Origin of the sequence: Bradyrhizobium sp. 192 (genome assembly GCF_023100965.1) — a bacterium.
In the GTDB taxonomy this organism is placed as follows: Bacteria; Pseudomonadota; Alphaproteobacteria; order Rhizobiales; family Xanthobacteraceae; genus Bradyrhizobium; species Bradyrhizobium symbiodeficiens.
On record NZ_CP064690.1, the window covers coordinates 6542244 to 6656069 of the forward strand.

The 113826-nt window shown below is 61.8% G+C and carries 106 protein-coding genes and 3 pseudogenes (2 of these 109 running past the window's edge); 60 read left to right on the forward strand and 49 right to left on the reverse strand.

Annotated features, from left to right (window positions below):
• The 4 genes in view from IVB24_RS30655 to IVB24_RS30670 are tightly spaced (at most 9 nt apart) and all read left to right on the forward strand, a layout consistent with a single transcriptional unit that may run on beyond the window.
• A protein-coding gene (locus IVB24_RS30655; protein WP_247770206.1) for an efflux RND transporter periplasmic adaptor subunit crosses the window boundary here: on the forward strand, window positions 1-850 show its 3' portion. It extends 398 nt beyond the left edge of the window; the window shows 850 of its 1248 coding nt (coding positions 399-1248); its start codon lies off the left edge, out of view; it ends in the stop codon at window positions 848-850.
• Window positions 847-1578: an ABC transporter ATP-binding protein gene (locus IVB24_RS30660; RefSeq protein WP_140480751.1), complete on the forward strand. Its 732-nt coding sequence runs from the start codon at window positions 847-849 to the stop codon at window positions 1576-1578. Before IVB24_RS30655 ends, IVB24_RS30660 begins: the two co-directional genes overlap by 4 nt.
• Window positions 1579-1587: 9 nt before the next feature.
• Window positions 1588-2748 (forward strand): ABC transporter permease, encoded by a 1161-nt coding sequence (locus tag IVB24_RS30665; RefSeq protein ID WP_247770207.1) that lies wholly within the window; start codon window positions 1588-1590, stop codon window positions 2746-2748.
• A gap of 2 nt (window positions 2749-2750) precedes the next feature.
• Window positions 2751-3917, forward strand: coding sequence for an ABC transporter permease (locus IVB24_RS30670; RefSeq protein WP_166468486.1), 1167 nt, complete (start codon window positions 2751-2753; stop codon window positions 3915-3917).
• A 45-nt stretch (window positions 3918-3962) separates the two neighbouring features.
• Here IVB24_RS30670 and IVB24_RS30675 read toward each other — a convergent pair whose 3' ends face one another.
• From IVB24_RS30675 to IVB24_RS30705, 7 genes and pseudogenes are all read right to left on the reverse strand, one after another.
• On the reverse strand, window positions 3963-5333 hold the full coding sequence (locus tag IVB24_RS30675) for a hypothetical protein (protein ID WP_247770208.1): 1371 nt from the start codon (window positions 5331-5333) through the stop codon (window positions 3963-3965).
• A 112-nt stretch (window positions 5334-5445) separates the two neighbouring features.
• Window positions 5446-6822 carry a hypothetical protein gene (locus IVB24_RS30680; protein WP_247770209.1) on the reverse strand — a complete coding sequence of 459 codons (1377 nt, stop codon included), beginning with the start codon at window positions 6820-6822 and terminating at the stop codon, window positions 5446-5448.
• Complete coding sequence (locus tag IVB24_RS30685; RefSeq protein ID WP_247770210.1) at window positions 6815-8197, reverse strand: hypothetical protein; 1383 nt, start codon at window positions 8195-8197, stop codon at window positions 6815-6817. The genes IVB24_RS30680 and IVB24_RS30685 overlap by 8 nt, the downstream gene beginning before the upstream one ends.
• Window positions 8194-9618 (reverse strand): condensation domain-containing protein, encoded by a 1425-nt coding sequence (locus IVB24_RS30690; RefSeq protein ID WP_247770211.1) that lies wholly within the window; start codon window positions 9616-9618, stop codon window positions 8194-8196. Before IVB24_RS30690 ends, IVB24_RS30685 begins: the two co-directional genes overlap by 4 nt.
• Window positions 9611-15886 carry a type I polyketide synthase gene (pks2, locus tag IVB24_RS30695; protein WP_247770212.1) on the reverse strand — a complete coding sequence of 2092 codons (6276 nt, stop codon included), beginning with the start codon at window positions 15884-15886 and terminating at the stop codon, window positions 9611-9613. The genes IVB24_RS30690 and pks2 overlap by 8 nt, the downstream gene beginning before the upstream one ends.
• Before the next feature lie 176 nt (window positions 15887-16062).
• A pseudogene (locus IVB24_RS30700) lies at window positions 16063-16485 on the reverse strand (transposase); the annotation flags it as partial.
• Complete coding sequence (locus IVB24_RS30705) at window positions 16463-17203, reverse strand: helix-turn-helix domain-containing protein (protein WP_247770213.1); 741 nt, start codon at window positions 17201-17203, stop codon at window positions 16463-16465. The gene IVB24_RS30705 and the pseudogene IVB24_RS30700, both read right to left, overlap by 23 nt.
• A 465-nt stretch (window positions 17204-17668) precedes the next feature.
• Between IVB24_RS30705 and IVB24_RS30710 the strand changes: the two genes are divergently transcribed.
• The 7 genes from IVB24_RS30710 (at window position 17669) to IVB24_RS30740 (ending at window position 24641) form a co-directional block, all read left to right on the forward strand.
• On the forward strand, window positions 17669-18514 hold the full coding sequence (locus IVB24_RS30710; protein WP_247770214.1) for an amidohydrolase family protein: 846 nt from the start codon (window positions 17669-17671) through the stop codon (window positions 18512-18514).
• A 16-nt stretch (window positions 18515-18530) separates the two neighbouring features.
• Window positions 18531-19742 carry a CoA transferase gene (locus IVB24_RS30715; RefSeq protein ID WP_247770215.1) on the forward strand — a complete coding sequence of 404 codons (1212 nt, stop codon included), beginning with the start codon at window positions 18531-18533 and terminating at the stop codon, window positions 19740-19742.
• A 51-nt stretch (window positions 19743-19793) separates the two neighbouring features.
• On the forward strand, window positions 19794-20966 hold the full coding sequence (locus IVB24_RS30720; protein ID WP_247770216.1) for an NADH:flavin oxidoreductase/NADH oxidase: 1173 nt from the start codon (window positions 19794-19796) through the stop codon (window positions 20964-20966).
• Window positions 20967-21044: 78 nt separating this feature from the next.
• Window positions 21045-22256, forward strand: coding sequence for an ABC transporter substrate-binding protein (locus IVB24_RS30725; RefSeq protein ID WP_094974095.1), 1212 nt, complete (start codon window positions 21045-21047; stop codon window positions 22254-22256).
• A 179-nt stretch (window positions 22257-22435) separates the two neighbouring features.
• On the forward strand, window positions 22436-22759 hold the full coding sequence (locus IVB24_RS30730) for a hypothetical protein (protein ID WP_166475838.1): 324 nt from the start codon (window positions 22436-22438) through the stop codon (window positions 22757-22759).
• Between the two features lie 150 nt (window positions 22760-22909).
• The gene (locus tag IVB24_RS30735; RefSeq protein ID WP_247770217.1) at window positions 22910-24079 is read left to right on the forward strand and encodes an NADH:flavin oxidoreductase/NADH oxidase; all 1170 of its coding nucleotides are present in this window, start codon (window positions 22910-22912) and stop codon (window positions 24077-24079) included.
• Between the two features lie 106 nt (window positions 24080-24185).
• Entirely contained in the window at window positions 24186-24641 is a 456-nt protein-coding gene (locus IVB24_RS30740) for a PaaI family thioesterase (protein ID WP_166468479.1), read from the forward strand.
• A 21-nt stretch (window positions 24642-24662) separates the two neighbouring features.
• Here IVB24_RS30740 and IVB24_RS30745 read toward each other — a convergent pair whose 3' ends face one another.
• The 12 genes from IVB24_RS30745 to IVB24_RS30800 form a co-directional block, all read right to left on the reverse strand.
• Window positions 24663-25523 (reverse strand): amidohydrolase family protein, encoded by an 861-nt coding sequence (locus IVB24_RS30745; protein WP_140480763.1) that lies wholly within the window; start codon window positions 25521-25523, stop codon window positions 24663-24665.
• A gap of 7 nt (window positions 25524-25530) precedes the next feature.
• Entirely contained in the window at window positions 25531-26307 is a 777-nt protein-coding gene (locus IVB24_RS30750; protein ID WP_247770218.1) for an enoyl-CoA hydratase/isomerase family protein, read from the reverse strand.
• 26 nt (window positions 26308-26333) lie between these two features.
• Complete coding sequence (locus tag IVB24_RS30755) at window positions 26334-27491, reverse strand: acyl-CoA dehydrogenase family protein (RefSeq protein WP_247770219.1); 1158 nt, start codon at window positions 27489-27491, stop codon at window positions 26334-26336.
• Window positions 27492-27502: 11 nt separating this feature from the next.
• The gene (locus IVB24_RS30760; RefSeq protein ID WP_247770220.1) at window positions 27503-28573 is read right to left on the reverse strand and encodes an acyl-CoA dehydrogenase family protein; all 1071 of its coding nucleotides are present in this window, start codon (window positions 28571-28573) and stop codon (window positions 27503-27505) included.
• 2 nt (window positions 28574-28575) lie between these two features.
• On the reverse strand, window positions 28576-29811 hold the full coding sequence (locus IVB24_RS30765) for a CoA transferase (protein WP_247770221.1): 1236 nt from the start codon (window positions 29809-29811) through the stop codon (window positions 28576-28578).
• Between the two features lie 37 nt (window positions 29812-29848).
• Window positions 29849-30562 (reverse strand): ABC transporter ATP-binding protein, encoded by a 714-nt coding sequence (locus tag IVB24_RS30770; protein WP_094974086.1) that lies wholly within the window; start codon window positions 30560-30562, stop codon window positions 29849-29851.
• Window positions 30552-31337, reverse strand: a complete 786-nt coding sequence (locus IVB24_RS30775) for an ABC transporter ATP-binding protein (protein WP_244607453.1) — start codon at window positions 31335-31337, stop codon at window positions 30552-30554. Before IVB24_RS30775 ends, IVB24_RS30770 begins: the two co-directional genes overlap by 11 nt.
• Window positions 31318-32382 (reverse strand): branched-chain amino acid ABC transporter permease, encoded by a 1065-nt coding sequence (locus IVB24_RS30780; protein WP_247770222.1) that lies wholly within the window; start codon window positions 32380-32382, stop codon window positions 31318-31320. Before IVB24_RS30780 ends, IVB24_RS30775 begins: the two co-directional genes overlap by 20 nt.
• On the reverse strand, window positions 32354-33229 hold the full coding sequence (locus IVB24_RS30785; protein ID WP_247770223.1) for a branched-chain amino acid ABC transporter permease: 876 nt from the start codon (window positions 33227-33229) through the stop codon (window positions 32354-32356). The genes IVB24_RS30780 and IVB24_RS30785 overlap by 29 nt, the downstream gene beginning before the upstream one ends.
• Before the next feature lie 37 nt (window positions 33230-33266).
• A complete protein-coding gene (locus IVB24_RS30790) occupies window positions 33267-34379 on the reverse strand; it encodes an ABC transporter substrate-binding protein (protein WP_247770224.1) in 1113 nt (370 codons plus the stop codon).
• A gap of 130 nt (window positions 34380-34509) precedes the next feature.
• Window positions 34510-35256, reverse strand: a complete 747-nt coding sequence (locus tag IVB24_RS30795) for a dienelactone hydrolase family protein (RefSeq protein ID WP_247770225.1) — start codon at window positions 35254-35256, stop codon at window positions 34510-34512.
• A gap of 138 nt (window positions 35257-35394) precedes the next feature.
• Window positions 35395-36174: an IclR family transcriptional regulator C-terminal domain-containing protein gene (locus tag IVB24_RS30800; protein ID WP_094974081.1), complete on the reverse strand. Its 780-nt coding sequence runs from the start codon at window positions 36172-36174 to the stop codon at window positions 35395-35397.
• Between the two features lie 106 nt (window positions 36175-36280).
• On the opposite strand from IVB24_RS30800, the gene IVB24_RS30805 reads away from it, so the two are divergent.
• Window positions 36281-37087 (forward strand): enoyl-CoA hydratase-related protein, encoded by an 807-nt coding sequence (locus IVB24_RS30805; RefSeq protein ID WP_247770226.1) that lies wholly within the window; start codon window positions 36281-36283, stop codon window positions 37085-37087.
• Between the two features lie 30 nt (window positions 37088-37117).
• Here IVB24_RS30805 and IVB24_RS30810 read toward each other — a convergent pair whose 3' ends face one another.
• Window positions 37118-37450, reverse strand: coding sequence for a hypothetical protein (locus IVB24_RS30810; RefSeq protein WP_181955117.1), 333 nt, complete (start codon window positions 37448-37450; stop codon window positions 37118-37120).
• A 220-nt stretch (window positions 37451-37670) separates the two neighbouring features.
• Here IVB24_RS30810 and IVB24_RS30815 point away from each other — a divergent pair, with 220 nt between their 5' ends.
• Complete coding sequence (locus tag IVB24_RS30815; protein ID WP_166470030.1) at window positions 37671-38501, forward strand: helix-turn-helix domain-containing protein; 831 nt, start codon at window positions 37671-37673, stop codon at window positions 38499-38501.
• Here IVB24_RS30815 and IVB24_RS30820 read toward each other — a convergent pair.
• The 3 genes from IVB24_RS30820 to IVB24_RS30830 all read right to left on the reverse strand — a co-directional run bounded on the left by IVB24_RS30820 (window position 38498) and on the right by IVB24_RS30830 (window position 42005).
• Window positions 38498-39568, reverse strand: coding sequence for an acyl-CoA dehydrogenase family protein (locus IVB24_RS30820; RefSeq protein ID WP_247770227.1), 1071 nt, complete (start codon window positions 39566-39568; stop codon window positions 38498-38500). The genes IVB24_RS30815 and IVB24_RS30820 overlap by 4 nt on opposite strands.
• A 34-nt stretch (window positions 39569-39602) precedes the next feature.
• Window positions 39603-40700, reverse strand: a complete 1098-nt coding sequence (locus IVB24_RS30825; protein WP_346771343.1) for an acyl-CoA dehydrogenase family protein — start codon at window positions 40698-40700, stop codon at window positions 39603-39605.
• A 108-nt stretch (window positions 40701-40808) separates the two neighbouring features.
• Window positions 40809-42005: a CoA transferase gene (locus IVB24_RS30830; RefSeq protein WP_247770229.1), complete on the reverse strand. Its 1197-nt coding sequence runs from the start codon at window positions 42003-42005 to the stop codon at window positions 40809-40811.
• 210 nt (window positions 42006-42215) lie between these two features.
• On the opposite strand from IVB24_RS30830, the gene dctP reads away from it, so the two are divergent.
• The 6 genes and pseudogenes from dctP (at window position 42216) to IVB24_RS30860 (ending at window position 49157) form a co-directional block, all read left to right on the forward strand.
• Window positions 42216-43214 carry a TRAP transporter substrate-binding protein DctP gene (gene dctP, locus IVB24_RS30835; protein ID WP_247770230.1) on the forward strand — a complete coding sequence of 333 codons (999 nt, stop codon included), beginning with the start codon at window positions 42216-42218 and terminating at the stop codon, window positions 43212-43214.
• Between the two features lie 6 nt (window positions 43215-43220).
• Complete coding sequence (locus IVB24_RS30840) at window positions 43221-43772, forward strand: TRAP transporter small permease (protein ID WP_166468467.1); 552 nt, start codon at window positions 43221-43223, stop codon at window positions 43770-43772.
• Window positions 43769-45076, forward strand: a complete 1308-nt coding sequence (locus IVB24_RS30845; RefSeq protein ID WP_247770231.1) for a TRAP transporter large permease — start codon at window positions 43769-43771, stop codon at window positions 45074-45076. Before IVB24_RS30840 ends, IVB24_RS30845 begins: the two co-directional genes overlap by 4 nt.
• A gap of 13 nt (window positions 45077-45089) precedes the next feature.
• On the forward strand, window positions 45090-46007 hold the full coding sequence (locus IVB24_RS30850) for an SMP-30/gluconolactonase/LRE family protein (protein WP_247770232.1): 918 nt from the start codon (window positions 45090-45092) through the stop codon (window positions 46005-46007).
• Between the two features lie 392 nt (window positions 46008-46399).
• The gene (locus IVB24_RS30855; RefSeq protein ID WP_247770233.1) at window positions 46400-46648 is read left to right on the forward strand and encodes a hypothetical protein; all 249 of its coding nucleotides are present in this window, start codon (window positions 46400-46402) and stop codon (window positions 46646-46648) included.
• Window positions 46649-47905: 1257 nt separating this feature from the next.
• Window positions 47906-49157: pseudogene (locus IVB24_RS30860) on the forward strand (sodium:proton antiporter).
• 36 nt (window positions 49158-49193) lie between these two features.
• Here IVB24_RS30860 and IVB24_RS30865 read toward each other — a convergent pair.
• Together IVB24_RS30865 and IVB24_RS30870 are read right to left on the reverse strand one after the other, a co-directional pair.
• Window positions 49194-51011, reverse strand: a complete 1818-nt coding sequence (locus IVB24_RS30865) for a chloride channel protein (protein ID WP_247770234.1) — start codon at window positions 51009-51011, stop codon at window positions 49194-49196.
• 137 nt (window positions 51012-51148) lie between these two features.
• Window positions 51149-52342, reverse strand: a complete 1194-nt coding sequence (locus tag IVB24_RS30870) for an FAD-binding domain (RefSeq protein ID WP_247770235.1) — start codon at window positions 52340-52342, stop codon at window positions 51149-51151.
• A gap of 229 nt (window positions 52343-52571) precedes the next feature.
• Between IVB24_RS30870 and IVB24_RS30875 the strand changes: the two genes are divergently transcribed.
• Complete coding sequence (locus IVB24_RS30875; RefSeq protein ID WP_247770236.1) at window positions 52572-53372, forward strand: AI-2E family transporter; 801 nt, start codon at window positions 52572-52574, stop codon at window positions 53370-53372.
• A gap of 11 nt (window positions 53373-53383) precedes the next feature.
• Here the strand turns inward: IVB24_RS30875 and IVB24_RS30880 are convergent.
• Window positions 53384-54537, reverse strand: a protein-coding gene (locus IVB24_RS30880; RefSeq protein ID WP_247768201.1) for an IS3 family transposase whose coding sequence is annotated in 2 segments (ribosomal slippage) — window positions 53384-54288 and window positions 54288-54537 — 1155 coding nt in all. Because the reading frame shifts where the segments join, the coding sequence is not laid out codon by codon here.
• On the opposite strand from IVB24_RS30880, the gene IVB24_RS30885 reads away from it, so the two are divergent.
• Together IVB24_RS30885 and IVB24_RS30890 are read left to right on the forward strand one after the other, a co-directional pair.
• Window positions 54536-54877, forward strand: a complete 342-nt coding sequence (locus tag IVB24_RS30885; protein WP_247770237.1) for an AI-2E family transporter — start codon at window positions 54536-54538, stop codon at window positions 54875-54877. The two genes, IVB24_RS30880 and IVB24_RS30885, sit on opposite strands and share 2 nt — an antisense overlap.
• A 150-nt stretch (window positions 54878-55027) precedes the next feature.
• Window positions 55028-55537, forward strand: a complete 510-nt coding sequence (locus tag IVB24_RS30890) for a hypothetical protein (RefSeq protein ID WP_247770238.1) — start codon at window positions 55028-55030, stop codon at window positions 55535-55537.
• 485 nt (window positions 55538-56022) lie between these two features.
• Here the strand turns inward: IVB24_RS30890 and IVB24_RS30895 are convergent, their stop codons facing one another.
• The 4 genes from IVB24_RS30895 to fdhD all read right to left on the reverse strand — a co-directional run bounded on the left by IVB24_RS30895 (window position 56023) and on the right by fdhD (window position 59452).
• A complete protein-coding gene (locus IVB24_RS30895) occupies window positions 56023-56745 on the reverse strand; it encodes a DUF4396 domain-containing protein (protein ID WP_247770239.1) in 723 nt (240 codons plus the stop codon).
• A 123-nt stretch (window positions 56746-56868) separates the two neighbouring features.
• Window positions 56869-57651 carry a Crp/Fnr family transcriptional regulator gene (locus tag IVB24_RS30900; RefSeq protein WP_247770240.1) on the reverse strand — a complete coding sequence of 261 codons (783 nt, stop codon included), beginning with the start codon at window positions 57649-57651 and terminating at the stop codon, window positions 56869-56871.
• Window positions 57652-58115: 464 nt separating this feature from the next.
• Window positions 58116-58475: a hypothetical protein gene (locus IVB24_RS30905; protein ID WP_247770241.1), complete on the reverse strand. Its 360-nt coding sequence runs from the start codon at window positions 58473-58475 to the stop codon at window positions 58116-58118.
• Window positions 58472-59452 carry a formate dehydrogenase accessory sulfurtransferase FdhD gene (fdhD, locus tag IVB24_RS30910; RefSeq protein WP_346771344.1) on the reverse strand — a complete coding sequence of 327 codons (981 nt, stop codon included), beginning with the start codon at window positions 59450-59452 and terminating at the stop codon, window positions 58472-58474. The genes IVB24_RS30905 and fdhD overlap by 4 nt, the downstream gene beginning before the upstream one ends.
• Before the next feature lie 261 nt (window positions 59453-59713).
• On the opposite strand from fdhD, the gene IVB24_RS30915 reads away from it, so the two are divergent.
• The 13 genes from IVB24_RS30915 to IVB24_RS30975 are packed head-to-tail and all read left to right on the forward strand — an operon-like array spanning window position 59714 to window position 73713.
• The gene (locus IVB24_RS30915; RefSeq protein WP_247774204.1) at window positions 59714-62011 is read left to right on the forward strand and encodes an FdhF/YdeP family oxidoreductase; all 2298 of its coding nucleotides are present in this window, start codon (window positions 59714-59716) and stop codon (window positions 62009-62011) included.
• Window positions 62012-62038: 27 nt separating this feature from the next.
• The gene (locus IVB24_RS30920; RefSeq protein ID WP_247770242.1) at window positions 62039-62692 is read left to right on the forward strand and encodes a cytochrome c3 family protein; all 654 of its coding nucleotides are present in this window, start codon (window positions 62039-62041) and stop codon (window positions 62690-62692) included.
• Window positions 62680-65535 carry a 4Fe-4S dicluster domain-containing protein gene (locus IVB24_RS30925; RefSeq protein WP_247770243.1) on the forward strand — a complete coding sequence of 952 codons (2856 nt, stop codon included), beginning with the start codon at window positions 62680-62682 and terminating at the stop codon, window positions 65533-65535. Before IVB24_RS30920 ends, IVB24_RS30925 begins: the two co-directional genes overlap by 13 nt.
• Window positions 65532-66899: an NrfD/PsrC family molybdoenzyme membrane anchor subunit gene (nrfD, locus tag IVB24_RS30930; protein WP_247770244.1), complete on the forward strand. Its 1368-nt coding sequence runs from the start codon at window positions 65532-65534 to the stop codon at window positions 66897-66899. The genes IVB24_RS30925 and nrfD overlap by 4 nt, the downstream gene beginning before the upstream one ends.
• Window positions 66896-67414 (forward strand): DUF3341 domain-containing protein, encoded by a 519-nt coding sequence (locus tag IVB24_RS30935; protein ID WP_247770245.1) that lies wholly within the window; start codon window positions 66896-66898, stop codon window positions 67412-67414. Before nrfD ends, IVB24_RS30935 begins: the two co-directional genes overlap by 4 nt.
• Entirely contained in the window at window positions 67411-67941 is a 531-nt protein-coding gene (locus IVB24_RS30940) for a cytochrome c (protein ID WP_247770246.1), read from the forward strand. The genes IVB24_RS30935 and IVB24_RS30940 overlap by 4 nt, the downstream gene beginning before the upstream one ends.
• The gene (locus IVB24_RS30945; RefSeq protein ID WP_247770247.1) at window positions 67938-69008 is read left to right on the forward strand and encodes a hypothetical protein; all 1071 of its coding nucleotides are present in this window, start codon (window positions 67938-67940) and stop codon (window positions 69006-69008) included. Before IVB24_RS30940 ends, IVB24_RS30945 begins: the two co-directional genes overlap by 4 nt.
• Complete coding sequence (locus IVB24_RS30950) at window positions 68998-69402, forward strand: hypothetical protein (RefSeq protein WP_247770248.1); 405 nt, start codon at window positions 68998-69000, stop codon at window positions 69400-69402. Before IVB24_RS30945 ends, IVB24_RS30950 begins: the two co-directional genes overlap by 11 nt.
• Window positions 69399-70172: an SCO family protein gene (locus IVB24_RS30955; protein ID WP_247770249.1), complete on the forward strand. Its 774-nt coding sequence runs from the start codon at window positions 69399-69401 to the stop codon at window positions 70170-70172. The genes IVB24_RS30950 and IVB24_RS30955 overlap by 4 nt, the downstream gene beginning before the upstream one ends.
• A complete protein-coding gene (gene coxB, locus IVB24_RS30960; protein ID WP_247770250.1) occupies window positions 70169-71101 on the forward strand; it encodes a cytochrome c oxidase subunit II in 933 nt (310 codons plus the stop codon). The genes IVB24_RS30955 and coxB overlap by 4 nt, the downstream gene beginning before the upstream one ends.
• A gap of 1 nt (window position 71102) precedes the next feature.
• Window positions 71103-72776, forward strand: a complete 1674-nt coding sequence (locus IVB24_RS30965) for a cbb3-type cytochrome c oxidase subunit I (RefSeq protein WP_247770251.1) — start codon at window positions 71103-71105, stop codon at window positions 72774-72776.
• Window positions 72773-73417 (forward strand): cytochrome c oxidase subunit 3 family protein, encoded by a 645-nt coding sequence (locus tag IVB24_RS30970; RefSeq protein ID WP_247770252.1) that lies wholly within the window; start codon window positions 72773-72775, stop codon window positions 73415-73417. Before IVB24_RS30965 ends, IVB24_RS30970 begins: the two co-directional genes overlap by 4 nt.
• 53 nt (window positions 73418-73470) lie before the next feature.
• Entirely contained in the window at window positions 73471-73713 is a 243-nt protein-coding gene (locus tag IVB24_RS30975; protein WP_247770253.1) for a cytochrome C oxidase subunit IV family protein, read from the forward strand.
• Window positions 73714-73917: 204 nt separating this feature from the next.
• Here the strand turns inward: IVB24_RS30975 and IVB24_RS30980 are convergent, their stop codons facing one another.
• Window positions 73918-74631: a PRC-barrel domain-containing protein gene (locus tag IVB24_RS30980; RefSeq protein ID WP_247770254.1), complete on the reverse strand. Its 714-nt coding sequence runs from the start codon at window positions 74629-74631 to the stop codon at window positions 73918-73920.
• A gap of 723 nt (window positions 74632-75354) precedes the next feature.
• Here IVB24_RS30980 and IVB24_RS30985 point away from each other — a divergent pair.
• Together IVB24_RS30985 and cax are read left to right on the forward strand one after the other, a co-directional pair.
• Window positions 75355-75804 (forward strand): Crp/Fnr family transcriptional regulator, encoded by a 450-nt coding sequence (locus IVB24_RS30985; protein ID WP_247774205.1) that lies wholly within the window; start codon window positions 75355-75357, stop codon window positions 75802-75804.
• Between the two features lie 243 nt (window positions 75805-76047).
• Window positions 76048-77163: a calcium/proton exchanger gene (cax, locus tag IVB24_RS30990; protein ID WP_247770255.1), complete on the forward strand. Its 1116-nt coding sequence runs from the start codon at window positions 76048-76050 to the stop codon at window positions 77161-77163.
• 178 nt (window positions 77164-77341) lie between these two features.
• Here the strand turns inward: cax and IVB24_RS30995 are convergent, their stop codons facing one another.
• Window positions 77342-77515 (reverse strand): DUF1328 domain-containing protein, encoded by a 174-nt coding sequence (locus tag IVB24_RS30995; RefSeq protein ID WP_247770256.1) that lies wholly within the window; start codon window positions 77513-77515, stop codon window positions 77342-77344.
• Window positions 77516-77808: 293 nt separating this feature from the next.
• Between IVB24_RS30995 and IVB24_RS31000 the strand changes: the two genes are divergently transcribed.
• Window positions 77809-78183, forward strand: a complete 375-nt coding sequence (locus IVB24_RS31000) for a hypothetical protein (RefSeq protein WP_247770257.1) — start codon at window positions 77809-77811, stop codon at window positions 78181-78183.
• A 211-nt stretch (window positions 78184-78394) separates the two neighbouring features.
• Here the strand turns inward: IVB24_RS31000 and IVB24_RS31005 are convergent, their stop codons facing one another.
• Window positions 78395-78535 (reverse strand): hypothetical protein, encoded by a 141-nt coding sequence (locus IVB24_RS31005; protein ID WP_247770258.1) that lies wholly within the window; start codon window positions 78533-78535, stop codon window positions 78395-78397.
• Window positions 78536-79060: 525 nt separating this feature from the next.
• Here IVB24_RS31005 and IVB24_RS40255 point away from each other — a divergent pair.
• On the forward strand, window positions 79061-79210 hold the full coding sequence (locus tag IVB24_RS40255) for a BA14K family protein (RefSeq protein ID WP_346771381.1): 150 nt from the start codon (window positions 79061-79063) through the stop codon (window positions 79208-79210).
• Between the two features lie 68 nt (window positions 79211-79278).
• Window positions 79279-80025 (forward strand): PRC-barrel domain-containing protein, encoded by a 747-nt coding sequence (locus tag IVB24_RS31015; RefSeq protein ID WP_247770260.1) that lies wholly within the window; start codon window positions 79279-79281, stop codon window positions 80023-80025.
• Between the two features lie 148 nt (window positions 80026-80173).
• On the opposite strand, the gene IVB24_RS40095 is transcribed toward IVB24_RS31015, so the two are convergent.
• The gene (locus tag IVB24_RS40095) at window positions 80174-80308 is read right to left on the reverse strand and encodes a hypothetical protein (RefSeq protein WP_256471530.1); all 135 of its coding nucleotides are present in this window, start codon (window positions 80306-80308) and stop codon (window positions 80174-80176) included.
• Between the two features lie 91 nt (window positions 80309-80399).
• Window positions 80400-81284, reverse strand: coding sequence for a YihY/virulence factor BrkB family protein (locus IVB24_RS31020; RefSeq protein WP_247770261.1), 885 nt, complete (start codon window positions 81282-81284; stop codon window positions 80400-80402).
• A 274-nt stretch (window positions 81285-81558) separates the two neighbouring features.
• Between IVB24_RS31020 and IVB24_RS31025 the strand changes: the two genes are divergently transcribed.
• Window positions 81559-83907 carry a membrane-bound PQQ-dependent dehydrogenase, glucose/quinate/shikimate family gene (locus tag IVB24_RS31025; RefSeq protein ID WP_247770262.1) on the forward strand — a complete coding sequence of 783 codons (2349 nt, stop codon included), beginning with the start codon at window positions 81559-81561 and terminating at the stop codon, window positions 83905-83907.
• A 1874-nt stretch (window positions 83908-85781) separates the two neighbouring features.
• A complete protein-coding gene (locus IVB24_RS31030; RefSeq protein WP_247770263.1) occupies window positions 85782-86513 on the forward strand; it encodes a DUF72 domain-containing protein in 732 nt (243 codons plus the stop codon).
• 191 nt (window positions 86514-86704) lie between these two features.
• Here the strand turns inward: IVB24_RS31030 and IVB24_RS31035 are convergent, their stop codons facing one another.
• Together IVB24_RS31035 and IVB24_RS31040 are read right to left on the reverse strand one after the other, a co-directional pair.
• On the reverse strand, window positions 86705-87781 hold the full coding sequence (locus IVB24_RS31035; RefSeq protein WP_247770264.1) for a flavodoxin family protein: 1077 nt from the start codon (window positions 87779-87781) through the stop codon (window positions 86705-86707).
• Window positions 87782-87910: 129 nt separating this feature from the next.
• On the reverse strand, window positions 87911-88519 hold the full coding sequence (locus tag IVB24_RS31040) for a cysteine hydrolase (protein WP_247774206.1): 609 nt from the start codon (window positions 88517-88519) through the stop codon (window positions 87911-87913).
• A gap of 392 nt (window positions 88520-88911) precedes the next feature.
• Here IVB24_RS31040 and IVB24_RS31045 point away from each other — a divergent pair, with 392 nt between their 5' ends.
• On the forward strand, window positions 88912-89121 hold the full coding sequence (locus IVB24_RS31045; RefSeq protein ID WP_247770265.1) for a hypothetical protein: 210 nt from the start codon (window positions 88912-88914) through the stop codon (window positions 89119-89121).
• A gap of 48 nt (window positions 89122-89169) precedes the next feature.
• Here IVB24_RS31045 and treZ read toward each other — a convergent pair whose 3' ends face one another.
• A complete protein-coding gene (treZ, locus tag IVB24_RS31050) occupies window positions 89170-91005 on the reverse strand; it encodes a malto-oligosyltrehalose trehalohydrolase (RefSeq protein ID WP_247770266.1) in 1836 nt (611 codons plus the stop codon).
• 80 nt (window positions 91006-91085) lie between these two features.
• On the reverse strand, window positions 91086-91868 hold the full coding sequence (locus IVB24_RS31055) for an SDR family NAD(P)-dependent oxidoreductase (protein WP_247774207.1): 783 nt from the start codon (window positions 91866-91868) through the stop codon (window positions 91086-91088).
• Between the two features lie 163 nt (window positions 91869-92031).
• Between IVB24_RS31055 and IVB24_RS31060 the strand changes: the two are divergent.
• From IVB24_RS31060 to IVB24_RS31090, 7 genes and pseudogenes are all read left to right on the forward strand, one after another.
• Window positions 92032-93206, forward strand: a pseudogene (locus IVB24_RS31060) (zinc-dependent alcohol dehydrogenase).
• 14 nt (window positions 93207-93220) lie between these two features.
• The gene (locus tag IVB24_RS31065; protein ID WP_247770267.1) at window positions 93221-93760 is read left to right on the forward strand and encodes a hypothetical protein; all 540 of its coding nucleotides are present in this window, start codon (window positions 93221-93223) and stop codon (window positions 93758-93760) included.
• 71 nt (window positions 93761-93831) lie between these two features.
• Window positions 93832-95415 carry an alpha-amylase family glycosyl hydrolase gene (locus IVB24_RS31070; protein ID WP_247770268.1) on the forward strand — a complete coding sequence of 528 codons (1584 nt, stop codon included), beginning with the start codon at window positions 93832-93834 and terminating at the stop codon, window positions 95413-95415.
• Window positions 95416-95492: 77 nt separating this feature from the next.
• The gene (locus IVB24_RS31075) at window positions 95493-95747 is read left to right on the forward strand and encodes a CsbD family protein (protein WP_247770269.1); all 255 of its coding nucleotides are present in this window, start codon (window positions 95493-95495) and stop codon (window positions 95745-95747) included.
• 35 nt (window positions 95748-95782) lie between these two features.
• Entirely contained in the window at window positions 95783-96913 is a 1131-nt protein-coding gene (locus tag IVB24_RS31080) for a DUF305 domain-containing protein (RefSeq protein ID WP_346771382.1), read from the forward strand.
• A 116-nt stretch (window positions 96914-97029) separates the two neighbouring features.
• A complete protein-coding gene (locus tag IVB24_RS31085; RefSeq protein ID WP_247770273.1) occupies window positions 97030-97761 on the forward strand; it encodes a Crp/Fnr family transcriptional regulator in 732 nt (243 codons plus the stop codon).
• Window positions 97762-97764: 3 nt separating this feature from the next.
• Window positions 97765-97992, forward strand: coding sequence for a hypothetical protein (locus IVB24_RS31090; protein WP_247770275.1), 228 nt, complete (start codon window positions 97765-97767; stop codon window positions 97990-97992).
• A gap of 75 nt (window positions 97993-98067) precedes the next feature.
• Here the strand turns inward: IVB24_RS31090 and IVB24_RS31095 are convergent, their stop codons facing one another.
• Window positions 98068-98253, reverse strand: coding sequence for a hypothetical protein (locus IVB24_RS31095; protein ID WP_247770276.1), 186 nt, complete (start codon window positions 98251-98253; stop codon window positions 98068-98070).
• A gap of 292 nt (window positions 98254-98545) precedes the next feature.
• On the opposite strand from IVB24_RS31095, the gene IVB24_RS31100 reads away from it, so the two are divergent.
• The gene (locus IVB24_RS31100) at window positions 98546-98896 is read left to right on the forward strand and encodes a hypothetical protein (protein ID WP_247770277.1); all 351 of its coding nucleotides are present in this window, start codon (window positions 98546-98548) and stop codon (window positions 98894-98896) included.
• Window positions 98897-98951: 55 nt separating this feature from the next.
• Here IVB24_RS31100 and IVB24_RS31105 read toward each other — a convergent pair whose 3' ends face one another.
• Window positions 98952-99830 (reverse strand): NAD(P)/FAD-dependent oxidoreductase, encoded by an 879-nt coding sequence (locus IVB24_RS31105; protein ID WP_247774208.1) that lies wholly within the window; start codon window positions 99828-99830, stop codon window positions 98952-98954.
• Between the two features lie 165 nt (window positions 99831-99995).
• Between IVB24_RS31105 and IVB24_RS31110 the strand changes: the two genes are divergently transcribed.
• Complete coding sequence (locus tag IVB24_RS31110) at window positions 99996-100523, forward strand: DUF1003 domain-containing protein (RefSeq protein ID WP_247770278.1); 528 nt, start codon at window positions 99996-99998, stop codon at window positions 100521-100523.
• A gap of 29 nt (window positions 100524-100552) precedes the next feature.
• Here IVB24_RS31110 and IVB24_RS31115 read toward each other — a convergent pair whose 3' ends face one another.
• Window positions 100553-100753 (reverse strand): hypothetical protein, encoded by a 201-nt coding sequence (locus IVB24_RS31115; protein WP_247770279.1) that lies wholly within the window; start codon window positions 100751-100753, stop codon window positions 100553-100555.
• A gap of 424 nt (window positions 100754-101177) precedes the next feature.
• A complete protein-coding gene (locus IVB24_RS31120) occupies window positions 101178-101507 on the reverse strand; it encodes a hypothetical protein (protein ID WP_247774286.1) in 330 nt (109 codons plus the stop codon).
• Between the two features lie 62 nt (window positions 101508-101569).
• Between IVB24_RS31120 and IVB24_RS31125 the strand changes: the two genes are divergently transcribed.
• Both IVB24_RS31125 and IVB24_RS31130 read left to right on the forward strand, forming a co-directional pair.
• Window positions 101570-101848, forward strand: a complete 279-nt coding sequence (locus IVB24_RS31125) for a hypothetical protein (protein ID WP_247770280.1) — start codon at window positions 101570-101572, stop codon at window positions 101846-101848.
• Between the two features lie 125 nt (window positions 101849-101973).
• Window positions 101974-102156 carry a hypothetical protein gene (locus IVB24_RS31130; protein WP_247770281.1) on the forward strand — a complete coding sequence of 61 codons (183 nt, stop codon included), beginning with the start codon at window positions 101974-101976 and terminating at the stop codon, window positions 102154-102156.
• A 70-nt stretch (window positions 102157-102226) separates the two neighbouring features.
• Here IVB24_RS31130 and IVB24_RS31135 read toward each other — a convergent pair whose 3' ends face one another.
• Entirely contained in the window at window positions 102227-102724 is a 498-nt protein-coding gene (locus IVB24_RS31135; protein ID WP_247770282.1) for a ferritin-like domain-containing protein, read from the reverse strand.
• A gap of 112 nt (window positions 102725-102836) precedes the next feature.
• On the reverse strand, window positions 102837-103004 hold the full coding sequence (locus tag IVB24_RS31140; RefSeq protein WP_247770283.1) for a hypothetical protein: 168 nt from the start codon (window positions 103002-103004) through the stop codon (window positions 102837-102839).
• Between the two features lie 238 nt (window positions 103005-103242).
• Here IVB24_RS31140 and IVB24_RS31145 point away from each other — a divergent pair, with 238 nt between their 5' ends.
• On the forward strand, window positions 103243-104091 hold the full coding sequence (locus IVB24_RS31145; protein WP_247770284.1) for an MBL fold metallo-hydrolase: 849 nt from the start codon (window positions 103243-103245) through the stop codon (window positions 104089-104091).
• A gap of 169 nt (window positions 104092-104260) precedes the next feature.
• Here IVB24_RS31145 and IVB24_RS31150 read toward each other — a convergent pair whose 3' ends face one another.
• Window positions 104261-104458, reverse strand: coding sequence for a hypothetical protein (locus IVB24_RS31150; protein WP_247770285.1), 198 nt, complete (start codon window positions 104456-104458; stop codon window positions 104261-104263).
• 316 nt (window positions 104459-104774) lie between these two features.
• Here IVB24_RS31150 and IVB24_RS31155 point away from each other — a divergent pair, with 316 nt between their 5' ends.
• Together IVB24_RS31155 and IVB24_RS31160 are read left to right on the forward strand one after the other, a co-directional pair.
• Window positions 104775-105662, forward strand: a complete 888-nt coding sequence (locus tag IVB24_RS31155; RefSeq protein ID WP_247770286.1) for a manganese catalase family protein — start codon at window positions 104775-104777, stop codon at window positions 105660-105662.
• A 521-nt stretch (window positions 105663-106183) separates the two neighbouring features.
• Window positions 106184-106969: a Crp/Fnr family transcriptional regulator gene (locus tag IVB24_RS31160; protein WP_247770287.1), complete on the forward strand. Its 786-nt coding sequence runs from the start codon at window positions 106184-106186 to the stop codon at window positions 106967-106969.
• Here the strand turns inward: IVB24_RS31160 and IVB24_RS31165 are convergent.
• Window positions 106966-107487 carry a hypothetical protein gene (locus IVB24_RS31165; protein WP_247770288.1) on the reverse strand — a complete coding sequence of 174 codons (522 nt, stop codon included), beginning with the start codon at window positions 107485-107487 and terminating at the stop codon, window positions 106966-106968. The two genes, IVB24_RS31160 and IVB24_RS31165, sit on opposite strands and share 4 nt — an antisense overlap.
• A gap of 326 nt (window positions 107488-107813) precedes the next feature.
• Here IVB24_RS31165 and IVB24_RS31170 point away from each other — a divergent pair, with 326 nt between their 5' ends.
• Both IVB24_RS31170 and IVB24_RS31175 read left to right on the forward strand, forming a co-directional pair.
• The gene (locus tag IVB24_RS31170) at window positions 107814-110960 is read left to right on the forward strand and encodes a CheR family methyltransferase (RefSeq protein ID WP_247770289.1); all 3147 of its coding nucleotides are present in this window, start codon (window positions 107814-107816) and stop codon (window positions 110958-110960) included.
• 427 nt (window positions 110961-111387) lie between these two features.
• Complete coding sequence (locus tag IVB24_RS31175) at window positions 111388-112170, forward strand: Crp/Fnr family transcriptional regulator (protein WP_247770290.1); 783 nt, start codon at window positions 111388-111390, stop codon at window positions 112168-112170.
• 4 nt (window positions 112171-112174) lie between these two features.
• Here IVB24_RS31175 and IVB24_RS31180 read toward each other — a convergent pair whose 3' ends face one another.
• Window positions 112175-113092 carry a hypothetical protein gene (locus IVB24_RS31180; protein WP_247770291.1) on the reverse strand — a complete coding sequence of 306 codons (918 nt, stop codon included), beginning with the start codon at window positions 113090-113092 and terminating at the stop codon, window positions 112175-112177.
• 24 nt (window positions 113093-113116) lie between these two features.
• Window positions 113117-113413 carry a hypothetical protein gene (locus IVB24_RS31185; protein ID WP_247774209.1) on the reverse strand — a complete coding sequence of 99 codons (297 nt, stop codon included), beginning with the start codon at window positions 113411-113413 and terminating at the stop codon, window positions 113117-113119.
• Window positions 113414-113751: 338 nt separating this feature from the next.
• On the opposite strand from IVB24_RS31185, the gene IVB24_RS31190 reads away from it, so the two are divergent.
• A protein-coding gene (locus tag IVB24_RS31190) for an inositol-3-phosphate synthase (protein ID WP_247770292.1) crosses the window boundary here: on the forward strand, window positions 113752-113826 show its beginning. 1026 nt of this gene lie beyond the right edge of the window; only the first 75 of its 1101 coding nucleotides appear in the window; the start codon lies at window positions 113752-113754; the stop codon falls past the right edge of the window.

Consider the following 113826-nt stretch of genomic DNA (forward strand, 5'->3'; position numbering starts at 1 on the left):
CGACCAGGCAGCCGCCAACGTGCAGGTCGCGGAGGCCAACCTCGCCCAGGGGCGGGCGGAGCTCACGCAGGCGGAAATCGCGTTCAAGCGCTCCGAGGCCCTCGGCGAGAAGAACATCATCAGCGACTCGACGCGCGAAACCGCCGAGGCACGCCTCGCCAAAGCGCGCGCTGCGTTTGCCGGGTACGGGGCCGCCATCGCCGCGGCGCAGGCCAATCTCCGCGCCTCCGAAGTTGCCGTCGGACAGACCCAGATCCGAGCGCCGTTCGACGGCGTCGTCCTCACGCGGCACGCCAACGTGGGCGACACGATCACGCCGTTCTCGCAGGCGGTCGACACAAAGGGCGCGGTCGTCACCATTGCCGACATGGACTCGCTGGAAGTGGAAGCCGACGTGGCGGAGTCGTCGTATCTCAGCATCCACGTCGGACAGCCGGTCGAGATCCAGCTGGACGCGATCCCCGGCGAGCGTTTCGAGGGCGTGGTCAGCCGGATGGTGCCGACCGTGGATCGCGCCAAGGCGTCGACCCTCGTGAAAGCCCGGTTCGTGAAGCGCGACCCGAGAATGCTTCCGGACATGAGCGCCAAGGTGGCTTTCCTCGAGCGTGAAGTCTCCGAATCGGAGCGCAAGCCTGTTCTTGCAGTGCCGATGGCGGCCGTCTTCGAGCTCGATGGGCGACAGCATCTCTATGTCGTCGAGGATGGCAAGGCCCGCCTGCGGAGCGTGGACCTCGGAGCGAAGGTGGGCGATCAGATCGAGGTCCGCGACGTCAAGGCCGGCACGCGCGTAGTGGTCCGGCCGCTGGAAGATCTGGTCGACGGGCGCGCAGTGAAGCAGGCCACGAAGTGACCGTGCTTCGCATCTCCGAGGCGCGGACCGGAGAGGACGTTCTGATCGCGCTGAGCGACGTAAGCAAGAGCTACCGGCGCGGTGCGCAGATCGTCCCGGTCCTTGCCAAACTCACGTTTGACATCCGCCGCAAGGAGTTCCTCGCCCTGATGGGCCCGTCGGGGTCGGGCAAATCGACAATGCTCAACCTGATCGCCGGCATCGACAGTCCGGACCAGGGCTCGATCAAGGTGGGGGACGAGGACATCACGCTGCTTCCGGAAGCCGAACTTGCCGACTGGCGCGCGGCGAACGTCGGCTTCATCTTCCAGTTCTACAATTTGATGCCCGTGCTCACGGCCTTGGAGAACGTCGAGTTGCCTCTCACGCTCACGAGCCTGGGGCGGCGCGAGCGCCGAGACCGCGCGCAACTCGCGCTCAGCCTGGTCGGCCTCAGCGATCGCGTCAAGCATTTGCCCTCCGAACTCTCGGGCGGACAGCAGCAACGCGTGGCCATCGCGCGGGCGATCGTGACCGACCCGACAGTGCTCGTGGCCGACGAGCCGACGGGCGACCTCGACCGGCAGTCAGCGAAGGAAGTGCTCGAGATCATGCAGCGGCTCAACCGCGACATGGGCAAGACGATCGTGATGGTCACGCATGATCACCGCGCCGCCGCGCATGCGAAACGCATCATGAGTCTGGAAAAGGGCGATCTCTCCTATCTGGTGGAGCAGCGGCTTGAGTGAGTGCCGGTCATGAGCCAGTGGCTCACCCTCGTGGCACGCAACGTCTTGCGCCACCGGCTCCGCACGTCCCTGACGCTGGTCGGTCTCGTCGTCGCGATCCTCGCCTTCGGCGTGCTCCAGACCGTCGTCAAGACGTGGTATGCGGGGGTGGATGGCGCCGTCCCTTCGCGGCTGCTGACTCGAAACGCCATCTCCTTTGCGCTGCCGCTGCCGAAATCCTATCAGAAGCGCATCAGCGCCGTCGAAGGCGTGCGGCGCGTCACCCACCTGAGCTGGTTCGGCGGCGTCTACAAGGATTCGAAGAACTTCTTTCCCCAGTTTGCGATCGATGCCGCGAGCTATCTCGACATGTTCCCCGAGCTCCTGGTTCCGGACGAGGTGCGGCGTGCGTTCCTGCGCGAGCGCCGCGGCGCGATTGTCGGGCGCAAGCTCGCCAAACGCTACGGCTTCAAGCCGGGCGACGTGATCCAGCTGCGCGGGACAATTTTCCCCGGCAATTGGGAGTTCTTGATTTGCGGTGTCTTCGACAGCCGAGATCCAAAAACCGATACGTCGCAACTCTTCTTCCGCTGGGATTACCTGAACGAAACATTGCGTGTGCGCTCCAAGGCACAAGCCGACCAGGTGGGCGTGTTCGCCGTGGACGTCGTCAGCCTGGATAGCGTCGCGGACGTCAGTCAGGCCATCGACGAAGTGTTTCGAAACTCGCTTGCCGAGACGCTCACCGAGACCGAGCGCGCGTTCCAGATCGGGTTCGTCAAGCAGACGGAGGCGATCCTCATTTCCATTCGCGTCGTCTCCTTCGTCGTGATCTTCATCATCCTGGCGGTCATGGCGAACACCATGGCGATGACGGCCCGCGAGCGGCTCCGCGAGTATGCCACTCTGAAAGCCATCGGCTTCAGCCCCGGCTACGTGGCGCGATTGATCCTCGCAGAATCCGTCTTGATAGCCTCGATCGGCGGTGCGATCGGCATCGGGCTCACGCCCCCGGTCGCCGCGCACCTTGCCGAGCTCTCCGCCACGCTGTTCCCGACCCTGATCGTGAGCGTCAACACTGTGATGCTGCAGGCACTTGCGGCGGTGGTGGTCGGAATCCTCGCAGCGGCCCTGCCGATGCGCAGGGCAGCCCGCGTCAGCATCGTCGACGGCCTTCGGGCGTTGGGCTGACCATGCCGTTGCTGCTCTCCTACAGCTTGCGAAACCTGCAGGAGCGCAAGCTCACCAATTTGCTGACCGCGACGGGCATGGCGCTCGTGGTGTTCGTCTACGCTGCCGTGCTCATGCTCGACTCCGGACTCAAGCAAACGCTCGTCGCGACCGGCGAAGACACGAACGTCATCTTCGTGCGCCGCTCCGCGGAAGTCGAGATCCAGAGCCTGATCGACCGCCGTCAGGCCAGGATCATCGAAAGCCAGCCCGAAATCATCGTCGGAGCCGAAGGAGCGCCGCTCGTATCGAAGGAAGTGGCGGTTCTGATCTCGCAGCCAAAACGCAAGACCAGGCAGGCGAGCAACCTCCTGATCCGCGGGGTCGGTCCGGCCGCTCTGGCCGTGCGCCCACAAGTGCGGATCGCCGAGGGGCGCATGTTTCGCCAGGGGTCCAACGAGATCGTCATTGGGCGCGCCCTCGCGGGACGTTTCGAAGACGTCGAGATCGGATCGAGCCTCCGGTTTGCCCAGCGGGAATGGAGGATCGTAGGCCGGTTCGATGCGGGCGGCAGCGGGTTCGATTCCGAGATCTGGGGCGATAGCGAGCAGCTCATGCAATCGTTCCGCCGAGACTTTTTCTCTTCGATCACGGTACGGCTCGCCGATCGTTCCGGCTTCGACGCCCTCAAGGCGCGCCTCGAAGCGGATCCCCGCCTCACCATCGAGGCCAAGCGCGAGCGCATCTTCTATGAGGAGCAGTCACGCCTGCTCTCCGGGTTCATTCAGATTCTCGGGCTCACGCTTTCGGGGATGTTCTCGCTCGGCGCAGTCATTGGCGCCACGATTACGATGTACGCGGCCGTGGCCAGCCGCATGATGGAGGTAGGAGTGCTGCGCGCGCTCGGATTTCGGCGGTCGCGGATCCTGATTGCATTCCTCGTCGAGGCGCTGCTGCTCGCGCTGATCGGCTGGGCCATTGGAATCCTGTTCGCGTCACTGATGACGCAGGTGAAGATCACGACGCTCAACTGGACGTCACTCTCCGAGCTCGCATTTCGGTTTGTGCTGACGCCCGGGATCGTGCTGCGGTCGCTCGTCTTCGCCCTCTTGATGGGCTTTCTCGGCGGTTTCCTGCCGGCCGTGCGGGCCGCCCGCATGAAGATCGTCGACGCCCTGCGCGTCGCTTGAGCGCTCGGCAGGCGTTGCACCATCCGCCTCGTCGACCGGCAATCGTCAGCCGATCGTCCCGCACAGGCCCATGTCCGCGAGCGCATCGCGCACGAATGGCATCAGCTCGGCGCGGGACGTGACGCGGTCTGGCGCGTATCCGGACACGGTCATGAATAGTCGCTCGCCGACGCGATAGCAGGGGATGAATAGCACGCCGCCCAGCCGCTCGAGTTCCGAAGCTGTATAGCACTCCAGCAACGATATCTGCAGGAGCGATGCCTCGCCGCAGGGGCGGTTTACGTCAAGCGGCAATTCGCCGATAAGACTGCATCCAACCGGCAGGTCCGCCCCGAGCGCCTCCCGCTCAAGACGGCGCGCCAGCCACAACGGCACATGGGGGATCAGCGGAAACAACGGCGACACATCGTCGCCGTTTCGGACCAGCGAGGCCAGCGCAGCCTTGAGATCCCGCTGCAAGGCGCGCGCATCGCTGCGGCAAGCATCGGGGTCCGCCATCACCGTGATCGACCGCAGCGCGTTGCCGCGCCGATCATTCGAATGACGGTCGCTGACCGGCAGCACCAGCTTCACGCGTCCTGATGCGTCCACGCGATCCATCCTGAACGCGAGCCGTGCCGCGAACGCCATGATCAGCGTGTTGCTCGCGACGCCCAGATCCGACGCACGCTGTTGACACGCTCCTGCGTCCATGACCACCTGCACGAGCGGCACGTCCACTGCCGGCTCAAAATGATACCGGCTTCGCGCGCGCGGCTTCGAGCGAGGCAAGCTCGTCCGTCCCTTGCCCGAGCGCCGCGTGAGAACCACCATAGCGCGCCAAACATCAGGCAGGGTGCGCAGGCTCTCGACGCTGTCGCGCGCCAGCATCACTGGAGACCATCGCCAAGATGGGGCCGGGAACCCGTAGCCGGGACGTCGACCAGCCACCGCGTCGGCGATGGCTTGGCTGGTGGCCTGCATGTCGGCGATTGTATGCGACACCAGCAATGTCAGCGCGCAGCCACCGCCTTCCAGCGCCTGGACTGCCAAGCGCCAGCCTGGCCCACGCTCGGGATCCACCGGTAGATCGAGCAGCAAACGTCGTAACCTAGGGAGCGACCCGTGGCGAAACCACGCCACCGGGCCCGGCACGGGGTTCGCCACCCAACGGTGCCGCCCCCATGGCAATGGTGAACGCTGCAGGAGGCGTCCGAGCAGTCCGTGTGCGAGCCGCTTGTTGAATTGCGTCACGGCGGCCTCATCGATCTCGTGAGGATAGAGCCAGGTGAGCTGCAGTGCCGGCCCGCGTCCGAGCGCTCGCAATCCGACGAATGAGGCCTGGTCCATATAGCACAGGACGTCGTCCGCCCTGACGTCGAGGTTGCGCCCCCCGCCGCCGCGCCGTCCACGCCGTTCGTTGGGAGAAGAGCTCAACCCTCGAGCCCCCTGTCTTCTTGCTGCACGAAGCGACCGCTGCCCATCGAGGCTTGATCTCCCATTGAGTCGGAATCTACCTGCAATAACAGGCTTCGGTCACGCGCCGGGATCAGGCGTCTATGACAGCCCCAAGCCCAAAGTCGGTGAGTGTTTGAGAGACCAGCAGGCGAAGTTCGTCGACCGTCGTTGCTGCGGGGCGCAACTGGCAGGCCTCGATGCAAAGAGAAACGGTCTTGTCGTAGCGGGAGGCCACGACGACGAGATGACCGTGGGAACGCTCCAGGTCCTGGCGTGTGACGTTGACATCGACGGCTCGTGTCAGCAATAGCCGGCACGGCGCGCCGTCGATCCGCGCGAGCCCTTCCGGCAGCATTCCAAGGTCGGAGCAGCTTACCGGCAGCTCATCGGCATAATCGAACAACCGGTTCACGAGCGCCCTTGCGACGGTGCGAGGCATCAAAGCGATGGCAGGGAGTAACGAAGTCAATACATCGGTCTGACTTTTCCTCGCGCCACGGAGCAGCGCCCTCGCGTCATTCACGGGCTCCAGGCTCTTGGTCAGGCCTTCAGGAGCGACGTTCATCATATGGAATTCGATCGCCAGCGCGCGTTCGTCGGACAGCCCACGCCTTCGGCTTCTTGGGACAAGCAGGCTGATCGCGCCATCCGATAAACGGCGGCGGCCTAGACGCGATGCCAGCGACGCCACGAAGCCGGGCAACAGCGTATTCATGCCGCCACCAAGCCGCTGCTCGCACGCGAGCCAGACACGCGATTCAACACTCACCACAACAGAGGGAAGCTCTACGATCGTTGGGTCGTGAACTGCGTCTGCTGCTGGAACGGCCGGACTTCGCCTGGGAGCGACGAGTCTCGACCAGTCCGCCTGTGCAATCCGAGCGAGTGCGGCAACCGTCTGCGGAGCATCGGCGAGGATCTGCCACGCATCCGACAGGCAGCCGAACAGTCGGCCGCGAGCGCCTTGAGGCAAGTATGGATTCGGGATGCCGGTTCCGTTCACGGCAGCCGCGATGACGCGCAAAGCTCCCATTCCGTCGAGCACCAGATGCGATCCGACGATGCTCACGGCTGTGCTGCCATCGTCGAATGGCTGGATGGCCATCCGTCCGGCCGGACCGATGACAGGGTCTACCGGCGCGCGCGCCTGCTGGTTCGCCCATTGCAGCAGCCGCGATCGTGGTAGCGGATCAGAACTCTGCTCGAACGGAACGAAGGTCCCGGCCACCCAGCGAGGCCTGCCCCATGGCAAGGATGACGGTTCAATGAGCCGATTGAAAGACAGTGCGATAAGGCGTTCATATGTTTGCACCAGCGCGGCGCGGTTCACGTCACGATCATAGAGCCAGAGGCATTGCATCAACTGGCTTCGGCCGGTGACCCTGAACAGCTCGTACGCCAGTTGGTCGAGCCAGGCGAGGCGGTGCCTCACGTAGGTGGAGGTGCCGGCCGTGCTCGTCTCAAGCATCGAAAAACTCGCCGACGAGTTCGTAGTCAGCCAAGAGCCGTTCGACGAGCGCACGAAGATGCCGAGGCTCCGTTACCACGCCGGGCTGGTAGGCAACGAAGCTCAGGGCGACAAATCCGGGGATGACGCCGGCGAAGAGCGTGGCCACCCCTTGACGAGCCTCGATCGCGCGGCGCGCGACCGGACGGTCGATGCCGCGAAAGCAGATTCGATCAGCCGCGTTGCCGTCGATCTGGAGCACGTCCTTGGGCAAGCCGCCCAAGTTCGAACACGTGGCCGGCAGGTCGGCGAGCGCGCCAAGCGCCAGATGGCTGGCGGCCGAAAATGCGCGTCTGGGCACAAAGGGCACCAAGGGTAGCAGCGCAGCAAGTCGATTTGGCTCCCGTCTTGTCTGCAGCAACGTAGCCCGCAGACGCCGCTGCAACGCATGCAGGCGCCCGCGCGGCTCGTCGACACGCACCTTCAATGTGGCAAGTGCGACGCTGTTCCCGCCGGCGTGGGGCAGACCTTCGCGCTGGTTCACGGGAATCAGCAGGGTCACTTCCTCGTCACGGATACGACCGAGCGCCTTGGCGAACGCCGCGGTCATTGCGGTCAGGAGCGTGAGGCGGTTCGCTCCGCGGCTCCGCGCTCCGGCGTCCCAGACCGACATGGGCACGCGTATGAAGGCCGAAGGAAACACGACCGTCTGGTCATCCGCGGCTGGCCCCACGGGCGATGCAGCGGGTGGGTTCGACGTGTCGAGGGAGGTGTATGCGGTACGGGCCAGTTGGCCCAGCGCCCGAAATGTCGCCGGCACGTCACGCACAATGCGCTGGAGTTCGGCAGCCAGCACCGTCGCGGCGCTGTGCACCGAGCAGAGCGCAGGATAGATCGAGGGCGGCCGTTCCCCGCGCACTGCATCGCTCACGGCCATTGCAATCGTCAGTCCGTCCGCAATGCAGTGGGACACCACAAGCGAGACCACCGTGGAGCCATCTGCGAAGCCCTGGAAGGTCAAGGCCCATGCCGGTCCGTGCACGAGATCCAATGGAAGCGCCACCTGCGCGTCGGCCCACGTCTGGATCGCCTCGGGGGCAAGCGCCGTCTCGGCGGCAACCAGAGCAGCCGACGGCGGTGGCGCGCTGGCCCATTGGTGTCGTCCGAACGGAAGCAGCGCCGGCCGGATCAGCCGTGCCAGATGACCGTGCGCGAGATTGTCACGAAACCGTGTGAGCGCGTCGATATCTACGGGCCGCAGATAGCGCCACAGCACCTGAATGACCGCGTGCTGCCCGAGCGAGAGATGCGCGAGGTAAAGGGCTTGATCTGCGAAGGACAAGAATGCCGGCGGCATATCCGATACGTTCGCTGGGTGCGCAACCGCCTGCATCATCGTTCGCGACCGACATCAGAGTACGTCGGCATCAATGCGTCGGCGGCCATGCGGCACGCGCCCGCAAACGCTGCGACATAGCGGTGCATCGATGCGCGGGCTGTGCTGTTTGCCGGATAGGCCACCGTGAGCGAGAGACCGCGTTGCGTACGAAACAGCCAGATCGCAACCTGCGCGGCGATGCCCTGGTTGATATAGACCCGCCCATTCGCCTGATGCCATTCGCGCGCAATGTGTGCACTGAGCGGAGCAACGTTGACATCCATATAGGATAGCATGACGCCGCCTGTGGCGACGGGTCCGACCGTCGGCAGCCCGGCTGCGAGTTCGAGCACGAGCTCGATCGGTATATCGGCAAGGTTTAGCCGTTCGTCAAAATTGTCCTGGGCGGTCAAGGCGAGTTCAGGAAACGTTCGTTGTTGCACGTCGAAATCGATTGGCACCACGCCAACGCACCAGCCCGTCGTCCGGAAAGCTTGTGGCGATCTTCGCGTCGTCGTGGGCGTGACGACACTGTAGCGCGAGCGGCCTGCCAATTCCCGTTCGGTCAGCGCCGCGCAGGCCAACAGGCCGCCGATCGCTCGCGCGCCAGCAGCGTGGCACGCGGACTCGAACGCGTCCATGACGGCATCTTCGAGGATGTCTACATGCACGTACTCCGCATGATAGCGATCCTCCGGCACACCGAGCGGCAGCGCGAAAGGGGGCATCCGCCCGCTGTTGCGGTGCAGGAACGCGATCCATCGCGTCACCTCAGGATCCGCCAGCGTCGTCGCGGCAGCCCGCTGGCGCTGATTGCCGCAGTAATCCAGATAGCTTCCTGGCTGTCCAAGCTGAAGCGGCCCCTCGCCGTCAAGCACGGCCCGATAGGCCGAGCGGATCTCCGTCATCAGGAACGCGATGACGGTCGCATCGGCGTGCAAATGGTCGATGCTTGCGAAGAACGTGAACCCATTCGCGCGCTGGAGAATGCCAAATCGAAAGCAATCCCACGCAAACGGCGCAGGAGTTGCCATGACATGTTTCTGCCAATCCTCCGCGCGAACCTCGCCGAGCGCCATAGGCACCATCTGGATAGCCGCGGGATCCGTGAGGATGTGCCGTACGATGGCCCCGTCACGCTCTTCGAACCAGCTGTGATACGTGTCGTGCCTGCGCAGATGTGCGGTCACCACATGGGTCATGGCTCTGGGGTCACACCGGCCGGGTTCCTCCCACACGACGACAAGCAGCCGCGCCATCGCCTCGTGCCGCTGCTCACAGGCGCGGAAGGCGTGCAGATGCTGTTCCTGTTCGTAGCTCGGCAATGCGGGAGACACCGGTGCGCGCTTGGCACTTTCCATCGATGCCGCAGACGGACACCAGAGTGTCAGCATCGCAGGAGGCCCCGACCAGTCGTGCAATGGACGCAGATCAGTCACGGGCATCTGCTCCAGCGGACTGAAACTCCTGCATGGCACCACTCAGCGTGTCGGCGAGGGCGCGCACGGTCGTTGCGTTCGCGGACCGGAGCCGGATGCCTGTGTCGGCCTCGAGCGCGATCAGCAACTGGAGTGTCCCGAGTGAGTCGAGACCGTAATCGAAAAGAGAGCGGTCTGGATTCACGGTGCGGCGCAGGATGACACCGAGATGCTCGATGATCAAACGCCGCAGCAGGGCCGGCCGCTCTTCGGACGGCGCGCGTCTCAACTCCACGCGCCCGCGGCGCGCCGGCTCGCCCGCGGCCTCTGGTGCCTGCGACAGCGCCGCCCCGAACGGGCTCCGCGCAGCGAGCGCCGTCAGCCATGGGGCGCCGTCGAGATGGACATATGCGGCATACCCCCGGTCGTGCCGCAGCAGCGTCTCGAACGCGTAAGCACCGTCACGTGGCTCGATCATTCGCGCATCGCCGCGGGCCGAGAGATGCGCACCGGCACCAATATCCGCCCACGCCGCCCAGGCGACGGCCGACGACGGCAGCCCCTGGGCGCGCCGCCACTGTGTGAACGTATCGAGCCAGCTGTTGGCGGCTGCGTATGCGGACTGCCCAGGCGAACCAAAGAGCGCCGCAACCGAAGAAAAGCAGCAAAACCAGTCGAGTCGTTGCTCCAGCGTTGCCGCATGCAGATGCCAGGCGCCTTCCGCCTTGGGTGCCCAGTTGCGATGCAGCCTCTCCTCTGAGACGGAGGGAAGGATGCCGTCCTCGATAACGGCTGCACCGTGCAAGACACCGCGTAACGGCAGGCCCGTCGTCGTGGCAGCTTCGACAAGACGTCGCGAGGTCGATGGCTCTGCGATATCCGCACTTATCACCCGAACCTCGGTGCCGCGTGCTTTCATCGCGACGAGCACACTCGTCGCGGCGTCGGTGGGCTTGGAGCGCGCGTTGACGATGACGCGACCCGCTCCGGCGGCGGACATCGCGTCAGCGAGGAACAGGCCGAGCCCGCCGAGGCCCCCTGTGACGATGTATGCACCATCGCGCCTGAACGGCGTGAAGCGCTCCGGCGCCGCTGGTACCCGGTAGCGGCCGGTTCTCGGAACGGTGAGCACGAGCTTGCCGGTGTGACCGGCGCCGCCGACAATTCGGATGGCGCAAGCCGCTTCGGCGAGGGGGTAGCTCGCGATGTCCGGCAGGCGCAGCCGCTCCTCCCCGGCAAGACGCATGACTCGTGACAGCAGCGCCTGCACGCGCGCCGGAGCCGTCATACACATCTGCGCAAGATCGACGGCGAAGAACGAGAGGTTGCGCTTGAACGGAGACAGTCCCAGCCACGTGCCTCCATAGATATCCTTCTTGCCGATTTCGATGAACCGCCCGCCCGCCGCAAGGAGTTCCAGGCCGGCGCGCTGCGCCGCGCCCGTGAGCGAGTTGAGGACCACGTCCACGCCGTAGCCTGCCGTGTCCTGCCGGATCTGCTCGGCGAATACCGCGGTTCGAGAGTCGTACACGTGGCGGATGCCGTCGGCGCGCAGCAGCTCTCGTCGCGCCTCCGAGCCCGCTGTTGCAAATATCTCCGCACCAGCCGCGCGGGCAATGGCCACAGCCGCCTGCCCCACGCCGCCGGTCGCCGAGTGAATGAGCACCTTGTCGCCAGGCCCGATCCGCGCCAGATCCTCGAGACCATACGCGGCCGTGGCAGTTGTCGTGAGAATGGCGGCCGCTTCGGTATCCGTGAGCGCGCGGGGTATCGCGACGAGCAGGCGAGCATCGCAAGTCAGATAGGTGCCCCAGGCACCCCCGCAGCAGAGCCCGGCCACGCGATCGCCAACGCGAAATGCCGAAACGCCAGGCCCGACCGCGGTGACAATGCCGGCGAAGTCCAGGCCAAGCTCCTGCGGACGACCATCGAATGAGGGATAACGGCCAAGGGCAACGAGCACATCGGCGAAATTGACGCTTGTGGCATGGACGGCCACTTCCGCCTCGCCCGCGCCCGGCGCACGACGCTCGGATGCCGTCACCTCCAGGCTCTGCAGATCGCCGGGCACGCGGATTTCCAGGCGAAGACCGTCGCGAGCCGCGTCGTGGTCGACCATTCGGCGATCAACATGACCAAGGGGACTTCGCTGCATTCGTGCGACATACGCGCTCGCTCCACGCAGCGCCGTTTCGTCTTCGTCCGAGCCGCTCAGCAGCTGAGACCGAAGTAGTGACACGTCGGGCAGTGGGGTCACGTCGATCTGGGTGGGATGGAGTGCGGGACATTCGGCACCGATGGCTCGCAGCCATCCACGCACACCGGCATGCGCGAGCTGAACAGTGTCGTCCGGCAGCACGCGTTGGGCCATGCAGGTGACGACGAAGAGCCGAGGCCGCCGCTCGTAATGGCTCAGTGCGTTGGTCAGGTGGAGCAGGCTGCTTATGTTCGCCCGAGATGCGTCGGGACTCGCCGGCTCATCGCCGCGTGGCAAGACGACCACCACGGCTCCAGGGCGATGCAGACGCAGAGCGTCTTCAATTTGCTCGCGCCATGCGTCTCCCTTCCCCACCCCGGCGCAACTGAGGATTCGAGACTTGAACCCTTGATCGCGCAGGCTTCCTTCCAGATCCAACATCAAGCGATGCGCCGCATCATCGGCATCGAGCAGCAACCAGGCGCCGTCGTCCGGCCTGACCGTGGCGCGAGGAATGTCCCATGACTGCCAGGTTATGTCGAGCAGGCGCGCGTTGCAGGCGACGGCATCGGCGTGCTGTTCGGCCGCGCCGCTCCACAGTGCCAATCCATCGACACTGAGCAGCACGCGACCGGAGGCGTCGAGCAGATCGATGTCCGCCTCGACGTGCAGTGCGTCGATCGCGACCAAGCGAGTCATGCAATGGGCGACGTCGGCGTCTGTGCGGTGGAGCCGGAGCCTTCGTACCGAGCGCGGCAGCAGCAGGCGCCCATTTGTCTCCGAAGCGACCCGGGCGAACGCCCCGACGGACTGGAAGCACGCGTCAAGCAGCACGGGATGCACTATGTAGCCCCGCCTGCCCGTTCGGAGTGAGCTCGGGAGCCGAAGATCCGCAAAGAGCGAAGCGCCGTCCGCGGACATTGCCAAGTCCGAGGCCAGTGCGCGAAATGACGGCCCGTATTGGATGCCCTGCGAGTCGAACCACCGCCACACCTCCTCCGCAGCGACGGGCGTCGCGTGAGCGGCGCGCAGCGCGGCTACGTCGTGCGCGGCCGGAGGCTTTGCAGAGGTAGCGCCAGAAAGCCGGGCGCTTGCATGGACCCGCGCTTCGCCTTTCGCCTGGCTCTCGAGCCTGAAATTCAACTCACCCGGTCGGTCCAGCACTGCCGTGCAGACGATCGGCATCGACGGCTCCAACCGCAACGCGTGGTCGAACGTCATCGCCTGCACTTCGACGAGCGATGTCCCGAGGGCTGTGCGCGCCGCGGCGAGCGCCATTTCGCAGAAGCCAGCACCCGGGAAAAGCGGCGTTCCGTTGACCCGGTGGTCCGCAAGCCAGGGGTGGGCACCAAGGCCAACCTCACATGCCCAGATGTGGCGTTCCGGCTCTTCGTGCAGGACGCGGTGGACGTTCAACAGCGGATGCGATGACGACACGTGATGCTGACCAGCGGCCGGCGTCGCCGGCGCAAGGAACAGGGGATAGTGCGTCCAGGCCGGCAACGGGAGATCAAGCAGCTGGCCGTCCGGATACAGGACATTGAAATCGATCGAGGCTCCTGCGACATGGATGGCGCCGACCAGGTTCAGAAGCCCGTTGGGCATGGGCTCGCCGCGCGTCATCGACGGAAGCGCGCGGACGGCGAAGTCCGTCGCGGCAGCATTCTCCAGCACCGCGCGGGTCACGATCGGATGCGGCGAAAGCTCGACGAATACGCGGTGTCCGTCTTCGAGCGCCGCCTGCACGGCGGGACGGAAGCGAACCGACTGACGAAGGTTGTGGATCCAATAGGGGCCATCGCAAACGGGGGATTCGCGCGGATCAAGCAGCACGGTGGAGTACATCGGTATACGCGGATTGTACGCAGTCACCTCCACGAGGCGCTCCGACAGCTGCGCGAGGATCGGTTCGACTTGCGACGTGTGTGAGGCCACATCCACCGCGACCTCGCGAGCGAAAAGGCCTTCGGCTTGCCACGCAGCCACGAGGCGTTGCACGGCCTCGACGGAACCCCCGACGACCGTCGAGGTCGGCGCAGCCAGCACGGCAATCTCGACATCGTCAATCCGTCGGCGCGCCAGATCTTCGCGAACCGCCGCCGGTGCCATCCCGACGGCTGCCATCGCGCCGGATCCAGCGAGCGTCTGGCACAGCATGGCGCGATGACAGATCACTCGCACGCCGTCTTCCAGCGAGAGCGCACCGGCCACGACTGCCGCCGACACTTCGCCCATCGAATGGCCGATCACTGCCGACGGCACCACACCCCGGGCCTTTAGCGACGCCGCCAGCGCGACCTGAAATGTGAAAATCGCCGGCTGGATACGTTCGATGCCTTCGAGTTGCGCCGGGCGACGCAGGGTATCGGTCACCGAGAAGTCGCCGATCGCCTGAATCAGAGGCTCGATGGCGGCAACCATCCCGGCGAAGACCGGGTCGATATCGAGCAGTTCCGCGCCCATCGACTCCCACTGCGAGCCCTGTCCGGAGAATACGAAGACGGGACCGCGGCTATCATGGTCGGCCCAGTCCGTATCGATGGACTGACCGGCTGCGAGTTCGCACAATTGCGCCGTCAGGTCGCCGAGCGTTTTCGCAATGAGCACCTGCCGGACCGGCCGGTGCCCACGCCTGCAGGCAAGGGTCCGCGCGACGTCAACGGGGCGATGACTGGCGGCGCTCCCGTCCAGCCAAGCCGCGAGGCGCGCAGCCGTTGCGCGAAGCGCCTCCGGCGAGGTCGAAGAAATTGGAAATAGCCAAGGCTGCTCCTGTGTTCTGGCGGCCTCTGGTCGATGAGATGAGGCAGGTGCCTGAGGAGCCTGTTCGAGCACGACGTGCGCGTTCGTGCCGGACATGCCGTAAGACGATACGGCTGCGCGGCGAAGGCCGTCGGGGCCAGTCGCAGGCCAGGGCACGGTGTCGGTCGGGACGAAAAGCCGCGTCTCGATGGGCTGGAGATGCGCAGGCAGCTGACGGAAGTGAAGTGATCGCGGTACGACGCCATGTGCCAGCGCGAGCGTCGCCTTGATCAGACCAAGGACGCCCGCCGCCGATTCCGCGTGGCCGAGGTTGCTTTTGAGCGAGCCGAGGGCGCAGGGCGAATGTCGTCCATACTGCGTAGAGAGACTGTGGAACTCCTCCGTGTCGCCCACCGGCGTACCAGTGCCGTGCGCCTCGATCATGCCGACGGCTGCGGGATCAACCTGTGCCTCGGCAAGCGCACGATCGATCACCGCGACCTGGGCCGCGCGCGAAGGTGCGAGAATGTTGTGCGTGCGTCCATCCTGGTTGACGGCGCTACCGCGGATGACGGCGAGCACGCGGTCATCGTCGCGCAGGGCGTCGCTCAGCAGCTTGAGCATCACCACGCCGCAGCCTTCGGCGCGAACAAAACCATCGGCGCGCTCGTCAAACGCATGACACCGCCCTGTCGGCGACAGCATGCCGAGACCCGACGCCGAAGCGAAGCTCGTGGGCGAGAACATCAACATGGCCCCGCCGGCAAACGCGACGTGGCATTCGCGCGCAAGCAGGCTTCGCCGAGCCGCATGCACGGCGACGAGGCTGGACGAGCAGGCCGTGTCCATGGTGATGGCTGGACCCGTGAGGCCCAATGCATGCGCAACCCGCCCTGACGCCATGCTGAAGGGTGTTCCAGTGAAAGCGTAGGCCTGGCCCATCGCATCTGCGTCACGCGTGACCTGCATGTAGTCCTGGTGCGAAAGGCCGAGGAACACGCCGGCATCGGTCCCGAACAGGCAGCGCGGATCGCGGCCGGAATGTTCGGCGGCCTCCCAAGCGACCTCGAGCAACAGCCGGTGCTGAGGGTCCATGGCGAGGGCCTCGGGTTCACCGATACCGAAAAAACGATGATCAAAGCCCGATGGGTCGTCCAGGAAGGCGCCCCAGCGCGAAACCGAGCGGCCCGCCACGCCCGCTACGGGCTCGTAGTAATCGTCAGCATTCCAGCGCTGCTGCGGAATCTCGCTAACGAGGTCGGCGCCTGCCAGCAGCGCACCCCACAAGGATTTCGGGGAGTCGATGTATCCCGGGAGTCTGCAGCCGATGCCAACAATAGCAATCGCAGTCACTATCAAGACCTTCTTTGGGGAAAGACTTTTCGGTCCAAATCAATATATGCGACACTAAACTATTGGTCCTCCTATCAATCGTCCAGCAACTTGGCGGCTGGGAGATGGCTGGATCGTGTCCCCTGGCGTGGTGTAGCTGGCGGTGGGTACCGCGTTCGCCGGCAAGGCCGGGCCGGTCAGCTGGCGATAGCCGTAAGGCTGACAGTTGGATCATCGCCCAATGGGGCGATGGTTTCCAGCGTCATGTAGCGGGCGCGCTGGACGGCCCATTCGTCGTTTTGCTCGAGCAGGATGGCGCCGATGAGGCGGACGATGGCATCCTCATTGGGGAAGCCGACCACCTCGGTCCGCCGCTTGATCTCGCCGTTGAGGCGCTCGATCGGGCTGGTCGAGTGCAGCTTGGTCCGATGCTGCGGCGGGAACGTCATGTAGGCGAGCACGTCGGTCTCGGCCTCGTCGAGGAAGCCGGCGAGCGTCGGCAGCTTTGGCCGGAGCTGGTCGGCGACCTTGCGCCACTGGGTTCGCGCGGCCTCGGCATCGTCCTGGGCAAACGCGGTGGCGATGAAGACGGAGACGTCACGACAGGAACTGCGCGATGCCTTCACGGATACAAGCCAAAATTTCGTCTTGCCGCTCCTCGAGACGGGACACCGGGCCGCCGACACCGAGGACCAGGTCGCGGCCGAAATCGCGCTTCGGCAGCAGGACGGCGATCACGCCAGCGTCCTGGACGATGATGTGTTTTGAGAACATGTAGCCGTCGCGCCGGATGCCGTTGACGATCTTCATCAGCGCATTCAGTTCGACGTGCTCTTCCCGGGGGCAGACGGCGTTGATGCGGCGCAGGAGCCGCTCAATCTCGACGTCGGTATGGCCGCTGAGCAGCGTGCGTCCGATGCCGCTGATCGCAAGCGGCCGGACGTCGCCGGATTTCACTTCGAAGCGCAGGCGTTTGCTGGTTTGCAACGCGTGAATGTATTGCGCATGCAGATCGGACTGCGTGCTGATGCTGACGAGCTCGTCGAGTTTCCCATGGACGAAATCGACCAGCGCAAGGATGGCGCTGTCGCCGAACAACCCGGTGTCCAGCCAGCGGCCCATCTGGGCGATGCGCATGGTCGGCATGTAGGTGCGATTGTAGCTGTCGTAAAACAGGTACCCCAGCATCGCCATGCTCTTGAGCAAGGCCGCGGCGCTCGACGTCGGATAGTCGCACTTCGTCGCCACTTCCTTCAGCGAAATCGGACGCTTCACTTCCTCGAAGTATTCGAGGACTTCAAAGATCCGCTTGGCCGATTTGATATTGGAGCTCATCATTTACACATATCTGGAATGATGGTTAGCTGATAGGTACCTTGATAAGTCGAGCCGATTGCAGAATTCGGCCGCATTCTAGCCCACCCCTCCTATGACAACAAGCCTTTTACACATATATAGAAATAGAACCATGTATATGTAACATGATGGACTCAGAAGCGCCCTGCCTCTAGTCTTGCAGCGGCCGGAAAGGCCGCGGCGTAGCAGCCGTTCAAGAATGAAAAGCGCCCCGCCAAGGTGGCGCGCGCTTGCGGGGAGGGCGTGATGAAGCCGGGAATGAATTTGTCCATCGCTATCGACTGATGTCGTCCGGTTCGACCTGTCTTCGCTTGGGCTCCCGCCGCTGAACCCAACCCCTTCGCGACCATGCTTCCAGAGATCAACCATCGCGCTCACGTCGGCGACGGCTCGCAAGCCATCGTGTGCAGCGGCGGCAACACCTAGACCGAACAGGGATTTGCTTCCATGGACTACCGATTGCCTGAAGACAGCTGCGATTGTCATTTTCACGTCTACGGCCCCTTCGATCGCTTTCCACCCGGAAATGAGGGCCGCTTCACCGCCGCAAAGCCATTCACAATCGAAGACGCCTTTGCCATCTGGGACAAGCTCGGCATCACGCGCGGTGTCATCGTCCATGCGGTCGGATCGGGAGACGACAACGCCGTCACTTACGATGCGCTGCGCCGCTACCCCGACAGGCTTCGTGCCGTCGCAATCCTGCGGCCCGATGTCTCGGATCGGCGGCTCGATGAACTCACCGACGTCGGCTTCAAGGCGGTGCGCGTCACCATGATCCGGCAGGACGGCAAGCCGGTCTCAACGCTCGGCACCAGCTACGACGATCTGGTCAAGCTCGCCCCCCGCATCGCGGAGCGGGGTTGGCATGCGCAGCTCTGGATCGAGAGCTCGGATCTTGCCGCCGCCGCAGCCGAGCTCGAGAAACTGCCACTGAACTACGTGATCGACCACATGTCACGGACCATGGCCGACAAGGGGCACGATCACCCGGATTTCCGCGCCTTCACCGACCGGCTGAAGACCGGGCGCTATTGGACCAAGATCTCCGGTGCCGACCGCAACACGCGCGTCGGCCGCCCCTATGCGGACACGGCGCCCTTCATGCGCGCCATCGTCCAAACAGCGCCCGACCAGGTCGTGTGGGGCAGCGATTGGCCCCATGTCGGCCACAGCGCCGAGACGATGCCCGATCTCCAGGACCTGCTTCGTCTGCTGCACGACTGCGTCCCCGACGAAGCCACCCGCCGCAAGATCCTGATCGCCAACCCGGCGCGGCTCTACAATTTCTGACAGGACCGAGGACACCTTGGACAACAACAAGAAGCTGCCGCTCGACGGCGTGATCGTCATCGACCTCGGCCAGGTCTATCAGGGCCCGTACGCCGGTTTCCTGATGGCGCAGGCCGGCGCGACCGTCATCAAGGTGGAGCCGCCGAACGGCGAGCCGGTGCGTCATCGCGCCCGCATCAGCAAGGGCAACGCCGTCCCGTTCGCAATGCTGAACGCCAACAAGCGCAACATCAGCCTGAACCTGAAGTCGCCCGACGGTGTCAGGGTCCTGAAGGAGCTCGCGTCGAAGGCCGACGTGCTGATCGAGAACTACGCCCCCGGCGTGCTCGATCGACTGGGCGTCGGCTATGCTGCACTCAGCGCCGTTAATCCGCGGCTGATCTACGGCTCGGCCACCGGTTACGGCCTGTCCGGGCCCAGCCGGGACAATCTGGCGATGGACCTCACCATCCAGGCCGTGTCAGGCATCATGAGCGTAACGGGATTTGCCGATGGTCCTCCGGTCAAGGCCGGGCCTGCCATCACCGACTTCATCAGCGGCGTGCATCTCTACGCCGGCATCCTCACGGCGCTCTACGATCGCGAGAAGAGCGGCCGCGGCCGGCTGGTCGAGATCGCGATGGTCGAGACCGTCTATCCGGCGATGGCCTCGAACCTGGCCGATGTCTTCAATCGTAAGGCGGCGGCCCCCCGCACCGGCAATCGTCACGGCGGGCTCGCCGAGGCGCCCTACAATGTCTATCCGGCATCCGACGGCTATGTCGCCATCATCAGCGTCAATGAATCCCACTGGACCGGACTGACGCGCGCGATGGGACGGCCGGAGCTGGCCGACGATATCAGGTTCAAGACCGTGCTAGACCGCTTGAAGCACATCGATCTGACGGACCAGATCGTATCCGATTGGTCCTCGCAGCTCGCGCGCGACGAGATCACCGAGCTTTGCCGCGTCAACAGGGTTCCCTGCGCCGCCGTTCGCGACCTGCGCGAAGTGACCGAGGACAAACACCTCCACGCCCGCGGCATGTTGCGCGAGATCGCGCATCCGGAATACGGCGACATCCTCGTTCATCGCAGCCCGCTGGTGCTGCACGATACGGCGACGCCCGAGTACGTTCCGTCCGCGCGTCTCGGTCAGCACAATGGCGAGGTCCTGTCGGAATATCTCGGCCTGTCCAGCAGCGAGATTGATGAGCTACGCCGCTCCGGCGCCATTGCACGACAATGACGAACGTCGAGGGGCGAATGCCCCGGTCCGCCAATTCAGGGGAAGATCACCATGGTCAAGCTGTTTGAAAGCATTGCATTCCGCGGCGTCGAGTTGAGCAACCGCATCGTCGTTTCGCCGATGGGGATGTATTCGGCCGTGAACGGCTACGTCACGCCGTTCCACCTGGTTCACTATGGCAAATTTGCCCAGGGTGGGGCCGGGCTCGTCTTCGTCGAGCAGACGTCGGTCTCCCGGAAGGGGCGCATTACCAACGGCGATCCCGGATTGTGGGAAGACGGGCAAATCGACGGCATGCGCCAGATCGTTCATGTCATCAAGTCGCACGGCTCAAAGGCAGCGATCCAGATCAATCACGGCGGACGCAAATCGAGCCAGCAGCGCGCGTTCCGGGGCAATAGCCATTTGACGGACCGCGATATCGAAATGGGAGAGGAAACCTGGGTGCCTACGGGGCCGTCGGATGTGGCATTCTCTGATGGCTTCCAGACTCCCATCCCTCTCAGCAAGGACGGACTCGTCGGCGTACGCGATGCCTTCGTCGCCACGGCGCGTCGGGCTGTGCTCGCGGGCTTCGACATCATCGAGCTTCACATGGCTCACGGCTATCTCCTGCAATCGTTCCTGTCGCCGCTCGCCAATTTCCGCACCGACGAATACGGCGGCAGCCTCGAAAACCGGATGCGGTTTCCGCTCGAAGTGACGCGTGCCGTGAGGGCCGCACTTCCCTCGTCCACGCCCCTCTTCGTGCGCATCTCCGCGACCGACTGGATCGACGGCGGCTGGGAAATCGAAGACAGCATCATTTTCTCCCGCAAATTGAAGGAGCTCGGCGTCGATCTGGTCGATTGTTCGACGGGCGGCAATCTTCGCGCGGGATCGACCAACGCCAATCTCGGTCGCGGTCCAGGCTATCAGGTGCCGTTTGCCGAACGCATTCGCCGCGAGGCCGGCATTGCGACCGGCGCGGTTGGCATGATCCGGACCCCGGACTTTGCAGAGAAGGTTCTGCAGGACGGCAAGGCCGACCTCATCTTCATGGCCCGCCAGATGCTCTACGATCCGTTCTGGGCGCTTCACGCCGCGGAGCATTTCGGGCTGACCGGTCATTTCGAGCAATGGCCTGAGCAATATGGCTGGTGGCTTGCCAAATGGGGCGGAGCCCTTCGTGCCGCCGGAGAAAGTCTGGACGGGGTCGAGCGATACCGCGAGGCGGCCGAATAGAACCGCTGCCAACGCGGCTGAAGTCGCAAGATCAATCCTGATCTCGAAAGTCAAAAAAACTTCAAAGGGGAGTGAAAAATGAGAAATGTACTGGCTGCGTCGATGGTTTTCCTCAGTCTTGCTTCGGCTCACGCGCAGACGCCTGCGTCGAAGCCGGTCAAGCTCGGCGTGCTCAACGATCAGTCGGGCCAATACGCGGATGCCGCGGGGCCTGCAGCCGTTGAAGTCGCCAAAATGGCGATCGCCGATTTCGGCGGAAAATTGCTGGGACAGCCGATCGAGCTCGTGTTCGCCGATCACCAGAACAAGACGGATATCGCCTCGGGCATCGCCAGGCGATGGATCGACACGGAGAATGTCGACGTCATTCTCGATATCGGAAACTCCGCGGTCGCGCTGGCTCTGGCTGATCTGGTCCGGGACAAGAACAAGATGATGATCGTGTCGTCGGCCGGCGCATCCGCCATCACGAACGAGAAATGCTCTCCCAACACCTTCCAGTGGACCTACAATACCTACACCCTGGCGCGCAGCACCGCGAAGGCGCTGTTGGGACAGGGCGGCAACGAATGGTACTTCTTGACGGCCGACTATGCCTTCGGACAAGCCTTCGAGAACGATGCGTCCGCCGTGCTCAAGGAGTCCGGCGGCAAGGTTGTCGGCTCGGTGCGGCACCCCTTCAACACCAGCGACTTCTCGTCGTTCCTTCTGCAGGCGCAGAACTCGAGCGCCAACGTGCTCGCTCTCGCCAATGCCGGCGGCGACACAACCAACTCGCTGATGCAGGCGCACGAGTTCGGCCTGCTCGGACAGAAGAGCAAGATGAGGGTCGCGGCTCTGCTGTTCCAGATCACGGATGCCAAGTCCGTGGGTCTTCCCAATCTGCAGGGTCTGTACACCTCGGAAGCCTTCTATTGGAATCGGAATGACGCTTCGCGCGCGTTCGGGAAGCGCTTCTTCGACAAGGTCGGCCGCATGCCGACCATGGTCCAGGCCGGCATGTACTCGGCCACCTTGCACTATCTGAAGGCCGTCGAAGCTGCCGGAACCCTCGACACCGCAGCCGTGCTCGCAAAATTCCGTTCGATGCCCGTGAGCGACTTCTTCTCGGAGAAGGGTTACGTTCGCGAGGACGGCATGCACATCCACGACTACTACCTGCTGCGGGCAAAGACGGTGGAGCAGTCCAAGGGGCCGTGGGACTTCTACGACGTCGTCGCAACGGTCCCGGCCGAAGACGCCAACATTCCGCGCGAACAGAGCAAGTGTTCGCTGATGAAGAAGTCCTGATCTCCAGGCTTCGTGAAGGATCTTTGAGCGGCAGCCCAGTGCTGCCGTTCAGGGGCAGCTTCCACCGCTCGATCGGGCTGAAGTGGCCGGCTTGGCTTCCGGTCCCGCAGAATTTATGCTTATCTCGCAACGAACCCGAATTGAGGATCTCGACGACACGATTCGGGAAAGGGTGGTCCATGACCGATCAGGCGCGAGAAGCTGTCGAGCTGCTGCTCAAGAACCGTCAATCGGACAATCGGCAATCCTATCTCGTACGCGGCCGCCGGTACGAACAACTCTCCGCCAACGATCTTTGCAAGCTCTGGGCGGAGCAGATGAACCGCTGGGCCGACGACTCGATCGCGTTCGACCAGAGAGCGCTCAACGATCTTGGGGTCGAGATGGGATTGCGGGAGATCGCACCGCCCCTCGAGCAGATCGCGAAAGCGAGGCAGAAGATTCTCGCGAAATCGGGAAAAGCGTTGGCGACAATTCTTGCAGACCATCCGGACACAGAATAGCGGAGGTCAACGGTCGCGTGAACGACGCCGTCCAGCCAACAAGGTATCGTCAGCCCCTCTTTTCACATCCATAGAAATGCGATGCCGTCCCTGACGTGCATTGGCATATTTGGGCCAGCTCCCTAATCTGAAATCAACAAGGGAGGCCGGATGAACGAGACGCTGCTGTTCTCACCACTACGTATCCGTGATGTCGAGATCAAGAACCGGATCGTGGTCCCGCCGATGCTGCAATACGTTGCAGAGCGCGGCTTTCCGACCCCCTGGCACATCACCAACGCGGGTAAGTTCGCCGCAGGCGGCGCGGGCCTTGTCATCGTCGAGTCGACCAAGGTCGAGCGCCGCGGCTGCGGGACGGTCGGAGACCTCGGCATCTGGGACGACAAGTTCATCACGCCGCTTCGCGACATCGCGAGTTTCATCAAGTCGAACGGCGCTGCAGCCGGCATCCAGCTTGGACACACCGGCCGGAAGGGAAAGGCCCGGCGTCCCTGGGAGGGAGATGGAACCCTCTCCGCCCAGGAGCTTGCAGCCGTCGACGACGTCGACGGCTGGGACCTGATCGGTCCGAGCGCGCTTGCGTTCGGCAACGGCTATTTCACGCCGCGCGCCCTGGAGCGTCACGAGATTCCTGATGCGATCGAAGCCTGGGGCAAGGCGGCGGCGCGCGCCGACCAGGCCGGCTTCGACGTCGTCGAGCTGCATGCGGCCCATGGCTATCTGATCCATTCGTTCCTGTCGCCTGAGGCGAACCAGCGAACGGACGACTATGGCGGCAGCGAAGCCAACCGGATGAGATTTGCCATCGAGGTCGCCGAGTCCGTGCGCGCCAACTGGCCGGCGCCAAAGCCGCTGTTCGTTCGTCTTTCGATCGAAGACGAGGCGGGCTGGGGTCCGGCGGAGAACGCCAGGCTGGTCCGCATCCTCAAGACGAAGGGCGTCGACGTCATCGACTGCAGCACCGGCGGCCTCAACAGCAAGGTCCCCAACTTCTTCCGCCTCAACGAGTACGGCTATCAGGTCCAGTTTGCGGACTATATCCGCCGCGAGGCAGACATCATGACCATGGCGGTCGGCCTCATCATTCACGGCGATCAGGCCGAAGCGATCCTTCAGGACAAGAAAGCCGACCTCGTCGCTGTCGGCCGAGAGTTCATCCACAACCCGAACTGGGCGATGGACGCGGCGCAGAAGCTCGGCGTCGATCCGACCTTCAGCGCGGTCCCGCCGCAAATGGGCTACTGGCTCGAAAAGCGGGCCCGCCGCGGCTTTGGCGGAAATCCCTCCACGTGGCAAAAGGGCATCGCGTCGGATAGCTGATCTCCGCCGGGCGCTGTTGTGTAGCGACATTGCCTGTGCTGATTGTTTGCGAGGCGTGCTGCGGCTCGCCTCGTGAACATCCAGCAATTGCGGGCTATCACCAGACATGTCGTACGAAGACTTGATCAAGCAGACCGAGGCGCGACGACCGGCGGCGTGGGAGTTGCTCGGCGTCGGCGCCGTTTCCTACGATCAGACACGCGATCGTGTCGTGATCGAATGGCATGCCGAGCCTCGGCATTGCCATTCCACCGAAGGACATCCCAGGGGCGGCATCGTACAGGGTGGAATCGTGACGGGCTGGCTCGATGCGGCCATGGCGACCGCGAGCCTGCTGCGCGGCGAATACCTGATTACAGTCGCGAGCCTCGAGATCAAGGTCGCATTCCTGCTGCCCGCACACCCGGGCCTGTATCGGGCTTACGGCAAGGTCGTCCGGCAGGGACGCAGCGTCGGCTTCCTGGAAGCCGAGCTGCGGGATTCAAACGACGTGCTCATCGCAACAGCGAGTTCGACGGCGGCTCTACGGCCCAAGAATCCCGCCGGGACCAGCCTGGCGTAATCCTTTCGCAGCTCTCGGCTCTCAGAAGCCGTAGAGTCTGGCCGGATTGTCGATCAGGATCTTCCTGCGGACGGCCTGGTCGGGCACGCAGCGCCTGAACAGATCCATCAGCACGGACTCCTTCGGGACGGCGTCGTCAGCGTGGCCGACGTGCGGCCAGTCGCTGCCCCAGACCAGCCGGTCGGGGTTGGCCGCGACCAGCGCCTTCATGAAGTCCTCGGTGTCCTTGTATGGGCTGCCGACTCGCGTGTTGCGATCCGCACCGGACAGCTTGCACCAATAGCGGCCGCTCTTGAGGCCGCGGTCGCAGAACCACTGGTAGCCACTGTAATTGACGGTCTTGTCTGCCATGGTGCGACCCTGATGGTCGATGACGAAGTCGAGCGGGAGCTTCTCGATTTCGGGCGCCAGTTGCTGCAGATCGCCGGTCTCGATCCAGAGCTGCGCGTGCCAACCGCGCTCGGCGATGCGCGGCGCCAAGGCCTTCAGGTCGTCCAGATTCATGCCGCCGCCCGACAACACGGGCTTGCCGTCCTGGTACAGGAGATTGATGCGCACGCCCTTGAAGCCGGCATCGGTCAACTCGTCCAGCCGCTTGTCTGTGACATCCTGATTGAGGATCGCAACCGCGCGCAGCTTGTCCGGAAAGCGCTTCAAGGCCTCGAGCGTCACCTCGTTGTCCGAGCCGGCATTGCCGGCATGGACGATCACGCCGCGCGAAATGCCGATCGTCTTCCAGACGTCGAACAGCATATCGACTGGGAACTCCTGCTTCGGAGCGAATTTTCCGGAATAGTCGACGGGGAAGCGATCGAACGGCCCATAGATGTGGACGTGGCAATCGCAACTTCCGTCCGGAAATTTTTCGAGCTTTTCTGTCATGGTGACCTCACTTGCCGGTGAAATTGGCGGACCGGCGCTCCGCCGTGGATTTGACGCCTTCGCGGAAATCGTCGGTCACGCGCAGGCGATTCTGCTCGGTGAGTTCGTGATCCGTCGCATGCTTGACGCGGTCCGCGAGTCCCGCGCGCATGGTGGCGCGGGTCGACAGAAGGCCGAGCGGCGAGCATTCGGCAATTTCCTGCGCGAGCGACATCGCGGCCGCGCGAACCTGGTCCTGAGGGACCAAAACGCTCGCCAATCCCATCGCCAGTGCCTGCTGACCAGTGACGCGCCGGCTGGTGTAGAACATCAGCTCGGCGTTCGACTTGCCGATGGCCTCCGGCAGCGTGACGGTCAGTCCGAAGCCGGGATGGAAGCCCAGGCGCGTGAAGTTCGCGGCAAACCGGGCCTCGGGACACGTCACGCGGAAATCCGCCGACATCGCCAGACCAAAGCCGCCGCCGATTGCCGCGCCCTGCACCGCTGCGACGATCGGCTTCTTGTTCCGGAAGATGCGCACGGCCTCGATATAGAGGTGACCGCCATCTCGCTGGTCGCCCCTGGCCGGCGCGTCCCGGGCCGGTGTATTGAAATCCGCGCCGGCGCAAAACGCCTTGCCCTGCGCGGCAAGGACGACGGCGCGGATCTCGCCGTTCGCATCGATCTTGTCGAGTGCATCGGCGATGTCCCGAATGAGCTGGAGATCGAAATAATTCAGCGGTGGCCGCTGGATCTCGATCGTTGCGACGTGGCCTTGCGTGGTAACCGCGATATCAGTGCTCATGTGGAGTCAGATTCCTTTTGTCTTGATCAGCGAAGTCCAAGCCCGCGCGCGATGATGCCGCGCAGGACTTCCGTGGTGCCGCCCTGGATTGTGAGCTTCGGCGCGATCTTGAGCTCGAAATCCAGCTTGTTGCGGAAGGCGTCCTCTTCGTCGTCCTCGAGGTCGAGCAGCGAAGCGAGCTCGCGGACCCGATGCGGCAAGCCCTGCTCCCAGACCGTGCCGAGATCCTTGACGATCGCCGCCTCGACGACGGGTTCGCGGCCCGCCTCGAGCATCCCCGCCACCGAAACGGACATGCGGCGCAGCGTGTGCAATTGCGCGACCAGCCGCCCGATGCCGACGGTCACCCTCACGTCCGGCTTGGCGCCCGCTGCGTTGGTAAGCGCAAGCAACGCATCGTAGGTTTCGAGAAACCGCTCAGGCCCCGAGCGCTCGTAAGCCAGCTCGCTCGTGGCCTGCTTCCAGGCGCCATCGACCTCTCCAATGACATGATCGTCCGGAATAAAAGCGTCCTGGAACACGACCTCGTTGAAGTCGCGCTGGCCGCTCATCTGCCCGATCGGCCGGCAGGTGATGCCAGGCCTCTTCATGTCGACCAGGAACGACGTGAGGCCGTGCCGCCGGTTTTCCTTGGTCGAGCCGGAGGTCCGGAACAAGCCGATCATGTAGTCCGCGATGTGCGCGCTGCTGGTCCAGACTTTCGTTCCGTTGATCAGCCAGCCTCCGTCCGTTCTGGTCGCCTTCGCGCTCGCCGCGAACAGATCCGAGCCGGAATTCGGCTCGCTCATGCCGATGCAGAAGAACAGCTCGCCGCGGATGATACGGGGAAGTACGTCCTGCTTGATCTTCTCGTGCGCGTAGCGAATGAGGGTTGGGCCGCTCTGCCGGTCGGCGACGAAGAAGCGCCGCACCGGAGCATTGGCGATCCGCATCTCCTCGGTCACGACATAGCGCTCCAGGAAGCTGCGCTCCTGCCCGCCATACTTCTTCGGCCAAGTCATGCCGATCCAGCCTTTCGCGCCGACGCGACGGGAGAATTCATCGGCATTCTTCGCGCCGACTTCGGGCTTGTCGGGATCGAACGTGCCGGCTGCGATCTCGCTCTCAAGGAACGCCCGGACCTCCTTGCGCAACTCCTGGCAATGATCCGGCAGGCGCATGGCGTCGAAATGAATGAGAGACATCGCGGCTCCTTTCAGCGAGAGGCCAGCAGGGGCCAGAGTTCCCTGGCACCTCTGGCGGTGATTAACTCGCCGAGCTTGAGGCTCCAGAACGTTTCGTCACCGAACTCATCTCGCCACGACAGCAGGCGCAGCGTAAACCGGTGCAGTATGTGCTCGTCGGTGAAGCCGATCGCGCCGTGCACCTGATGAGCGATGCCGGTCCCCACTTCAACGGCCTCGCTGGAGCGAATCTTGGCGGCTGCGACCTCAAGTAGCGCGGCGTCATCATCGAAGCTGGTGTTGGCGATGGTATCCGCGGCCGAAGCCGCGGCGGACGCGGCCGCAGCGACCTCGCCGCCAAGCCGCGCCAGGCTGTGCTGAATTGCCTGGAACTTCGAAATCGGCTTTTCGAACGCGACACGCTGCTGCGAATAAAGAACCGAAAGCTCGAGGATCCTGTCCAGAGCGCCCGCAATCTGCTGCGCTCGCACAGCCGCGCCCATCAGCAGGAGGACGTCCTTCTCGCGCCCTCCCGATTCCTTCAGGCGCGCACGATGAACCGGCAGCACGTTCGCGAACTCCACGGTGTCGCGCGCGTCGCTCGCGAGGCTTTTGCCGGGCTTCAGCTCGCAATCGGCCGTTCGGACCAGAGCGACCGACGGCCCCTCGTCGCCAGTGGCCAGCACGACGAGATGCTCGACATCGCTCGCGAAGGGCACCATGCGGGCCTGGCCGTTGACGCGGCCGGTCTTGTCGAGCGTGAGGTGATCTTTCGGCCGAACCGGCGCCACCGTCATCGGCCCGCCCGGCGCGGTCAGACCCGCGCGGTCTAGCAGCCATCCGGCCAGAAGCGTTTCCGCGAGCGGCACTCCCAATGCCGCACGGCCGGCCTCGCGAATGATGCCGAAGCCATCGCCGAGCGACGCCCCTGCCCCGCCGGCGGTCTCGGAAGCCCAGGCGAGGTCCAGTCCTATCTCCTGAAGAGACGACCAGAGCGGCGCCTTCCAGGCATCGTTGCGCTTCTGGACAATGGTCTGCGGATCGGCCAGATCCGCAAGGACACGTGCGGCTGTTTCGACGACGAGGGTTTCGGAAGCTGACATCGTCATTCTCTCACTATGTGGATGGGGGGGCGCGGGCCGATCACGCCCTCGCTCCGCAGCGTAGCGATCTCGGGCTCCGACATGTCGAGCATCGACGACAGCACCTCATCGGTGTTCGCGCCCAATCTGGAGGAGACCGCGGCCGGCAGCCTGTCCGCGCCGTGGATGCGGATCGGGCTGTCCGGAATGACGATCCGCCCGAACTGCGGATGCTCGATCCATTCCAGCATGCCGCGTGAATGCATGTGCCGGTCGTTGCACACCTCTTCTAGGTCGCGGACCGGTGCGGACGGCACCTTGAATTTCGCCAGTGCAGCGCAGGCCTCCTCGCGGGTGATCTTCGAACTCCAGCCCGCGATCAACTGGTCGGTTTCGTCCATGTTGCGAACGCGCGCGACCTTGTCGTGGAATCGCGGATCGTCCGCGAGTTCGGTCCGTCCGATCGCTTGCAGCAGATTGCCCCAATGCTTGTCGTTGGTCGCAATGATCGCGATGTAGCCGTCACTCGCCGGATAGACATTGTATGGCGCCGCGGAGAGCCCGCCGTGTCTATTGCCGGTGCGCGGCGGTGCCCTGCCGATGTCGTACATGTAGGCCAGGTTCGAGGCGAGCGCGGGAAACACGGCCTCCTGCATCGCCACTTCCACCAGCCGGCCGACGCCCGTGATCTGCCGCTCGTACAACGCCGTCATCACCCCGGCATAGAGGTGAATTCCGCTCATGAAATCGACCAGCGCCGGACCGGCCTTGACGGGCGGGCTATCCGGAAAGCCGGTAACGCTCATGAGTCCCGACACGGCCTGCACAGTCACGTCCATGGCCAGATTGTCCTTATCCGGGCCCGACAGCCCATAACCGGATCCCGACGCATAGACCAACCGGGGATTGAGCTCGTGCAGCACGGACCAGCCTATCCCGAGCCGATCCATCACGCCCGGCGCGTAGTTTTCCAGCAGGACATCGGCGTCCTTGACCAGGCGCTTGAGGATCTCCTTGCCCTTCGCGGATTTCAGATCCAGCGTGATGCACTTCTTGTGACCGTTCAGCATCGCGAAAGGTGCGCCCGACCCGCGACTGACGCTGTCGCGCTGACGAACCGGTTCTCCGGCAAGCGGCTCGATCTTGATCACCTGGGCCCCGGCCTTGGCCATCAGATAAGTTGCGTAAGGGCCCTGATAGACCTGACCAAGATCGATGACCGTAAGGCCATCGAGCGGAAGATTGCGTCGACCCTGCATGTGTCTGTCTCAAATCCCTTGCAAAGAGCTATGTCCGCTAAGCGCCGAGATAGGCTTCCTGGATGTCGGGGGCATCAGCGATTTCGCCGGCCGTTCCTTCGCGCACGATCGAGCCCACTCTGAGCACATAGGCCCGGTCGGCAATCTTGAGCGCCGCGCGCATGTTCTGCTCGACCAGAAGCGCCGAAAGGCCCTTGGCCCGCAGCGCTCCGATCGCGCCGAGCACGAATTTGGAGAAGAACGGCGACAGACCGAGTGACGGCTCATCGAACAGGATGAGCCGCGGACGCGCCATCAAGCCGCGGCCGATCGCCAGCATCTGCTGCTCGCCGCCGCTGAGATTTCCGGCGGCCTGCCGGAAACGCTCGCGCAGGCGCGGAAACATGTTGAGCACGTCATCGACCGTAAACACGGGACCGCTGCCGAATGCGTCGACGATCTTCAAATTCGCCTCGACCGTCATCGACGGAAAGATCTCGCGCCCTTCGGGGACGTGGCTGATGCCGGCCCGGCTGAGCGTCCAGGGCTTGCGCCCGTCGATGCGCTGATCCGCGAACTCGATGCGGCCCGCAGTGATCGGCAGGACGCCGGAGATCGCGTTCAATAGCGTGGTCTTGCCGGCGCCATTGGCGCCGAGGATGGCAACGATCTCGCCGCGGTTGACGGAGAGCGAGACGCCGCGGAGCGCGACGACCTTGCCGTAGGCTGCCGAGACGTCCTTGACGGTCAGCAGCGAGCCATCACTCGTCATCGTCAGCCCCCAGATAGGCGGTCACGACTTCCGGATGACTGAGAACGTGATGCGGCGCGTCGACCACGACAGGCTTGCCGTCGACGACGACGAGCGCGCGGCCGCAGAGCTGCCGGATGACCGCCATGTCGTGCTCGACGATCAGGATTGTCCGCCCCGGTGCGATCGCACGGATCAGGGCGATGAAGTCGGCGGTCTCGCGCCCGTTCATGCCGGCGGCGGGCTCGTCGAGGAACATGATCTTCGGATCGGACATCAATGCGATTCCGACGGCCAGCCGGCGCTGCACGCCATAAGCCAGCACGCCGGCCTTCCGGTGCCGCTCTCCGTCGAGGCCGATCAGCGCAAGAACCTCCTCGACGCGGGCCTGGAAAGCCTGCTGATCCCGGACATAGGACTTGCTGCCGACGATCCGGCCAAGGACGCCGTGGTGAAAGCTCGCATGGCGCCCGAACAGGAGATTTTCCAGCACCGTGCTTTCGGCGAACACCGCAGTTCTCTGAAAGGTTCGGGCGACTCCTGAGCGCGCGATGAGATGCGGCGGCATCCCCGAGATCTCGCTTCCCATGATGCGGATCGATCCGCTGGTCGGCACGGTGATGCCGCAGAGGATGTCGAAGAGCGTCGACTTGCCCGCACCATTCGGGCCGATAATGCCAAAGATTTCGCCTTCCTCGACATCGAGGCTGACGCCGTTCAAGGCCGTCACGCCGCCATATCGCTTGACGATGTCCCGGGCCGAGACGACTGGACGCTCAGCGGCTGCGATCGTCATCTGTCTTCCTTCCGAGCCGGTCACGCAGAGCAACGCCCAGTTGATGCAGTCCGCCGGGGGCAAACATCATGATCAGGATGATGATCGACGAGAACACCAGGATCCTCACGTTCGGATCGAGGTTCATAGCCTGCGGTATCAGCGTGAACATCGCAGCGCCGATCACCGGTCCGACCACGAGCTGCGCGCCGCCCAGCAGGACCATCAGGAGCCCGTCCACCGTGTTCGCGACGCTGAAGACCTCGGGTGTGACAATCTGCGTGTAGGGAACGGCGAGCGCACCAGCCAGCGCGGCAAACGGCGCGCTCAGCATGAAAGCCTTCAGCCGGACACGCGCCACATCGACGCCGACCGAGCGCGCGAGATGGGGATTCTGGCGGACACTGTCCATGGCGGCGCCGAAAGGGGACCGGCGCAGGGCCACCAGGAAGACGATCGCAAGCAGAAGAATGGTGGCGGTGACCGCGAAGTAGGTCTGCGGATCCGACAGCTGAAGCGAACCGATCTCGATCGGCGGAAAGCCGAACAGGCCGAGCGGTCCCCCGGTGATCTCCTCGAGATTCGTCGCTGCGACCATGGCGACGCCGGTCAGGCCCCAGGACACGATCGAGAAATAGGCTCCGGTCAGACGCAGCGTGATGACGCCGATGATGGCGGCCAGCACCACGGAAAGCATGAGCGCGATCAGCACCGCGACCTCGAACGGCAGCCCAAGCTTGCCCATTCCGATCGCCGCTCCGTAAGCGCCGACGCCGAAAAACAGGCATTGGCCGAGCGGCACCTCGCCGACGCCGCCGAGGATGATGTTGATGCTCAGAGCAAACAGGGCGAACGCACAGGTGTACCCGGCGAGGGTCACCACGAACGGGTCGGTGAACGCGAAGGCGAACGCCGCGATGACCGCGACGGCGCATGCGACGTAAATGGCCTCTCGCGCGGCGCGCCCGGCCCTGTCGCCGTTCATGGCGCCGGCCCGCTTCCTGTCCATCATCGTGCCGAAATCCTGGATCGCCATCTCAGTGCCGATGCTGCTGGACTTGGCCAAGCAGTCCTTGCGGTCGGAACAGCAGCGTGGCGATGACGAGGCCCCAGCCCAGCGCGGGCGTCCACGAGACAGAGACGTAAGTTTCAAACAGCGCGTTGGCGACACCGATCAGAAGCGCACCCAGCATCGCGCCCGGAATACTGCCCATCCCGCCCAGGATGACGACCGTGAATCCGACGATCAGAGCGCTGTATCCCATGGTCGGATAGATCGTCGAGATCGGCGCCAACAGCGCGCCTGCAAGACCAGCGGCGGCGACGCCTAGCACGAAGGCCAGTGCGCGGATCCAGGGAACATCGATGCCGGAATAGAGCGCGCCACGCGCGTTCTGGGCGACGGCCACGACCTGCTGGCCCTTTATGCTCAGACGGAGCCACAGACCGAGCGCGCTGAGCACGAGAACTGAACAGACGAAGATGAACGCGCGTTGCGACGTCACGAAGATACCGAGAAATCGCATCGTGCTTTGTCCGAGCGGCGATGTCACGGGGAGCGGGTCCGGCCCGAAGATCAGGATCAATCCGGCCACCGCCGCCTGACCGAGCGCGAACGTGACGATCAGTGAGCCGTGATGTGAATCGCCATACAGGCTGCGACGGATGACGACCCATTCTGTGACGGCGCCGATTGCCACGACGATCAGCACCGACAACGGAACAGCGATGAAATAGTTCACGCCTCGCGACGTCAGCAGGTAGCAGGCATAGCCGCCCATGGCGAAGAACGCGCCATGGGCAAAGTTTGCAATGCCCACGATTCCGAAGATCAGCGTCAGGCCGACGGCGATGACGGCATAGCCGGCGCCAAGCACCAATCCGTTGACGAGGGTTTGAACCAGAAGTTCCAAAGCCGTACGTGCCTTCTAAATTTGATCCGCGCGATCGTCAGTTCGAGCTGACGCGCTCGACCTGGACGACAGCCCCGTTCTCGACTCGCTGGATATAGAAGTACGGCGCCCGCGCCCTGCCCTTCTCGTCGAACTTGAGCAGTCCCCTCGGGCTCGGCCAGGCGTTTTCGCGGATGACTTTCGAGATCTTGTCGTAGTCGCTGTCGGTACCGGCTTTGTCCATCGCGGCGGCGATGAGATTGATCGCCTCGAAGATCACAAGCTCACCTTTTCCCGGAGAGGAGTTGAACTTCTTCTGATAGTTCTCGACGAACTCCTTGCCTTCGGCGCCGGGATCTGATGCCATGAAGATCTCTCCCGTAATGACGCCGTTCATGGCGCCCTCCGATGGCTTGATCATGCCCGGCGTCACCACGCCAGGCGACATCACCTCGATCTTGAAGCCGCCGAGCTGGCGCACCTGCTTCCACAGTTGTGCGGCGCGCGCCGGATAGGCGTCGGCGACGTAGATCATGTCCGGATTGCTCGCCTTGATCTTGGTGAGAATGGACGTGAAATCGTTAGTCTCGGCGTCATAGGTAGAGATGCTCACCAGCTCAATGCCTGCGGACTGGAGGCTCGCCTTGAGCTTCTCGAGGACCGTCTTGTTGAACTCGGAATTCTCGCCCATGTAGGCGACCGTCTTCGGCTTCAACGTCTTGACGATGTAGGCATTGAACGATTCGGAGTTGAGCGACACCGTGTTGTTGATTTGAAACAGCCAGGGACTGCCCTGATCGGTGATCGCATCAGCCTGCGCGCCAGCGTTTACTTGCAGGATACGCTTCTTAGTGACCGAAGACTCGGCAAGCACGACCGAGCTGTTCGTCCCCCCGGTTATCGCTTTCACGCGCCCCACCGACATCAGCTTCTGGACCGCGGCGACGCCGCCTTGCGGCGTGCCCTTCTCATCCTCGAAGACCAGTTCGATCTTCCGGCCGCCGAGAATGCCGCCGCGCTGGTTGACGAGGTCGGCTGCATATTCAGCGCCGCGCTGCAATTCCTGCCCATAAGTCGCCGCTGCGCCGCTCAGAGGCAGCGCAAGGCCGATCTTGACCGGGTCAGCCGCCATCGCGCCGGGCGCGTAAGCGAGCTGCACAGTCGCCGCCACGATGGCCCCCAAAGACAAAATTACATTTCGGCGATCCGCACGCTTCATCGTTCTTCCCCTTATGATTTGTTTCGCCAGCCCGCGGTAACGCGGCGGCTCCTTTGATTTCCGATGGACTCAGCGTCCGAGCTCAATTCAGATTGCGCTGAAAGAGATCGAACAGGCGCTCCCAATGCCGCTCGGTGCTGGCCTTGTGGTAGAGGCGCCGGGTTGGAAAGGCGAAGCCGTGTTCGGCTTCCGGATAGTATTCCATCCGCCCGTTGATGCCGGTCGTCTTGATCGCCCGCGATACCTGCTCGAGCATCTCGGGAGGCGCGTAGTGATCATGCTCGGCCAGCGCAAAGTAGATCTCGCCCTCGATCTTGTCGGTGACGAGATGCGCGGAGTCCGGCTGGTCAGTGACGAGACGCGCGCCGTAGACGGAGGCGCCGGCGGCCATGCGATCGGGAAACACGCCCATCGCGCGATAGACGTAGCGGCCGCTCATGCAATAGCCGACACATCCCGTCTTGCCCTGCCGCGCAGCCGGCTCATTGGCGAGGAAGTCGAATATGGCCTGGGTGTCTTCCATCACCATGGTGTTGGTGAGGTGGCGGTTGAGCTTCCACATGAACTCCAGCTTATCCGCGCAGGCGGGGTCCCACAGCCGGTTCGCGTCGAGATCGACGCAGCGGACCATGCGGTAGTACATGTTCGGCATGATGACGAAATAGCCGACTGTCGCCAGACGACGGCACATGTCGGACAGCTCCTCGCGGACGCCGACCGAGTCCATATAGAAGATGACGACAGGGAACGGCCCTGGACGGTCCGGGTGAAACACGTACGTGTTCATCACCCCGTCCTTGGTTTTCAGATCGACGACCTTCTCCTGCACGACTCCACCCTTCCAACCATTTTGTATCTCCGCGCGTTCGAGGCGTGGAGTGGGCGGAAGAATGTGCCGGGACGTAGCTGAAAGCCAGAGCATTACAGATATGCGTGCGTATTTACAGATATGTGAAAATGGATCTGTTCAGTTGCGGGCTTTTGTCGCGGATGCGCGATCCTCCCGCGTAACGAATTTGTCGATGCCTTCGCGCAGCGATCTCAGGATCTGCGTTCGCTTGGATACCAGTCGTTCGACCGGACCGCCGACGCCGATCGCCAGGATGCGGCCGTGGCGCCGCTCCGGCAACAACATCCCGATGACGCCCGCTCCGGCCGTTACAGTGTGAAGGGAGATGACGTAACCATCCTTGCGGATCTTGCGGAGTTTCTGCATCAGCTCCTTCAGGTCGACCTTCTTCTTTCGGTCTTCCTCCTCGAAATTGATGCGGCGCACGAGCTTCTCGATGGTCTCGTCCGAACGCGCGCTCAGCAGCATCCATCCGAGGCCCGAACGCGCGAGCGGCCGGATCGTCCCGGGCTTGATCGAAAACTGGATCGTGCGCGGCGAAGGCTGTACATGGATATATTGCATGTACAGGTCGCTCTGGGTTGCGATGCTGACGGTCTCTTCGGTTTCCTTGTTGAGGTGGTTCACCAGCGCCGAAATTCCGCGCTCGCCAAAAAGCGCACCCTGCACCCAGTGCCCTAGCTGCACGATCCGCATCGTCGGCATATAGGTCCGCGAATAGCGGTCGAAGTCGACATAACCGAGCACCACCATGCTCTTGAGGACCGCGGACGCGCTTGAGACGGGGTAGCCGAAGCGCAGCGCGACCTCCTTGAGACTCAAGGGCCGCTGCACTTCATCGAAATATTCCAGGATCTCGAACAGCCGCTTGGCCGTCTTGATGACCTCTTTGGACATGCTTCCTCGCTTGCTTTTTCACATAGATAGAAAAGTTTCTTCATGGACGAAAGGCATTTCGGTGGTTCCTTGCGTTTGCTAGAAAGCTCCTCAATGGAGATCGCCCATGGTTTCTGCCGAGCAGATGAAGTTCGAAGTGTCCGATCGCGTCGCGACGATCACGTTCGACCGACCGGACAAGATGAACGCCTGGACGCCGGTCATGGAGAGCGAGCTGCGCCGCCTGATGGCCATCGCGTCCGAGGACGACGATGTCCGCGCGATCGTAATCACCGGCGCAGGCCGAGGCTTCTGCGCTGGCGCCGACATGGGTCGCCTGTCAGATGCGTCGTCGGGAAACACGAGCGCCGCCCCCCCGGTCGCCCCGGCGGAAAGTGACGATGATCTGGCGCAGCGATACAGCTATCTTCTCGCCGTTCCCAAGCCGATCATTGCGGGCATCAATGGCGCCATCGCAGGGGTTGGTCTTTGCATCGCGCTCTATTGCGACCTGCGCTTCATGGCCGCGGGCGCGAAGCTGACTACGTCTTTCGCCCGGCGCGGCCTCATCGCAGAGCACGGCAGCGCCTGGATGTTACGTCAGCTCATCGGGCCGATGAATGCCGCGGACCTTCTGCTGTCCGGACGCGTGGTCGAAGCCGCCGAGGCCGAGCGGCTCGGCCTGGTCCGAATGTTGCCCGCAGACACTTTTCGCGAGACGGTTCAACAGACCGCGTCGGATTTCGCCAATCTCTGCTCGCCGCGATCCATGCGCATCATCAAGCAGCAACTCACGGCAGCCCCTCGGCAAACCCTCGCCGAAGCGACGCAGCTCGCGAACAGGGAAGTCGCGATCTGCCGGGGAACGGAAGACTTCAAGGAAGGCGTTGCCCATTTCATCGAAAAGCGGACGCCACGCTTCACCGGCAAGTGAACGCGCGGACGCCAACGTCTTTCGACGGAACTAGGAGCCAGGCGGAGCGCTCGCCCCGGTCGTCAGGCCGACCGAACTCGGCTCGGCCAGCGCGATATCTTCATTAGCCGCGCCCCGCCCCTCGAGGATCGCGAGAAAGCTGCGGCCTTCTGCGGTAATGTTCCACATGCCCGGCTCGCGCACCACGAGCTTCTGGCGGAATATATCGAGATCGGGCGCACGTTCGGCGAGACGATTCATCCGTCCGGTCCATTCCTGTCCGCTCGTGTAGAAAACGGCAAGGTGCTGCCTGATGACCTCGAGGCTGGCACGTCCGTCGGTCTGCCCGTCGAGAATCTTCAGGATCGAAAGCTGGAAACTCACTCGCGACTCAGCCGCTGTCACTTCACCGTCGCCCTATATGTGAGCGGCGGACGATGTGGAAGTCATGACGGATCTGCCGAAACGGGATACCGGCCCTATCGACGCGCGCTCGACTGGACCTGCCTGCGCAACCCGATTAACGTGCCGCCACACGGACACTCAACAAGGATTTCGGCGCGGCTTTACCGGATGTCTGCGGAATTGCCGGCACAGTCAGACGATGGCCAGAAGAAGCAAGAAAGCAACAGCAGACGATCGGATCACGGAAGCCACGAGCTACGGCCCGCCGGCGGCAGGATCGGTCAAGTCCGCGGGACGTGTGCTGCGAGTTCTGGAGTTCTTCGACGAGATCCAGCGGGACGCGCGCGTGGCCGAAGTGGCCGAGCGGCTGGGATTTCCGCAATCGTCCACCTCGATCCTGCTCAACTGCCTCGTCGAACTCGGTTACATGGACTATCTGCAGGAGAGCCGCAGCTTCCTGCCCTCGCCGCGCGTCACCTTGCTCGGGACCTGGCTCGACAAGGGCCCTGTGAGAAACGGCAGCCTGATGAGGATGCTCGAAGAGCTGTCCCAGAAAACGGGCGACACCGTCATCATCGCCGCGCGAACCGGCATCTTCGCGCAATATATCCACGTACTGCAGGCCCGCGCGACAATGCGCTTTCATGTCCCGCCCGGGTCCAGGCGCCTCGTGGTCTGGTCGGCCACCGGGTTTTCGTTACTGACGTCGAGCAGCGACAAGGAGATCCGCAGCCTGTGCACGCGCACCAACGCGGAAGCCGCGCTCGACATATCCCGGATCGACATCAATCAGGTGCTGGAAAACGTCGAGCGCACGCGGCGTGAGGGGTTCTTCTTCTCGGCCGGTCTCGTCACCCCCGGCGCCGGATCGATTGCCGTGCCGCTGCCCGATGGCATCGACGGCTGGAACCGCGCGCTTGCCGTCGCGGTTTCAGGCCCTCTCCAGGACATCACGCGACGGCAGACGGAGATCGTCACGCTGCTCAACGATGTCGTGCAGCGCTATCTTCGCCCCACAGCCTCGATTTAGGCCATGCCAGCGGCGGCCGGCCGGTCGACGAGCAGCGACCAGAGGCCCTCGCCTCCTTGCGCGCAGATCATCCGGCCGATCTTTTCCTGCCACCAGGGTTCGGCCCCCCATTCGTCGCGCCACGACCAGAGACGGCGAGTCGCGTAATGCAGCGGATGCTCCTGGGTAAATCCCATCGCGCCATGCACCTGATGGCAGAGCGCAGCGACCTGCCCGGCAGATTCGCCGCACCGCGATTTTGCGATCGCTACAGCCAGCGCGTCATCGCCGAGGATCGGCGATTCCGTCACCGTATCACCCGCCGCCGACGCCGCCGCAAAGTGGCCTGCCGCGATCGCCAGCATGTGCTGGATCGCCTGGAATTTCGCGATCGGGCGGCCAAACTGCACGCGCTCATTGGCGTAGGACAGCGCATAATCCATGCACCGCTCCATCGCGCCGATCATTTGCTGGACACGGATGGCCGCGCCAAACGGCATCAGGCCATCGGCACCGAGGCAAGAGGGCGCAGGCAAGGCATCGCTCGCGGCCAATTGCACGCCGCCGAAGTCGACATCTTCGCGCGGCTCATAGGCGACGTTCCGCCGCGTCTTGTTCGTACGCGTCTTGTCGCTAGGCACGCGACATAGGAAAGCCTCGCCGTTCGCGTCGCGCGCAAGGACCAGTGTGGTCGGTGCCTGTTTGCCCCAGGGAACATGCCGGGCAACGCCTTGAAGAGTCACCCCCGTGGAGCTCGACACAAGCGCAATACGATCCTGCGGATTGACCGGCGCAAGCGTCACCGCGCCCGCGATAACCTCGCCGCCGGCGTCGGTCCAGAGCGCGTTGGCCATTATGGTTTCCGCCAGCGGCAGCGGGACGGAATGATATGCGGATCTGCGGATCAGGCTGGCCGCAACGTCCGGGGCAAGCCCCGCCCCACCCTTCATTTCCGGCACCAGCGCCAGCGGCAGGCCGGCATCTTCAACCGCGCGCCAAGGCGCATCAGGCCAATGCCCTGCGTCTGCCGCGGACAGAACCTTCTTGTCGATGTGCTGCGCGAAGAGGCGATCGGCCTGTTCGAGCACAATGGCGGACATGTCTTCCATGGCATTCTCCCCGTCAGCGCAGGCCAAGACCGCGGGCAATCATCCCGCGCAGGATTTCCGGCGTGCCGCCGCGAATGGTGAACGATGGCGCGTGCAGCAACACATGTGCCATCGCCTGCGAATACTCGTCATCGTCATCGAGACTTGCCTCGACCGGCAACAGCTTCCGCACCGCTTCCGGGACTTCCCGCTCGAATGCCGTGCCGACATCCTTGACCAGTGCAGCTTCGGTGACCGGACTTTCGCCACGCTCCAATAGCCCGGCGATCGACGACGACATCCGGCGCAACGTGGCGAAGTGAGCCGCGAGCCGGCCGATCTCGACCGCCTGCCGCTCATTCGGCTCGCGCCCGATCTTGTCGACGAGTTCGACGAGAAGCCTGATGTCCGACATAAAGCGATCCGGGCCGGCGCGCTCGAACGCCAACTCGCCCGTCACGCGCGTCCAGCCTTCGCCGGGCTTTCCGATCATCATGTCGTCGGGAACGAAGCAGTTCTTGAAGAATACCTCGTTGAACTCGTGCCCTCCCGACAGGTTCATGATCGGCCTGATCTCGATACCTTCCGAGCCCGTATCCACGATGAACTGGGACAAGCCTGTGTGACGGTTCTCGCTGGGCGGCTCGGTGCGGGCCAGCACGATCAGATAGTGAACGCGGTGAGCGTTCGAGGTCCAGATCTTGGTACCGTTGATCACCCAGCCGCCTTCGACCTTGTCCGCCTTCGTGCGGGCGGCCGCAAGGTCGGAGCCGGAATCGGGTTCACTCATGCCGATGCCGAAATAGCACTCGCCCGCGGCAATCCTGGGCAGAATCAGCTCGCGCGCCCGCTCGCTGCCATGCTTGAGAATCTGCGGACCGGACTGCCGATCCGCAATCCAGTGTGCGCCGCCCGGCGCGCCGGCCGCCAGCATCTCCTCGGTCGCGACGAAGCGCTGCAAGTTGGAGTATTCGCCACCGCCATAACGTTTCGGCCAGGTCATGCCGATAAAGCCCGCCTTGGCGGCGCGCTTGCTGAACTCCGGATCGAATGTCGACCAGGATGTCCGGTGTGCGGCGTAGCGGCGGCCGTCACGCTCCTCCTTCAGGAAGGCGCGGACCTTGTGCCGCATCGCGTCTGCTTCGGGCGGTAAGGTCAGAGATTCGAACCGGAACGCGCGCATTCAAGCCTCCATTCGTCGAAAGTCGTCGTTTGGCACAATATCCATCATCAACCCGCCTCACTTGCTCTTGCGGCTCGGGGAGATTGTCTCCGGCACATGCACTCCGATCTCCGCGAGCAACTCGGCCGTATGTTCGCCAAGCCGCGGCGCATGGCGGCGAACCCGGAACGGCGAGGAGCTAAAGGACACCGGCGCCCGTATCGACTTGTATGCTCCCTCCGATGGATGCTCGGCACGGCTGAACATCCCGACCGCCTTCATGTGTTCATCGTCTGGCAGATCGGCGAGACCCAGGACGGGCATACAGGGAATGCTGACGTCGTCGCAGAACGACACCCATGCGGCCGTAGAATGCCGGGGGGCTTCCTGCTCGATGATCTCGTAGAGTGTCTCAAGATGGGCCACCCGCTCGACCAGCGGAAAGAAGCGGGCGTCGGACTTCATTTCCGGGCGCCCCACGAAGTCGAAGAAGTCGCGCCAGTTGCGATCCGAATAGGGAAGGATGCACATATAACCGTCGCCGGTGCGAAACGGCTTGCGGCGCGGGCTGACGACGCGGGCATAGCCGGGGTCGCCGAGCGACGGCTCGAAGGCAAAGCCGAGCAAATGCTCGATATAGGCGAACTCCGCCGTGGTCTCGAACATCGGCACCTCGATGGCCTGCCCTCCGCCACCACGCTCACGCTGGAACAGGGCTGCCATCACCGAATAGGCGATCGCTTGCCCGGACAGCTTGTCGCACAGCACCGTCGGCATGAAGGCCGGCTCGCCGCGCGCGACCATATGCAATGCAGCGAGCCCGGAGCCGGCCTGGATGATATCGTCATAGGCAGCCTTGTCGCGATAGGGCCCCTTCTCGCTGAACCCGTACGCGCCGCAATAGATGATATCAGGCTTGATGGCGCGGACGGCCTGATAACCAAGCCCGAGCTTGTCGATGGCCTTGGGTCGCAACGAGTGGACGAACACGTCGGCTGTCGCAATCAGCCTGCACAGCGCATCCATTCCCGCGGACTGCTTCAGGTCGAGCATGACGCTGCGCTTGTTACGGTTGAGATGGAGAAAGCCGCCGGCCATGCCTTCGTTGCGATTGGGGCGATAGGTGCGAAAGGAATCGCCCTCCTCGCTCTCGATCTTGATCACGTCAGCCCCGAGATCGGCCATGATGTGTGTCGCAAACGGTCCCATGATCACGTTGGTCAGGTCGATGACGCGAATTCCGCCCAACGGGCCGTCTGCAGGGGTCGTGTCCATCCCGAAGCTCTCTCGTTCAATTGGCCGCGACGGCCGGCGCGTGCCGCGCGGGACGTCCAACTTCTACGTGATTGCAATTCGATCAATACGGTTCGGCACGATCACGCCAATTATCACATATGCGATTGATTACGGCCCTTCGCTCTCTTGCTGGGCGGAACGCGATCAAACATAGTTTCGCCCAACCACAAAAAGACTTGGGAGAAAACAATGATATCGACGAGCCGTCGCCAACTTGCGGGCGTGATCGCGGGAGCCCTTGCATTGGCCGGCCTTGCAGCGCCCGCCGCAGCCGCCGAGAAGTGGGACCTTTACATCTACAATCCCGTAGCGACCGTGGCAGCTGCCAAGGGCATGAGTGCCGTCGCCGCGCAGATCGAAAAGGACACCGGTGGCGAGCTGTCGGTCAGGCTGCACCTCGGGGGATCGCTTCCGATCAACACCACCACCATCACGCAGGCCGTAAGCGACGACGTCGTGCAGATGGGCGACGACGGATATTTTCTCGGCAACGTGCCGATTGGCGGCGTCCTGCGACTGCCGATGCTGATCCGCTCTCTCGATGAATACAAGAAGGCGGCGGACATCATGGCGCCGTACCTGGAAAAGGCCTTCGAAAAGAAGGGCGTCCTGGTGCTCGGGCAATACCTCTATCCCTACCAGGTCGCATTCTCGAGCAAGAAGCTGACTTCGCTGGCCGACGTCAAGGGCCAGAAGATCCGCGTGACGTCGCCCGAGCAGGGTGAGTTCATCAAGCGGCTCGGCGGCGTGCCGGTCACGCTCGGCGCCCCTGAAGTCCCCTCCGCGCTCGACCGCAGCATTGTCGATGGCGTCCTCACCGCCAACACCGGCGGCGGAAATACCTGGAAGGACTTGCTCAAGTTCAACTACCGGCTCGGCATCAACTATTTCAACTCCGTCGTCATCGTTAACAAGGAGCGCTTCAACAAGCTGTCGCCGGAGATCCAGGCCAAGGTCCGCAAGGCCGTCGCCGACAACATGCCGCTGATCACCAAGGCCATGGCGGATGAAGAAGACAACCTCAGCAAGAAATTTGCCGAAGGCGGCATGACGGTGACGGAGCAGCAGCCCGGCGATCTCGACGTCGGCACGAAGGCGATCTCGGCCTATTGGGACGAATGGGCGAAATCGAAGGGGCCGGATGCTGCGGCCGCGCTCAAGCAGGTTCGTACGGCGCTTGGCCGGTGATCGATCATGGCCAGCATCGAGATCAAGGAGGTGGCGCCTGACGGCGCCGTCCACCTCATCGACAACGTCTCGTCGGGCCCCGGCCCGGTCGAGAAGGTCTCGGAAGCGCTCTGCGCGATTCTCCTGATCGCCATGATCATCCTGATCGGGGCCGAGGCGATCGCGCGCAATGTGTTCGCGACGTCGCTTCAGATTACCGACGAGATCGGAGGTTATCTGCTGGTGGCGACGACCTTCCTGAGCATGTCGGTCGCCGAGGCCCATGGCGCGTTTCACCGGGTCGAACTGGTCCAGGCCCGTCTCGGACAATCTGCCCGGCTGGTGTCGCAGATCGTCTTCGACCTGATGTCGCTCGTCGCCTCCGCACTCATCACTTGGCAGCTGACGCGCCTGGTCATGAACTCATGGCGCTCGGAGGACGTGGCGCCCACGCCGCTTCAAACGCCGCTGTGGATGCCGGAGACCACAATGGCGATCGGCATGTTCCTGCTCTGCCTCGCCCTCGTGCGGACCATCCTGACCAAAGTCCGTCGCCTTCGCGGGAGTGCGCAGCCATGACCCCGGGCGTCGAACTGATTTTCGTCCTTGCGATCTTCGTCGGCCTACTCTGCGTGGGCATGACGATCCCGTTTGCGATCACCGTACCGTCCGTCCTTTATCTGCTCCTGCACGCAGGTCTCCCCGGATTGAAGGGAATCGGCCTCGTCAGTTGGGGCAGCATGAACAGCTTTACGCTGAGTGCGATCCCGCTGTTCATACTGATGGCCGAAATCCTCCAGGAGAGCCGGTTGAGCTTGCGGGTCTATCATGGCCTGTCCAAGCTGGTATCCTGGATCCCCGGCGGCCTGCTGCAAACCAACATTGCCGGCTGCGCCATCTTCGCCGCCATCAGCGGCTCGAGCGTGGTCACCGCCGCCTCGATCGGACGGGTGGCGCTGCCTGAATTGCAGAAGCGCAAATACAGTCCGCGCCTGTCCGCGGGCTCGCTCGCGGCGGGCGGCACGCTCGGCATCCTGATCCCGCCCAGCATCGCGATGATCGTCTACGGCACCTTCACCGAGACCTCCGTCGCCAAGCTGTTCATGGCCGGCGTGATGCCGGGCCTGCTGCTGACCGCGATGTTCATGGCCTATATCGCCATGCATGCGTGGTTCAGACCCGGGATCGCTCCGCGCGAGGTCGGCGCGCGGTCGGCTCGCGAACTGCTCGCGGCCCTGCTCGACGTCATCCCGTTCATGGTGCTGATCGGCGGCACCATCGGCAGCATCTATTCGGGGCTGGTCACGCCAACCGAGGCGGCGGCGGTCGGCTGCGTGCTGGCGATGATCATCGCAGTGTTCTGGGGCGAATTCAGCGTCGCGATCCTCTGGCACGCCTTGCAGACCACCGTGCGCGTGTGCGGCAACATCCTGTTCATCGTCTATGCCGCCTTCCTGTTCTCCTACGCCATCAGCTATGCCGGCGTCGGCGAGCAGATCACGCAGTTTCTTGTCGATCTGAAGCTTTCCAGGCTGGAGTTCTTCGTCGCCCTGTTCGTTCTCTACACGGTGCTGGGCTGCCTGGTCGAAAGCCTCGGCATGATCGTGGTCACGGTGCCGCTGCTCTATCCGGTTCTGGTCCAGTACGGCATCGATCCGATCTGGTTCGGCGTGATCCTGGTGCTGTTCATCGAGATGGGCCAGATCTCGCCGCCGATCGGCATCAACCTGTTCGTGATCCAGAGCATATGGTCGGGCAAGCTGAGCGACGTCGTTGCGGGCACGATCCCGTTCCACCTGATCATGTTCGCCCTGCTCGGCCTGCTGGTGATCTTCCCCGAAATCGCGATGTGGCTGCCGTCGCAAGTCACTGCTGTGCCTTAAGCGAGATGCCCTGATGTATGCACCACCCGAAGAGATCAAGACCGAGGTCTTCGCCCGACTACCGGAAAAGTTCCGCCGCAAGGACCCTGACAATGCCTGGTCGCTGGTGAACCGCCGCGGACTTGCGGCGGATTCCTTCATCGAAGGCCCATCGTTCGACCGCGATGGCAATCTCTATATCGTCGACATTCCCTATGGACGGATCTTCCGGATCTCGCCGGCGGGAGAGTTCACGCTGGTCGCCGAATATGACGGCGAGCCGAACGGGTTGAAGATCGCGCGCGACGGGCGGATCGTCATCACGGACTATCGCCATGGCCTCATGACGCTCGACCCGGCCAGCGGCAACGTTAGCTCCCTGCTGGAGCGGCGCTGGTCCGAGCGCTTCAAGGGCGTCAACGACCTGGTCTTTGCCGGCAATGGCGACATCTATTTCACCGACCAGGGCCAGACCGGGATGCATGACCCGACCGGCCGCGTCTATCGGTTGCGCGTGGACGGAGCCCTCGACCAGATCGTCAGCAACGTCCCCAGCCCGAACGGCCTTGTGCTCAACGGCAGCGAACACATTCTTTACGTGGCCGCCACCCGGGGCAATGCCATCTGGCGGATACCGCTGATGCCTGACGGCACCGCATCGAAGGTCGGGATATTCATCCAGCTGTCGGGCAGCCTAGGCGGCCCCGATGGCCTTGCGATGGACGAGCAGGATAACCTTGCGATCGCCCACGCCGGTCTTGGCACCGTCTGGATCTTCAGCCGCCTCGGCGAACCGCTCTATCGGGTTCGCTCTTGCCAGGGCCTCGCCACGACCAACGTGGCCTATGGCGGCTCCGACAACAAGAACCTCTACATCACGGAATCCGAGAGCGGTTGCGTGTTGGTCGCGCGCGTTCCTGTTGCTGGACGGCTCATGGCATCGCATCGGTAGTGCCGGACGAGATAGGCAAGGGTGGGTCGTCGTTGGCTTCGCCGCGGGCGGCGGGACCGACGTCATGGCTCGCAAGCGGCTTCCCTTCGTCGAGAAGCGGCTCGGCGGAAACGCGCGGTTTGTCGTCCTCGACAAGCCCGGCGCCGGCGGCGAGATCGCGTTCACCGCGATCGCACGCTGATCTTGGCTTTGTGGAGCGGACAACGGCAGGGAGACCTGCTGCGACTACCCTGGTGAGCCTACGAGACCCCATACATTCGCCTTCGCCAATCGAAAGGTGGCCGCCCGGGTCGCGACGCCCGCGGGCGCACCCTTGAGGACCCTGCTCGATGCGACGACCCGTCAGGGGCCGCTTATCCTCACGAACACGCTGGGCCGGCCCCGGACGTCCGATGGCTCTCGCGCGTCGTGGGGGAAAGGCTTGCGAGCGTGCCGGCATCGACGGCCTGACGTTTCATGATTTGCGCGGCACGGCGGTGGTTCGCCTTGCGATCGCAGGCGCCAGCGTGCCGCAGATCGCGGCCGTCACCGGTCATTCGTTGAAGGACGTCGAGGCCATTCTCGAGGCGCACTACCTCGGTCGCGACATTCAGCTCGCAGAAGCTGCGGTGCTGAAGCTCGAAGCGAGAACAAAACTGTAAACGGCGCTGGATTTGCCGTTTGCTCAAACCGCTAAGTGTTTGATTTATATGGTGGGCGCACCAGGGCTCGAACCTGGGACCCGCTGATTAAGAGACATCCTATTCGGATTGAAATCTCAGGGACATTTTTCCAACTAAGCCAAAATCGCTTCATTGCAGATCAATGGCTTACAATGAGTCATCCAACCGGACCGGCGTAGCCTAAGCGTCGGGGGTTCGAGTCACTAGACCGCTACATGGTTAAACCCACTACTGTGGAGGCGCTGTTCTCTTACCGGAGGGCAGCTTAACTCCCGACCTCATGCCCTGATAGCCCGCCAGCAGCCGCCGTTCTTACGCGGTCCACGCACGCCCGTGCGTCGATGTAAAATTCACGAGAAGGTTTTCCCTTTTTCGGCATGACCGCTTCGACATAGGCACCGAGGACCACCCGCTGGGGGTTCATTCTGAGACCAGAGGCCGGCTCCTCGGTCGAGTGGCGCCTTTCCAAATGCCAAGCTTCCAACCGCTGGCCGTAAGTTCTCGATTTCAGTTCCAACCATTGGCTCGAGCGAACTCAGAATGGCGGAATCAAAACCTGCTTGATTATATAGTGATTTCAAGCCGCTTTTGGAAAGAATGGCCGAAACACGCTCCAGTAATTCCAATAGGTTGGCCATTGTTTCCAAATGAAAATGACGCAGCTAGCGATCGATGAGCATCGCAGCTGCACTTCAGAGTGGCTTAGGCTTGGGGGCGCACTATCGCGCATGCAAGGCCTTGAAGTAAGCATCTGAAGATCCCGATAAAGCGGCTAATTAACAGTCAGCCCCGGGTTGAGAACAATCAATGACTTACTAGTCGCCCCACTGGGATTTACAACCAAAGGTAGGCATTCGTCGCATGATCATAATGATTGCACTGCCTGATATCTGCGAAGCGCTCTGAACGCCGAAGCATCTGGAACGCGGTGTGGCCGGCGGTGAAGCGAGGCCGCGCCACCTCGACACCATGGCCCTCAAGCTCTGCATGGAGCTATGGAAACCACTTTGTATCCGGCGCGCCATGTGCGCCGTGCAGCACGACTACCCGCAATTCCGCCCGCATACGCATCCCAATCCGCTTACATGTCCCTCAGGAACTGCCGGAGTCGCTTTTGATTATTCACGTCTCGAAAGTCGCCATCTCGAACGCACTGCCCTCATTGGAGTAGAGCGACAGCGGCCTTAACGGGAGGGAGTGAACAGGCACTCTCGCCAGGACACAAGGGAGCCTGCCGTGCTTTCGCTGATGGATATTGCTGCCGTTCTGCTTACATTGTCTGCCGTCTTCGGCTGGCTCAATCACAAATTCCTGCCACTGTCCCGCAGCGTAGGACTTCTCGTGATGAGCGTCCTGACGTCATTGCTCCTGATCGGCTTGGATGCGGCAGTTCCCAACATTCAACTGCTCGACCAGCTTGCCAGTGGGCTCCGGCAGATCGATTTTTGACGAAGTCGTTGTGAACGGGATGCTTGCATTTCTTCTGTTCGCTGGCGCCCTGCACGTGGATCTGGAGACACTCAGGAGCCGCGCATTTCCCGTGCTTCTTCTGGCCGTGTTCGGCACGCTGATCTCAACGGCGCTCGTCGGTCTAATCTTTTGGCTGATCTGCGGCCTTATGACCTTACCTGTGCCGCTCGCCTGGGCGTTCGTCTTCGGAGCATTGATAAGCCCGACGGATCCGGTGGCCGTTCTCACCACACTTCGCAACACGAATGTGCCGAAGGAGCTACAGATCGAGGCCGAGGGCGAAGCGTTGTTCAACGACGGCGTCGGGATTGTCCTGTTCACGATTCTGCTTCGTTTCGCGAGCTCGGACGATGGTACGCATGTCTCGGTTGCCGATGTCGCGCAGTTACTGGTTCGTGAAGCTGGTGGCGGGATCGTGCTAGGCTTGTTGAGCGGCTACATCGCGTATCGCGCGATGCGGCTCATTGACGATTATGCAATCGAGGTGCTGATCTCCCTTGCGCTCGTCACTGCGACCTATGCGCTCGCGCTTCATTTGCACGTTAGCGGGCCGCTTTCCATGGTCGCCGCAGGTCTTCTCATCGGCGACCGGGGACCGCGATATGCGATGAGTGAGCGGACACAGGGGTATCTGTTCGCGCTCTGGACTCTTATCGACGAAATTCTTAACTCCGTCCTTTTTTTGCTTATCGGGCTCGAGACCTTGATACTGCGATTTGAACTTCGCAGTCTCGTTCTGGCCGCGGCAACTGTGCCAGTCGTCCTGTTCGCGCGGTTTGCCTCGGTTGGAGTGCAGCCGTTTCTGTTCGGGTGGACACGGCTGCTCTCGTTGCGCAACGCACCTTTCCTGACCTGGGCAGGCGTGCGTGGCGGCATTTCAGTTGCGCTAGCCTTGTCGCTGCCAGATAGCCCGGCCAAGGCCGCCATACTCGCCTCAACCTATGCGGTCGTCCTGTTTAGCATCATCATCCAAAGCTCGACTCTGGGCTGGGTTGCAAGACGTACTGTGGGTCAATAGATTAGCTCTCCTCGAGGGGGATCTGGCTCCGCTCGGTCAATCCTCATAGCTGTCGATGACGGCATCTGCGATGACGCGTTTGGTGAGGACGCCGACGATATCGTTCACGCGCGGGCGTGAGGCAGAACGGATAACGATTGCCGCGCCGGCACGATGGCGCTTCAACCTGGCAAACACCAAGCTCAAAAGATCCTGGTCGCGGCAAATCACCATCCGCCGCTCGACGAATTGCTCGACCGCGACAACTGGGTTGGATTGCGACTCCGCCCATAAGCCGGAACGTGGTGGGATCAGCCCAACAATTCGGCCTTCGCGCTCAACTACGATAGGAAGTGCATCATTGATATCTTCCGCAGCCATAGCCTGTTTTAGTGTCGTACCTACCCCGGCGACGATAAAGCGCCTTTCCATGATGTCCTGGGCCTGCTTCACCAGATAGAGGTTGATATGCCGTTCCTTTGGAATGCGGTGCCCGCGGTGGCGCAGCTTGACCGTGTAAATCGTTTCGTTGACGAGTGCACGCCTCACGCCTGCAGCCAACGCTACCGCAACGATAACTGGAACGATGATTGCGTAATCGCGCGTCATTTCGAACACCATCACGATCGCCGTCATGACGCCGCCCGTACCTGCCCCAACGATGGCCGCCATTCCAACGATCGCGGCCGAGGATGGCGTTAGCCCTGAATGAGGCAGGATAGAATTGGTTGCGGTGGCGAAGGCGGCCCCCAGGGTGGCGCCGAGGTAAAGCGATGGCGAGAAGACCCCGCCCGACGCCCCGCAGCCGAGGCTGACCGTCGTTGCCAACAGCTTCAGCACGAACAGCAGCGCCAGTAACCCCGCCGCTGTCATTTTGTGGTCAAGTATCTCCTGAACGACAGAGTAGCCCACTCCGTCGACGTAGGAGTGACCAAAGGCATGCGTGAGCATCACCATCATTAGACCGATTGACGACATGCCAATGATGTTCTGAACATACTCGTTACCTGTCAGCTTCGGAAAGCCATCTTCCATAAAGACGAGCAGACGGATGAATGCCCAAGCTGCCACTCCAGACAGGAGGCCGAGCAGGACGAATGCGACAGCTTCCTGCGGATTGAAGGATGCAACCATGCTGAACTGCATATCCGGAACCGAAAAAGCCGGATCCGGACCGATCAGGATGCGCCCGATCGTCGTCGCGGCGCCCGTGGCAACGACGACTGGAAGGAATGTCCGATTTGAAACTTCCGGCAGAAGAATTTCCAGAGCAAACAGCACGCCGCCCAGCGGAGTATTGAAGGTTGCGGCAATGCCAGCGCCGGCGCCCGCGGACAGCAGCGTGATCCTCTGCCGGGTCGAAAGCCCGATGAATTGGGCAAAGGCTGAGCCCAGGGCTGAGCCAATCTGAATGATAGGCCCCTCCCGCCCGACGGCGGCGCCGCTCCCGATCGATACTGCGGATGCCAGCGCCTTTACCAAGGCTACCGCGCCGCGAATTCTGCCGCGCTTGTAAAATATCGAATCCATGACTTCAGGTACGCCATGACCCTTGGCCTCAGGAGCGAACCGCCGGACGAGGAAGACGACGAGGAGGCCGCCGATCACAGGTGCGAGTAGAATAAAGTCTCCGAAAGGGCTGGGACCCTCGCTGATGTTCGCGTCATAAGCGACACTCAGCGTCCCCCTGTAAAACAAATTGTGCACCAGGGCGATCAGAACGCGAAAGGCGACGGCTCCAAACCCGGTCAGGACACCGATCGTCAACGCGAGCGCGCAAAGCACGAGAAGGCTGACCTTCCGCTCTTCAGCAAACCCCTTAACGCTGCTGCCGATCAGGGCTTTTCTTGTGCCGTAAGACAGGACTGAGGCCATTTGGTCACCCGGGCGTACGATACGAGGATACGAACTCCCGGTTCCGAAAAGTGGTTCCTGCGACAGGTTGGGGGACAACGGCGTCAATCGAGCGTCCACATCCCCACGATCGCACCTCTCTTCTGGTGGGCGTTACTTCATGGCACCCGGAGCCAAACGTAGTCAGGAAGTTCCAGTTCGTCGGCGATGTCTCGCCCAATTGCGAGCCTCGCCACGCCTGGTATCGAGAAACTTCTGACCACGAGGTTGCGGAAGAGCATCCCCAAACGCGTTCTCGGCGCCAGCGCCCCAGCAAAGCGCTCGGCACCCAGCTGTTTCCGGCCTATATAACTCTTCAACCGCGCTTCGTATCTGGCAAACGCCTCGGAATGTCGTCCACCGGCCAGGGCGAGTTCGCCGGCCAACACATAGGCTGAAATCATCGCCAGCGCCGACCCCTGACCCGCCAGAAGCGAGACGCAGAAGGCGGCATCGCCAATGAGTGCTATCCGACCTCGTGACCAGTGGGGCATCCTGATCTGACTGACGGTGTCGAAGTAGAGTTCGCCGGCGCGCTCCAGTTCGGCGAGCATCTGATCGCACTCCCAGCCATCTCCCCCATAGATTTCACGAAGGAGCGCTTTTTGCGAGGCCGGCGTTTCCGGCAAAACTGAGTGATGCTCAGCAAATACCAAGAGAAACAATGTACGATCATCATGCAGCGTAAAGCGGCCTACCATGCGGCCCGGTTGACCGTAGATCAGATACACATCCTCCTCACGCGGCCGATAGCCCGGAGCTTCGAACGCGGCCACGATATACCCCAGATGTCGCTCGAACCGCGTCGGCGGTCCAAAAGCCAACTTCCGAACGGCCGAATGCAGGCCGTCTGCCCCAATGAGAAGGTCAAACCTGCGCCTGCCGCCGTGCTTCAGTTGGACTTCGACGCCATCCGGTTTCTCATCGACGAGAATGATCTCGTCTCCGAAAATGGCTTCAACGCAGCCGCTGATCCGTTCGAACAGCATGCGCGAGAGGTCACTGCGCTGAAGAGTAACGTATTTTCCATTCGTCAACTCGGCGAAAACGTCGATACCGAAGCCGGCCAGCCGATGACCAGCTTCATCTACGATCCGAAACTCCTGAGCGTGGTAGCCGTCACGGTTGATCGCCGGGATTAATCCCATCCGTTCGGCGATGGTGTAGCCCAGCCCCCAGAAGTCGATGACATAGCCTCCGCTCCGCAGCGTGGAGGCGCGCTCGACGAGCGTCGGTTGAAAGCCGGCTGCTTTCAGCCAATAGGCAAGCGTGGGCCCGGCAATTCCAACCCCGGAGATTAGAACGCTGTTCATGCCATCTCCTCAAAACGAACGACGATCGGCACACGATCCCCGAGCTCGCTCTGGTGCTTCGGTGGTCTTGAGACGAGAATTATTCGCTTGCGTACAAGAACATTTGAGGCCGCGACAGAGTATTACATTCATCGCGACGGGATCGCCGCGATGATGTTCCGAGCACTCTCGCCTGCGCAACTTCAATCTCGAGCTTCGGAGACTGGACTGCTCCGACAAAGGATACGACTTGGAAAACAAGTTGACTGTTCATGTCCGGCATATCGAGCGCACCCTTCGTGTAAGCGCAATCGCTCTATTCTTCGCTCTTTCGGTCTGGCTGCTTCGCGACATACTGTTGCTCTTGTTCAGCGCCGTGGTCATCGCTTGCGTCTTGCGGGGCGCCAGCGACGCGGTCCGTCGCGTAACGCGCCTCGGGCCATACACGGCTTTGATTTCCGTCATTCTCGTGACAGGCCTCGCACTCGGTGCGCTGCTGTGGTGGAGGGGCAGCGCCATTTTCAATCAAGCCGACGAAATCAGCCGGCAACTGAGAACCCAACTTTCGCGGATATGGGACGAACTGCAAAACAGCTCGTGGGGCTCGATCTTAGCTCAACAGTTGCAGATCGCCGGAAAGTCTCTGCGCACTGGCCTGACCGGCTACGTCACAGGCGTCGTTGGCTCCGTTCTCGGCATAGGTGGCACTCTCGTCGTTACGGCGGCGACAGCCGTATTTCTCGCTGCCTCGCCCCAACTCTATCTTGAAGGCTCTCTTCGTTTGCTTCCAATGGCTTGGCGACCACGCGGCCGCCACGTCGCCGGAGAGCTTGGTGCTACGCTTAGGCTCTGGTTTCTCGGCCAACTCGTCGACATGCTGATCGTGGGCGTGCTGCTCGGATTGGGCCTTCTCCTCATTGGCTCGCCTTTGCCACTATCACTGGCCCTACTGGCGGCCCTTCTGAACTTCGTACCATACATCGGGGCACTTGCAGGCGCAGTGCCGGCGATCCTTGTCGCTCTGGCACAGTCTGAGCTGCTGCCGGTTTGATGGACACCAGGTTAAGCTAATCCCACCTTACGCTCGAACTCAACGGGGCTGAGATAGCCGATGGTCGAATGACGCCGGACGGCGTTATAGAACCGCTCGATGTAGTCGAACACATCTGCTCTTGCCTCGTTCCTGGTGCGATAGGTCTTGCGCTCGGTGCGCTCGGTCTTCAACGACGAGAAGAAGCTCTCCATCGCCGCGTTGTCCCACACATTGCCGGATCGGCTCATGCTGCAAACGATCCCGCTGTCGGCCATCAGGCGCTGGAACTGTTCGCTGACGTATTGGCTGCCGCGATCGGAATGATGCATCAAAGCATCCGGGTTGCCGCGGCGCCAGACTGCCATCAACAGGGCATCGGCAACCAATTGCGCTGTCATACTAGAGCTCATCGACCAGCCGACCACACGGCGCGAGAACAGGTCGATCACGGCCGACACGTAGAGCCAGCCCTCGGCGGTCCAGATGTAGGTGAAGTCGGCGATCCACTTCTGGTTCGGCCGCTCAGCCACAAACTGACGATCCAGAAGGTTCGCCGGCACGTTCGCTATCTGCCGGTCGCCTTCGTCCTTCGGCAGGCGCCGGCGCCTTGGTCTCGCCCGCAAGGCCTGCAGGCGCATCAGCCGCTCGATTCGATGCAGGCCGCAGTCGACGCCGTCTGCCAGAAGGTCTCTCCAGACGCGCCGTGCGCCATAGGTCCGGTCGCTGGCAACGAAGCTCGCCTTGACCCTCTGGCCTACCGTCTCGTCGCTTCGGGATCTGGCGCTGGGCGATCGGTTCAGCCAGGCATGGAAGCCCGACCGCGATACGCCCATTGCTTCGCATAGCCATGCCACCGGCCAGATGGTCCGGTGCTTCGCGATGAAGCCGAACTTCATGTCGCTTCCTTCGCGAAGTAGGCAGCGGCCTTTTTTAGGATGTCCCGCTCCGCCTTCAGCTTGGTGACCTCGCGCCGCAGCCGCTCGATCTCCAATTGCTCAGGCTTCATTTGCCCGTGGCCGGGGAAGGCCTGAACGGGATCGGAGCCGAACTCCTTCACCCATTTGCGCAGCACGTTCTCATGAACCCCCAGGTCGCGGCCGGCTTGCGCCACCGACACCCCTCGTTCCCTGACAAGCTTGACCGCCTCGACCTTGAACTCTCGACTGAACTTCCGTCTCTGCATGACCACCTCCGGCTTCATGAAACACCCAATCTCGGTGTCCATCAAACCGGCAGCAGCTCAGTCTCCTGTCCTTGCCGCTTGGGTCGCTCTCTTGTTCTTGACGATCCAGCTGTTGGAGGGAAATGTCATCGCACCATGGATTCAGAAGCGAACCGTCTCGCTGCCGCCCGCACTTACGATACTTTCCCAAACCGTTCTCGGCACTCTCTTCGGTTTGATCGGATTGATCGTTGCCACGCCTTTGATCGCTGTCCTGCTCGTTGCCGTCCGCATGATCTATGTTGAAGCGTTCCTGGAGCGCGAGAGTAGACCGGCTTCCCTCGTTGAAGAACACCACTAAAAGAGCGGAGGCTGTGTAGTTTGTACGGTGTCGTACACTCGCGACTCCGGCCGGGCACTCGGCGCGACAAAGTGTCCCGAACTCTTGAGGCGAGAAACCAACATAGCAGGCTCAAGTTGAGACCGCATTCTGAAGCTAGAGGAGCCACAGATGCGGAGACTTACACTTGCCCTTTCTCTCACCGGCCTCATCGCGATTTCTCCCGTCGGCAGTACGCAAGCTGCACCTTTGACCGCGCTCTCGGCTGCCGCGAGCCCGACGCAGCACACGTCGGCAGTGCAGGATAATCTCACCCAGATTCGCTGGCGTGGCGGCTGGGGGATCGGCGCCGGCCTGCTGGCAGGAGCCTTGATCGGCTCCGCCATTGCGACCCCGTACTATGAGGAATATCCGCCATACTATGGTTACAGATACCCCTACGGCTACCGTGGGTACTATCCGGCTTACGCCTATACACCTTACTGGGGTGGCTATGGTTGGAGGCCGCGACCATACGCCTGGGGCCCGCCCCCCTTGCGCTATAGCTACGGCTGGTCCGCGCCGAGGCCGTGGGGATATACGGTCCGGCGCGCGCACCCCTGGCGTCATAGCTACGGCTGGGCGCCGCGGCACTATCGGCACCACCATCACGGCGTGATCCGTGCGCACCATCGGTGGTGACGCTGCGCCTGTAGCAAAGTGCCCGGCCGCATTCAGTCAGTGGAGAAGCGCGCCGGGCGACGACGAACATTTCGTTGGAGAGGCTGCTGTCGACGTCGGGACAGAACCACCGATCGCAGAACAGGATGTCCGTCAGCCATTCGAAAGACTTCGAGAGGGCAATCACGGTGCAAGATTGGCTGTGTTGACGTCCTGCTTCCGACTGACGTGCGTACCTACGGCTCGTTCCGCCGAGTATCAAAGCTCGTGCTTCCACAATGCGGGCATTTCGGAATCTTGTGTCCTTTTGTGACGTGAGTGGCCTGATGACATCGCTCACACCTGAAGTCTCCAGTCTCTTGGGCTGTCTCACCTGCATGCGCCGCCATGATACTTCTCCCTGTTGAGCGCGGGCGCCCCGTTTGGTCAAAGGGTCGCGAGCGGAAAGAGTTGCTAATTGTGTTCGGGGTCGTCAAAGCAACACCCTCAACCGATCGGAGCTTGCCCTACATGCGTTCTTTGACGCCTGCCTCTACAAGCCACCAATTCACCGGGTAGCTCGTGAAAAATCCCGCGATCATCGCAATCTGCATCATGAACCAAAACTCCGGCATCGACGGCTCGAGCCTCACCCCGAATAGATTCCTGAAGATCGCGAACTGGGCGATTGCCATAAAGCCGTACATACCGATCTGCCAAGCAGTCAGGGAGAGAGTGTCTGCCTTCACAGCCTGGACGATTCCTGCGCCCGGTGACAAGTCGCGCATCGGTTTGATCGTGAAGTACTGAAATGCGACGCCGAGCACGAACGCGAACAGGTAATCCACAACCCAGATCGCGAACATCTTCTCGGAAAAAACGCTTTTCCATCCGGCCCAGATCGCAATCACCGGGAACGCAAGCGCAAGGCTTTCAGCGATGATGTCCCCGAGGGTACATCCGGCTCCGCAGTGCATGGCACCTTTTGCCACCATGACAGGGAACGGAGTGCCCTTCTTACTATCGGAGTGCTCATTTGTGTCAGTCGAAACACGTGCTGCAAGCCGCCCGAACTGGTAGTACATCCACAAGGTCAGTACGGTGCCGAACAGAGCGTTGACTGGCCAGACGATGTTCATGATCCACATGCGCTGTGAATGGCGGATCAGGTCGATCGCGATTACAACCGCGCAGACAAGTCCGACGGCCAGACTAGCCAGCGCCACATCTCTAAGCCAAACTGGAATCATGGCTCCTCCGTTGCTCGGAGACGAAAACGTTCTGAAGATCGCTTTCGTTCAATTCGAGTCGTGGAGTTGGCCAGGATCAAGAGCTTTATCGGGCGAGCTCTCTGCACAAGTCGTTTTCGAGGTTCAATTCTCACCCGGCAGGCGGCGGCCGATCTGCCGATCATACTCGCGCTGTATCAATCCAGAGCACGAACAAGCCGAGTGCTCCAGCTGAACCCGGTCAGCCAGAGTTATCGCAGCCCGGCTGTTGCGGATGATGCCGGCCTGTTCGAGGGCTTCGAGACACTCGCTGACGCTTGCTCGACGAATCCCGAGCAATTGAGCCAAGACGGCATGTGTGATCGGCAGCTCGCTGGACCCCATCGCGTTCGCCGCAACGAGAAGCCACCGGGCAAGTCGCTGCTTGACGGAATGGAGCGAATTGCAGGCTCCCGCCTGTGACGTCTGAAACAGGACAAGATTGATGTAAGAGAGGATCACTCCGCGGAGCACCCCAAGATCGTCGAGCGCGGCGAGAAAGGCCCGCGCCGGAATTCGCAGTGCCGTTCCGCCCACCTGAACGACTCGCCGGTGCGGCGGCATCGGATCCTCTGGCGCCAATACGCAAGGCGCCCCGATCATTCCTTCCGAGCCGACCAGCCAAGCCTCCACGAAGCGCCCAGCCTCGACCTTGGCTGAGACGGATACGAGGCCGCTGCCAAGAAAGTAGACGTATTCCATCGGCAAGCGCCAATGGTGGAGGACCTGACGCGGCTTGAGCTCGACATCCGTCCCCATCGACTGAAGCACTGCCAATTCGGCCTCTGGAATGCAACGCAACAGCTTGTTACGTGAACCCAGGGGCCTAATGGTGCCTTTAAGCTCAATGGGGCCCAAATCCGGGCTTGTCGCCTGGCCATCCTGCATTGCACTGCTCCCCTAGTCCGGAGACCGATTAGAAGGCATCCGCCAGTCCTGAGAGAGTACGCGTTCCGGTCGGCAGCGGTTCCCTTTTCGTGCATGCAACTATTTTCCGTGTGCTTCGCCCCCGTTTGAGGCGCTCCCGCCGAAGCGAAGGGCGGCGCGTACCAAAGCCAAATGGCTCAATGGTTGGGGGAAGTTGCGAGCAAGGCGTAGATCACGAACGTTGAATTCCTCAGCTAAAAGCCCCCTTTATTTCGCCCATGCAACAGGCGCTCGAAGATTCTCTCCGCTTCAGCCCGCAAGAGCGAGCGCTTAACAGCCTCAGGCGACTGCGTCTCAACATCGAACTTCACAATCCAACCGCGCCAACCTCTCCAACGGCTTCATTCACTCACCATCCCGCGCCAGCAGACGAACATCGCGGGCCCTTCTCTGGACGAGCGGCGATGTTCGCCGAAGGTGGAGGACTACTTCGACGCCGCGTTGTTGTTCGAAGAGCCGGCCCCGGTCGTGCTCTGAGACTTGGCTGCGGAGCCGGTCGTGGTCGTGTTCATGGCTTCGAACACGGACATGCCATGTGGACCGATCGTCATCACCATCGGATCGCCGTCCTTCGTCTTGGCCTGGACGACGAAGGATTCGGCAACGATCTTGATGTCGGTGAAACCTGCCTTCTTCAGATCATCCTGGATTTTCTGCACCGCCGTGTTCTGGCCCGAGCTGGTGGCTGCTTGCGAGGGTGCCGTGGAATTGGCGCCACTTTGCGCGAGTACCGGACTGGAAGCCGCGGCTGCGAACAAGAAGGCTGCCAGAAGTTTGGTCTTCATCGCTGTCTCCTACGGTTTTGACGGATCAATATCGTGACAGCGCTGGCCAGCCCCAGACGTTCCGCCAGAGACAGTTGCGGTCGCGCGAAGTCGGTACGAGACCGAACGAAGCGGCGGACGAGCTTCTGCCACTTGCGGCCAATTCCGCCGGAAAGCAATTCGGGCGCGGACTCTCCCTCTCCCAACGCCAATCGGCTGGCGTGGCTGAATATCTCGTAACCATCGTCACGCGCGACCGCGACGAGCGTGACCCCAGCTCCTTCAGCGACCTCGATCGCCAGCGAAGTCGGGGCCGAGACGGCGACGAGGAGCGGCACGCCCATTCTTGCTGTCTTTTGCACCAGCTCGACGGATACCCGACTGGTGATAAGGACAGCTCCCGAAGACGTCTCCAGGCCGGCTCTGGCAACCGCGCCCGCGAGCTTGTCCAGCGCGTTGTGGCGACCGACATCTTCTTTTAGCAAGCGAATGGTATTGCCATCCCAGAACGCCGCAGCGTGCATCGCCCCTGTCGCCTGGTTGTGATGCTGGAGCGGCCGTAGCGAGCGCATCGCCGTCAAGATGTCGAAGGGGCGAAACCCGCTCCGGCTGACGATGCGCGGCAGCCGCGGGCAAGCGTGCTCTAGGCTTTCGATTCCGCACAGGCCGCAGCCGACCGGCCCGACCATCGCCCTCCGCCTGCTTGCAAGGAGATCACCATCGGAGTTGTCGAGCCAGATCCGCACTTCGCAACCGAGCTCGAGCTCGACGATTTCGATGCTGATGATGCCCTCGTACCGCTCGACAATGCCCTCGCTCAAGCTAAATCCTACGCCAAAATCCAAGAGGTCGGCGGGCGAGGCCATCATCACAGCGTAAGTCGAGCCGTTGTATGTGAGTGCAATCGGCCGCTCCTCTGCGACCCTGCGGGAGGATGGGATTGGGCGGCTCCCTCGCCACACCAACTCCGGTTTGTCGAGCGTACAGCGATCATCCATGTCCAACTCCCATTGGCGTCTGCCAACCTCTTCCGGAGGGCCGAGTTCCAGCTTGAGATTTCTTTGTACGGCAGCGCGCAAATTATCGTGCCCGCGGAGACGCAGAGGCTCGCTTCCGCTCCAGAGTATTGAGCACTTTGCGTTTTTCGCTCGACGGTCGCTATGCTTCCTCCGATTTCAAAAGCTCGGACCGAGGAACCCGCCTCGCCAACATACGTTGCCGAGGCACAGGCTGGCCGGTTCCCGAAGAGAAGTAAGATCATGACGCGAGCACGCGAAGCTGGTGACGAGACCCCCGAGAAGACGGTGGAATACGACGGTCCAGCTGGCGGATGGGGGTCGCTCAAAGGAATAGCCCGAATCTTCGGCAAGGAGTGGGACTCGCCGGGGGCCTTGAATACGCTCCGTCGTCAGAACAAGCCGAAAGGCTTTATGTGCGTTTCCTGCTCGTGGGCCAAGCCGGCCGATTATCACGCCTTCGAGTTCTGCGAGAATGGCGCCAAGGCTACTCTTTGGGAGCTGACCACGCGTCGGTGCAAGCCGGATTTCTTCGCCAAGCATACACTGACTGAGCTGCGCTCATGGAGCGACTACGATCTCGAACAACAGGGCCGCCTGACCGAACCACTGCGCTATGACGGTGCTACTGACCGTTATGTGCCATGCAGCTGGGACGAAGCATTTCAAGCGATCGGCGTGCAGCTGACGGCACTCGATCCGAAATCCGTAATTTTCTATTCGTCCGGGCGGGCGAGCCTCGAGACATCGTACCTGTACGCGCTGTTCGCGCGGGTCTACGGCAACAACAATCTGCCTGACAGTTCCAACATGTGCCACGAGACGACGTCCGTCGCACTCAAGAAGCTGATCGGCGCGGGCGTAGGCACTGTGGTCTTCGACGATCTCAGCAACTGTGACGCGATGTTCTTTTTTGGTCAGAATACCGGGTCGAACAGTCCGCGGTTTTTGCATCCGTTGCAGGACGCAGCCAGGCGCGGCGTCCAGATCATCACCTTCAATCCAGTCCGCGAGAAAGGCCTCGAAACTTTCGTCAATCCACAGAATCCGACGGAGATGCTGACCGGCAAGGCGACTCAGATCAGCAGTCAGTATCACCAGGTGAAGGCCGGCGGCGACATTGCCGTCATCATGGGAATTTGCAAGCACGTCTTCGCCGCGGACGACGCCGCCAAACAGCAGGGCAAGAGAGTTCTCGACGCCCCCTTCATCGAACAGCACACCCACGGCTTCGAAGCGTTCGAGGCCAAGGTCCGGGCAACGGACTGGAGCGCGATCGAGACCGCATCCGGTCTTAGCCGGTCGGCCATCGAAGGCGCAGCTCAAGTCTATGTCGAGGCTGATCGCGTGATCGGGATCTACGGCATGGGCCTGACCCAGCACGTGCACGGTTTCGAGAACGTGGCGATGCTGGTGAACATGCTGCTCCTGAAGGGCAACATCGGACGAGATGGCACCGGCATCTCGCCCGTGCGTGGACACTCGAACGTCCAGGGCCAGCGCACCGTCGGCATCTCAGAGAAGCCTGAATTGGTCCCTCTCGACAAATACGCCAAGCAGTTCGGGTTCGAGCCGCCACGCGACAAGGGCATGAACACCGTCGAGACCTGCGAAGGTGTTATCGCCGGCAAGGTCAAGGCGTTCATCGGGCTGGGCGGTAATTTCGTCCGTGCTATTCCCGAGCGATCGAAGATGGAAGAAGCCTGGCGCGGACTGGAGTTGACGGTCCAGATTGCCACCAAACTCAACCGCAGTCACCTCGTGCACGGCAAGGCCGCCTATCTATTGCCGTGCCTCGGCCGAACCGAGGAAGACGTCCAGGCAAGCGGGCAGCAGGCCGTCAGCATGGAGGATACTTTCAGCTGTATCCAGGGCTCGATCGGGTTGCGCAAGCCGGCAAGCGAACACCTGAAATCGGAGGTGGCGATCGTCGCAGGTCTCGCCAAGGCGACCCTGCCCACGAACCCGAAGCTGAAATGGGACGAATGGGTTGGCAACTACGATCTCATTCGCAACGAGATCGCGGAGACCTACCCGGACCAATTCCACGCTTTCAATGAACGGATGTTCACGCCCGGCGGCTTTTATCGCGGCAACTCCGCGCGCGAGCGGATCTGGAAGACGGAAACCCGCAAGGCGGAATTCACTTCTCCGGAGACTCTCAGCTCCACCGGCTTCGCGGACGCCCCCGGCCGATTCCGGCTGCTCACGATGCGCAGCAATGACCAATTCAATACCACGATCTACGGCTACAGCGATCGCCTGCGGGGGATCGAGGGCACACGGGATGTGCTGCTGATGAACCCCGAAGAGATTGCACGCGCCGGACTCCAGGATGGCCAGATGGTCTATCTCGTCAGCGACGCAGAAGACGGCATCGAGCGTGAGGTCGGGCCACTTAAGGTAACTCCGTTCAAGCTGCCGGATGGATGCCTTGGAGCCTACTATCCGGAAATGAATCCCCTGATCCCGCTGTCGCACCACGACATCCATTCAAAGACGCCGGCCGCAAAGTCGGTACCGGTCCGAATCCGCCCGTGATTAAGGCGTGCGGCAGGGGGTCGATGAATGCAGCTTTTTCGTCCCGGCGCGAACACGATTGCGACGGTGGTGATCGCAGCGATTGGAGCGATGCCGGTGCTTGCGGTGGGACTGTCATATGAGGTGATGCGATCCCCTTACGTCACCAACCAGAACATCACGCGGAACCAGCCGGTGCCGTTTAGTCACGAGCATCACGTTTCCGGTCTCGGCCTGGACTGCCGCTATTGCCACACCTCGGTGGAGAAGGCGCGCTTCGCCGGCATCCCGCCGACCGAGACCTGCATGACCTGCCATTCGCAGATATGGACCAATGCGCAGATGCTGGCGCCGGTGCGCGAGAGTCTTGCCAAGAACCACCCGATTGCGTGGGAGCGCGTCCACCAGCTTCCCGACTACGTCTACTTCGATCATTCCGTCCATGTTGCCAAAGGCGTCGGATGCACCACCTGTCACGGCGACGTGGGAGGGATGCGGCTGATGCGCCAGGCCGCGCCGCTGACGATGCAATGGTGTCTCGATTGTCACCGCGCTCCTGAACGTTACCTGCGTCCACGCGAAGCGGTTTTCGATCCAACCTGGCAGACCCCGAAGAACCAGGCCGAGGTCGGGCCCAAGCTTGCCGCAGGCTATCACATCAACACGGGTCATTTGACGGACTGCACCATATGCCACCGCTGAAGGAATTGCCGACGCGGCCAAATCCTGCCGGGCGCAGCAAGCTTAATCGCCGTCAGGCGCTCAGCTTGCTGGCGACCGGCATGGCGGGTGGGCTCGCGGCTTGCAGCAAACCCGACGAGCAGATCCTGCCCTATGTCAGGATGCCGGAGCGCATCGTTCCCGGGGAACCGCTGAAATTCGCGACGACACTTCCGTTGGCGGGGATCGGTCGCGGCGTGGTCGTGACTTCAATTGACGGCAGGCCGATCAAAGTGGAAGGCAACCCGCGTCATCCGGGCAGCCTGGGTGCCACCGACGTTTTCGCTGAAGCAGCCGTTCTTTCGCTGTATGATCCCGACCGCTCGCGCACGATCCTGCACGATGGCGCGATTGCGCCGCGCGAAGCGTTGAACCGCGCGCTGGTGACCGAACTCTCCGATATCCGCAGCAGCCAGGGTAGAGGCCTGCGCTTGTTGACCGGGCGAACCACCTCCCCGACTCTGCTGCGTCAGATCGATGGCCTGCTTCAAGAGTTTCCGGCCGCTTCGTGGCACGCCTACGATCCAACGGACGACGATAACGCGCATGAAGGTGGGCAGCTCGCTTATGGCCAGCCTGTGCGCAGCATTGCCGATTTCGCAAAGGCCCGGGTGATCGTCGCGCTCGATGCCGATCCGCTCGGGCATGGCCCCGATCAGATACGGATTGGCCGCGGTTACGCAATCGGCCGCGGCGAACCGAAGGCCTTCTCGCGTCTCTATTGTATTGAGAGCGCACTCACACTCACCGGAGCAAAGGCGGACGAACGTCTGGCGCTTCGTCCCGAGGCGATCGAGCGGTTCGCGGCGAGCCTCGCGCGGGAGCTCGGCGCGAGTGCAAGCGCCAGCGAACTTGCCGAGCGCGAGCGTCTGCTGCTTCGGAAGATCACGGCCGACTTGAACTCCCACAAGGGCGAGGCGCTCGTCATCGCGGGCCCGGCAATGTCCAGGGTAGTCCACGCATTGGTGCATTGGATCAATGCCCAGCTCGATGCGCCCGTTCGGCTCATCGATCCCATTGATCGCACGCCATCGGGCAAGCGGGCGGGAACGCTTGAACAGCTCGCTGGCGATCTGGATTCCGGCCGCGTGGGTCAGCTCGTCATGATCGGCGTCAATCCCGCTTATGACGCACCATCCGATTTGCACTTCGGGGCCCGCGCACAGAAAGCGGCCTTTCGCCTTCATATGGGCGAGTACGCGGACGAAACCGCGGCTATCGGCAACTGGCATGTCCCGCAAAGCCACTCGCTCGAAAAATGGTCGGATCTGCGGGCTGGCGACGGGACGGCCAGCATCGTCCAGCCTCTGATCAAACCGCTGTACGAGAGCTTCAGCGAGCACGAGCTTCTCGCCTGGCTGAGCGGCGCAGAAGACGCGGGCGCTTACGAATTGGTGCGGCAGACCTGGAGGACCGCGGCCGCTGCGGATTTCGAGGCATGGTGGCAGCGCGTGCTGCACGACGGGATCATTGCAGGAAGCGGCGCCACTGCTGTTTCCCTCGCTGCTCCGCTCGTGCCGCCACTCGCGGACTCCGAACCTCACGACGAGCGCGATGACCAGATCAGCCTGGTTCTGCGCCCCGATCCTTGCCTGTGGGATGGCTCATATGCCAACAACGCCTGGCTCCAGGAGTGTCCAAAACCGCTAAGCAAGCAGGTCTGGGGCAATGCGCTCGCGCTGCATCCGGGTGAGGCAACCCGCCTCGGTCTCACGTCCGGGGACGTCGTCACGGTTGCCGCGAACGGCAGATCGATCGAGGTGCCCGTGCTGACTGAACCCGGGATTGCCATGGGCGTCGGCGCGCTCACGCTCGGCGGGGGGCGGCAAAAGGCCGGCGCGATCGGCAACGGCGTCGGCGCCGGTGCCTACACGATCCGGACCTCCGACAACAGTTGGCGCCTTCCGCATGTTGCGATCAGGCGAACAGGGCGCCGCGAGCCGATTCTCACGACGCAGAACGTCGTTCGCACGCCAGAGGACGTCCGCGAACTCTATCCGCAATATCGGCTCGGGCAATCCCTGCCGTCGGCGGCCATCCCCCATCCTCCAAGCCTGATGCCACCAGTTGTGAAGTCTGGCGACGGCCATGCCTGGGCGATGGTTATCGACACATCGGTTTGTATCGGTTGCAATGCCTGCGTGCTCTCTTGCCAGGCCGAGAACAACATTCCCGTGGTGGGGCCCGAGCAGGTGGCCATGGGACGCGACATGCACTGGCTGCGCGTCGATGCCTATGATCATGGCGCGCCGAACACCCCCCAACTCGGCTTTCAGCCCGTGCCGTGCATGCACTGCGAACACGCGCCGTGCGAGCCTGTCTGCCCTGTCGCCGCATCCGTCCATGACAGCGAAGGACTGAACGCGCAGGTCTACAATCGCTGTATCGGCACCCGCTTCTGCGAAGCGAACTGCCCTTACAAGGTGCGCCGCTTCAACTTCTTCGGTTATGCTGACGGCGAGGAATACGCCAATCTCGGCGCGGAGTCCTATCGCGGCCAAAAGAATCCCGAGGTGACCGTCCGCGCCCGCGGCGTCATGGAAAAATGCACGTACTGTGTCCAGCGCATCAGCGGCGCACGCCGCGCCTCGGAACGTCAGGGCCGGCCGCTCGGTCCAGACGAGGTGCAGACAGCCTGCCAGAACGCATGCCCGACCCGTGCCATCAGCTTCGGTGACCTGAACCAGGCTGACGCAGAGATCAACCACAGGAAAGCCGACCCACGCCACTATGCCTTGCTCGGCCACCTCGGCACACGGCCGCGCACCACCTATCTTGCCGATGTGCGCAATCCCGCACCTTCGGAGCCGGAGAGGCGGACATGAGCGAAGTTCTCCTTCCCCAGCATCCCCCGGCGCACCGCTGGATCTCGGCCGCGCGGGCAGGAGACGCCGCAGTTACTCAGGCCGTGGCAGATCCGCTCTTCACCGGGTTCGGCAAAATATGGTGGCTGGCGCTGCTTATCGCCCTGCCGTTCGTGCTCTGGCTGTTCGTTGCGATCGCCTGGTTGTTCTACCAGGGCATCGGCATCTGGGGCATCAACTCCACCGTCGTATGGGGAGTCGCGATCGCCAACTATGTCTGGTGGATCGGAATCGGCAATGCCGGCACGCTGATTTCGGCGATGCTGCTGTTGACCCGGCAAAGATGGCGCGCCTCGATCAACCGCTTCGCGGAAGCCATGACGCTGTTTGCGGTTGCGATCGCCGGGCTGATGCCCATCGTTCACCTCGGTCGACCGATCTACGCCTATTGGCTCGCGCCATATCCGAACACCATGGCACTTTGGCCGCAATGGCGCAGCGCCCTGGTGTGGGACTTCTGGGCCATCGTCAGCTACCTGCTGTTCTCACTTCTGTTCTGGTACGTCAGCCTGATCCCCGACCTTGCGACCATGCGCGACCGCACGCCCCACCGTGCCGGCCAACTGCTCTACGGGGCATTTGCGCTGGGATGGCGCGGCTCGTCGCGCGAGTGGTCGCGTTTGCGGACACTGCATACCACGATGGCCGCCCTCGGCGTGCCTCTGGTCTGCTCGGTGCACTCGATCGTCGGTCTCGACTTCGCGGCGAGCCTGATGCCCGGTTGGCAGGAGAGCATCTTCCCACCTTATTTCGTCGTGGGCGCGATGTATTCTGGCTTTGCCATGGTGGTGGTGCTGGCGGCCGCGATCAGCTGGGGTCTCAGCCTTCAGGCGATCATCACTCACCGCCACTTCGAGGTGATGGCCCGCGTCCTGCTGATGGCCTCCATCGTCATGTTCTATTCTTATGCGACGGAGTGGTTCCTGGGCTGGTACGGCGGTGAGCATGCCGAGCGTGAGGTGATTCGCTTCGAGTTCACTGGAACCTACGCGCCGCTGTACTGGGCCTTGCTGGCCTGCAACTGCCTCATCCCGCAGTTGCTATGGTGGCCCTTCGCGCGACGGTCGCTGTTCATTCTGATTCCTGTAGCCATCGCGATCAACATAGGCATGTGGCTCGAGCGCATCCTCATCGTCTGGAACACGCTTTCGCACGCTTACATGCCGTCCCTGTGGCGGACGTTTCACTTCACGTTCTGGGACTGGAGCTTTCTCGTCGCGCCGCTCGGCTTTTTCGCCTTCCTGTTCCTGGTCTTCGTGAGGCTGGTCCCGAGCATATCAATGTTCGACGTGCGCGAGCTCGCTCATCAGGAGGCTGCGGCATGACCGTCAAGCTTGTGGCGGAATTCCTCGACGGTGAGGCGCTGAAGGCGGCCCCGCAGCGCGTGCATACCGCCGGACACGCCGCCCTCGAAGCATTCGCGCCGTATCCGATCGAAGCGCTCGCCGAACAGCTTGCGCAGGGCCGATCGGCAATTCGAGGTGTGATGCTCGCCGGCGGGCTCGGAACTGCAGCATTCGCCTTCGCACTGCAATGGTACAGCGCCGTGATCGATTATCCCATCAACAGCGGCGGCCGGCCACTGAACTCCTGGCAGGTGTTCCTGCTGGTGCCATTTGAGGTTGGTGTCTTCGCGGCCGCGCTCGCCGGCGTCATTGCCTTTCTTTGGTCGTGCCGCCTGCCTCGTCTGCACGATGCAATGTTCGAGGTTCCGGGCTTCGAACGCGCAACGCAGGATCGGTACTTCCTGCTGGCCGCTTCTGACGGCGACCCGAACCAGCTGAGGACGGTCCTCCGCGACGCCGGCGCGGTCGCGGTCACGGAGCTGCGCACGCCATGACCGCCCGCGCGCTGTCAGTGCTGTTGTTGCTGTCGTTGGCGCTGGCCGGCTGTGGCGATCATTCCATGTCTCAGCAGAATCGCTACGGGACGTTCTCGAAGGCTGCGCTGTTCAAGGATGGCACCGAAGCACAGCCCTTACCACAAGGGGTCGTTGCACAGGGTGATCTCGACCGTTTGCAGCAGATCTCCAAGCCACCGGCGGTCGACATGGCGCTGCTGTCCCGCGGCCGCGAGCGCTACGACATCTATTGCTCCCCGTGTCACGGGTTCACTGGTCACGGCGATGGCATGATCGTGCAGCGTGGCTTTCCCGCGCCGCCCTCCTACCATTCCGCGCGCCTCCGCTCGGCCGATGCTCAGCACTTCTTCGACGTGATCACCCATGGCTACGGTGCGATGTATTCCTACGCCGCGCGCGTCGAGCCGCGCGACCGCTGGGCCATCGTCGCCTATATCCGCGCGCTGCAGCAGTCGCAACGAACCGACGTGGCCGACGTGCCCGAGTTGAGGAGCAAGCTGCCGTGATCGCTGCGCTTCGTAACCAGACGCTGAGTGCATTCGCCTCGCCGCACGCGGCGGCGGGTCTCGCGCTGGTGTCGCTCACGGCTGCCCTGGTGCTCATGGCTGGCAGGCTCGGTCCTCATCCGAGCCTGCTGCAGGGCTGGCTGCTTGCATTTGCAATATGGAGCTGCGCCCCGGTCGGCAGCGTGACGTTGCTGCTCATCCACCGTCTGACGGGCGGCCGTTGGGGCGTTGTCGCCGGAGCCATATTGCGACCCCTCGCCGCGACGATGCCTCTTGTCGCCATCGCCTTCGTCCCCGTTCTTGCCGGGCTGACTTACATCTACCCCTGGGCCGCGGATGCCAGCCAGATCAAGCCCGACATCGCGCGCTGGTACCTCGACCAGCCATGGTTCGTCCTGCGCGCCGTGATCGCACTGATCGGATGGTCCGTGCTCGGAGTCACCTTCGCACTCGGACTCGGCGGGCGGCTATTGGCGGCGCTCGGACTTGCGTTCTACGGCTTCACCATCAGCATGGTCGCGGTCGATTGGTTCCTCTCCCTTGAACCGCATTACGTCTCCACCGCCTTCGGCTCCATGATCGCAATACAGCAGCTGCTCGCCGCGCTTGCCGTTGTCGCCGTGCTTGCAACGACCAATTTCGAACGTAGAGCGCTGAGCGATATCGCCAGCCTTTTGATCGCAACCGTGCTCGGCGTCGTCTACCTCGAATACATGACATATGTGGTGGCTTGGTACGGCGATCTACCTGAGAAGGCTGAGTGGTTCCTCAGGCGCAGCAAAGATGCATGGGTCGGCGTCCTGCTCGTGACATTCGTCGCCGGAGCCGTGCTTCCATTCTCGATGTTGCTGTTCGAGGGCCTGCGCCGCAGCCGTTCAGGCTTGCGCATCGTCGGCCTGTTGCTGCTCTTCGGCACTGTCATGCACTTCGTTTGGCTGATGATGCCGGCATTTTCCGCGCAAGCTCCTGCAGCTCTCACGGCCCTGGGCACTCTCCTCACCTTGACGATAGCTTCTGTCCTCTTTGGACAGGGCATCGCATCCGTGGAGGTGCACCATGCCGAATGAGGAAATGGGCAGCCGTGCATTCCCACAACCCGCCGGCATTCACAACCGCGCCGTTCTCATGGTCGTCGTTGGCTTCCTGCTCTTCGTGGGTGCCGCGATTGCGGGAATGCTACTGTTCCTGAATGCGCAAGCGCCGGGCGCATTCACCCCGCGCGCAGAGCGCCGGTTTCCCTCGCCCGAGCTCCAAACCTCTCCGGAGGCCGACCTGATCCGGCTCGAGGCCATGCAGCGCACCAGGCTCACCGCTTATGCCTGGGTCGATCGCGACCACAACATCGCCAGCATCCCAATCGACGAGGCGATGCAGCTCGTCGCCGGTCGCGGCTATCAAGCTTATGACGCCCTCCAACCTGCGCCCGCCCCGCCGTCCGGTGCAAGTGGAGGCAATCCATGAGGCGGGCCATCGTTCTCTTGGCGCTTGCGCTCTGGCCGGGGCTCGCGCATGCCGGTTTGACCGAGCAGCAGATTGGGCGTGTCGGCTTCGATCCTCTTCAGGACGCGCGCGTCCCGCTATCCCTGAAGTTTAGGGCGATCGGCGGTGACACCGTCACCCTGCGCGATGCGATCGATGGACGTCCCACCCTGCTCCTTCCAGCGGACTTTACCTGTAAGCAGATTTGCGGGCCGGCGCTGACCATCGCAAGCGCGGCGCTGCAGCAGACCGGACTTGTCGCAGGACGCGACTACAGCCTCGTCGTTGTCGGCATCGATCCACGCGACACCATTGACGACGCCCGCCGCTTTACCCAAGGCCAGATCGGCGGCGCGGGAACATCGGTCCTGACGGGATCGCAGCAGGCCCTTGCCGCGCTGCTCGGTGCAATCGGCTACCGTACCGAAATCGACGGCAAGCACGACGCAATTGCGCATCCGGCAGCCTTCGTCACGCTCGCGCCGGACGGACGGGTCGTCCGTGGACTGTCGAGCCTCGCGCTGCAGCCCGGTGACCTTCGCCTCGCTCTGTTGGAAGCCGGTGACGGTCGGATCGGCGGACTTTCCGGCCGCGTCGCGCTGCTCTGCTACGGATTTGACCCGGTGCACGGCATCTACACCCGCAGGATCACCACAGTCCTGCAGATTTTCGGGGCCTCGACGGTCGCGATCATGGCCGCCCTCGTTGGATTTATGCTGGTCCGCAGCAGGCGTCGCGGAGCGTCGGCATGAACTCGCTATTCAGGCTGCCGGAAGCGAGTACGCACGCCGTCACGGTGGATCACATCTTCTATCTTCTGCTCGTCCTTTCCGGGGCGACCGTGGTTCTCGTCTTCGGCCTCATCCTGCTCTTTGCCGTTCGATATCGGCGGGGATCGCCCGCCAAGCGCGGCCCAATGCCTGAGATTCTCAGCCGCGAGTTCGAAATCGGCTGGACGGTCGCGACATTGCTGACCTTCGCGTTCCTGTTCTGGTGGGCATCGTCTGCAGACCTCAGCAGCCTTGCCGCGCCATCGGCCGCACTGGAAATTCACGTCGTCGCCAAGCAGTGGATGTGGAAGACGCAGCATCCGAACGGCGCGCGTGAGATCAATGAGCTGCACGTGCCGCTGGATCGGCCGGTCCACCTCTTCATGCGCTCGCAAGATGTGATTCATTCCTTCTTCGTTCCCGCGTTCCGGGTCAAGAAAGACGTGCTGCCCGGACGGGACACCGATCTCTGGTTCCAGGCGAGCAAAACCGGCACCTTTCCACTGCTCTGCGCTGAATATTGCGGCACCAACCATTCCATGATGCGCGGCAAGATCGTCGTCATGCGGCAGGATGACTATGCCAAATGGCTGGTCCAGCAGCCGGAGGGCGACGACCTTGCCCATGAGGGCGCCAGGCTGTTCGTATCGCAGGGATGCTCAGGCTGCCACGCTGGCTCCTCGAACGTCCAGGCGCCGCGCCTGGCGGGTCTCTACGGCCGCGCGGTGCAGCTGGCAGATGGACGCACCGTTTCCGCGGACGATGCCTACATCCGAGATTCGATCCTGCAGCCGAAGCGCGACGTCGTGGCCGGCTTCGAGCCGATCATGCCGAGCTTCAAAGGGCTGCTCGACGACGGAGAGATCCAGAGCCTGACGGCCTATATCCGCTCGCTCAGGGAGGAGCAGTAAAATGACTGACGCCCTGCTCGCCGGAGAGCTGCCGTTGCCGCCGCGCCCCGATTATCTGCGCCACGGCTCGACGATCTGGTCCTGGCTCGCCACGACCGACCACAAGCGCATTGCAATCCTCTACGCGGTCACCATTACGTTCTTCTTTTTTCTGGGAGGCGCCGCAATCACGGCTGTCCGGCTCGAACTGTTCCAACCGAACGGATGGCTGTTGACGTCGGACACTTACAACAAGCTGTTCTCGTTCCACGGGATCATCATGGTCTGGTTCTTCCTGGTCCCGTCGATCCCGAATACGTTCGGCAATTTTCTGCTGCCGCTGATGATCGGGGCTCCCGATGTCGCCTTTCCGCGCCTCAATCTCTTCAGCTGGTATTTGACCATCGCTGCCGGCGCTTTCACCGTTTATGCCCTTGTCGCCGGTGGCGTCGACACCGGCTGGACGTTCTACACGCCCTACTCGTCGATGTTCTCCAACACCCATGTTTTCGCGGCGGCGGCCGGCGTGTTCGTCGTCGGATTTGCCAGCATCGCCACGGGAGTGAACTTCATCGCGACCACCCACATGCTTCGTGCTCCCGGGATGACCTGGTTCCGGCTGCCGCTGTTTGTCTGGGCAATCTACGCAACGTCGCTCATCATGGTGCTCGCCACGCCGGTGCTCGCCATCTCGCTCCTGCTCGTGATTGCGGAGCGCGTCCTGGGTCTGCCGATTTTCGATCCAGCTCGCGGCGGCGATCCGATCCTGTTCCAGCACCTGTTCTGGTTCTACTCGCACCCGGCCGTCTACATCATGGTCCTACCCGCCATGGGCGTCGTGTCCGAAATCATCCCTTGCTTCGCGCGGCGGCGCATTTTCGGATACGATTTCATGGTCTATGCCATGCTTGCGATTGCGGGCGTCGGGTTCTTCGTCTGGGGCCACCACATGTTCGTCTCCGGACAGTCGGCCCTGGCCAGCCTCGTGTTCTCCTTCCTGTCCTTCATCATCGCCGTGCCGTCGGCAATCAAAGTTTTCAACTGGACCGCTTCGCTGTATCGCGGTCAGATCAGCTTCGAATCGCCGATGCTGTACGCGCTCGGATTCGTCGGCCTGTTTACGACCGGCGGGCTCTCCGGGCTGTTCCTCGCCTCGATCCCGGTGGATATCCATGTCACCGACACCTACTTCGTCGTCGCCCACTTCCACTACATCATGGTGGGCGGCTCGGTATCCGCCTTCTTTGCCGGGCTCCACTTCTGGTGGCCCAAGGTAACGGGCAAGCTCTACCCGGAGGGCTGGGCAAAGTTCGCGGCCATCCTGATGTATGCCGGGTTCAACATGACATTCCTGCCGCAATTCTTCGCAGGCTATCTCGGCTTGCCGCGCCGGTATCATACCTATCCGGCGGAGTTTCAGATCTACAACGTCATGTCGTCTGCCGGCGCAGCGGTACTGGCCATCGCCTATTTGTTGCCTCTGGGATATCTCACCTGGTCCCTGTTCTATGGCGGAAACGCCGCGAAGAACCCTTGGAGGGCGACGGGCCTGGAGTGGACCACGGGTTCTCCGCCTCCGCCGAAGAATTTTGACAGGCAGCCCCGCGTAGATCGCGGGCCCTATGACTACCACGCCGAAGGCATGTCGGCCGGAACCGATCCTCCCGAAATGCAAAGCGCAAGAGAAACGCGATGAGCAACGAAAGTGCACTGCTGAGAGAACCCTGGTTGGATTTCGGCCGGCAGCGCGAGGCCGGCAAGTTCGGCATCTGGGTCTTCCTTGCCAGCGAGACTCTGTTCTTTGGGGCGCTGATGCTGACGTACACGGTTGGTCGAATCGAGCATCCGGAGGCGTTCGCTGCAGCCGGGAGGGAGACAAATATCTGGTACGGCACGATCAATACCGCCGTGCTGTTGACCAGCAGCCTCACCATGGCGATGGCTGCGCAGGCATCCGAAGCGTCTGCGCGTCTGCGACGGCTTGTCCTCGCGTGCCTGATGCTCACTGCGATGCTCGGGCTCGCGTTCATCGTCATCAAGGGCTTCGAGTACAAGGAAGACATTGACAAGCAGCTTGTGCCAGGAGCCGGGTTTGCATTGTCTCAGCCCGGAGCGCAGCTGTTTTACGGCTTTTATTGGCTGGTCACAGGCGTGCACGCGATCCACCTTTCGATCGGCATTGCGCTCGTCAGCCGTTTGTTCTGGGTGCTGCTCCGGCGCAAACTTCCTGCGAAGGACAATCCGGAGATCGAGGTCACAGCCCTCTACTGGCATCTGGTCGATATCGTATGGATCTTCCTGTATCCGCTGATCTATTTGCCGGGACGCGCCTCATGAGCAGGCAGGGTGAGTCGGGTGATGTTGTGCGCCGACTATGGATGAGGAACCTCTTGATCTGGGCCGCGCTTCTCGCACTCCTCGTGCTCAGCCTGGTCGCCGCGTATATCCCCATGGGCCGAATGACGACAGCAAGCGGCATCATCATTGCAACTGCGAAGTCGGCCCTCGTCGTCCTGCTCTTCATGGGGCTCGCCTCAGCGAAGCCGTTGATCCGGATCGCGGCGATCTCGGGGCTTGTTTTCCTGATCGCGATGTTCGCATTAACCTTCGCTGATGTTCTCGCTCGCAGTTAACGCACGGCAGCCCCGTTTTCTGGCACCTCTTGCCGCCTCGCACGCATTGGCGCGCGCTGATGCAGCCACGTTCGAACGCCAGCTTGGGAGAGGAGACCGTTCGCTGCGCTCAAAGACGTGACTGCATCAGTTCGCTCGTGAAGCCCAAGCTCCTCTGATGGGGAGGACGCGCCGCCGGAGACCATCAGGCGGACGTTGGGTTGCTCACGAGTTCCGAAACTCCTTCATGTCGAGCCGCAGACCGGCTTTGTTTGCTTGCTCTGCTGTGACGTAAGGCAGACCATAATAGCTTAGCTTCGGGCTCCATCGCCCCGTTTGGCCCGGATAAGGGAAGGCGTAGGTCCCTCCGCCAGCGGACGCCTCGCGGGATATCACGACGGCCGCGAGCTTTCCCCCGCTGTCGAAAACAAGGTCGGAAACATAGCCATAGCCTTGGCCTGCCTGCAGCCGCGCATAGTCTCCAATGACCTTGGAGACCGAAAATTCGTGCGGCTCTGTGTGCGCCTGACCAGGGTCAACAAAGAGGCCGTATTCTCGCGACCTCAAATCGGAAAAGTCGGCCACGATCGCTCCTTCGTGAAGCGGACGAAGCACCCGGTTGAAGGGAATTCGGGAGATGAACTCCGGCTCACCCTTCGTTCTGAAGCCTTCGACGAGCAAAGAAGCAATCTGTCCGTCGTCCGCCAAGATCACGTTCCGGACGGCTCCCAGATACTCACCTTTCAGCGAGAACACCGCGCTCCCAAGCAGTCGCGAAGCACGGTATCCATCATAAACCGTATTGGCGAACTGCTGGGACTGCGCGGACGGCTCTGTCGTAGCCTGCATCGCCGTCTCTGCCCATGCGGAACCCAACAGAACGGAGGTTGAGATTGTACCTATAACCATTGCGATGCTAATCTTGCTCTTTACGCCCATTCAGTGCTCCTGCGATCCGTCGTGCCAGTATCATTGAACGTATAATCGTTTCCGATGCTCGAAGTTCTGGCCGGCCGTCAAGAGAATGGTCCGCTGCCGTGCCATGGAAACGTGCAGTGACCAAATCAGATAATCGCCCTCTGGAAACGCACCACAGATCCACGCGTGCACATCCAGGCGACGCTTTTACATACCTCGGCCGAGCTACTTCGGTCGTTGCTCGCATCAGAGGCAAGCTCGCGATCCCGGCCGCGAGTCCAGGTCAGGTTTCTCCTGACGAATCTTCACCTTCAGCCCGACTGTGACAAGGCCGGCGCACGCCCCACATCTTGGTAAATCGCCATTCCGTAGAGACGTAAAATGTTGAGCGACGATCTCAAAAACGTGTTGCTGACGCGCGGTCCGACGTCATCTCTCGAACCGTCTCGAGAGCGCGATCAAACGCCGCACGCGCACCGCGCAACGAACGATCTGGTGCGTCGCCTTCCACGGTCATCACGCAGCCGGCTAGTCGAACTCTGCGACGAAGTAACGCTGCGACCGAGACAAATGCTGCAGGAACGTAATCTGCTGATGCAACATGCCTATTTTCTCGAAAATGGCGCAGCCTCGCTGACCGCCAGAGCCGGAGACTGCCTCCCGGTCGAGATACAAACTGTGGGAGCGAAGGATTTCATCGGCATCCCCCTGGTCCTTGGCATGCGCGTCTCCCCTCACCGTTGCATGGTTCAGGTTCCTGGAAGAGCCTTGCGCATCGAGGCCGATGCTTTGATCGAGCTGGTGAGGGGGGATGTCGAGGTCCAGAAACTGTTGCTGCGGTACGTCCAGGCCACCCTGATCCAAAGCTCGCAGCTGGCTGCATGTAACTCGCGTCACAGCTTGCAGCAACGATTGGCTCGGTGGCTGCTCATTGTAGAGGATAAGTTGTTCTCCCGCGAAATCCCGCTCACGCATCGATGCATGGCGCAGGCCCTTGGAGTTCGGCGTGCAGGTATCACATCGACAATGGGCGAAATGGAAGCGCGAGGCATCATCCAGCGAGGCCGCGCTCAGGTCGAGATTCTGGATCAGTCGCAACTCGAGCAATTGTCCTGCGATTGCTACCGCGTGATCTTATCCGCACATGAGAACTCTCTCAATGCGGCCAGTGGTCGACCAACAAGCAATTCGTGATTGATGGAGCAAAAGAATGAGGGCTTGCGCTTCGCGATGCGCTCGCCTTGTCCGGCTGCGTACCGAGTTCAGACCGGCGCAGCGAACCCTTGGTGTCTTACCTCGTTTGTCATCGCAAGCTGCCCGGGCGAGGAGCCTCGTGGGTGCAGAAGCCACCCTCCGCCGGCGGCGGAATGGCTCGAATCTGCACTGCTAAAATCGACGTAGCGAGCCTTGCGGGATAGCCAGGAGCCAGTTGCCAGCTTGCCGAATTCCAACGTCTCCAAAGCAACAACTATCTTTGGGCAGTACGGTACCATCGCGCGCGTTGCGCCGCTGGTGTTCGTTCTGCTCACCCCGATGGGCGAGTACGTTTTTCACTTTACACCGATCTGGATCTTTGGGTCCGGCGTTCTCGCAATAGCTGTACTCGCTGAATGGATTCGCGTAGCAACCGACCAGCTCTCCTCCCACACCGGTCCTGCCATAGGCGGTCTCCTGACCGTCAGTCTTGGAAGCTTGGCCGAACTCATTCTTGCGCTATTTGTACTCGCGCGCGGCCATGTCGAGGTGGTCCATGCCCAGATCACCGGGTCCATAGCGGCGACCTGCTTGCTGGGGCTGGGTCTGGCCATCGTCGCCGGCGGGTTCAATCGCGAGCGCCAGAGCTTCACCCAAGCGCGCGCTGGGTTGTTGTCGAGCATGCTCATTCTGTCGGTGATCGCTCTCATTCTGCCCGCAGTGTTCGACTACACGGGTCGCAGCATCCGTCACGTCAATAACGTGAATGCCTCCGACGAACTGCTTAGCCTGGCTGTGTCCGTGGTATTGCTAATTCTCTACTCCGCAAATCTTGTCTTCACCCTCATCACTCACCGGAATATCTTCGCTACCAATGAGGAGACTTCGGCTAGATCGACGTGGTCGGCAACCACATGTTTGATCATGTTATTGGCATGCACCGGCGCGGCAGCCCTTCAGAGCGAATTTGTCTCCGGCGCTCTGACCGAAGCGGCCAAATCAACCGGTGTGACACCACTCTTTCTTGGCGTCGTCGTGCTTGCTCTTGTGGGCACCAGCTCGGACATCTTTGCGGCCGTTTGGTTCGCTCGGCGCGACATGATGGGACTTGTGATGACGCTCTGCATTGGATCCGCCATTCAGATTGCGCTAGTTGTTGCTCCGCTTCTCGTCATTTTCTCGTGGGTGTTCGGGCAGCCGATGACCCTTGTCTTCCAAAATCCCGTCGACCTGTTTTCGATCGCTGGCACTGCGTTCATCGTGAATACCATCACGAGAGACGCTGAGACCACTTGGTTCGAGGGTGTGATGCTCATTGGAGTTTACGTCGTGTTGGCCCTTGCATACTTCTTTTCTTGAAGTGCAGCAGCAGACGAGCTCAACAGCGGCAATCGTTCGAGCTCCAAGGTCGTTGTGTGTTGACAAATCGGACGCGCCGCCGGCCATCGCCCCGGCGCGTCTCCAAGATCGTAGTGGGACCACCTTTCGGGGCAGACCCTTGAGGCTGCCGGACGTGCCGAGCGCTCGTTGATCAGCATTAAAGAATCACCTCCCCCGCAACGAAGGCGAGGAGCACGAACACCAGAAAAATCGCAACAGCCGCGAAAAATAGCCACTTGGCGATAGTGGATGCACCGGCGGCGATGCCGCTGAACCCGAGCAATCCAGCTTCGATCGATATCACAAAGAAGATCAACGCCCATTTCAGCATGCCAAGCTCCTACGGCCCTATTTGCAGTTGAGGTATGCACAAGTCTGGAATGCCACCCACTTCGACGGCACTCTCGGACTTGCCTAGGGGCAATCGTTCTGGGCATTCGGCGTTCCGATCAGAACGTTTCATGTCCGACAGAAGGTCGGCGCGCTCGCGTACGCGCTGCGTCAGACGCCAGGCGAACTGGAATGTTTGTTCACGACCAGACAGTCATCCGGGTCTCGACATCTTTTCTGATCAGTGAACGCGAATTATCTTCGACTTAGCTTCAATGAGCGAGGCAATCCCAAATGCCGTTTCGGTCTGATTGCGCTCTTCCTTGGCTGGCCTTCGCCACCGCACTCCTGCTCGGCCACCCGACCCCCGCGGCCGCGCTCGAATGCCCCGTTTACCATCCGAGCGGCACCGACGCCGCGATCAAGGAAACTAGAGTACAAACGGAGAGCTTCCAAGCCATGCTTGCAGCGCGCGGCGATCGCGCAACACACAGCATCGTCAGCAGCGTGCGCATGGCTCATCCGAATGCGTCGGCAGCACAGATCACCAATTTTGTATTGACCCTCTACTGCCCGCTGGTCCGGAACAACGCAGCTTTGCCCGAGGATCAGAAGCGAGCGCGCCTCAAGTCTTTTTCGGCTGAACTCATGATGCAAGTCTCGCGGTAGCGTTGCTGCCGCAACGCTACCGGATTCTATCTCGGCAATCCCGGACCAACGACGTACGGGTCCTGTAGCGAGCCGTGCACAATGACATGGCGGCACAGGCTCTCAACCACGTCGCGAATTGGAATCGGCTTTTCAACAACGTACCGGGCAAACCGGCTGGGTATGACTTCGCGGCTGTATCCCCTGTAAATCAGAAAGGGGATGCTTCTTTTCAAAAGAAGATCTGAGAATTCAAACGACGACCGCCCTTGCAGGTCGACGTCGAGAAGTGCGGCGTCGATAGCTTGGCAAATGGGCCAATTGGTTCATGACCGCTGCGCCGGATCTCGATCGCGATATCGTCGGCGATCAAATATTCGTCTTCGATTATGGCTATTCGCATCGGGGCTCCAAAGACCTTGCGGCAGGCCTGCGAGATCTTGGCTTATCGTATCGATGACGCCGCGTTGATCAACCCGGAGCCGGATCGCAGAGCGCACAAGTTGGTCCGCTGCCGCACGGGGCCAGCAGTGCTCTGACGAGAGCGTTGCTCCTCCTGCAGGACGGAGGTCCCGGCGGAGGTACACATATGTACCAACTGTCTCTGCAACGTCACCGCAACTCGCGCATTTCCTCCAGGTAATGAAAAAGAGGAGATGAGTTTAGGAAAACAAGCAGATGGCACGTCGCGGTGGCCGTATTGGCGCTCGCGATTCCGGTCGGAACTACAGCGCACGCCGCACCGATATTGGCGACGAGCGGGATGGCCGGGAATGACGCAAGCCTGGTGGAAGTTCAATGGAGGCATGACCGCCACCATGCTTGGCATCGTCATCACCGGCGTGACGGCTACCGGCAACGCTATAGCCGCGGCTGGGGTCCAGCGTTAGGCGGCTTCGTGGCAGGTGCGGCGATTGGAAGCGCCGTCGCCAATAGCCGGCCTCAAGCTGCCGAGAACAACGCCTACTGCTCCCAGCGATCCAAGTCGTACGACCCGAGCTCCGGGACTTACATGGGCTACGACGGCATACGGCACCCATGTCCCTGACCAGTACGGCGTCCCGCCGGCGTTAGCAACACCATCATCTTTTGAACTCGAGCAAAGGAGATCCATACATGAAAGCGACCTCAGTCTTGGCGGCGGCAGCTCTTGTCGGCGCAACATCGCTTGCGACGGCACAAAGCGTTCCGCAAGCTACCGGTCCGGACCATAGCACCGTGCAGAACTCGAGCCGGAATCAATCGGCCGACCAGCGCGCTGAAAATGGTACGGCAAACAAGGGGAGCAACAAGGACGCGGTCCAGTCCGACGCTAGTCAGGCAAGCATTCGGCAGCAGATGGTCAACGACCTGCAACAGGCAGGTTTTACCGACGTCAAAGTACGGCCGCAGTCGTTCTTCGTGGAGGCCAAAGATCGGTCAGGAAATCCGGTTTCGATGTTCGTTGGTCCGAATACTTTCGCCGAGGTGAAAACGGTCGGCGCTAACGCGCAGAAGGCTACTTCGAATACAAACTCGTCCAGCAACAGCGCTAACGCAGCTTCGGATCGCCCGGGCGGCGCCTTCACGTCGGTGCCGCCGAAGGACGGCCTGAGCTCGCAGTTGATGGGTCTGCAGGTGTACAACAACGCCAAACAGGACATTGGCACGATCAAGGACGTCGCACTAAACGAGAACGGCATCGACGGCTATATCCTCTCGGTGGGAGGGTTCCTTGGCATTGGCGACCACTACGTTGCAGTGCGGCCTTCGGCAATCAATCTGAAGTTCGATCATGCGGCCAAGAAGTGGAGCGCGACCATGGACACGACGGCAGACCAATTGAAGTCGGCGCCCGAATTCAAGTACCCCAACAACGGATAATCTTCTGAGGCGGAGCGGTTCGGCGGGACCGCTCCAGCCTCCCGGCTGTTGGCTCCCGGTCCGATTCGGTCATACGGCTCAAATATGCTCGCCCGCGCTGAAAAACTGTTAGCCGACCTTGGCGAGACATTCTGGCTGGTGCCTATGCTCATAGTGCTTCGCAAGCTGCGAGCGCGATGCCACCCGGCTCTCGGCGCTCTCCCAGCACGCCGACCTCGTCCTTGCGGACACTTGTCGCCTGATTGCCGCTCGCAGCGACAGAGAGGATGTCGAACGCCGGCATCAGCTGTTTGCTCTGATGGTCCGGGCAGGTCCAATGGGTCGGTTCACCGAACAGGTTTTGCCTCAGCTGGGCGACGATGATCCGCCAAGGGCTATCGCTGAGACAGCCGCCTTCCGATCTCGGCGTTGAGTTCGGCGCCCGCCAGGATGGAATAGGCCGCGACCCAGAGCCAAGTCATCAACACGGCAACTGCGCCGAGCGATCCGTAGGTCTTTTGATAGGCGGCGAACGCGCTCACATACGTTGAGAATGCGTATGAACCCGCAATCAAACCAGTCGTTGCCAGGAGCCCGCCGGACGAAGCAAGGTCCCATCTCGGCTCTGACCTGTTGGGTGCGTAGCGATAGAGCAGAGCTACGATGGCGATGATCATGCACACGAGCAGCGGCCAACGTATCAACATTGCCGCCACCTGCCAGCCGGCGGGAATCGGCAGGTAGCTGAGCAGGAGAGGAATCACCGCAATCAGGATCATGGCGCCGCCAGCAAGGACGATTAACGCCAAGGTCAGAGACAGAGCGACAGCATTGAAGAGGACGATCCCCCTCTCCTCCGGGACCGCGTAAGTTACGTTCAGAGCAGTCATGAGCGTGCCGGTCGCGTACCGCGCACTCCAAAGCGAAATCCCGACACTCACCAGCAGTCCGACGCCGAAAGGCGGACGCGAGCCTTGCTCGAGCGCCTTCAGCCGCTCTGAAATGAGTGCGGTCGCCTCACCCGGCAAGATGACCTGAAGCGCATTGAGTTGTCGCACGATCTCATTGGTGTCGGCGACGAGTCCGTAGAGTGACACCAGCGCGGCTACGGCGGGGAAGATCGAGAGAAAGGAGTAGAAGGCAACGGCGGCGGATAGGACCGAAATATTATGATCGCCTAGCCTGACCCAAACGGCCGTTGCGACGGAGACGAACCTGCGCACAGGGCCGGAGCTAACGGTGCTCACCCCGTCGACATTGCGGCTTGCATTTTCGCTCACGTTGATCCCTAGCCAGCCTTCAGGACACCAAAACCCTGGACTAAGGCTGACGTTCCCGTGGGGATAATCAAGAGATGAATTCTGAGGGTCGCCTGAGTCCACTGCTTTCTGAGCCAAGGGCTCACCCTGGTCCGGAAGCGTACCCGCAAATGCAGGAACCAAAGCGGCGGATGCACCTTGGCTCTTGAGCAACGCACAAACACGTGACGAGTAATCCGGCATGGCTCAGACATATCGCGCAGCAGATTGGGCGGCATTCATTCTTGGCGGCGTCATGATTCTCATCGGCCTCGTGCTCGGGGCCGGCGGTGCGTGGCTGCTGTGGCTCGGAGGCTCCTTCTATTATCTGCCCAGCGGAATCGTCCTGATCCTCTCGGGTCTCCTGTTGGCCCGCCGGCGCGTTGAAGGCGCATGGCTTTACCTTCTTCTCTTCCTGCTCACCCTCGCCTGGGCGTTCTGGGAAGTTGGCGACAACGGTTGGGCGCTGGTGCCCCGGACTGTCGGACCGGCCATTTTACTGATCGCGGTCCTGGCGCTCACGCCGAAGCTTCGTCCCATTCGCCACCAGTATGAAGCTGCGGCTACAATCGCTGCGGGGCTTGTACTGCTGGTAGCAACAACTGCGTTGATGACCGGGGCTTTTCAGCAGGCAAGCGCCGCTCCGCGCGTAATGCCGTCTCCGAGCGTCGCCATGGCCGACCCTTCGCCCTTCAAGGCAGGCACAGATTGGCCTGCCTATGGCGGCGGCTACAGTGCGCGCCGCTATTCGCCGCTCGACGAGATCAACTCGACGAACGTCGCCAAGCTCACCAAGGTCTGGACCTTTCATACCGGCGACTTGCCTACCAAGAACACAACGGGCACGTACGGCGCAGAGAACACCCCGCTCAAGGTGGGCGATAACCTCTACGTTTGCACACCCAAGAACATCGTTATCGCGGTCGACGCGAAGACCGGCAAGCAGATCTGGCGATTTGATCCGCGCGTCCCGGACGAGTTCATTCCGTACACCGCGGCTTGCAGAGGCCTTGCATATTACGAACTGTCCAACGCCGATCATGGCGCGGCATGTGCCAGCCGCATCATCGAAGGCACGCTTGACGCACGCCTGATCGCAATCGATGCGAAGACCGGCATGCGCTGCGAGGCATTCGGATATGACGGTCAGGTCGACACCGCGAGGGGCATCGGCCGGCACGATCCCGGCATGTTCGCGATTACCTCGGCGCCGACGATCGTTCGCGGCGTCATCGTCATCGGGCACGAAGTGCTCGATGGACAAAAGCGGGACGCGCCCTCGGGTGTAATTCAGGGATACGACGCGCAAACGGGCGCGTTGCGCTGGGCCTGGGACATGGTCAAGCCGGATGCAAGCACGCCACCGCCGGTTGGACAAACCTATACCAGGGGCACGCCCAACATGTGGACGACCGCTTCCGGCGACGAGGAGCTGGGACTTGTCTATCTCCCGCTTGGGGTATCGGCCGTGGACTACTGGAGCAGCAGCCGCTCGGACCGGGAGAAGGAGTTCGCGACATCGCTGGTCGCGCTGGATGTTACCACCGGCAAGCCTGCCTGGCATTTCCAGACCGTGCACAATGACGTCTGGGACTACGATCTCGGCTCTCAAGCGACGCTGGTCGACTTCCCGACGGACAATGGCGCGCCGGTGCCGGCGCTCGTGCTGCCGAGCAAGCGCGGCGATATTTTCGTGCTCGACCGCCGCACGGGCAAGCCGCTCGTCGGCGTCGAAGAGAGGCCAGTGCCGCAAGGCGGCGTGGAGCCTGCGCAGCGCGCCAAAACCCAGCCATTCTCGCTTTACCACACCCTGCGAAAGGCTGATCTGACCGAGCAGGACATGTGGGGCATGTCGCCCATCGACCAAATGATCTGCCGTATCCAGTTTCGTCAAGCGAGCTACAAGGGCATCTTCACGCCACCCACGGCCAGCCCGCACTGGATTGAATATCCAGGCTATAATGGCGGCTCTGATTGGGGCGGCATCGCCATCGATCCCGTACGCAACATCATCGTTGCCAATTACAACGACATGCCGAACTACAATCGGCTGGTGCCGCGCGACGAGGCCAATCGTCTCGGTTGGGCGCCGCGGGACCAGGCGCGCGGCGAAATCGGCGGGCAGGAAGGCGCGGGCGATCCACAGCTCGGTTCCCCCTATGCGATCAACGTCAATGCCGGCTGGCGGCTCCCCGGCACCGGATTGTTGTGCAAGCAACCACCCTATGGCGGAATTCGTGCCATCGATCTGAAGACCGGCAAGACGCTGTGGGATCGTCCGTTGGGTGAAGCCCGGACGAACGGCCCGTTCGGGATCCCGTCGATGCTGCCGATCACGATCGGCACGCCAAATAATGGCGGCACGGTGGTGACCGCCGGCGGGCTGATCTTCATCGCAGCGACGACCGACAATCTGATCCGGGCCATCGATGTCAAGACCGGAAAGACCGTCTGGGACGACATGCTTCCCGCCGGCGGCCAGGCGACACCGATCACCTACGAGGCCGGTGGCCGTCAGTATATCGTGATCATGGCCGGTGGGCACCACTTCATGGAAACGCCCATTGGGGACTCGCTGGTGGCGTACGCTTTGCCGACTAAGTAGTGTCACCCTAGTCACAATCGCGGCACTGCAGGGAGGCTCATTGAAAATCTGCGCGCCGCACTACCATCGATTTCTGCCGTCATCCTGACAGTTCACTTAAGCCTTGGCGGTCTTCATCTGCTTACGAGTTATAGTTGCCGACGCCCGGTTCAGGTCTACACGGTCCCTGTCTGGGCAGGCCCTCGAAGCTGCGCAAACGCTTGGCTCGCGCTGTGGGGCGGGCCATCACGGATAGACAGCCGTCTCGCACGCCATCGACCAGCGCATCGAGGAAACTGACTTGCAATCGGATGAGGTCGAACCGCCACGCGCCAAGTATTGGCTGCAAGACAAGGATTCGTTCGAACACAAGGGCCGCAGAATCTCTTTGCGCCGCGTCTTTCAGCTCAAGGGCCAATACAATTGGCGTCGCCACCCTGATAGTCTGCAAGATGCGCTCGTTGTAAGCTTTCAGAAAGACGTGGAGATACGCAGAGGCGCTCCGAGCGTGTGAACCAGCGCTGTTGTTTCCAAATGAAAGATGGATCGGCGGCAGCGAGCGATCGACTGAACAACGCAGCCGCTCGACAGATTCGCTTAGGCGTGGCAATCGCGCTTTGCGAGCGCCTTGGCGTAAGCATCCGAATACCCCGACAAAGCGGCTAACTAAGAGTCAGCTACGGGTCAGGTACGATCAATGACGTGTCGGTCGCACTGCTGCGCTTATCCGACCGAAAATGGGCATTCGTCACACGACCACAATTCCCTAATTGCACAAGGAACCGTCAAAGCGATTGGCAGTACAGCGCTCGCGTACGAGTTACAGGGTTGACGGGGCCCGATTACGATTTTCTTTAGAGCGGGTACTGGATCGCCAAGAAGCGCGATCACCCGAAACGGGGCCGAGCACAGGCCGTACGGCAACAAAGAGTGCGGCACCAATACCGGCCGCGAGAGATAAAGTCAGGAGATCTCAGGCTGCTTCGTATCTGGTCGCCTGCGCCGTCGACACTCTTGCCCACAACGCGCGGTTCTCACGCGCGATCTTCTCCAGGAACACACGCGCATCCTAAGCGGTGATGGCCGCTGGTACTTTCGTTTTAACCAAATAGCCAACGTCTGGTTCATGTAGGGCGCCAAAGGATGAAACGCTGAGCGCGTGTACTGCCCATAATAGGCGATCCTCCCCTTGCGATGGGATTTAGCTCGCGGGCAATATCGTTTCACATCACCTCGTTTCGGCTGCAAGGTTCAAACGTCTGACCGTCGTCCGTATCGCGTTCAGCGCTGGTTTGCTGACCGCTGGGGTGAAGCCGCAGAACATCTTACGTGAATGCGGCCCAGGACCGATCGCGGCCGGAAGCAATATCCGAGAAAAACAAACATGAGCGCCTCGCTTTTACCTTGGCGGCAATCGTCCTTGCAGAAGACGATCCTCGTCTTCGTAGATGGAACTCCCGGCGGTACCGCGCCAGCCGAGCCTGGAGCGCTTCGCGAACCTTCGCGCCGCCAAGTGATCGCTCTCAGCACGTCCGCAACGTTTCGGCATCCGCACTTCGAGCAACGGTCGGCATCACGGCGGCGGGTGGGACACTATCGAACCAGGTGCCTAATGCTGGCACTGCGTTGTTAAGGATCGCGTCAAATTGAATCAAGCATCCGTCGGTAACCCTCAGAAATCCCAGGCCGACAGCTCGCAGCCGGCACGAGCTTTGTCCAAAAATCGCCCCGTCACAAGACGGGGCTAGGTGGGGAGTTCATGGATACGATGCCAACCTGCACCACTTAGGGTCGTTCCCATTGAAGTTCGCGCCAACCCGGCAGCAACAAATTCCTCGAACAGGCGTTCTCTTCGAAGCTGCGGTTTCACATTGCGCGACTATTAGCTGGCAAACATGGCACGCGTTTTGATCGGCACCTCCGGCTGGCATTACGACTCCTGGCGCGGCCCCTTCTTCCCGGAAGGGTTGCCGTTGAAAGATCAGCTTCGCTACTATACCGGCCAATTCGAAACAACAGAATTGAACGGCGTTTTCTATCGCACGCCGACACCGGCAGCCGTGAAAGCGTGGCGAGAGCAGACCGGTCGCGATTTCGTCTTCTCCTGGAAAGCGTCCAAATTCATCACACATTGGAAGCGTCTGTCCGATCGCTCCGAAAACAGCCTCGCGCTGCTGGAAGATCGCATTTCCCTGCTTCGCGGCAAGGCGGGACCGATCCTCTTTCAGTTGCCGCCACATTTCGAAGTGAACGCCGACAGGCTTGCGGGGTTCTTCAAGTTGTTGCCGAAAAAGCGACGCTACAGCTTCGAGTTTCGTCACCCGAGCTGGTATCAACCGCGCATCCTGCGGATGCTGGCCGACGAGAACATATCGCTTTGCCTGTCGGACCATCACGATGCCCCCGCGCCCTGGAAGCGCACGGCGGATTTCGTTTATGTGCGCGGCCATGGGCCGAGCGGGCGGTATAACGGCCATTATACGCGGCCGACGCTCGCGCGATGGGCCCGGCGCATCAACTCCTGGAAACGGCAAGGCTGCGACGTCTACGTCTACTTCGACAATGACCAGAAGAGCGCAGCCCCGGTCGATGCGTTGAAGCTGAAGACGATTCTCCGGGAAGCGTAGCCACGGCCCGCCAGCAACCGAACCGGCGATCACCATGATAAGGTCGGGCAAGATCGATCTTGCCGTGGACAACCAGCTCCTCCGAAGTACCCTCCACCTCCAGCGATTGCGGCCGGTTGGCCGCCTGACGCTTCAATTCGCCTAGAATGGATTCCTTGAGTTTCTCTTCGAGCATCTGTCCTCTGAGTCCGTCATTTGGGATCCGGGTCTTCGAGACCTGCCCCTGGCTCCTTGAGCTGTCCGTTCAGCGCGAGCCGGACGGCATTGCCAAGCGCGCGCGCCGTGTTCAGCACTTCCCGCTGGAATTCCCCATCTTCGTCGAGTTCGCGATGTGAGGTTGCGTATGGCTCCATGTAGCCGACGTAACCATCGAGTTCGCCGAAGCGACCAGCCGAGATCAGGTGCATATCGGTCAGCCAATCAGACAAGGTTCGCCGCGCACCCTCCGCGCCAACGCTGTCGCCGTGGACGATCAAGCCAAAATGACGGCCGGCGAGATGGCGTGGGTATGGCCAGCCTTTCAGCTCGAGGGCCTTGGCTTCTTCAGCTTTCTTGCCGTGGGTCGATGTCGGATCCGGGTTACCGCCGTCGGCGCAAACAAGGCGATCCATCATCACCTTGAAGCCGCCCGGCACGTGATACCAATTCACCGGCGTTACGATCAGGATGCCGTGGGCTGCCACCCAGAGCGGATAGATCTCGTTCATCCAGTCACTGGTCTGGCCGAGCGAATAATTCGGATAGCAGCTGCACGGCCAGTGGCACAGCGGCATGGCGGTCGAAACGCAGGACTTGCAGGGATGGATGTTCTTGCCGAACTCGGAGGTGAGGCGCGAAAGGTCGAGGACGTCGACCGCAAATCCGATTTCAGCGAAGACGGACTCTGCGAGCTTGACCATGCGCCATGTCTTGGACATCTCGCCGGGACAGGTATGTTCGCTGCGGGCCGAACCATTGACAATGAGGATGCGCGGCGGCCCGTCGGCGGCGTCGTGCCGCCGCTGCGCCTCAAGGATGGCGGCACGTGCCGCGAGCCAGTCGACAGCAAGGTCGTAGTCGGGATCGGCGAATCCCGCGCCCGCCTTCCGGGTCACCGGCGATTTTCGCGAATGGCTATAGGCGTCCCACGCCGCACCGATAAGGGCATCGAGTTCAGGCTTGAGCGATGCAAAGGCAGGATCGACGAACCGGCTCCTGTATCGGCTATCGAACTCTTGAAGCGACAGCCTCGCGGGCGGCATCCCTTTCCGAATGTCCGGTTCCGTCATGCTGGCTCCTAGATTATCGATGCTGTTCAAGCAACAGGGGTTGTCGCCACCGGTTCCTAAGTGCGTCGCGCGCCCGTTGAGCCCAACGCGGTCATCGAGACCTTACGCAACGATAAACCTGTGATCTAACTATTCGCGCCACAGTTCGGCGAGTTCCCCGGAAGTCACCAGGTCCACCTGACTATGGAAACGCGTCCGGTACATCGTCATGAGGGCATCGTGACCGATGTCGGAGGAACTGCACAGGGCATCCTCGATGATCACGACCCTGAAGCCGAGATCGACGGCGCTCAGCACCGTCGAGAGGACGCAAACGTCCGTCTCTGCACCTGATATCACCACGGTACCAATCCCAAGCTCAACGAGCAAGCTTGCCAAAGCCGGATTGCTGAAGGCCGAATAGGCTGGCTTGTCGACGATGCGCAACGGAGGGACGTAGCGAGCCAGAGCTGGCACGAGCTCAAGCGCGGTCGGCGAAAGACGTTCGCGCGTCGCCTGATGCCAATGCTGAAAATATCTCTGCCACTGGCCGGGGCGATCCTCCGGATTCTTCGGCGTAATGAAGCGCGTGAAGATCGTTCGGGGCTGATGGCGGGAAACGACGTCGATAATCGTCGGCAGAACCCGCTCCATCCAGGGCGTTTCCCAAAGACCGCCAGGAGCAAAAATGTTCTGCATATCGATGCAGAGATGCGCGGCATCCCGGATTTCGGCGATCTGCGACTGGATGTCCCTCATTCTCCTCACGGCGCTCCGCTGATCTTCATCTCGTTGCCGCACGGCAATCGCATTGGAGTGCCGTGGGAACGGAAACGCGCACGTTGCATTGACGTTCCGGACGCCTCGCATGGGAAAATTATTCATCGGCGCCGCCGTGGTGACCATCGCACTCATGATCGCCTTCGCGGTCTACGTCATCACGCTATGAGCCGGTCGCCGACGGCCGAAACTGGCTAGGTCTGATCGGCAGCTGTCAGCCCGACGCGCAGATCGCTGCTGGACGTCGCCCAGACACCTCTGGCCGACCAGACATCGAAACGCACGGCCGGGGGAACGACAAAGTCTTCCGCCGAGCCTAGGAACGACGTGCCGGCTGGCGCATTGGCTGCGGATCAGGTGGAGAAGTAAACATGGGCAATAGCGGCGTTGGCATGCTTCTAGGCGACGTCTCGACGACTGCGCTGTGGACGTGGTTCATTGGGGCGTTCATACTTGGCGGCGCGATCCTTTATGGCGTGCTGAAGGCCGGCCGTTTGCGCCGCAGCGAGCGCGCGCAGCTGGATAGAAACACAGAGGCTGCACAACGCCAAGACGATCCGCAGAAGCGAGTGGCCGGCTAGCTTTCGAGACGGCGCTCTCGAAAGACGCAGCCCTCGGTCACGGAGAAATTAGCCGCTGGAACCGAGCCGCACCAGAATGTCTGCGGGGTGCAGATAGAGGTGACCTTTCGCGGGTTCGGCGCCCCACAAGTTCTCACCTTCGACCAGTAAAGGCCGCAGAACGGCCTGCTCGGCGAAGTTCGCGACGATTTGCAGGACGCGGCCCTGCGCCGTAAGCCATTGGACATGGAGACCGCCGGCGCGCCCATCCCGCGGATTGAGCAGTTCGGCTCTGGCTCGAACCACCCCCTCGGTGAGGAGGGGCAGAATATTCGCCCGTCGTATCTCCAGGAGCTCTCTCGTCAGAGCATGAAATTGACGGCTCACCTCGGACCGGTCGAGCCCCCGCCAATCCAGTTTCGATGCCGCGAATGTTCTCGCGTCGCAGGGGTCCGGAATCCGGTCGCGCGTTTCCGGTGTCGCGAACGCAGCGAAATGCGCGAACTCTCTGCGCCGCCCTTCGTGGGTGAGATCGGCGGCCTCGCCTGTCCAGTCGGCAAAGAACAGAAAGGGTGTCTCGGCCGCAGCCTCCTCTCCCATGAACAGCATCGGAATATGTGGACTGAGAAGCAGCAGAACCATGGCTTGCTGGAGCTTCTCGCGACTGACGAGCTTCGCGAGACGTTCGCCCAGCGCCCTGTTACCCACCTGATCGTGGTTCTGCGCGAAGAAGATGGTGGCCTCAGGCGGAAGGTGGGCGCTCCGTTCGCCCCGCGGTCCGTCGTGCAACGGAAACGCTTCGCCCTGATAGGCAAATCCTTCCGTGAGCGACCGAGCCAGATGCTGGAGCGGCCGGTCCGCGAACGCACGGTAATATCCCTCGTTTTCACCCGTGAGCAGGACGTGCAGGGCGTTGTGGAAATCATCTCCCCACTGCGCGTCATAGAGGACGACGCGGCCGTCACGGCGTTCGAGCAGATGCGCTTCATTGGCCTCGTTCTCGAGCATCAAATGCACCCGCCGGCCGTCGACCTGCCTGCGAACGCTCTCCGCCAGTTCGACGAGGAAATGCCGCTCGGATCGGTCTTTCAAGGCATGCACGGCATCGAGGCGCAATCCGTCAAAGCCGTAGTCACGCAACCACATCAGGGCGTTGTCGATCAGGAACTGCCTCACGAACGCGCCGTGCTCGCCCTCGAGATTGATCGCAGGTCCCCAGCCGGTCGTGTGTCGATCGGTAAAGAAAGTCTCGGCATAGCTGTGCAGATAATTGAGCTGGGGCCCGAAATGATTATAGACCACATCGAGATAGACCATCATGTCGCGCTCGTGAGCGGCTCGCAGCAGCCGCTTGAGGTCTTCGGGACGGCCGTAACACGCATTTGGAGCATAGAGCAGGACGCCGTCATAACCCCAGTTGTGCCGGCCGGGGACATCATTGATCGGCATCAGCTGGATGGCAGTGATGCCGAGATCGCGAAGGTAATCGAGCCTGTTCTCTACTCCCGCGTACGTCCCTTCGTCGGAGAACGTACCGACATGCAGCTCGTAGATGACCGCTTCTGACCAAGGCCGCCCGGGATAGGGATCGGCATCCCGGAAAGCGGGCGTGTTGATGACCTCGCTCGACTTGTCTACGTCATCGGGCTGGAAGCAGGACGCGGGGTCGGGAACCGCGAGTTCACCATTGATCAGGTACTGGTAGCGCGTACCCGCGCGGGCGGTCGAGCTAAGAGCTTGATACCAGCCCTGCTCGTCGCGGGGCATTCGCCGCGGCGCCTGGCCGATTTCGAGCAACTCGACCGATCCCGCCGACGGCGCCCAAAGATTGAAGGTTACACCGTGCGCCGTGATCTGCGCCCCATGGCGACGCGGCTGCCCGGCCACTCCCAGACTCTCGTTCAAGCATTCCTCGCAGACTGTATCTCTTAGCGGGCATTTCTTGGCGGTGAGACGCACATGTTGTCGACCGGGTCGCGTGCCAGCTACGACTTCGCTGTGCCAGGCTCCGCCATCTTTCGATGTTGCTTGGCCAGCACCTCATTGGGCGTGACGTTCGCGATCGTGGTCTGGAGCTTGTTCTTCATGCCGGTGACGACGTCGGACTCGCCGCTCATCATGGCGTCGAACCCGGCCTTCGCGACCTCATGCGCGTCGTCCTTTTTCTCGGTGCCGACTTTGGTGTCCATCATGTCGGCGCGGCGGAAGAATTCGGTTTCGGTCGCTCCAGGCATCAGGCAGGTGACGGTGACGGCGCTGTCTCGAAGCTCCTCACGCAACGCGAAAGAGAACGAATCCAGGAACGCCTTGCTGGCATTGTAGACGGCCTGGAAACTGCCGGGTGTAAAACCGGCGATCGAACCCGTGATCAGAACACGTCCGGAATTGCGCTGGAGCATTTCCTTGCCGACGCGGTGGATCAGATAAAGCGTTCCGGTGATGTTGGTGTCCACCAGACGCCTGATGCGCTGGAAATCCTGGTCGAGAAAGGCCTTGCCGAGACCTATGCCGGCATTGGCCAGCAGCGCGTCGACCGGCCGGCTGCCGACTGCGGCGCACAGCTTGTCGACCCCCTCTGTCGTCGCCAAATCCGCCTGCAGGGCCTGGACGCTGCCGCCGAGGGTGCGGAGCTCCGCCGCGGCGCTTTCGATAGCTGCCTCGTCCGCCGCAATGATGAGATCGAAGCCGGATCCGGCGGCACATTTCGCAAGTTCCAAACCTATGCCGGTAGATGCTCCGGTGACCAGGGCGAGCTGTTTGTCTGGCATAACGGTATCCTCGATTGGATTGATCACGTCCAAATCCCTCTCCTACGCTGTCGTTCCTATTGAGGCGCCCACCGTTTGCGACGCGGCGATTTAGCCATCAGCGATAGCAACCATCGTTCTTCATTCGACTTAGATGGCTCGTAGAGGACCTCGGAGGACAGACATGAAGGCGTTGGTTTGGCACGGCAAGGAAGACATACGGTGCGACACGGTCACCGACCCCGAGATCCAGGACCCCCGCGATGCCATCATCAAGGTCACGAGCTGTGCAATCTGCGGCTCCGACCTCCATCTCTTTCACATTTCATCCCGGGGATGCTGCCCGGGGATATCATGGGCCATGAGACCATGGGGGAAGTGGTCGAAGTCGGCTCCGGTGTCGATGGCAAGCTCAAGAAGGGCGACCGCGTCGTTATCCCCTTCACGATCATTTGCGGCGAGTGCGACCAGTGCAAGCGCGGCAATTTCTCGGTCTGCGAAACCACGAACCGCAAACGCTATCTCGCGGACAAGGTGTTCGGACACACGACCGGCGGCCTGTTCGGGTATACGCACCTGACCGGCGGCTATCCGGGGGGACAGGCCGAGTATCTGCGCGTGCCCTACGCCGACGCCACGCACATCAAGGTTCCACCTGGCATCCCTGATGAGCAACTGCTGTTTCTCAGCGACATCTTCCCGACCGGCTGGCAAGCTGCCGTGCAATGCGATATCGAGCCCACCGACACGGTTGCGATCTGGGGCTGCGGGCCGGTGGGGCAGATGGCGATCAGGAGTGCCATTCTGCTTGGGGCCAACCAGGTGATCGCGATCGACTGCCTGCCGGAGCGCCTCAGCATGGCGGAAGCCGGCGGGGCCACCACGATCAACTTCGAATCCGAAAGCGTGGTCGAGCGGCTCAACGAGCTGACTGATGGCAAGGGCCCGGAAAAATGCATAGATTGCGCCGGCATGGAGTCGCATGTGATGGCGTCGCAGCCAGATACTCTGCTCGACCGTGCCAAGCAAATGGTGATGCTGGAAAGTGACCGGCCTCACGTGCTTCGGGAGATGATCTATGTCTGCCGGCCCGGCGGAATCATCTCCGTGCCCGGTGTCTATAGCGGTTTCTCCGACAAGCTCCCGATGGGCGCGTTCATGAACAAGGGTCTGACGATGCGAACGGGTCAGACCCACGTCAACCGCTGGACCGATGACCTGCTGCGCCGCATCGAAGAAGGCGAGATCGATCCGTCCTTCGTCATCACCCACACCGTCCCGCTGAGCGACGGACCCGAGATGTACCAGGTGTTTCGCGACAAGCGCGACTCCTGCATCAAGGTCGTTCTGAAGCCCTGAAGGAGCAGTCAAACATGTTTCATTTCTCCAATATCGTACGCACCAAGGGCGACCCGAAAATCGTCGAGGGTGGACCGAGCTTGAAGCGGCCCCAGGACCAGCTCGCACGCGCGCTCGGCTGGTTCAGCATCGGCCTTGGCGTCGTCGAATTCCTTGCGCCGCGGCGCATTACCGAGACGCTCGGCATCGAAGGGAGCGAGACCCTGGTCAGAACGTTCGGCGTCCGGGAGATCGTGGCGGGTATCATGTCGCTGTCGGTAGACAAGAATGTCGGTCTATGGGCCCGTGTGGGCGGTGACGGCCTGGATGCAGCTGCGCTGCTGTCAGGCTTCACAGCCGACAATCCCAAGAAGGGCAACATCGCCTTGGCCCTTTTGATGGTCAGTGGCATTGCGGCGCTGGACTATCGAGCCGCCCAGGACACCAAGCCCCTGCGGCCGGCCCGCGATGCGAGGCGAAAACTTTATCCGAACCGCAGCGGCTATCCTCGCGGAATCGAGGGGGCACGAAGTGCCGCAAGGCAGATCGCGCACGCAATGAAATCGAACTCGTAAAGCCCACCAATGCATTTCCTGAACGCATGAGGCACGACAGTTCATTACCAGGCGAGCCACGCGCAGCCACTATGGAAGTGCCGTGGTGGCGCTCTGCGACGGTCTACGAGATCGCGCCGATCTCGTTTCAGGATTCCAATGGTGACGGCAAGGGCGACCTGGCCGGGTTGCTTTCGCGAATCGACCATTTGAAGTGGCTCGGCGTGGATGCCGTGTGGCTGACGCCGATCTACAAGAGCCCGTTCCGGGATCTCGGCTACGACATCTCGGATTATTGCTCAATCGACCCCGCCTTCGGCACCCTGGATGATTTCGATCGCCTCCTCGGTAGACTGCACGAGGAAGGCATTCGGCTCATCCTTGACCTCGTCCCCAATCACACTGCGAACGACCATGCGTGGTTTGTCGAAAGCAGCAGCTCCCCCGAAAATGCGAGAGCGGATTGGTACATCTGGGCCAATCCCGCCGAGAACGGCGGCCCGCCCAACAATTGGTTGAGCCGCTTCGGCGGCAGCGCGTGGGAATGGTGCGAGGCGCGGCGGCAATATTACTACCACTCCTTCCTGACCGAACAGCCGGACCTCAACTGGCGGAATCCGGGCGTGCGCGCGGCGATCGCCGACGTGATGCGGTTCTGGCTCGATCGCGGCGTGGACGGCTTTCGCGTTGATGCCAGCGCGGTCCTGATCAAGGACGAATTTCTGCGCGACAACCCGCCGAGCCCGGATGCCAAGGAGAAAGCACCGCCGCAGCGTCAAACGCCGGTGTTCACCGACGATCGTCCGGAGACGATGCAATGTATCGAGGACATCCGGAAAGTCATCGACGAATACCCGGGGCGGCTGCTGTGCGGCGAAGTGCAAGGCAAGACCGACCGCATCGGTCATTTCTACGGCAACGATCGGCCCCGGCTGCATTTGCCCTTGAACTTCGCGCTCCTTGATTCGCCCTGGGATGCGCTGTCGCTGCAGGCCGCGATCGATGCCTATCTCAACGCCCTGCCCCCGCAAGCCTGGCCGGTCTGGGTTATCGGGGGGCACGACAAACCCAGGGTCGCGAGCAAGATCGGCGAGGCGCAGATGCGCATCCTGGCGATGCTGCTGATGACGCTGCGGGGGACGCCGTTCTTTTATATGGGCGACGAGATCGGCCGCGAGCGTGTCGCGATCCCACCGGACCGGGTGCGTGATCCCTTCGAGAAGCTGGTGCCTGGATATGGGCTTTGCCGGGATCCTGAACGCGCGCCGATGCGCTGGGATGATGGCTCGAATGGCGGCTTCACCGCCGGACGCCCTTGGCTACCCCTCGGTCCGAGTGGCTCCAAGAATGTCGCCGGCCAGCAAAGCGACGAGCGTTCAATCCTTTCTTTGTTTCGAGATCTGATCGCGCTGCGGCGCGAGGAGCCGTGCCTGCGCGAAGGCGACCAGCAGCCGCTGCGTTCGCAGAACGATGTCCTGGCCTTCAGGCGCGCACGAAACGGAGATGCGCTGCTGGTCCTGCTCAATATCGCGGCCGAGCCCAGGAGATGGCGCTGGCAGGGTCATGGCCGGCTGCTGATGTCCACCCATCTCGATCGCCCGCCGCTGCCGCTACCGGACGCCGCTCTCCTCCTCCGTGGCAGTGAAGGGGTGATCATCGCCCTCGAGCCCCCCTGAGAAGCGCAGGAACCATCGGCTTCGCAGAGAGTCTCACCAAAACCCCGGCGTCCCTCCCCTGCTTGCCGGAGGGTCAATTGGAAGAAACCGCGGCCCCGGCCCTCGCCCCCTTCCAGGCGCTGGGGTCAGCGGCGCGAACTTCGAGGTTGGCGATGGCCAGGACGAAAAATCTCACGCAAAGGATCGCCGGCAAGGCAAAGCAAGCGGTCGGTGAAATCATCGGAGACCAGGATCTCCACGATGAAGGCAGGGAGCAGGCTGAGCGCGGCCGTGATGACCTCGATAAGCCGAGCCAGGTCAATGACCTGAAAAAGTTCAAGCAATTGACGTGACCGTCGTTGCGCCTCCAGCACCTTCGACGCGGGCCATTGGTGCCAGCAACTCGCCGCTTACGGCGTCGCGGAGACGTTCGCGCTGGGTCGCCGCCGCGGCTCTGGGTCTGATCAGCAGCACTTTCTCGACGCTCGTCAGCCAGCTGTTTGCCGCGCGCCTCGGCCGTGATGCGGCCGTCGACTGGATGACCGTCGCCGCCATTCCGGCGCGCGACTGGGCACTCAGTGCGGAGCCGTCATGGACTGCGATCCTCACCGGCATCGCATTTCATCAATGGGCTGATTTCTCCTGGGCGCTGGTCTTCTTCGGAGTGCTCGGCCGCTGGACCGCCGACTTGCGGCCGCTGACCATTCTGGGGCTGGCGCTGCCCTGGGCCATATTTTCCTCAGCCATGGAATGGTTCGTGCTGGTACCGCTGTTTCCGTTCTGGCAGCCGCTGTTCACGCTGCAGCAACCCTATTGGATCGGCCTCCTCGTTCACAGTTCGTCCGCGGTGATGTACCCGTTGTTCGCCCGGCTGCGATGGACATGGGGCCATACGCCTGCGCAAGACGAGCGCTTCACCAATGCCTGGATCACGGCCGCTACGGCGGTGATCGTCATGCTTGGGACGATCGCATGGTTCGGCAGTCATGGCTACGAGCTACCCTGGATCGGCCGCGACAAGGATGCAGAGCAGAGCTATATCCGGCATATGACCACGCATCACGCTCAAGGCATCGAACTGGCGCGGGTTGCTGCGGAGCGGGCGCAAGACCCGCATCTGCGGAAGCTCGCGATGCTCATGGTCGCGAGCCAGGAGGGCGAGAACCGGATTTTCGAGAACTGGTGGTTGAGTTGGTTCGAAACCGAGATGCCGGACTGCAGCACCGCTGAACGTGCGGCCATGCCCGGCTTGCTGACACAGGTCGAGGTGCGCGATCTCAAATCAGCTCCGCCCGAACATTTCGATGCGATCTTCGTGGAACTAATGAGCAGGCATCACAGGGGTGCCGTGAAGATGGCCGATCAAATGTGGCAGAGCCGCAGCGACCCCCGCTTACGCGTCATGGCTCATGCCATTCGCCACGAGCAGCAGGGAGAGATTGCGCTGATGCAGTATTTGCGCGGCACGGAAGCGGTCGCCGCGGCTTTTCGCAACATGCTGGCAGACAACGTCAATTGAACTGCCTGTCACCGCCGATAATGGGGTGATGGGTGTCCGCCGAAAACACGGCTCTCACTTCCGGGCGCCCAGGAACCTTCGTGTCGGAGATGGCGTTTCCCGACCGGGAGAGAGAGATGACAAAAGCAGAGATCACAGGACCTTTCTTGAAACGGTTGAGGGTCAGCACCGAGATCGACGAGGAGGATGAGCGTGCGATCAGCAGCCTCCCGATCGTCAGCAAGCGGATGGCCAACGGCGAGCCGATCGCATCCATCGGGGACCGCCCTACCGCCTGCTGCCTGGTGATCGACGGATTCGTTCTGCGGTCGAAGATTGTCGGCAACGGGCAGCGCCAAGTCCTGTCATTTCACCAGCCGGGTGACGTTCCCGATCTGCAGAGTCTGTTCCTTCACGTCATGGATCACGACGTCACCGCACTCGGTAATTGCATGCTCGGCTTCATTCCCCACGGCCCACTGCGAGAGCTCCTAAAGCGTCGGCCCAGCGTCGCCCAAGCCCTCTGGCGCGACACCCTCACAGACGCCGCGATCTTCCGCGAGTGGATCTGCAATATCGGGCAGCGGGATGCAACCAGCCGGGTTGCACATCTCGTGCTCGAATTGTACGCGAGGCTAAAGGCGATCGGACGTACCGACGGCCTTTCCTTCAGCTTTCCGGCTACTCAAGCGCTGTTCGCCGACGCCGCAGGGACGAGCGTGGTACATATGAATCGTGTGGTTCAGGAATTGCGCATCCAAGGTCTTCTGGATTTCGACAGGGGACGCATTTCCATACTGGATGAAGCCAGATTAAGGAAAACGGCCGACTTCGACGCACTCTATCTTCATCTGAACCCCTCGCTCTGAGCCATGCGCTATTATTTCGACATTCAAGACGACTTTGTTGCCGTGTCAGACAGCGAGGGGACCGAATATGGCAGCCTCGAAGTTGCAACAAGAGAAGCTATCGTGGCTGTGACGTCGATCGCCCGGGACGTGTTCACATCCAAGGGGGCACAGGTGACGTTGACCGTGAGGAGCGAAGACAGGCCCTTGTTTGAAATGACCGTCAGGCTGGATCGCAAGGAGTTGGACTAACGCTGCCATGCGGTTCGGAACGACGGCCATCGAGGACAATACGATGGGCTCTTCGCCGGTCGGGACAGCGGCAATCTATTCCGAATCGACTTTCAGCTGCCGCTCAATATCGGCTGCGGTGTCCGCACAACGAAGTCGCCTGAGCATCGCTTCCTTCTCTTTCCCATCCGGAGCGACGTCGGCCTCCTTACGAACCTTCTCTGAAAACTCCGCGATGCGCTCTTGGAGCGAGGTCGTTTGCTTGAAGCGTCGTCTTTGCATTGTATTCGGATCCCGGCAGAGTTGTTCCAACGGCTATTCGCTGCGAGCCTAGAGAGATCAGACGAGCTGCTCATTCACAAAGGTTAACTCTCCGCACGCACGGATTGTGAACCACTTACCCCACATCCTTGGCAATCGCGCCGCGCGCGCAGCCATCGCAAAGAAATCTAGTTGCACCGGAAATGTCCGGCTCCTTGTCCGTTGATTTGTGACGAAGCGACCAACCAAGGAGATGGTCATGCGTACATCGATTTTCGCGGTACTCATTCTTGCCGGCGTTGCCGGACCGACCATGGCTCAGCAGACCGGGCCGGCCTCGAATCTTCAGAATGAAGCGGACAAGGGCATCAAGACCGAGAATTCGGGTGCATCCGGCTATGTCGGCGAACAAGAAAAATCCGGCTCTGCCGTTCATCCGCCCGGCGCGCCCCATCGTACGGACATGTCGGGTGCGACAACGACAGCCCCCAGCGCCCAGAACTCGGGAGCTGGCATCAGCGGCGCGCCCGGCAACAAGAATGGGCCTGCCACCGAAAAGGGAACCGTTGGCTCGACCTCTCAGAACCTCTCGACGCAGGAACAGGATTCGGCGAACGTCAAGGGCCTGCCCGGCAACAAGAGCGGACCTCCTGCCAAGCGGTAAGCTGCTCGCCGCGGGGGCCGCAAGGACCGGCCTTCGCACGGCCGCGGCGAGAAGCCTAGCGACGGCGCGCGGGCAGGATCTTGTGGATATGCGTGGCGGCGATGGCGGCATGGCCGGTGCCGACAGTGATCTGGTGAAGGTCTGAGACAACGTCGCCGGCCGCGAAGACGCCGGCAACGGTCGTGCATTGATGCTCGTCGACCTCAAGGCAATCGGTCTCGCTGGTCGCAGCTCCAAGCTTTACAGCGAGATCCGATCTGACCTCGCAGCCTAAGGCTGGATAAAGCACGTCGAAGCTTTTCTCACCTTCATCCGTCGTGGCCAGTATCTCCTGGTCATGGAACTTGAGTTCGCCGATCCCCGTCGCTACGTCGAAACCGGCGCCGACCAGATCTTTCGGATCATCCGGCCCTGAACTGCACTGCCAGAGTAGCGTCACGTCCTTGGAGTAGTTGCGCAAGAACTTCGCCTTGCTGATCGCGGCATCGCTTCTGCCCAAGACCGCGATGCGTCGACCGACAGCTTCGAAGGCATGGCAAACGGGGCAGTAGCGCACGACCCCCCTGCTGACGGCCTCGTCGAGACCATCGATCTGCGGTGCGACGTCCACGATGCCAGTCGCCAGCAATACGGTGCGGGCCGTAACCTCGCCGTCGCGATTGGTTGCAACGAAGCCCTCGCGGGTCTTATCGAGGCTGGTGATCCAGGCCCCCAAGATGGGCACTCGGTAGAACGCGACCTGTCGGGCCAACCGGTCAAGCAGTTCGACACCCGAAATTCCCGTGGGGAAACCCGGATAGTTATGGCTTTTCGGGACCAGCGCGGCTCGGCTGTGGCCGGCATCATACACGACGACCGATCTCCGATACCGTGCGAGATAAATGGCGGCCGTAAGACCTGCGGGCCCTCCACCGATAACAAGACAATCAAGCATGGTCACTCTCGATCCCTCGCGGGGATAAGCGTGGCGCCTCAATAGAGGTCCATAGTCGTGAAACGTCGGCCCTTGAGATCGCGCTGCCGGACTCGTGGGCGAGCGGCGTCTTTCCATGCCTAATCTTCACAAGGAACATCGCAGCAGTGACTAGGTTGGCGCCGCATGCGGAACGACCTGACCTACAAGACGCCACTGCCCGAAGGAATGAGCCCTGTTCTCAAGCGGAATATTCAGGCGCTCGTCGAGCGACGTCGTCGAGAGCAGGCCGAAGCAACTGCTCAACAGAAGCTAGCCGACTCGATCACCGCCTTTGCGGGCAGCATGAGGTTTGTCCACCTCCATCTCGCGGCGTTCGGTTTCTGGATCGTCGCAAACTTGGGCTGGATACCGTGGGTGACGGCGTGGGACCCGACTTTCGTTGTGCTCGGCATGATTGCGTCCGTCGAAGCCATTTTTCTTTCGACGTTCGTGCTGATCTCGCAGAACCGGATGGCCGCAGAGACCGGCAAGAGGGCTGACCTTGATCTGCAGATCAGTCTCCTGACTGAGCACGAGCTTACCAAGGTTGCGGACGTGCTCGCACGCCACCTGCAAATTGAGTCCAGGTCACAGGCAGATCTCGACGAGGCGTCCCGCAGCATCGCTCCAGAGCGCGTACTGGTCAAGATCGAGGAAATGAACCTGCGATGAGGCGGAGCGGTCGCTCCTCAAGGCCGGTGTCACCTCCACATGGTCGGGGCTCCCACCAGCGCCTGTTGGCCGACCAACTTCAGACCTTCGGCGGAGGTCTCGCCCTTACTGGCGCTTTCGAGAAGCTTCGATGCCACATGGATCCGCGCACCGGGCTCGTCATGAGAGACGGCGGCGCAGACCTCATCGGATATTTTCCGCACCAGGGCGGTCGTTTCGGCATCAAGCATGGCGCTCCCCAATCCGCGGTGGGGAACATTGCACAAAAGCGGCGGCACGCGCATTCGCACATGTTAAACTCACGGCGGAGTCCAGTTGGGCTGGACGCTGTCAGGACCCGCCTGCCACGACCCAACGTCTGATGCCTGGAGCAACCCGTGAAACACGACGCCGCGGAAAGATCCTCCGACTCCGAGGCCGAGGAGTATTCCTACGACGTCGAACGCCGGACGTCCTAGCTGCGTTCACGGTCATCATGCGTATGATGTTGATCGCGCTCACCCCCGCCGCCGGAGATCTGCGATTTCCGGCTGCTGGTCGAGCTTCCCGGCACCGGGGTCTCATGCTCCCGGCCGCCCTTCTCGGGATGCTTCCGATCCTGCCGCGACGAACCCGGCCCGCCAAATCGCTCTGTTTCCGACTTTTTATGCGGCATCATCGATCCTGCTGATACCCTTGGTTGGTCGTGTTCTGTTTGATGTTGCCATGACGGCCCTGCGTGTCGAAATTCTCCCGGCCGGGAACTCTTTCGTCCACCTCGGTCTTGGGATCCGAGCCGGGACCCTTGTTACTTCGCTGCTCGGTCGGCACCGGAGGCATTTTGGACATGGATCGCTCCTCAAGTTGATGGGTCTCATGGAAATAGAGCGAACCAAGAGTCGTTCCCGGGCCGAAGATCAAAATGCCAAGGCCGATCGAGCCCGTTAGGAACCAACGATTCAGCCTGATGTTGCTCGACAGACCCCGCACAAGGCCTTCTGTCATGACCAGAAAACTATCTCGGTCGGCCTCCGACCGGCGCTGACAACAGCGCGCCGGCGACGGGCGTGGGCACCGGCGTTGCGACACAGCGGGAAGCCGTCAGCGAGGCGGCAAAGACGGATCCTGCGGCCACCGAGGATTCGACCGGCAGCCGGGCCCGCGCAATCAAGCAAAGCATTCAACCAGCGAACCTGAGCGACCAGCAACGCCAACAGCTCCGCTCGATCATCTCTTCGGCGAACGGCCCAACCATGGATCGGCCGAATTTCGAGATGATGGTCGGCACCTCGGTGCCCCGCCAGACGCAGTCGCGGACCTGCCGCCGGAAGCTACGCAGCTGCTGAACGGGTTCTGGGGCGATCAATATCTCATTGCCGGAAACGATCTCATCATCGTCGACCAGCACTCCCGCAGGGTGGCGGGAATCATCGCCGGTGTGCGGTGAGGCACCGAAAATCGGGAGCAACGAATGGGAAAGACGACTGAAGAGGATCCGCGCGAAACCCCGCTTGACGATCCCCGACAGCAGACCGATTCCCCGACACACAGGCAGACCGATAAGCCTTGGAAAGACAACCCCGAGAAGGACCAGATCAATCCAGAGCGTCATCCCATCGATCTGGAACGCTGGCAGAAATCCAATACGCACTAGACTCTCCCGAAACGAACGAGCCCCGCGCCGAGGGTAGCGGCGCGGGGCTTTCTATCGTCTTTGGACGGGGTCAGGCGGCTTGGCGCTGATGCTCGAGGTACTCCTTGGTGACCTTCTCGACATTGGAGTCGATCCAGGCCGCCATACGTTGCTCCTCTTTCAGCGAGGTCTCGAGGTCCGCCTTGGCGTCGGCAACACCCGCGGAGTCACAGAGTGCCAGAAGAGATTTGTAAGCGGCGATCTCGAAATTCTCGAATGCATTATTGGCGAACGTGTTCTTGAGAATCTCGTCACCGGCGGTGGCATGCGCCATCGCCTGCATATTGGCGAGGACGGACTGGGCGGTGTCCTTGAGCGTCGATGTGCTCTCGCCGCAAGCGTCCAGACATCGTTCGAGCCGCTTCAGCTGTTCATTGGTCTCCTGCAAGTGAGCCGCCAGCTTCGCCTTGACCTCCGGATACTCGTCAAGTCGTTCGGACTGGCGCTCCATCAACTCTCGCGCCTGAATTTCCATGGCATGAGCATTGCGTAAGCCCACTATGAACGTGTCTCTTGCTGCGTTTGTCATCCTGGCTGATCCTTGTTGATTGAACGTCCCCCGCCAACTTATCGCTCGCAGCAACGTTCCTAACCGCTTCCGTGACATCAAAACGCGGGTGGAATTCGCCGCAGTCGGTCTGTCACTTCGGGTGCCCCTGATCCACATCGCCTGGCGTCTTCTTTTCTCGCTGGGGTGTCATCCTGGTCGGGGATTGCTTGCCGGGAATGCCGCGCGGCCCAAGTTGCTCGCGCTGGATGTCGTCTTCCGAGAACGACGGCTCGCGTCCGTTGATTGGCTTTTCATTCATGGGATCTCCTATTCCATTGGCGACGACTTCCGACCGGTCCTCGTCAGAACGATAACGCGCTTGACGGTCCTCACATTCACGCACGTTAAGTTCGCCACGTGCAGGTGCACAGGCGCATCTTGACGTTTGCGCCGCCCTAACCTGGGTTAACCAACGGCCAAACAGCTTCGGTTTTCAGGAACACAGCCCATGAAGGCGCTGTTCACCCGGATGCACCGCAGGTGCAGGAGAAACCGACATGACGCAAATACCACTCTCTTCCGGGGCCTCCGCCGAGCGCCCGCAAGCCGACCTCGACCGCAACGACAACACCCGTGAGATCGTTTCGGACGTGGCATACCGGCAGCTGGCAATCGTCAACATCGTCTTCGTCGGGATCGAGAAGGCCGGTGACGGGAATTGGGTTCTGGTCGATGCCGGAATTCCCGGCTCGGCCCCGGCAATCCGGAGTGCCGCCCGGGCGAGGTTTGGGGCATACGGCAGGCCGGCATGCATTGTGATGACGCACGCGCATTTCGATCACGTGGGCGCACTCGAAACCCTGGCGAATGAATGGGATGTGCCGGTCTATGCCCATCCCGCCGAGCATCCTTATCTCGACGGCACGCGGTCCTATCCGCCAGCCGATCCCAGCGTTGGTGGCGGGCTGCCCGCCCGCCTCTCACCGCTGTTTCCAACCAAGCCGGTCAACGTCGCCTCGAGGCTGTACGATCTTCCCTCGGATCGCAGCGTGCCCTTCCTTCCGGAATGGAGATGGATTCACACGCCCGGCCATACCCCCGGCCATGTGTCACTCTGGCGCGAACGCGACCAAGTCCTGATTGCCGGCGATGCATTCATCACGACGCGCCAGGAATCGGCTTACGCAGCGTCGACGCAGACGCCGGAGATGCACGGACCTCCGATGTATTTCACCCCGGATCGGGAACGTGCCGAGACCTCGGTGCGCGCACTTGCCGCACTCTCCCCGGAGGTGGTCGTGACGGGGCACGGGGCGGCCATGAGAGGCCCGGAAATGCGGGCGGCGCTCACATCTCTTGCCGAGCGATTTGCAACCGTCGCCGTCCCACCCATCCACAGGCGTTGATACGGCTGCAACGCCGATGCCGATGAGCGACAAACCAATTCATTCGCGGCATTTCATAGGAACGCTTGCAGGCAGACTCGATTGGACGACTACACTCGAAGCATGAAGGAGCAACAACATGCGTAAGACAATCTTCTCGATCGCCGTCGCGGCTCTGTTGGCCGCAACGTCAGTTGGTGAAGCGTTCGCGCAAGGCGCCGGTGGCGGCGCTGGCGGCGGTGCCGGTGGTGCCGGTGGCGGCGCCGGTGGAGCTGGCGGCGGAGCCGGTGCTGGAGCCGGTGCCGGCGGCAGCGGAGCCGGTGCAGGGGGCAGCGGGGCTGGTGCCGGCGCAGGCGGAGCTGGTGCAGGGGGCGGCGGTATCACACACGTCGAACGCGGCGGCCAGGGTGCCTCCAGTCCGCCTGGCATGCGCAACGAGTCAACTCCGCCTTCAAACGGAGTCGTGCCTCGGCGCTAACGGTTTGCCGGTCGCGCAAGGTTGAAGGGCCGTCGCTTCAATATGCGCGGGGCAAGAGCGGCCTCGGCGGACTCCTCTCTGCCGCCGGGGCCGCATCTGTTTTTCATTCCACATCTTCCGGGAAGTGCGTCAGTCTCGAACGCCTCTAAATGATTGCGCGAAAGATTAGGAACGCAGCTTCCGGGCGCTCATTGCGGATTTGCGGCAAAAACAAAAGGAGCTGCGCATGTACTACTTCGACAAGCGACTGCAATATCCCGTCAAGATCGAGAAACCGGATCCGATCTTCGCTCGCCAGCTGCAACAAGCGATCGGCGGTGTCGAGGGAGAGATCAGGGTTTGCCTGCAATATTTCTTTCAGGCTTGGGGCGCTCGCGGACCGGCGAAATATCGCGACGTCCTTCTCAACACGGCGACAGAAGAAATCAGCCATATCGAGATGCTGGCCACCGCCGTTGCACTGAACCTGGAGGATGCGCCCGTGACGACACAGGAGACCACGATGCAAGCCAATCCCGTGGTCGGCGCGGTGATGAACGGCGGCGAGCGGCCGCGCCATGTGATCGAAGGCATGCTACATCGGCACATTCTCTCGACCGGCTTGTCCGCATTTCCTGCCAATTGCGACGGCGTGCCGTTCGACTGTTCGCACATCTATGCGAGCGGCAATCTGGCGGCCGACATGTACTGCAACGTCGCGGCCGAATCCACCGGCCGTACGCTTGCCGTGCGGCTTTACAACTCCACCAGCGACCCGGGCATGCAGGATATGCTGAGCTATCTCATTGCCCGGGACACCATGCACCAGCAGCAATGGCTCGCGGTGATCGAGGAGATGGGCGCCGATGCCGCGCTTCCGATTCCGAACAGCTTCGATCGTAGCAAGGAAGCGACGGAGTTCAGCTACATGTTCATGGGCACCGAACGCGACGCAGCCTCAATCCAGCCGGGCCGCTATTGCGAGGGACCCTCGATCGACGGTCAGGGCCAATTCAGCTTCCGCGCCGGATTTGAACCTCTGGGCCAGGAGCCTGTCCTCGGACCCGCCCGGCCGGACAGCGGCGCACAGGTCGAGCAGATGAAAGAGCCGCCGGTGACGAATGCTCTGACGTGAGGTCTATGAGAGCAAGCCTTTCCCTCTGATCCACCGGCAACTTTACCCGGTGACCCTGCTCCCGCGGCCGGCCGCGTCAACGCGGCCGCCGCGGTCCCCACCCATGCGGTCGGCGCCGTGGGAAGATCTGCCTGAGTCGCTCCAGCGCCCTTGGTCGAGGCTGCAGGAGTGGGCCTGCGGGGAACCTCGCCGAGCGCATCGATCAATCCTTTGATTTCACGAGACAACCGGCCGCGATGGGTCTGAAGCCATGCCGGCTCCAACGTGGCTCCCGCTTCGGTTGAGCCACGTTCGATTTCAGTTGAAACATCACGGAACTGGAAAAAGGGGTATTGCGTTTTAGCGCCTAGAGGGCTCCGGCAATGCTACACCGCCTTACACTCCAAAGCCGTTCCTACGGAGAGCTTCGACAGCTTGCCTCCGAGCGGCGGACCCTTGCCACCTCCAAGAACGGACACCTCAGGAGCCTGCTTCTGAACGAAGCAGCGCTGCTGGACTTCTATGCCACGCTGCGAGCCTGGATGGATCGCACCGCAGCACTGCCGCCCGAAGCAGCAGCCGCGGCACTGTCACCCCAATCGTCAGCATTCGACTTGGCTCCCCTGTTGGCGACTTTGAGCCGTCGAATGGGATTGTCGGTCGTGGACCAGCAGGCCCTGCTCTCGATTGCGCAGCTGCGAAATCTCGCGAAGGGCGAACTCATCGTCGAAGAAGGCAGCGAGTCTGTGCCGCTGCTCTTGCTGTGCAGTGGGGTGGCGCGTGCCACCCGCACCCTGGAAGGCGGCGGTCAGCAGATCGTGTCCGTGTGTCTGCCCGGCGATCCGCTCAATCCGGGAGACTTCGTTCTGGGTCGGGCCGGAATTTCGATCAGCACATTTTCGCCGGCTCTGGTCTTGTCCATTCCAGCCGCCGAACTGCATCCGCTCCTGGAACTGCGGCCGGCAATCGTACGCGGGTTATGGCGCGCGACGGCATGGCGGGCGTCGGTTCAAAAGGAGTGGTTGATCTGGCTGGGCCGCAAGCCGGCGGAGGCGCGTCTCGCTCATCTCCTGTGTGAGATCGCCTGTCGTTCAGGCAGCAGCCGTAGGGAATCCGATGATTTCGAATTCCCCCTGACCCAGCGCGAGCTTGGCGACATCCTTGGACTGTCGACCGTTCACGTCAACAGGGTCTTGCAGCAACTCCGTAGCAGCAAGCTGGTTGATCTTAGCCGGGGCCGCCTCATCATCCGTGACCGGGCAGGCCTTTACCAGGCTGCGGAATTCGACCCGGCTTATCTCGCAATGCCTGACGGGACGCGCGGCTAGCGCGCAGCCCTGGTCAGCCGTTCCAGACTTGCGCGGATGGCGCTCGACGTCGTCCGCATCTTTCTCAGTTCCTCGCCGATTTCGGCCTTGAGGCGTTTGCCGCGGACCAGTTGCTGGTTGCAGGACTCAATGAGCTGATTGCAGCTCTGCTGATTGCAAAGATCCTGCGCCGAAGGCAGCCGCGGCGGCTTCGGGCGCAAAACGTCCGAAAACGGCACCTGCATCAGGGAGTGTCGTTCGGCATCCAGGATTTCCACCGAGTCGAGATTGGGATCGCAGCGCACACGGAGCTTCTCAAAAGACATTTCCAGAGCGGAGCGGCACGCGTCGAGATAGGCTTCTTCCAGCGAGGGGAACTCCGTCCCGATATCGTCCGCCTCGATGGTCCTCCCCGAGGTGAAGTCGAAAAAGAAACGTGGCATCAGGCCGTCCTTTTCTGCGAGACCTCGATTCGGCCATAACGCGTTGATCGGATCGTTGTGCCTCGAACCTCGAACTATTTGTTCGTCGAGCCTCAATTGTCAGGACCGCGATATGAGCCATAAAGGCCGGTCAAGAGTGCTGTGTCCGACACCGTTCTTGACACTCGTCTGTTTGGTGCGAGGGTAGCATGGATTTGTCAGCCCTGCGGAGGTCGAATGCCCAACAATCACATTTTAGCGGTGTCCTCTGCAGGCGAATTTGGTTCGGTCCGGTTCGGGAGGTTCGAAGTCAGAACGGCGTCTCGTATGCTCGCGGAAGCGACGTCACGATCACGGCTTGCATCCGAATTCGTTTCTGCGGGGCAAGGACTCTCCCGCGCCGGAACGAACGGCTCGGCGACGACGTCGTGGAGCGCACAGCCATGACTCCGCCGGAAGCCTTTCCGATCATCTGTATCGGCGCATCTGCGGGCGGAATCGAAGCGCTGGAGGGGTTCTTTCGCGGCCTGCCTGCAGAGCCAGGACTTGCGTTGGTCATCGTGACCCATCTCAGCCCGGAGCGAGAAAGCGTTCTGCATGAAATCGTCGCCCGTTACACGGCTCTGCCGGTGCACGTGGCTGCGGACGCGATCCGCGTCCAGAATAACCACGTCTACGTCATGCCGGCCAAAGCGATTTTGGGTATCAAAGACCGCCGGCTAACGCTGCGAAAGAGCGGCAGCTACCGTCAGCATAAGCCGATCGATATTTTCATGAGCGCGCTGGCTGTGGATATCGGCGAGCTCGCGGGCGGCGTCATCCTCTCCGGCGGAGACGGGGACGGCACGCTCGGCGTCAAGGCGATCAAGGAGCGTGGCGGGATCACGTTCGCGCAGGTCGGCGATGGCTTCGGCCCACAACATCCGGACATGCCGGAGGCCGCAATTTCCTCGGGCCTGATCGACTTCGCGATCCCAGTGGAGGATATGGGTCGCAAGCTGGTCGAGTTCGTCCGTGCCAACGACCTGCTCAAGCAGATCATCGACGACACGCCGGAAAGCTCCGAGGAGCCGACGATCGGAGCATCGCTGCCCGAGATCTACACGATCTTGAGGAACCAGACCGGACACGACTTCAGCGGCTACAAGACCAAGACGTTCGTCCGTCGCATCCAGCGCCGCATGCAGGTTACCCAGCTCGCAACCATCGAGGCCTATGTCGAGCGGCTGCGGCAGGAACCGCCGGAAGTAGGCGCCCTGTTCCGGGATCTGCTCATCAACGTCACGAACTTCTTCCGCGACGAGGATGCCTTCGAGGCGCTCGCAGCCTCAGTCATTCCCAGGATATTCGAAGGACTGGGCGCCGATGCCACGGTCCGAATCTGGGTTCCCGGCTGCGCTACCGGAGAGGAGGTCTTCTCGATCGCAATTCTGGCGCGCGAGCATATGGACACGTTGACGGCCGCACCAAGGGTGCAGATCTTTGCCACGGACATCGACGAACGGGCGCTCTCGGTGGCACGAGCCGCCCGCTACCCGGGCCCGCTGCTCGACACCGTGTCGCCCGAGCGCCGCAAGCGGTTCTTCGTATCGGACGGCGTCAGCTATGTCGTCTCCAAGGATGTTCGCGACCTCTGCATTTTTTCGCCCCACAGCGTCATTCGTGACCCGCCATTTTCGCGCATCGATCTGGTGTCCTGCCGCAACCTGCTGATCTATTTCGGCGCTGATGTGCAAAATCAGGTGATCCCGACATTCCATTATGCGCTGCGTCCGGACGGCTATCTTTTCCTCGGCACGGCAGAGAATGCCAGCCAGTTCGCGGATCTGTTTGCGCCGATCGAGAAGCGGCACCGGATTTTCCGCCGCCGCTCCGATGCCAGCGCGCCGAAACGGCTTCCCATTGCTCTGCATGGCGCCCAGCCGGGTCCGGCCACGAACCTCAGCCCACGGCGCCAGCCGCTCGTTGGCCTTGCCTTGCGCCAAGCCGTCGAGGAGCACGTCGTCGAGCAATTTGCTCCGCCACACGTCGTCGTCAATCGCGATGGCGATGTCGTCTACTACTCGAGTCGGACCGGAAAATACCTGGAAGCGCCTGCCGGCGCCCCGACGCGGCAGCTTCTGACGATGGCACGGAAAGGCCTCAGGCTCGATCTGCGAACGCTATTCCGGGAAGCGATCGAGACCGGACGAATGGCCACGCGCAATGGCGTATCACTCGACACCGAGGACGGCGAGATTCAGCGGGTCAATTTGACAATCGGGCCACTGGACGATGTTGGCAGCGGCGAGCCGCTATTGCTGGTGCTTTTCGCCGACCAGGGCCCCGTGCTCAGCCGCGAGGAGGCTCTCAACCGGGCCCAGATTGGTCATGGCGACCCGGCTGCGCACCTGGAGCGCGAACTGCGCGAGACCCGGGATCGCCTGCAATCCATGATCGAGGAGTACGAGACCGCGCTCGAGGAATTGAAGTCCTCCAATGAAGAGCTCGTCTCCGTCAACGAAGAGATGCAGTCGACCAACGAGGAGCTGGAGGCTTCCAAGGAAGAGTTGCAGTCGGTCAACGAGGAGCTTCACACGGTCAATGCCGAGCTTCACGGCAAGGTCGACGCGCTGGATCGGGCCAACAGCGACCTGCAAAATTTGTTCGAAAGCACGGATGTCGCAACCATTTTCCTGGACAGGAAGCTGGTCATTAGAAGCTTTACTCCTGCGGTCACGAAGGTGTTCAACATCCTTCCGACGGACAAAGGACGGCCGATCACGGATCTTTCGAGCCGACTGAACCTGACCGGCTTTTCGGACGATATCGCCAAGGTGTTCGCGGGTGCGGATCCGATCGAGAGAAGGGTCGGCGGCGAGGGACAGGATCCGCACTATCTGGTGCGGCTAGCGCCCTACCGCGACGGTGATCGGAAAATCCGGGGTGTCGTCGTGACCTTCATCGACGTGACGAGCCTGACTCATTCGGAAGCCAGGCAGCGCGTTCTCATTGCGGAGCTACAGCACCGGACTCGCAATTTGCTTTCGATTGTCCAGGCGCTTGCTCAACAAACGCTCGGAAACGGCGGGTCCTTGCAGGAATTCTCGACGCGGTTAGCGGCCCTCGGCCGCGTCCAGAGCCTCGTCACCAAGGCGAGCGACGATCAGCTCGATCTCGGCGACATCATCCGCTCGGAACTGCAAGCGGTTGGAGCCGCTGACGACAAGGTGTCGGTTTCCGGGCCTGCGGTTCCGTTGGGATTCGAACTCGTCCAGATGATCGGACTTGCTCTGCACGAGCTGACAACGAACGCAGTCAAGCATGGCGCTCTCAAGGACGGCCAAGGCCGTCTCGATGTCTCCTGGCGTGTTCAACGCAACGGCCGGAGCGCTCCAAATCTGCTGCTGACCTGGAAGGAAAGCGGAGTTCCCAAAATGCCTAAGCCATCGCAAAAGGGATTTGGACGTAACTTGATCGAACGGGCGCTTGCACACACGTCGGGGGCAAAGAGCGAGTTTCGGTTCGGCCAGGATGGAATTTCATGCCAGATCCAATTGCCTATACCGAGGGCAATTGATGTCGTCGCGAACCAGGAAGCAGGCGAGTGACACAACAAGCCGTCATGCTTCTCGGGGCCGCTCCGCCAGCAGCGCGCGGGGTTATGTGATCAACATCCAAAAGATCGCCGCGAGCATCACCAGAAAGCCGGCGACTGCAGTACCGATGAAGATGCGTTCCACGTAGTCCATGCCACCTACCCCAATTCCAGGCGGAGAGCTTTGACTACTTGGGCTGAGGAAACATCAATGTATGTGAATCGACGCTTCATTTTGGATCAGCGGAGACGAAATGCGCTTCGTATGTCGTTGAGGGTGCCCAAGCTGCGACGCCCGTTGTGTCGAACTGATCGTCCAATCCTGCACCAGCGATAGCTGCACCACAGAGAGCGCTGCCCGCGGCAGAACTTATCAAACGTTAATGCATGTTTCGTCGCCGTCCGCCAAATGGGAGAGGACAAAGTGTAATGGACTCGCGATGCAAGCAGGATTTGCCTTCTCCAAGCTCGCAGACCGGTTGGCGAGCCTGACCGATCTGACCGCCCAGGATCTTGAGTTGCTGGCGGACATGCCGAGTGCCATCGCCAATATCGAAGCTCACCAGCCGGTTTTGCGGCGCCATGACGAGACAGACCGTTGCTGCATCGTGCTTCAAGGTTACCTCTCCAGGTACGTCGCCGAAGGCCAGCATGGACAAATTACCTCCATACATGTTCCCGGCGACGTTCCCGATCTGCACACGCTCTATCAACCGCATGCCAAAGGCAATCTTGTCGCGCTCGGATCTGCCGTCGTTGCGTTGGTGCCTCATAGCTTCTTCAACGAGCTCTCGGCTAGATCTACGGCAATGTCTCGCGCGCTGCTCCTCATGAAGCTCATGGATCTCGCGATCCAGCGCGACTGGACATTAAACCTCGGCAGCCGCGATGCTCTCGCGCGTGTCGCCCATCTGATCTGCGAAATCACCGCGCGTGTTCAAGCGGTGGGGCTTGCAAGGGACCTCAACCTCCCATCGCCGTTCACGCAATCCGACTTGGCTGCCGCGTGCGGCATTTCTCCGGTGCACGCAAATCGCACCATTCAGGAATTGCGCCGTCGCGGCCTGTTGCGATGGCGCGGAAAAATCATCACGATCGTGGACTGGCCGGGCCTGGTCCGCCTCGCGGGCTTCGATCCGGCCTATCTGCGGACCGGGCCTCTCGTCCACAGAGCGCGGCCGCCGCAGTGCCAGCCGGTATCGACAGGCGTGGCGATCGCGTGACGGATCACCCGGCCGGTCGCCTCAGTTCGACGCGGCCGAGCAGCATCTGCAGCACCTCTTCGATCACGTCATCCCAAACGCCTGCAGTCCTTTGGTGGAAAAGGCGCAAGCTCGGGTACCAGAACGTGCGAGCGCCGGAGGTGGGCCAGCGCCAATCGCAATCGGCATGCAGCAGCACCCATGCTTCACGTCCCAACGCTCCCGCGAGATGCGCAACCATGGTGTCAACGCAAATCACGAGGTCGAGTTGCCGGAGCAGATGACCGAGGGCCACGATGTCGGGCGTGCTGATATCCCGCGCGGCCGCCTCGGGGAGCCGCTCAGCCCCTCCTCCTCGCTGAAGCGAATACAAAATTCTGTCGTCGCCGCCGAGGCGCCTGAACAGCGCCGGCGGAACGGAACGCCGCTTGTCCCAGGCACCAACCTCCCAGACCAGACCGACAGACAGGCCGCCGCGTTGCTCGAGCAGCTGCGACGATAAGCTGCTTGCCGGCAGCGTCAAATAGGGAGCGCGGATCTCGACCGTTGCCGGCCCTGCCCTGATCGCGTGCGGAACCTCCATGATCTCGATATCGACATCAAACTCGGTGCAAGGCGCACCATCATGAAGCGGAATTGCAAGACTGACGCCTTCGATCCGTTCGACCAGCGGCAATAGCTCAGCCTGGCACCAGACCGTCACGCTGCGCGCTATCATCCTGAGCGCAGGCATGAAGCGCAGGAACTGGATGGTGTCGCCGAGGCCGTGATAGCAGCGGACCAGCACGCGCTTGTTCGCCAGTTCCTCGCCGCGCCATATCCGTTGCAGATGGCGCGGACCAGTGTGCTTGGGGGCAACGGCAAGCGCTGCCAGATCGCGATCGGCAATGGCCCAGGCGCGAGCGAAATCCCCCGCACGCATCGCCTCCGTCCAGCTGTTCATGCTGCCCACGTCGGGGCACCCCTCCTAGGCTCTCACGAATTTATGAAAGCGACTGAGCTCGCCATCCTTGGTCCTGTCCTGATGAAGGAACGCGATGCCGGCATCGTCGAACTTCTCGAAGAACTCGTCCCAGCCGATCCGGTCCAGACCTTCATCCGGGGGGTCGAAGTCGATCCGCAGGATGCCGGCATGCCCCTTTTCTTCGGTCGCCTTCACGGTTGCCGGCTTGCCACCGCGTTCTTCCGCCCATTTTCGAATGACGTCGTGGTTGGTGGTGTGCTGCGCTTCGCTGCTGTGCGTCTTTGAGTGGCTCGAGTTCATGTGGATACCTTCCTGGTTGGCGCTGGAACTCGACGTGACGACGAGTTCGTCCGCTTTCGCTGAACGTCGGCCGGCAGAATTTGTTCTTGTCGACCACCGCTCCGGGGCGACGGGCATTGCCAGATCCACCATCTTCTTCTTGTTCTTCAACCAGGAAGAAGATCGTTCCTTGCAGGCGTCCGCAGATTCTAATCCAGGTTAAGCTTGTTTCTTTTTCTGGGGGTTTGAAGCGATCATCCTGCCGCACACCATGGTCGACACAGGAACGAACATACCTTCCGCACGTTCGCCGATCTACTTACGTTTGACCGTGTTGCTTTTCCGGAGGACATCAGTTCATGCATTCACGTCTTCAAGACAGGCAACGCGTACGCGTCGGCATCGTCGGCGTAGGCAACTGCGCGAGCTCGCTG

What these genes read in the sequence shown, in the direction of transcription:
- IVB24_RS30665 (WP_247770207.1), top strand. Translation starts at nt 1,588, where the DNA reads ATGAGCCAGTGGCTCACCCTCGTGGCACGCAACGTCTTGCGCCACCGG.
- IVB24_RS30670 (WP_166468486.1), top strand. Translation starts at nt 2,751, where the DNA reads ATGCCGTTGCTGCTCTCCTACAGCTTGCGAAACCTGCAGGAGCGCAAG.
- IVB24_RS30680 (WP_247770209.1), bottom strand. Translation starts at nt 6,822, where the DNA reads ATGCTTGAGACGAGCACGGCCGGCACCTCCACCTACGTGAGGCACCGC.
- IVB24_RS30685 (WP_247770210.1), bottom strand. Translation starts at nt 8,197, where the DNA reads ATGATGCAGGCGGTTGCGCACCCAGCGAACGTATCGGATATGCCGCCG.
- IVB24_RS30705 (WP_247770213.1), bottom strand. Translation starts at nt 17,203, where the DNA reads ATGATGAGCTCCAATATCAAATCGGCCAAGCGGATCTTTGAAGTCCTC.
- IVB24_RS30710 (WP_247770214.1), top strand. Translation starts at nt 17,669, where the DNA reads ATGGACTACCGATTGCCTGAAGACAGCTGCGATTGTCATTTTCACGTC.
- IVB24_RS30720 (WP_247770216.1), top strand. Translation starts at nt 19,794, where the DNA reads ATGGTCAAGCTGTTTGAAAGCATTGCATTCCGCGGCGTCGAGTTGAGC.
- IVB24_RS30725 (WP_094974095.1), top strand. Translation starts at nt 21,045, where the DNA reads ATGAGAAATGTACTGGCTGCGTCGATGGTTTTCCTCAGTCTTGCTTCG.
- IVB24_RS30730 (WP_166475838.1), top strand. Translation starts at nt 22,436, where the DNA reads ATGACCGATCAGGCGCGAGAAGCTGTCGAGCTGCTGCTCAAGAACCGT.
- IVB24_RS30735 (WP_247770217.1), top strand. Translation starts at nt 22,910, where the DNA reads ATGAACGAGACGCTGCTGTTCTCACCACTACGTATCCGTGATGTCGAG.
- IVB24_RS30740 (WP_166468479.1), top strand. Translation starts at nt 24,186, where the DNA reads ATGTCGTACGAAGACTTGATCAAGCAGACCGAGGCGCGACGACCGGCG.
- IVB24_RS30745 (WP_140480763.1), bottom strand. Translation starts at nt 25,523, where the DNA reads ATGACAGAAAAGCTCGAAAAATTTCCGGACGGAAGTTGCGATTGCCAC.
- IVB24_RS30750 (WP_247770218.1), bottom strand. Translation starts at nt 26,307, where the DNA reads ATGAGCACTGATATCGCGGTTACCACGCAAGGCCACGTCGCAACGATC.
- IVB24_RS30755 (WP_247770219.1), bottom strand. Translation starts at nt 27,491, where the DNA reads ATGTCTCTCATTCATTTCGACGCCATGCGCCTGCCGGATCATTGCCAG.
- IVB24_RS30760 (WP_247770220.1), bottom strand. Translation starts at nt 28,573, where the DNA reads ATGTCAGCTTCCGAAACCCTCGTCGTCGAAACAGCCGCACGTGTCCTT.
- IVB24_RS30765 (WP_247770221.1), bottom strand. Translation starts at nt 29,811, where the DNA reads ATGCAGGGTCGACGCAATCTTCCGCTCGATGGCCTTACGGTCATCGAT.
- IVB24_RS30770 (WP_094974086.1), bottom strand. Translation starts at nt 30,562, where the DNA reads ATGACGAGTGATGGCTCGCTGCTGACCGTCAAGGACGTCTCGGCAGCC.
- IVB24_RS30775 (WP_244607453.1), bottom strand. Translation starts at nt 31,337, where the DNA reads ATGACGATCGCAGCCGCTGAGCGTCCAGTCGTCTCGGCCCGGGACATC.
- IVB24_RS30800 (WP_094974081.1), bottom strand. Translation starts at nt 36,174, where the DNA reads ATGTCCAAAGAGGTCATCAAGACGGCCAAGCGGCTGTTCGAGATCCTG.
- IVB24_RS30805 (WP_247770226.1), top strand. Translation starts at nt 36,281, where the DNA reads ATGGTTTCTGCCGAGCAGATGAAGTTCGAAGTGTCCGATCGCGTCGCG.
- IVB24_RS30815 (WP_166470030.1), top strand. Translation starts at nt 37,671, where the DNA reads ATGGCCAGAAGAAGCAAGAAAGCAACAGCAGACGATCGGATCACGGAA.
- IVB24_RS30825 (WP_346771343.1), bottom strand. Translation starts at nt 40,700, where the DNA reads ATGCGGCACAAGGTCCGCGCCTTCCTGAAGGAGGAGCGTGACGGCCGC.
- IVB24_RS30830 (WP_247770229.1), bottom strand. Translation starts at nt 42,005, where the DNA reads ATGGACACGACCCCTGCAGACGGCCCGTTGGGCGGAATTCGCGTCATC.
- dctP (WP_247770230.1), top strand. Translation starts at nt 42,216, where the DNA reads ATGATATCGACGAGCCGTCGCCAACTTGCGGGCGTGATCGCGGGAGCC.
- IVB24_RS30840 (WP_166468467.1), top strand. Translation starts at nt 43,221, where the DNA reads ATGGCCAGCATCGAGATCAAGGAGGTGGCGCCTGACGGCGCCGTCCAC.
- IVB24_RS30845 (WP_247770231.1), top strand. Translation starts at nt 43,769, where the DNA reads ATGACCCCGGGCGTCGAACTGATTTTCGTCCTTGCGATCTTCGTCGGC.
- IVB24_RS30850 (WP_247770232.1), top strand. Translation starts at nt 45,090, where the DNA reads ATGTATGCACCACCCGAAGAGATCAAGACCGAGGTCTTCGCCCGACTA.
- IVB24_RS30855 (WP_247770233.1), top strand. Translation starts at nt 46,400, where the DNA reads ATGGCTCTCGCGCGTCGTGGGGGAAAGGCTTGCGAGCGTGCCGGCATC.
- IVB24_RS30865 (WP_247770234.1), bottom strand. Translation starts at nt 51,011, where the DNA reads ATGGCCTCAGTCCTGTCTTACGGCACAAGAAAAGCCCTGATCGGCAGC.
- IVB24_RS30870 (WP_247770235.1), bottom strand. Translation starts at nt 52,342, where the DNA reads ATGAACAGCGTTCTAATCTCCGGGGTTGGAATTGCCGGGCCCACGCTT.
- IVB24_RS30885 (WP_247770237.1), top strand. Translation starts at nt 54,536, where the DNA reads ATGACCACCTCCGGCTTCATGAAACACCCAATCTCGGTGTCCATCAAA.
- IVB24_RS30890 (WP_247770238.1), top strand. Translation starts at nt 55,028, where the DNA reads ATGCGGAGACTTACACTTGCCCTTTCTCTCACCGGCCTCATCGCGATT.
- IVB24_RS30895 (WP_247770239.1), bottom strand. Translation starts at nt 56,745, where the DNA reads ATGATTCCAGTTTGGCTTAGAGATGTGGCGCTGGCTAGTCTGGCCGTC.
- IVB24_RS30900 (WP_247770240.1), bottom strand. Translation starts at nt 57,651, where the DNA reads ATGCAGGATGGCCAGGCGACAAGCCCGGATTTGGGCCCCATTGAGCTT.
- IVB24_RS30905 (WP_247770241.1), bottom strand. Translation starts at nt 58,475, where the DNA reads ATGAAGACCAAACTTCTGGCAGCCTTCTTGTTCGCAGCCGCGGCTTCC.
- fdhD (WP_346771344.1), bottom strand. Translation starts at nt 59,452, where the DNA reads ATGGATGATCGCTGTACGCTCGACAAACCGGAGTTGGTGTGGCGAGGG.
- IVB24_RS30915 (WP_247774204.1), top strand. Translation starts at nt 59,714, where the DNA reads ATGACGCGAGCACGCGAAGCTGGTGACGAGACCCCCGAGAAGACGGTG.
- IVB24_RS30920 (WP_247770242.1), top strand. Translation starts at nt 62,039, where the DNA reads ATGCAGCTTTTTCGTCCCGGCGCGAACACGATTGCGACGGTGGTGATC.
- IVB24_RS30925 (WP_247770243.1), top strand. Translation starts at nt 62,680, where the DNA reads ATGCCACCGCTGAAGGAATTGCCGACGCGGCCAAATCCTGCCGGGCGC.
- nrfD (WP_247770244.1), top strand. Translation starts at nt 65,532, where the DNA reads ATGAGCGAAGTTCTCCTTCCCCAGCATCCCCCGGCGCACCGCTGGATC.
- IVB24_RS30935 (WP_247770245.1), top strand. Translation starts at nt 66,896, where the DNA reads ATGACCGTCAAGCTTGTGGCGGAATTCCTCGACGGTGAGGCGCTGAAG.
- IVB24_RS30940 (WP_247770246.1), top strand. Translation starts at nt 67,411, where the DNA reads ATGACCGCCCGCGCGCTGTCAGTGCTGTTGTTGCTGTCGTTGGCGCTG.
- IVB24_RS30950 (WP_247770248.1), top strand. Translation starts at nt 68,998, where the DNA reads ATGCCGAATGAGGAAATGGGCAGCCGTGCATTCCCACAACCCGCCGGC.
- IVB24_RS30955 (WP_247770249.1), top strand. Translation starts at nt 69,399, where the DNA reads ATGAGGCGGGCCATCGTTCTCTTGGCGCTTGCGCTCTGGCCGGGGCTC.
- coxB (WP_247770250.1), top strand. Translation starts at nt 70,169, where the DNA reads ATGAACTCGCTATTCAGGCTGCCGGAAGCGAGTACGCACGCCGTCACG.
- IVB24_RS30965 (WP_247770251.1), top strand. Translation starts at nt 71,103, where the DNA reads ATGACTGACGCCCTGCTCGCCGGAGAGCTGCCGTTGCCGCCGCGCCCC.
- IVB24_RS30970 (WP_247770252.1), top strand. Translation starts at nt 72,773, where the DNA reads ATGAGCAACGAAAGTGCACTGCTGAGAGAACCCTGGTTGGATTTCGGC.
- IVB24_RS30980 (WP_247770254.1), bottom strand. Translation starts at nt 74,631, where the DNA reads ATGGGCGTAAAGAGCAAGATTAGCATCGCAATGGTTATAGGTACAATC.
- IVB24_RS30985 (WP_247774205.1), top strand. Translation starts at nt 75,355, where the DNA reads ATGGTTCAGGTTCCTGGAAGAGCCTTGCGCATCGAGGCCGATGCTTTG.
- IVB24_RS30995 (WP_247770256.1), bottom strand. Translation starts at nt 77,515, where the DNA reads ATGCTGAAATGGGCGTTGATCTTCTTTGTGATATCGATCGAAGCTGGA.
- IVB24_RS31000 (WP_247770257.1), top strand. Translation starts at nt 77,809, where the DNA reads ATGCCGTTTCGGTCTGATTGCGCTCTTCCTTGGCTGGCCTTCGCCACC.
- IVB24_RS31015 (WP_247770260.1), top strand. Translation starts at nt 79,279, where the DNA reads ATGAAAGCGACCTCAGTCTTGGCGGCGGCAGCTCTTGTCGGCGCAACA.
- IVB24_RS40095 (WP_256471530.1), bottom strand. Translation starts at nt 80,308, where the DNA reads ATGCCGGCGTTCGACATCCTCTCTGTCGCTGCGAGCGGCAATCAGGCG.
- IVB24_RS31025 (WP_247770262.1), top strand. Translation starts at nt 81,559, where the DNA reads ATGATTCTCATCGGCCTCGTGCTCGGGGCCGGCGGTGCGTGGCTGCTG.
- IVB24_RS31030 (WP_247770263.1), top strand. Translation starts at nt 85,782, where the DNA reads ATGGCACGCGTTTTGATCGGCACCTCCGGCTGGCATTACGACTCCTGG.
- IVB24_RS31035 (WP_247770264.1), bottom strand. Translation starts at nt 87,781, where the DNA reads ATGACGGAACCGGACATTCGGAAAGGGATGCCGCCCGCGAGGCTGTCG.
- IVB24_RS31040 (WP_247774206.1), bottom strand. Translation starts at nt 88,519, where the DNA reads ATGAGGGACATCCAGTCGCAGATCGCCGAAATCCGGGATGCCGCGCAT.
- IVB24_RS31045 (WP_247770265.1), top strand. Translation starts at nt 88,912, where the DNA reads ATGGGCAATAGCGGCGTTGGCATGCTTCTAGGCGACGTCTCGACGACT.
- IVB24_RS31055 (WP_247774207.1), bottom strand. Translation starts at nt 91,868, where the DNA reads ATGCCAGACAAACAGCTCGCCCTGGTCACCGGAGCATCTACCGGCATA.
- IVB24_RS31065 (WP_247770267.1), top strand. Translation starts at nt 93,221, where the DNA reads ATGTTTCATTTCTCCAATATCGTACGCACCAAGGGCGACCCGAAAATC.
- IVB24_RS31070 (WP_247770268.1), top strand. Translation starts at nt 93,832, where the DNA reads ATGGAAGTGCCGTGGTGGCGCTCTGCGACGGTCTACGAGATCGCGCCG.
- IVB24_RS31085 (WP_247770273.1), top strand. Translation starts at nt 97,030, where the DNA reads ATGACAAAAGCAGAGATCACAGGACCTTTCTTGAAACGGTTGAGGGTC.
- IVB24_RS31090 (WP_247770275.1), top strand. Translation starts at nt 97,765, where the DNA reads ATGCGCTATTATTTCGACATTCAAGACGACTTTGTTGCCGTGTCAGAC.
- IVB24_RS31095 (WP_247770276.1), bottom strand. Translation starts at nt 98,253, where the DNA reads ATGCAAAGACGACGCTTCAAGCAAACGACCTCGCTCCAAGAGCGCATC.
- IVB24_RS31100 (WP_247770277.1), top strand. Translation starts at nt 98,546, where the DNA reads ATGGCTCAGCAGACCGGGCCGGCCTCGAATCTTCAGAATGAAGCGGAC.
- IVB24_RS31105 (WP_247774208.1), bottom strand. Translation starts at nt 99,830, where the DNA reads ATGCTTGATTGTCTTGTTATCGGTGGAGGGCCCGCAGGTCTTACGGCC.
- IVB24_RS31110 (WP_247770278.1), top strand. Translation starts at nt 99,996, where the DNA reads ATGCGGAACGACCTGACCTACAAGACGCCACTGCCCGAAGGAATGAGC.
- IVB24_RS31115 (WP_247770279.1), bottom strand. Translation starts at nt 100,753, where the DNA reads ATGCTTGATGCCGAAACGACCGCCCTGGTGCGGAAAATATCCGATGAG.
- IVB24_RS31120 (WP_247774286.1), bottom strand. Translation starts at nt 101,507, where the DNA reads ATGACAGAAGGCCTTGTGCGGGGTCTGTCGAGCAACATCAGGCTGAAT.
- IVB24_RS31130 (WP_247770281.1), top strand. Translation starts at nt 101,974, where the DNA reads ATGGGAAAGACGACTGAAGAGGATCCGCGCGAAACCCCGCTTGACGAT.
- IVB24_RS31135 (WP_247770282.1), bottom strand. Translation starts at nt 102,724, where the DNA reads ATGACAAACGCAGCAAGAGACACGTTCATAGTGGGCTTACGCAATGCT.
- IVB24_RS31140 (WP_247770283.1), bottom strand. Translation starts at nt 103,004, where the DNA reads ATGAATGAAAAGCCAATCAACGGACGCGAGCCGTCGTTCTCGGAAGAC.
- IVB24_RS31145 (WP_247770284.1), top strand. Translation starts at nt 103,243, where the DNA reads ATGACGCAAATACCACTCTCTTCCGGGGCCTCCGCCGAGCGCCCGCAA.
- IVB24_RS31155 (WP_247770286.1), top strand. Translation starts at nt 104,775, where the DNA reads ATGTACTACTTCGACAAGCGACTGCAATATCCCGTCAAGATCGAGAAA.
- IVB24_RS31160 (WP_247770287.1), top strand. Translation starts at nt 106,184, where the DNA reads ATGGATCGCACCGCAGCACTGCCGCCCGAAGCAGCAGCCGCGGCACTG.
- IVB24_RS31170 (WP_247770289.1), top strand. Translation starts at nt 107,814, where the DNA reads ATGACTCCGCCGGAAGCCTTTCCGATCATCTGTATCGGCGCATCTGCG.
- IVB24_RS31175 (WP_247770290.1), top strand. Translation starts at nt 111,388, where the DNA reads ATGCAAGCAGGATTTGCCTTCTCCAAGCTCGCAGACCGGTTGGCGAGC.
- IVB24_RS31180 (WP_247770291.1), bottom strand. Translation starts at nt 113,092, where the DNA reads ATGAACAGCTGGACGGAGGCGATGCGTGCGGGGGATTTCGCTCGCGCC.
- IVB24_RS31185 (WP_247774209.1), bottom strand. Translation starts at nt 113,413, where the DNA reads ATGAACTCGAGCCACTCAAAGACGCACAGCAGCGAAGCGCAGCACACC.